103 protein-coding genes, 2 tRNA genes and 2 pseudogenes (2 of these 107 only partly in view) are annotated in these 114,004 nt (G+C 71.0%); 61 read left to right on the top strand and 46 right to left on the bottom strand.

Going from position 1 to position 114,004, the window contains the following annotated elements; genetic code table 11:
* Positions 1-631, top strand: the 3' portion of a protein-coding gene (locus tag AB0924_RS00800) for a MerR family transcriptional regulator (protein WP_366910344.1). 308 nt of this gene lie to the left of the window's left edge; the window shows 631 of its 939 coding nt (coding positions 309-939); its start codon lies off the left edge, out of view; the stop codon is at positions 629-631.
* Between the two features lie 113 nt (positions 632-744).
* The gene (locus AB0924_RS00795) at positions 745-1,311 is read left to right on the top strand and encodes a GNAT family N-acetyltransferase (RefSeq protein WP_358932985.1); all 567 of its coding nucleotides are present in this window, start codon (positions 745-747) and stop codon (positions 1,309-1,311) included.
* Here the strand turns inward: AB0924_RS00795 and AB0924_RS00790 are convergent.
* On the bottom strand, positions 1,304-1,549 hold the full coding sequence (locus AB0924_RS00790; RefSeq protein ID WP_358932983.1) for a hypothetical protein: 246 nt from the start codon (positions 1,547-1,549) through the stop codon (positions 1,304-1,306). The genes AB0924_RS00795 and AB0924_RS00790 overlap by 8 nt on opposite strands.
* A 245-nt stretch (positions 1,550-1,794) precedes the next feature.
* Here AB0924_RS00790 and AB0924_RS00785 point away from each other — a divergent pair, with 245 nt between their 5' ends.
* Positions 1,795-2,565 carry a calcium-binding protein gene (locus AB0924_RS00785; RefSeq protein ID WP_358932981.1) on the top strand — a complete coding sequence of 257 codons (771 nt, stop codon included), beginning with the start codon at positions 1,795-1,797 and terminating at the stop codon, positions 2,563-2,565.
* Positions 2,566-3,492: 927 nt separating this feature from the next.
* On the top strand, positions 3,493-4,020 hold the full coding sequence (locus AB0924_RS00780; protein ID WP_366910343.1) for a hypothetical protein: 528 nt from the start codon (positions 3,493-3,495) through the stop codon (positions 4,018-4,020).
* A 242-nt stretch (positions 4,021-4,262) separates the two neighbouring features.
* On the opposite strand, the gene AB0924_RS00775 is transcribed toward AB0924_RS00780, so the two are convergent.
* Together AB0924_RS00775 and AB0924_RS00770 are read right to left on the bottom strand one after the other, a co-directional pair.
* Complete coding sequence (locus tag AB0924_RS00775) at positions 4,263-4,631, bottom strand: hypothetical protein (RefSeq protein ID WP_366910342.1); 369 nt, start codon at positions 4,629-4,631, stop codon at positions 4,263-4,265.
* A 157-nt stretch (positions 4,632-4,788) separates the two neighbouring features.
* Positions 4,789-5,325 carry an RDD family protein gene (locus AB0924_RS00770; RefSeq protein ID WP_366910341.1) on the bottom strand — a complete coding sequence of 179 codons (537 nt, stop codon included), beginning with the start codon at positions 5,323-5,325 and terminating at the stop codon, positions 4,789-4,791.
* Between the two features lie 537 nt (positions 5,326-5,862).
* Between AB0924_RS00770 and AB0924_RS00765 the strand changes: the two genes are divergently transcribed.
* On the top strand, positions 5,863-6,042 hold the full coding sequence (locus AB0924_RS00765; protein WP_366910340.1) for a hypothetical protein: 180 nt from the start codon (positions 5,863-5,865) through the stop codon (positions 6,040-6,042).
* Between the two features lie 513 nt (positions 6,043-6,555).
* Here AB0924_RS00765 and AB0924_RS00760 read toward each other — a convergent pair.
* The 10 genes and pseudogenes from AB0924_RS00760 to AB0924_RS00715 form a co-directional block, all read right to left on the bottom strand.
* Positions 6,556-6,981: a PIN domain-containing protein gene (locus AB0924_RS00760; RefSeq protein ID WP_366910338.1), complete on the bottom strand. Its 426-nt coding sequence runs from the start codon at positions 6,979-6,981 to the stop codon at positions 6,556-6,558.
* The gene (locus AB0924_RS00755; protein ID WP_039657654.1) at positions 6,978-7,256 is read right to left on the bottom strand and encodes a CopG family transcriptional regulator; all 279 of its coding nucleotides are present in this window, start codon (positions 7,254-7,256) and stop codon (positions 6,978-6,980) included. Before AB0924_RS00755 ends, AB0924_RS00760 begins: the two co-directional genes overlap by 4 nt.
* Positions 7,257-7,320: 64 nt before the next feature.
* Entirely contained in the window at positions 7,321-8,214 is an 894-nt protein-coding gene (locus tag AB0924_RS00750; RefSeq protein ID WP_366910337.1) for a phosphorothioated DNA-binding restriction endonuclease, read from the bottom strand.
* A gap of 125 nt (positions 8,215-8,339) precedes the next feature.
* Positions 8,340-10,883 carry an ATP/GTP-binding protein gene (locus AB0924_RS00745; protein WP_366910336.1) on the bottom strand — a complete coding sequence of 848 codons (2,544 nt, stop codon included), beginning with the start codon at positions 10,881-10,883 and terminating at the stop codon, positions 8,340-8,342.
* A 295-nt stretch (positions 10,884-11,178) separates the two neighbouring features.
* Positions 11,179-12,309: a hypothetical protein gene (locus tag AB0924_RS00740; RefSeq protein WP_060886254.1), complete on the bottom strand. Its 1,131-nt coding sequence runs from the start codon at positions 12,307-12,309 to the stop codon at positions 11,179-11,181.
* Between the two features lies 1 nt (position 12,310).
* Positions 12,311-12,952: a DUF4365 domain-containing protein gene (locus AB0924_RS00735; protein WP_366910335.1), complete on the bottom strand. Its 642-nt coding sequence runs from the start codon at positions 12,950-12,952 to the stop codon at positions 12,311-12,313.
* A 75-nt stretch (positions 12,953-13,027) separates the two neighbouring features.
* Positions 13,028-13,258 (bottom strand): annotated as a pseudogene (locus tag AB0924_RS00730) (serine hydrolase); the annotation flags it as partial.
* A gap of 349 nt (positions 13,259-13,607) precedes the next feature.
* Positions 13,608-13,681, bottom strand: a tRNA-Pro gene (locus AB0924_RS00725).
* A 66-nt stretch (positions 13,682-13,747) separates the two neighbouring features.
* Positions 13,748-14,506, bottom strand: a complete 759-nt coding sequence (locus tag AB0924_RS00720) for a Pr6Pr family membrane protein (RefSeq protein WP_358932964.1) — start codon at positions 14,504-14,506, stop codon at positions 13,748-13,750.
* Between the two features lie 205 nt (positions 14,507-14,711).
* On the bottom strand, positions 14,712-15,638 hold the full coding sequence (locus tag AB0924_RS00715) for a metallophosphoesterase (RefSeq protein ID WP_358932962.1): 927 nt from the start codon (positions 15,636-15,638) through the stop codon (positions 14,712-14,714).
* A gap of 93 nt (positions 15,639-15,731) precedes the next feature.
* On the opposite strand from AB0924_RS00715, the gene AB0924_RS00710 reads away from it, so the two are divergent.
* Positions 15,732-16,199, top strand: a complete 468-nt coding sequence (locus AB0924_RS00710) for a GatB/YqeY domain-containing protein (protein ID WP_358932960.1) — start codon at positions 15,732-15,734, stop codon at positions 16,197-16,199.
* Positions 16,200-16,302: 103 nt separating this feature from the next.
* On the opposite strand, the gene AB0924_RS00705 is transcribed toward AB0924_RS00710, so the two are convergent.
* Positions 16,303-18,597, bottom strand: coding sequence for a transglycosylase domain-containing protein (locus AB0924_RS00705; RefSeq protein WP_366910333.1), 2,295 nt, complete (start codon positions 18,595-18,597; stop codon positions 16,303-16,305).
* 535 nt (positions 18,598-19,132) lie between these two features.
* Between AB0924_RS00705 and wblA the strand changes: the two genes are divergently transcribed.
* Positions 19,133-19,471: a transcriptional regulator WblA gene (wblA, locus tag AB0924_RS00700; protein WP_174266212.1), complete on the top strand. Its 339-nt coding sequence runs from the start codon at positions 19,133-19,135 to the stop codon at positions 19,469-19,471.
* Positions 19,472-19,907: 436 nt separating this feature from the next.
* On the opposite strand, the gene AB0924_RS00695 is transcribed toward wblA, so the two are convergent.
* Both AB0924_RS00695 and AB0924_RS00690 read right to left on the bottom strand, forming a co-directional pair.
* Positions 19,908-21,248: an ArsA family ATPase gene (locus AB0924_RS00695; protein ID WP_358932956.1), complete on the bottom strand. Its 1,341-nt coding sequence runs from the start codon at positions 21,246-21,248 to the stop codon at positions 19,908-19,910.
* Positions 21,245-22,222, bottom strand: a complete 978-nt coding sequence (locus tag AB0924_RS00690; RefSeq protein ID WP_358932954.1) for an ArsA-related P-loop ATPase — start codon at positions 22,220-22,222, stop codon at positions 21,245-21,247. The genes AB0924_RS00695 and AB0924_RS00690 overlap by 4 nt, the downstream gene beginning before the upstream one ends.
* Positions 22,223-22,393: 171 nt before the next feature.
* Here AB0924_RS00690 and AB0924_RS00685 point away from each other — a divergent pair, with 171 nt between their 5' ends.
* Genes AB0924_RS00685 through AB0924_RS00670 form a run of 4 tightly spaced genes read left to right on the top strand, consistent with a single transcriptional unit; the run spans position 22,394 to position 24,833 of the window.
* On the top strand, positions 22,394-22,558 hold the full coding sequence (locus tag AB0924_RS00685; protein ID WP_136744038.1) for a DUF4177 domain-containing protein: 165 nt from the start codon (positions 22,394-22,396) through the stop codon (positions 22,556-22,558).
* Positions 22,555-23,019: a RidA family protein gene (locus AB0924_RS00680; RefSeq protein ID WP_366910332.1), complete on the top strand. Its 465-nt coding sequence runs from the start codon at positions 22,555-22,557 to the stop codon at positions 23,017-23,019. Before AB0924_RS00685 ends, AB0924_RS00680 begins: the two co-directional genes overlap by 4 nt.
* A gap of 57 nt (positions 23,020-23,076) precedes the next feature.
* On the top strand, positions 23,077-24,006 hold the full coding sequence (locus tag AB0924_RS00675) for an NUDIX hydrolase (protein WP_358932949.1): 930 nt from the start codon (positions 23,077-23,079) through the stop codon (positions 24,004-24,006).
* A complete protein-coding gene (locus AB0924_RS00670) occupies positions 24,003-24,833 on the top strand; it encodes an MBL fold metallo-hydrolase (RefSeq protein ID WP_358932947.1) in 831 nt (276 codons plus the stop codon). The genes AB0924_RS00675 and AB0924_RS00670 overlap by 4 nt, the downstream gene beginning before the upstream one ends.
* Before the next feature lie 12 nt (positions 24,834-24,845).
* Here the strand turns inward: AB0924_RS00670 and AB0924_RS00665 are convergent, their stop codons facing one another.
* Together AB0924_RS00665 and AB0924_RS00660 are read right to left on the bottom strand one after the other, a co-directional pair.
* On the bottom strand, positions 24,846-25,673 hold the full coding sequence (locus tag AB0924_RS00665) for a nucleotidyltransferase domain-containing protein (protein WP_366910331.1): 828 nt from the start codon (positions 25,671-25,673) through the stop codon (positions 24,846-24,848).
* Positions 25,674-25,819: 146 nt separating this feature from the next.
* The gene (locus AB0924_RS00660; RefSeq protein WP_199211391.1) at positions 25,820-26,494 is read right to left on the bottom strand and encodes a Crp/Fnr family transcriptional regulator; all 675 of its coding nucleotides are present in this window, start codon (positions 26,492-26,494) and stop codon (positions 25,820-25,822) included.
* 369 nt (positions 26,495-26,863) lie between these two features.
* On the opposite strand from AB0924_RS00660, the gene nth reads away from it, so the two are divergent.
* The 3 genes from nth to AB0924_RS00645 all read left to right on the top strand — a co-directional run bounded on the left by nth (position 26,864) and on the right by AB0924_RS00645 (position 29,758).
* On the top strand, positions 26,864-27,691 hold the full coding sequence (nth, locus tag AB0924_RS00655) for an endonuclease III (RefSeq protein WP_366910480.1): 828 nt from the start codon (positions 26,864-26,866) through the stop codon (positions 27,689-27,691).
* Between the two features lie 52 nt (positions 27,692-27,743).
* Positions 27,744-28,439, top strand: a complete 696-nt coding sequence (locus AB0924_RS00650) for a CoA pyrophosphatase (protein WP_358932944.1) — start codon at positions 27,744-27,746, stop codon at positions 28,437-28,439.
* Between the two features lie 119 nt (positions 28,440-28,558).
* On the top strand, positions 28,559-29,758 hold the full coding sequence (locus AB0924_RS00645; protein WP_358932942.1) for a MarP family serine protease: 1,200 nt from the start codon (positions 28,559-28,561) through the stop codon (positions 29,756-29,758).
* 45 nt (positions 29,759-29,803) lie between these two features.
* Here the strand turns inward: AB0924_RS00645 and AB0924_RS00640 are convergent, their stop codons facing one another.
* The 6 genes from AB0924_RS00640 to AB0924_RS00615 form a co-directional block, all read right to left on the bottom strand.
* Positions 29,804-29,983: a hypothetical protein gene (locus AB0924_RS00640; protein ID WP_358932940.1), complete on the bottom strand. Its 180-nt coding sequence runs from the start codon at positions 29,981-29,983 to the stop codon at positions 29,804-29,806.
* A gap of 127 nt (positions 29,984-30,110) precedes the next feature.
* Positions 30,111-31,046, bottom strand: a complete 936-nt coding sequence (locus AB0924_RS00635; protein WP_358932938.1) for an alpha/beta hydrolase — start codon at positions 31,044-31,046, stop codon at positions 30,111-30,113.
* On the bottom strand, positions 31,043-31,531 hold the full coding sequence (locus AB0924_RS00630; protein ID WP_250401340.1) for a phage holin family protein: 489 nt from the start codon (positions 31,529-31,531) through the stop codon (positions 31,043-31,045). Before AB0924_RS00630 ends, AB0924_RS00635 begins: the two co-directional genes overlap by 4 nt.
* A gap of 74 nt (positions 31,532-31,605) precedes the next feature.
* Positions 31,606-33,063 carry a Na+/H+ antiporter NhaA gene (gene nhaA, locus AB0924_RS00625; protein ID WP_358932935.1) on the bottom strand — a complete coding sequence of 486 codons (1,458 nt, stop codon included), beginning with the start codon at positions 33,061-33,063 and terminating at the stop codon, positions 31,606-31,608.
* Positions 33,064-33,298: 235 nt separating this feature from the next.
* The gene (gene acs, locus AB0924_RS00620) at positions 33,299-35,254 is read right to left on the bottom strand and encodes an acetate--CoA ligase (RefSeq protein WP_366910329.1); all 1,956 of its coding nucleotides are present in this window, start codon (positions 35,252-35,254) and stop codon (positions 33,299-33,301) included.
* Between the two features lie 117 nt (positions 35,255-35,371).
* The gene (locus AB0924_RS00615) at positions 35,372-37,720 is read right to left on the bottom strand and encodes a SulP family inorganic anion transporter (protein ID WP_366910328.1); all 2,349 of its coding nucleotides are present in this window, start codon (positions 37,718-37,720) and stop codon (positions 35,372-35,374) included.
* A gap of 332 nt (positions 37,721-38,052) precedes the next feature.
* On the opposite strand from AB0924_RS00615, the gene AB0924_RS00610 reads away from it, so the two are divergent.
* A complete protein-coding gene (locus AB0924_RS00610) occupies positions 38,053-39,318 on the top strand; it encodes a hypothetical protein (protein WP_358932928.1) in 1,266 nt (421 codons plus the stop codon).
* 3 nt (positions 39,319-39,321) lie between these two features.
* Here AB0924_RS00610 and AB0924_RS00605 read toward each other — a convergent pair whose 3' ends face one another.
* Positions 39,322-40,302, bottom strand: coding sequence for an ATP-binding protein (locus AB0924_RS00605; RefSeq protein ID WP_366910326.1), 981 nt, complete (start codon positions 40,300-40,302; stop codon positions 39,322-39,324).
* Positions 40,303-40,402: 100 nt separating this feature from the next.
* On the opposite strand from AB0924_RS00605, the gene AB0924_RS00600 reads away from it, so the two are divergent.
* Positions 40,403-41,227, top strand: a complete 825-nt coding sequence (locus AB0924_RS00600; RefSeq protein WP_366910325.1) for an oxidoreductase — start codon at positions 40,403-40,405, stop codon at positions 41,225-41,227.
* Positions 41,228-41,585: 358 nt separating this feature from the next.
* Here AB0924_RS00600 and AB0924_RS00595 read toward each other — a convergent pair whose 3' ends face one another.
* A complete protein-coding gene (locus AB0924_RS00595) occupies positions 41,586-42,431 on the bottom strand; it encodes an HAD-IB family hydrolase (RefSeq protein WP_366910324.1) in 846 nt (281 codons plus the stop codon).
* A 565-nt stretch (positions 42,432-42,996) separates the two neighbouring features.
* On the opposite strand from AB0924_RS00595, the gene ssd reads away from it, so the two are divergent.
* From ssd to AB0924_RS00560, 7 genes and pseudogenes are all read left to right on the top strand, one after another.
* Positions 42,997-44,103 carry a septum site-determining protein Ssd gene (ssd, locus tag AB0924_RS00590; RefSeq protein WP_358932920.1) on the top strand — a complete coding sequence of 369 codons (1,107 nt, stop codon included), beginning with the start codon at positions 42,997-42,999 and terminating at the stop codon, positions 44,101-44,103.
* Positions 44,100-45,311, top strand: a complete 1,212-nt coding sequence (locus tag AB0924_RS00585; RefSeq protein WP_366910323.1) for a TadA family conjugal transfer-associated ATPase — start codon at positions 44,100-44,102, stop codon at positions 45,309-45,311. The genes ssd and AB0924_RS00585 overlap by 4 nt, the downstream gene beginning before the upstream one ends.
* A gap of 7 nt (positions 45,312-45,318) precedes the next feature.
* The gene (locus tag AB0924_RS00580) at positions 45,319-46,164 is read left to right on the top strand and encodes a type II secretion system F family protein (RefSeq protein WP_358933124.1); all 846 of its coding nucleotides are present in this window, start codon (positions 45,319-45,321) and stop codon (positions 46,162-46,164) included.
* Positions 46,161-46,946, top strand: a complete 786-nt coding sequence (locus AB0924_RS00575) for a type II secretion system F family protein (protein ID WP_358932916.1) — start codon at positions 46,161-46,163, stop codon at positions 46,944-46,946. Before AB0924_RS00580 ends, AB0924_RS00575 begins: the two co-directional genes overlap by 4 nt.
* A gap of 174 nt (positions 46,947-47,120) precedes the next feature.
* Positions 47,121-47,258, top strand: coding sequence for a DUF4244 domain-containing protein (locus tag AB0924_RS00570; RefSeq protein ID WP_358933122.1), 138 nt, complete (start codon positions 47,121-47,123; stop codon positions 47,256-47,258).
* A 22-nt stretch (positions 47,259-47,280) separates the two neighbouring features.
* Positions 47,281-47,604, top strand: a pseudogene (locus AB0924_RS00565) (TadE family type IV pilus minor pilin); the annotation flags it as partial.
* A 170-nt stretch (positions 47,605-47,774) separates the two neighbouring features.
* Positions 47,775-48,185 (top strand): Rv3654c family TadE-like protein, encoded by a 411-nt coding sequence (locus AB0924_RS00560; RefSeq protein ID WP_366910322.1) that lies wholly within the window; start codon positions 47,775-47,777, stop codon positions 48,183-48,185.
* 23 nt (positions 48,186-48,208) lie between these two features.
* On the opposite strand, the gene AB0924_RS00555 is transcribed toward AB0924_RS00560, so the two are convergent.
* A complete protein-coding gene (locus tag AB0924_RS00555) occupies positions 48,209-50,692 on the bottom strand; it encodes a DEAD/DEAH box helicase (RefSeq protein ID WP_358932911.1) in 2,484 nt (827 codons plus the stop codon).
* Positions 50,693-50,772: 80 nt separating this feature from the next.
* Here AB0924_RS00555 and bldG point away from each other — a divergent pair, with 80 nt between their 5' ends.
* From bldG to AB0924_RS00500, 11 genes are all read left to right on the top strand, one after another.
* Positions 50,773-51,114, top strand: a complete 342-nt coding sequence (bldG, locus tag AB0924_RS00550; protein ID WP_010986038.1) for an anti-sigma factor antagonist BldG — start codon at positions 50,773-50,775, stop codon at positions 51,112-51,114.
* Positions 51,115-51,272: 158 nt separating this feature from the next.
* Positions 51,273-51,710 (top strand): ATP-binding protein, encoded by a 438-nt coding sequence (locus AB0924_RS00545; protein ID WP_199211410.1) that lies wholly within the window; start codon positions 51,273-51,275, stop codon positions 51,708-51,710.
* A 316-nt stretch (positions 51,711-52,026) separates the two neighbouring features.
* Entirely contained in the window at positions 52,027-54,432 is a 2,406-nt protein-coding gene (locus AB0924_RS00540; RefSeq protein WP_358932906.1) for a sodium-translocating pyrophosphatase, read from the top strand.
* 213 nt (positions 54,433-54,645) lie between these two features.
* The gene (locus tag AB0924_RS00535) at positions 54,646-55,251 is read left to right on the top strand and encodes a small secreted protein (protein WP_358932904.1); all 606 of its coding nucleotides are present in this window, start codon (positions 54,646-54,648) and stop codon (positions 55,249-55,251) included.
* Between the two features lie 169 nt (positions 55,252-55,420).
* On the top strand, positions 55,421-56,971 hold the full coding sequence (locus tag AB0924_RS00530) for a class I SAM-dependent methyltransferase (protein ID WP_358932902.1): 1,551 nt from the start codon (positions 55,421-55,423) through the stop codon (positions 56,969-56,971).
* 285 nt (positions 56,972-57,256) lie between these two features.
* The gene (locus tag AB0924_RS00525; RefSeq protein ID WP_358932900.1) at positions 57,257-57,454 is read left to right on the top strand and encodes a hypothetical protein; all 198 of its coding nucleotides are present in this window, start codon (positions 57,257-57,259) and stop codon (positions 57,452-57,454) included.
* Between the two features lie 257 nt (positions 57,455-57,711).
* Complete coding sequence (gene topA, locus AB0924_RS00520) at positions 57,712-60,567, top strand: type I DNA topoisomerase (protein ID WP_358932898.1); 2,856 nt, start codon at positions 57,712-57,714, stop codon at positions 60,565-60,567.
* A 155-nt stretch (positions 60,568-60,722) separates the two neighbouring features.
* Positions 60,723-64,034 (top strand): dTMP kinase, encoded by a 3,312-nt coding sequence (gene tmk, locus AB0924_RS00515; protein WP_358932896.1) that lies wholly within the window; start codon positions 60,723-60,725, stop codon positions 64,032-64,034.
* Positions 64,035-64,210: 176 nt separating this feature from the next.
* Positions 64,211-65,416 (top strand): DNA polymerase III subunit delta', encoded by a 1,206-nt coding sequence (locus AB0924_RS00510; RefSeq protein WP_366910321.1) that lies wholly within the window; start codon positions 64,211-64,213, stop codon positions 65,414-65,416.
* 96 nt (positions 65,417-65,512) lie between these two features.
* Positions 65,513-67,138 (top strand): alpha/beta hydrolase, encoded by a 1,626-nt coding sequence (locus AB0924_RS00505; protein ID WP_366910320.1) that lies wholly within the window; start codon positions 65,513-65,515, stop codon positions 67,136-67,138.
* Positions 67,139-67,245: 107 nt separating this feature from the next.
* A tRNA-Thr gene (locus tag AB0924_RS00500) sits at positions 67,246-67,319 on the top strand.
* 103 nt (positions 67,320-67,422) lie between these two features.
* On the opposite strand, the gene AB0924_RS00495 is transcribed toward AB0924_RS00500, so the two are convergent.
* Positions 67,423-68,616, bottom strand: a complete 1,194-nt coding sequence (locus AB0924_RS00495; protein ID WP_366910319.1) for a site-specific integrase — start codon at positions 68,614-68,616, stop codon at positions 67,423-67,425.
* Positions 68,616-69,077 (bottom strand): helix-turn-helix transcriptional regulator, encoded by a 462-nt coding sequence (locus AB0924_RS00490; RefSeq protein ID WP_366910318.1) that lies wholly within the window; start codon positions 69,075-69,077, stop codon positions 68,616-68,618. The genes AB0924_RS00495 and AB0924_RS00490 overlap by 1 nt, the downstream gene beginning before the upstream one ends.
* 119 nt (positions 69,078-69,196) lie before the next feature.
* Between AB0924_RS00490 and AB0924_RS00485 the strand changes: the two genes are divergently transcribed.
* The 9 genes from AB0924_RS00485 (at position 69,197) to AB0924_RS00445 (ending at position 78,550) form a co-directional block, all read left to right on the top strand.
* A complete protein-coding gene (locus tag AB0924_RS00485) occupies positions 69,197-69,400 on the top strand; it encodes a helix-turn-helix domain-containing protein (RefSeq protein WP_366910317.1) in 204 nt (67 codons plus the stop codon).
* Positions 69,397-69,807: a hypothetical protein gene (locus tag AB0924_RS00480; protein ID WP_366910316.1), complete on the top strand. Its 411-nt coding sequence runs from the start codon at positions 69,397-69,399 to the stop codon at positions 69,805-69,807. The genes AB0924_RS00485 and AB0924_RS00480 overlap by 4 nt, the downstream gene beginning before the upstream one ends.
* Positions 69,804-71,204 (top strand): phage/plasmid primase, P4 family, encoded by a 1,401-nt coding sequence (locus tag AB0924_RS00475; RefSeq protein ID WP_366910315.1) that lies wholly within the window; start codon positions 69,804-69,806, stop codon positions 71,202-71,204. Before AB0924_RS00480 ends, AB0924_RS00475 begins: the two co-directional genes overlap by 4 nt.
* A gap of 177 nt (positions 71,205-71,381) precedes the next feature.
* Positions 71,382-71,813 (top strand): hypothetical protein, encoded by a 432-nt coding sequence (locus AB0924_RS00470; RefSeq protein WP_366910314.1) that lies wholly within the window; start codon positions 71,382-71,384, stop codon positions 71,811-71,813.
* Positions 71,810-72,049 carry a hypothetical protein gene (locus AB0924_RS00465; protein ID WP_366910313.1) on the top strand — a complete coding sequence of 80 codons (240 nt, stop codon included), beginning with the start codon at positions 71,810-71,812 and terminating at the stop codon, positions 72,047-72,049. The genes AB0924_RS00470 and AB0924_RS00465 overlap by 4 nt, the downstream gene beginning before the upstream one ends.
* The gene (locus tag AB0924_RS00460) at positions 72,046-72,663 is read left to right on the top strand and encodes a hypothetical protein (RefSeq protein WP_366910312.1); all 618 of its coding nucleotides are present in this window, start codon (positions 72,046-72,048) and stop codon (positions 72,661-72,663) included. Before AB0924_RS00465 ends, AB0924_RS00460 begins: the two co-directional genes overlap by 4 nt.
* Positions 72,660-73,487: a hypothetical protein gene (locus AB0924_RS00455; RefSeq protein WP_366910311.1), complete on the top strand. Its 828-nt coding sequence runs from the start codon at positions 72,660-72,662 to the stop codon at positions 73,485-73,487. The genes AB0924_RS00460 and AB0924_RS00455 overlap by 4 nt, the downstream gene beginning before the upstream one ends.
* A gap of 233 nt (positions 73,488-73,720) precedes the next feature.
* The gene (locus tag AB0924_RS00450; RefSeq protein ID WP_366910310.1) at positions 73,721-74,104 is read left to right on the top strand and encodes a hypothetical protein; all 384 of its coding nucleotides are present in this window, start codon (positions 73,721-73,723) and stop codon (positions 74,102-74,104) included.
* A gap of 390 nt (positions 74,105-74,494) precedes the next feature.
* Positions 74,495-78,550 (top strand): hypothetical protein, encoded by a 4,056-nt coding sequence (locus tag AB0924_RS00445; protein WP_366910309.1) that lies wholly within the window; start codon positions 74,495-74,497, stop codon positions 78,548-78,550.
* 147 nt (positions 78,551-78,697) lie between these two features.
* Here the strand turns inward: AB0924_RS00445 and AB0924_RS00440 are convergent, their stop codons facing one another.
* From AB0924_RS00440 to AB0924_RS00410, 7 genes are all read right to left on the bottom strand, one after another.
* Positions 78,698-80,833 carry a zonular occludens toxin domain-containing protein gene (locus AB0924_RS00440; RefSeq protein WP_366910308.1) on the bottom strand — a complete coding sequence of 712 codons (2,136 nt, stop codon included), beginning with the start codon at positions 80,831-80,833 and terminating at the stop codon, positions 78,698-78,700.
* A gap of 89 nt (positions 80,834-80,922) precedes the next feature.
* Positions 80,923-81,108, bottom strand: a complete 186-nt coding sequence (locus AB0924_RS00435; RefSeq protein ID WP_366910307.1) for a hypothetical protein — start codon at positions 81,106-81,108, stop codon at positions 80,923-80,925.
* Between the two features lie 3 nt (positions 81,109-81,111).
* Positions 81,112-81,321, bottom strand: a complete 210-nt coding sequence (locus AB0924_RS00430) for a hypothetical protein (protein WP_366910306.1) — start codon at positions 81,319-81,321, stop codon at positions 81,112-81,114.
* 2 nt (positions 81,322-81,323) lie between these two features.
* The gene (locus AB0924_RS00425; protein ID WP_366910305.1) at positions 81,324-81,647 is read right to left on the bottom strand and encodes a hypothetical protein; all 324 of its coding nucleotides are present in this window, start codon (positions 81,645-81,647) and stop codon (positions 81,324-81,326) included.
* Complete coding sequence (locus tag AB0924_RS00420) at positions 81,644-82,579, bottom strand: hypothetical protein (protein ID WP_366910304.1); 936 nt, start codon at positions 82,577-82,579, stop codon at positions 81,644-81,646. Before AB0924_RS00420 ends, AB0924_RS00425 begins: the two co-directional genes overlap by 4 nt.
* A gap of 193 nt (positions 82,580-82,772) precedes the next feature.
* A complete protein-coding gene (locus tag AB0924_RS00415; protein ID WP_366910303.1) occupies positions 82,773-83,147 on the bottom strand; it encodes a hypothetical protein in 375 nt (124 codons plus the stop codon).
* 115 nt (positions 83,148-83,262) lie between these two features.
* Positions 83,263-83,784 carry a hypothetical protein gene (locus AB0924_RS00410; protein WP_366910302.1) on the bottom strand — a complete coding sequence of 174 codons (522 nt, stop codon included), beginning with the start codon at positions 83,782-83,784 and terminating at the stop codon, positions 83,263-83,265.
* A gap of 773 nt (positions 83,785-84,557) precedes the next feature.
* Between AB0924_RS00410 and AB0924_RS00405 the strand changes: the two genes are divergently transcribed.
* Positions 84,558-87,872 carry a BTAD domain-containing putative transcriptional regulator gene (locus AB0924_RS00405; protein ID WP_366910301.1) on the top strand — a complete coding sequence of 1,105 codons (3,315 nt, stop codon included), beginning with the start codon at positions 84,558-84,560 and terminating at the stop codon, positions 87,870-87,872.
* A gap of 7 nt (positions 87,873-87,879) precedes the next feature.
* Here AB0924_RS00405 and AB0924_RS00400 read toward each other — a convergent pair whose 3' ends face one another.
* Positions 87,880-89,577, bottom strand: a complete 1,698-nt coding sequence (locus AB0924_RS00400; RefSeq protein ID WP_366910300.1) for a bifunctional 3'-5' exonuclease/DNA polymerase — start codon at positions 89,575-89,577, stop codon at positions 87,880-87,882.
* A 79-nt stretch (positions 89,578-89,656) separates the two neighbouring features.
* Entirely contained in the window at positions 89,657-90,415 is a 759-nt protein-coding gene (locus AB0924_RS00395) for a Clp protease N-terminal domain-containing protein (RefSeq protein WP_358937509.1), read from the bottom strand.
* A 133-nt stretch (positions 90,416-90,548) separates the two neighbouring features.
* Between AB0924_RS00395 and AB0924_RS00390 the strand changes: the two genes are divergently transcribed.
* Positions 90,549-91,655 carry a DUF2786 domain-containing protein gene (locus AB0924_RS00390; protein ID WP_366910299.1) on the top strand — a complete coding sequence of 369 codons (1,107 nt, stop codon included), beginning with the start codon at positions 90,549-90,551 and terminating at the stop codon, positions 91,653-91,655.
* Positions 91,656-91,689: 34 nt separating this feature from the next.
* On the opposite strand, the gene AB0924_RS00385 is transcribed toward AB0924_RS00390, so the two are convergent.
* Together AB0924_RS00385 and AB0924_RS00380 are read right to left on the bottom strand one after the other, a co-directional pair.
* Positions 91,690-92,205: a DUF4232 domain-containing protein gene (locus AB0924_RS00385; RefSeq protein WP_358937513.1), complete on the bottom strand. Its 516-nt coding sequence runs from the start codon at positions 92,203-92,205 to the stop codon at positions 91,690-91,692.
* Between the two features lie 81 nt (positions 92,206-92,286).
* Positions 92,287-92,775, bottom strand: a complete 489-nt coding sequence (locus AB0924_RS00380; RefSeq protein ID WP_358937515.1) for a hypothetical protein — start codon at positions 92,773-92,775, stop codon at positions 92,287-92,289.
* A gap of 237 nt (positions 92,776-93,012) precedes the next feature.
* Between AB0924_RS00380 and AB0924_RS00375 the strand changes: the two genes are divergently transcribed.
* From AB0924_RS00375 to AB0924_RS00360, 4 genes are all read left to right on the top strand, one after another.
* Complete coding sequence (locus AB0924_RS00375; RefSeq protein WP_358937517.1) at positions 93,013-93,387, top strand: VOC family protein; 375 nt, start codon at positions 93,013-93,015, stop codon at positions 93,385-93,387.
* A 40-nt stretch (positions 93,388-93,427) separates the two neighbouring features.
* Complete coding sequence (locus AB0924_RS00370; protein ID WP_358937519.1) at positions 93,428-93,775, top strand: metalloregulator ArsR/SmtB family transcription factor; 348 nt, start codon at positions 93,428-93,430, stop codon at positions 93,773-93,775.
* Positions 93,772-94,245, top strand: a complete 474-nt coding sequence (locus tag AB0924_RS00365) for an SRPBCC domain-containing protein (RefSeq protein ID WP_366910298.1) — start codon at positions 93,772-93,774, stop codon at positions 94,243-94,245. The genes AB0924_RS00370 and AB0924_RS00365 overlap by 4 nt, the downstream gene beginning before the upstream one ends.
* A gap of 198 nt (positions 94,246-94,443) precedes the next feature.
* Positions 94,444-94,662 (top strand): DUF397 domain-containing protein, encoded by a 219-nt coding sequence (locus AB0924_RS00360; RefSeq protein ID WP_051105974.1) that lies wholly within the window; start codon positions 94,444-94,446, stop codon positions 94,660-94,662.
* 79 nt (positions 94,663-94,741) lie between these two features.
* Here the strand turns inward: AB0924_RS00360 and AB0924_RS00355 are convergent, their stop codons facing one another.
* The gene (locus AB0924_RS00355) at positions 94,742-95,290 is read right to left on the bottom strand and encodes an ATP-binding protein (protein WP_358937523.1); all 549 of its coding nucleotides are present in this window, start codon (positions 95,288-95,290) and stop codon (positions 94,742-94,744) included.
* Positions 95,291-95,624: 334 nt separating this feature from the next.
* On the opposite strand from AB0924_RS00355, the gene AB0924_RS00350 reads away from it, so the two are divergent.
* The 4 genes from AB0924_RS00350 (at position 95,625) to AB0924_RS00335 (ending at position 99,297) form a co-directional block, all read left to right on the top strand.
* The gene (locus AB0924_RS00350) at positions 95,625-96,449 is read left to right on the top strand and encodes a helix-turn-helix transcriptional regulator (RefSeq protein WP_358937657.1); all 825 of its coding nucleotides are present in this window, start codon (positions 95,625-95,627) and stop codon (positions 96,447-96,449) included.
* Between the two features lie 70 nt (positions 96,450-96,519).
* The gene (locus tag AB0924_RS00345; RefSeq protein ID WP_366910297.1) at positions 96,520-97,980 is read left to right on the top strand and encodes an aldehyde dehydrogenase family protein; all 1,461 of its coding nucleotides are present in this window, start codon (positions 96,520-96,522) and stop codon (positions 97,978-97,980) included.
* 112 nt (positions 97,981-98,092) lie between these two features.
* Entirely contained in the window at positions 98,093-98,632 is a 540-nt protein-coding gene (locus AB0924_RS00340) for a DinB family protein (RefSeq protein WP_358937527.1), read from the top strand.
* 23 nt (positions 98,633-98,655) lie between these two features.
* The gene (locus AB0924_RS00335; RefSeq protein ID WP_358937529.1) at positions 98,656-99,297 is read left to right on the top strand and encodes a PadR family transcriptional regulator; all 642 of its coding nucleotides are present in this window, start codon (positions 98,656-98,658) and stop codon (positions 99,295-99,297) included.
* Positions 99,298-99,340: 43 nt separating this feature from the next.
* Here AB0924_RS00335 and AB0924_RS00330 read toward each other — a convergent pair whose 3' ends face one another.
* Positions 99,341-100,744: a glutamate decarboxylase gene (locus tag AB0924_RS00330; RefSeq protein WP_358937531.1), complete on the bottom strand. Its 1,404-nt coding sequence runs from the start codon at positions 100,742-100,744 to the stop codon at positions 99,341-99,343.
* A gap of 27 nt (positions 100,745-100,771) precedes the next feature.
* Positions 100,772-102,058, bottom strand: a complete 1,287-nt coding sequence (locus AB0924_RS00325; protein ID WP_366910296.1) for an ion channel protein — start codon at positions 102,056-102,058, stop codon at positions 100,772-100,774.
* 112 nt (positions 102,059-102,170) lie between these two features.
* On the opposite strand from AB0924_RS00325, the gene AB0924_RS00320 reads away from it, so the two are divergent.
* Positions 102,171-102,932 (top strand): MerR family transcriptional regulator, encoded by a 762-nt coding sequence (locus tag AB0924_RS00320; protein ID WP_366910295.1) that lies wholly within the window; start codon positions 102,171-102,173, stop codon positions 102,930-102,932.
* Between the two features lie 20 nt (positions 102,933-102,952).
* Here AB0924_RS00320 and AB0924_RS00315 read toward each other — a convergent pair whose 3' ends face one another.
* The gene (locus tag AB0924_RS00315; protein ID WP_250402311.1) at positions 102,953-103,318 is read right to left on the bottom strand and encodes a YbjQ family protein; all 366 of its coding nucleotides are present in this window, start codon (positions 103,316-103,318) and stop codon (positions 102,953-102,955) included.
* A 143-nt stretch (positions 103,319-103,461) separates the two neighbouring features.
* Between AB0924_RS00315 and AB0924_RS00310 the strand changes: the two genes are divergently transcribed.
* Entirely contained in the window at positions 103,462-104,481 is a 1,020-nt protein-coding gene (locus tag AB0924_RS00310) for a DedA family protein (RefSeq protein ID WP_366910294.1), read from the top strand.
* A gap of 5 nt (positions 104,482-104,486) precedes the next feature.
* Here AB0924_RS00310 and AB0924_RS00305 read toward each other — a convergent pair whose 3' ends face one another.
* Together AB0924_RS00305 and AB0924_RS00300 are read right to left on the bottom strand one after the other, a co-directional pair.
* Positions 104,487-106,151: a threonine/serine exporter family protein gene (locus tag AB0924_RS00305; RefSeq protein ID WP_358937539.1), complete on the bottom strand. Its 1,665-nt coding sequence runs from the start codon at positions 106,149-106,151 to the stop codon at positions 104,487-104,489.
* Positions 106,152-106,266: 115 nt separating this feature from the next.
* Complete coding sequence (locus AB0924_RS00300; protein WP_010044289.1) at positions 106,267-106,758, bottom strand: inorganic diphosphatase; 492 nt, start codon at positions 106,756-106,758, stop codon at positions 106,267-106,269.
* A gap of 124 nt (positions 106,759-106,882) precedes the next feature.
* Between AB0924_RS00300 and dacB the strand changes: the two genes are divergently transcribed.
* The 6 genes from dacB to folE all read left to right on the top strand — a co-directional run.
* Entirely contained in the window at positions 106,883-108,439 is a 1,557-nt protein-coding gene (gene dacB, locus AB0924_RS00295) for a D-alanyl-D-alanine carboxypeptidase/D-alanyl-D-alanine-endopeptidase (RefSeq protein WP_366910293.1), read from the top strand.
* Between the two features lie 93 nt (positions 108,440-108,532).
* On the top strand, positions 108,533-109,666 hold the full coding sequence (locus AB0924_RS00290; protein WP_358937543.1) for a zinc-dependent metalloprotease: 1,134 nt from the start codon (positions 108,533-108,535) through the stop codon (positions 109,664-109,666).
* 193 nt (positions 109,667-109,859) lie between these two features.
* A complete protein-coding gene (gene tilS, locus AB0924_RS00285; RefSeq protein WP_358937545.1) occupies positions 109,860-110,918 on the top strand; it encodes a tRNA lysidine(34) synthetase TilS in 1,059 nt (352 codons plus the stop codon).
* A gap of 87 nt (positions 110,919-111,005) precedes the next feature.
* Entirely contained in the window at positions 111,006-111,566 is a 561-nt protein-coding gene (hpt, locus tag AB0924_RS00280; RefSeq protein ID WP_199211431.1) for a hypoxanthine phosphoribosyltransferase, read from the top strand.
* 195 nt (positions 111,567-111,761) lie between these two features.
* A complete protein-coding gene (gene ftsH, locus AB0924_RS00275) occupies positions 111,762-113,801 on the top strand; it encodes an ATP-dependent zinc metalloprotease FtsH (protein ID WP_358937548.1) in 2,040 nt (679 codons plus the stop codon).
* A 133-nt stretch (positions 113,802-113,934) separates the two neighbouring features.
* Positions 113,935-114,004, top strand: partial view of a GTP cyclohydrolase I FolE gene (folE, locus tag AB0924_RS00270; protein WP_358937550.1) — the beginning only. It continues 536 nt past the right edge of the window; the window shows 70 of its 606 coding nt (coding positions 1-70); its start codon is at positions 113,935-113,937; the stop codon falls past the right edge of the window.

The raw sequence follows: 114,004 nt of genomic DNA, 5'->3' as shown, positions 1-114,004 counted from the left end.
GCTGACGGCGGTGGCCGAACGCGGACTCACCGCAGAGGAGACGGATCTCATGCACAAGCTGGCCCAGCTCTCCGAGGACGAACGCCGACGTCTGATCGAGGACTTCCTCGACTCCGCCTTCGGCGGCCTCGGCGCCGGCTCCGCGTTCGCGGGGATCAGGCGCTCCATGACACCCGAAACACCCGGCAACGCCGATACCGAGCAGGTCCGGGCATGGGTGGAGTGGGCCGAACTCGCCCTGGACCCGGACTTCCGCGCCGGCATGCGGCGGACGGCCGAGGACCACGCGGCCGAGCAGGCACACGGCGGCATCACGGTCCCGCGCCGCGACTTCGCCGCGGCCGTCCGTGACCAGGTCGGCGCCGCCCTCGCAGCGGGCATCGAGCCGGCCTCGCACCAGGCCGATCCGATCGTCGCGACGCTCGCGGCCCACTACGCCCACATCCTCGGCCGCCCCGACGACACCGAGCTGCGCCGCTTGCTGCTGGCGCGTCTGGAGAGCGGGAGCGACCCGCGCAGGGACCGGTACTTCCAGCTGCTCGCAGTGATCAACGGCTGGCCCACCCCGCAGAACCTGACACCGGCGTTCGCCTGGTCCGCCCAAGCCGTCCGTGCCCGAATGGAGCCGTAGTGGGCCAGCATCACCGACGCGGGCGCGGAGCCCCGCCGCCATCCGACCGACCGGTGAACGACTTGCCGCCACACGACCGATCGGTGAACGACTTGCCGCCACACGACCGACCGGTGAACGACATCGTCACCCTGCACGCGGGCGCGACGCCATCCGCTCCCGCCCTCGTCCTTCGCCCCTGGTGCGCAGGGGACGTCGCCGCACTCGTCGAAGTGTTCCGGGACCAGACACTGCGCCGCTGGACCAGTTCGGCCGTGGAGAACGAGGCCGATGCGATGCGGTGGGTGCAGAACCAGGAGCGGGGCTGGGCAGCGGGGAACCGCTTCGGCTTCGCGGTACTCGAAATACAGCCCGACTCAGCCCAGCAGCAGTTGGCGGGCCACGTAGTCCTCAAGGAAGGGGTCCCCGGTAGACCCTCGGCCGAGGTGGGCTACTGGACCGCGGGACATGCCCGCGGACGGGGTGTGGCGCCCCGCGCCCTGGAGGCTCTCACCGGCTGGGCCTTCCACACCCGGGGAGCCGACGAGCTGGAACATCTGGAACTCCTGCACCAAGTGGACAACCCGGCCTCCTGCCGCGTGGCACACAAGAGCCGATACCACCTCGACACAGTCCTGCCCCCGGCGCCGCCCGCGTTTCCCCGCGAGGGGCATCTGCATGTTCGGCGCAGGACTACTTGAGATCCACGTTGAGTCCAGGAACGGGGCCGCTCACCTGCGTTCGGATCGCCCTGGCCTGTTCCCTCGCTGCTTCGGCCTCGGCGCGTGCCTGCCGCCGATCGGCCTCGTGCAACAGGTTGCCAGCGAGGCTGTCCAGCACCGCCGCCATCTGATCGCGCCAGTCGGCGTACGCCGCCCAGTCCTCTTCGTCCGGCCTCAACGACCGTACCCGGCGCAGCTCGTTGAGAGCTGACTTCAACGCGGGAGGTATCGAGCTTGCCAAAACGCCTTCTCACATCAACGAGGAGATGCAGGTTACCGGCTGGCCCGTCAGCTCGGGAGGGTGAGTGATCTACGAACGCTGCCTGTGCGAGCCGGCTGACCTGCTGCCCGATGCCGGGGGTGCCCGGGAGCAGGCGTCCGGTGGGGCGAGGCCATCCCTTACAGTTCGCTCACTCGCCAAACGCCTACCTCGGCGACAGGCCTCCTCCTTTGAGAGAACTCATGCGCAAACTCGCCATCGGTGCCGCTTCGTCCGGCGCGCTGGCACTCATGGCCCTCACCGTTCCGATCGCTCACGCGGACACGGTGGTGGGGGACACCCAGGTTTCGAACGAGGTGGTGAACGGTGGCAAGGACGTCGCCGTCGGCACCACGAACAAGGTGACCTTCAACGTCACGTTCACGGCCTCCGACCCGGCCGGCATAACCTCCGGGCAGACGTACCTCTACCACGGCACATGGAGCGACCCCGACGCCTTCTGGACCCAGGACTCGCCCAGCGAAACCACGTGCACGACGGGGACGACGGTCACCTGCACGTCGAGGTACACAATCGTCCCCGAGTACGACCTCCACTACAACGCCTTCGCGGGAACCTGGCACTTCGGCGCGTACGCGAAGGCCAAGGACGGCGACTCGGCGAAGCGGACGAATCTCGGCACCTTCCACGTGCAGCGCTACTCCAAGCTCACGGTCAACGCCTCGCCGGAGCCGGTCACCAAGGGCCGGACGATCACCGTCACGGGCAAGCTGAGCAGGGCGAACTGGGAGGACCACCTGTATCACGGCTACGCCGGACAGCCGGTGAAGCTGCAGTTCCGCAAGGCCGGCAGCAGCACGTACGGCACCGTCAAGACGGTGAACACGGACGGCAGCGGCAACGCGAGGACCACGGTCACGGCCTCCGCCGACGGCTACTGGCGCTACTACTTCCCGGGCACGAGCACCACACCCGCCGCCAAGGCTGCGGGCGACTTCGTCGACGTGAAGTGACGAGGGCTCTCGCCCGCGATCTCCAAGCATGATGGCGCGCTGCTGTGAAGCAGCGACAGGTGAGGTACCTACCGACACTGGTAGGTACCTCACCTAGCGTTTCGGGAGACGGTGGATGAGCCGAGCCCGTCACGCGCGAGCCCGTCACGCGCGGGATCGTCTCGGACGGCCCACGGACGGCCCGGAAGCCGTTGTTTTCCCAGGTCTACGGCTGGCTGCCAGCTCGGCGGCCCTGCGGCAGCGGGTCATGTTCCAACGGGCACTTGTCGTCTCGCAGATGCAAGCGGCCGAGGTCTTGTAGGGCGGAGACGGGAAATGGGTGCTGCATCCACTTCTTCCGGTACCCCTCCTCCCCGTGCTGTAGCCAGATGGCCTGTGCCGCTTCCATCACTGCATGCCCAAGCGCGCTGCGAGGCTGGGTGGAGCTCCAACAGTGCTCGCCCTCGTCGTCGGGCAGATCGAAGCTCGTGAACATGTCAGGGAACCGATAGATCAGGATCTCGACGTCCGGGCCTTGGTTGCGAAGAACCCATCGCACCTCGGACGGTTCCAGGTCGAAGGAGAACCGTTGGGGCGAGCTGGGTCCGTATAGGCCTGCCACGCCGTGCAGTAGGTCAGCGAGAGCGTCCGTGCAGTAGCTGACGTGATGCTTTCGCTCTGAAGATCCGTCCGCGATGCGGCACGTTGCCCAACCGGCTCCGCTCAGTTCCCAACTGAACTGGAGATCACTCGGCATCTGATTCCCTCCCGTGATCGTCTACGGAGACGGTACAGCCGACCGCCCCGGCCACGACGTGTTCTGACCTCGTGCTCTGTGCGCCTGCCCGGAGGAGCGAAGCGACGACGGGTGCTTGAACCAGTGGAGAAGGTGCTTGCTTCGGCTTGGCTGCGCGTCTGACAGGAAGATCGCTCTGGCAGGATGCCGGCATGGGGAACACACGCGCGTGGCCCGTGCTGCGAACCACGGACCTGTACAAGGCGTTGGGACTCGCGGAGAAGCTGCTGTCGCTCGCGTCCTGGTACAGGCCGAGCGGCTGCTATCTGGACGCCTGGGCGCGCGATGACGACGTGTTGCGGCGTCTGACCGAGGCTCGCCCTGGAGCGAAGGTCGAGTGGTACGGGGAGGGCCGCACCACCTTGCCCGCGAGTGTGTGCCTGAACGTGTCGGACGCCGAACAGGCAGGTGAGGCCCTGAAGACCTGGGCCGGCATAGCCAGGTGCTACGTCCTGTGGCACGACCTGAAGTGGCCGGCGGTGCCGGAGCTGGGACTGGCGGAGGAGTACAAGTACGCCGAGTTGCAGGTCGCGTGCAACAGCCACGACATCCACTGTGACGAGTGGACGGCCGACCACACCGTTTTCATCCATGCACGGCCCGGCCATGACGAGCGGGCCGCGTGGCTCGCGGCACAGGTCGACGCCCAGGTCATCGGGCCCCCCGAGTTCGGCTGGTAGCTTCACGGGGCCATCTCAAGCCGGAAGTGCACCTTCACGCACGGGCCGTCGGGATTCGTCATGCTGCCAGGATGCACGCGTCGAACGGGGCCGCCTGGAGGGGGCCTCCTTCAACGGCGACCTCTTCGTCCCGAAGCAACTGGGACGGGTGTGCTGTCTTGGGCTGCTGCCCGTCTCACCTGTGCCGATGGTCCACGGACGTTCGCGCCCGTCCGCCGATGTCCGTCAGCGTTGTCACGCAGTTAGACACTCAGTTGGTGCCGCTCTTCCTGCTTCGTAGCGGACAGCAAGGCGTCCAAAGCCGCTCGGGCCTCGGCGATGCGGAGGCGCCACTCCTCGCCTCGCAGGGCAGCGGTGTCCCACTCGACCACCGCTTCGGCGCCAGTCATGCAGTAGCCGTAGACCTGGTGGGCCACCTGGTCGGTGAGGAGTTCGTCGTAGTGGAACGCCCCCTCGAAAGCTGCCCAGGCTGCTGATCGCGTATCTGCGCAGAGACGCTGAAGTACTGCTCGCGTGTACTCGCGCAGATCGAGCGAGACGTCATCGAAGCCGATGTCGTAGGACACCAGACCGAGCCGCTCGATGGCTTGCTCGCGTCTGTGCCGCTTCACCGCGCCCGCCGCCTGCCGTGGCTCGGGAGGGTTGCGGGCGCAGGCAGTCAGAGGCGCCGACCGGACGTCGCGGAAACCGCTGTGCCCCGCAGTTCACGCAGGCCGTCGGCCCGCGGGGCTGGAGCGGGAGCACGCGGCGTGCCGTGGCCCCGTTACGTCAGGGTCTGGTGCTCACGACGACGCTGTTGGCCGCCTTGTCGTGCAGACACTGCTGGAACGGCTTGTCCCAGAGGCACCACAGCACGTTGATCAGCCCCAGGAACGGCACGAATCCCATCACGAAGCTGGTGAACCAGCGCAACCACGCGCGTCCGAAGGAGAGGTTCTGACCGTTATCGAGCCGGACGACACGCAATCCGCAGATTCGCTTCCCGTAGGTGGCACCGGACTTCCAGTTCATGACCGGTTCGTAGCAGAGCAGGACCAGGCCGATCCCGACATACCCGATCACCCCTGCAACCATCCCGATGACGTCGTTGTCCACCGTCAGGTTTTGGATCAAGACGATTAGGCCGGCCACGAGTAGCAGCGCCAGCACCATGAACACCGCGTCCAGAAACCGGCCGGCGAGCCGTGCGCCTTGGTTGCCGAGGGCCCCGGGAGGCGGGCCCACCACAGGGGGCGCGGAGGGCGGAGGGTACATCGGCTGCCAGTATCCGTAGGGCTGCTGCTGCGGGGACTGGTACATACTCATGTGCGGTCCAGAGGTCGTCAGAGGATTGGTGAGGTGCGGCTGTGACACGAACCGTCTGCGATCCGAAGGGCAACCGCAACGAGTCACAGTGACTGGAGGGTTGCGGAGTCATGCTCCGCGCGTCAACGCCCCAGGCCCTCTTCGCCGTTCCGCCGATCTCGTCAACGCGTTGGCCCCCGCTGACGATGAGTCCACTCACCGGATGACAATGCGCTGCCGTCACCAATTGCCCCGCCACTACAGCAGCGGCTGGCTTCGATGACACCGGCGGCCATCCAGCGTCCCCTGCCTGCCTGCCTGCCTGCCTGCCTGCGGCTCGGCGGGACGTGAGGGCCACCGCCGGGCAGCGGGTACGCGGCCCAATACCGCCGCGTCGAACGCGCCGGATCGCCAATACCTCGCCGCGGCACACCCACTCACGCTGCGCCGGCGGCCACATGACGAATCAGAGAGCACTTGATGTGACCAGGTCAACCTGCTGGGATCCAGGCCAGAGAGCCGGCAGTCAGAGAACCCGCACCATCTGCTTCCACAGACGTGGTCCGCGAGACGACCGTACGTCTCTACGTTGTGCCCTTCCTCGGCTCCAAGCGGCTCGACCGGCTGACCGTCCAGGACATGCGGGGCTGGCTGAACAAGCTCGCCCTCGTCGGAGATCCGGCGGGCGCTCCGGAAGCTCGGGAAGGCGCTGGGCGGCAGCAAGCAGAAGGACGGTAAGAAGAAGGGCAAGCGCAAGCAGGAAGCGCGGCCGGACGAGGACGGCCGGCAAGCGCCATAGAGGTTGCTGTACTCCGCTGCTGTACAAACGCTCAGAGGCCCATTCACGATCACGTGAATGGGCCTCTGACCTGTGTCGGGGTGGCGGGATTTGAACCCACGACCTCTTCGTCCCGAATGAGGATCGGTTAATGATCTTTCCTGCCTGGATTGCGTTTGCGCAGGTCAGGCGGGTGGTCCCGGTTGGTCTCGGGTGGTGTGGAGGGGGTATCGGGAGCAGGGCGGCTCCCAGATGGCTCCCAAGGGTGCTGCTGCCTGGATGGTGCTGGAGAGTCAGCCCTGCGATCCGAAGGCAATCCACCGGCCCACCAGTGCCAGGAAGTCGAGTCGGCCACTCCATTCGCCGTCCGCTGCCTGGCGTCGGAGACTGCCGATGTGGTCCGGACGAAGTACGCGATGGCATCGCGGGTGCTCACCAGCGTGGGTGCGGGCGCTGGAGGGGCGCGGGCCGGGTCAGACCTTCTTGACGACGATCGTGTCCGGGACCAGCTTCTCCAGGTCGTCGACGTCCGAGGTGAAGACGGTGACCTGTCCCCTCTGCTGTCGCGCGATGACGGCGAGCACGGCGTCGATCGCGTACTTGTGGCCGTGCAACTTGGCGTCGGCCAGGAGGCGACGCGCCTGGCGGGCCTCGTCCTTCCCGATGTCGACGACCTGGAGCCGGGACAGTACCCAGTCCCAGCGCTGCTCGGTCGTTCTGCCGTCGTACGCCTCGACCAGTGTCATCGGGGACGTCACCACTTCGGCCTCCCCGCGTGCCGCGAGGTCGAGCCAGGCGATCATCTTCCGGTCGCCGCGTACCGCAAGGGACAGGGCTTCACAGTCCAGTACGAAGACGCGGAGGGATCGCTGTCCGTGCTCGGCGGCTCGCTTCTTCACGCAGCCTCTCCGGCGTTGTGCTTTCCGGCGGTTCGACGCCGCTCGTGTTCGGCGTCGAGTTCGTCCAGCTCGACGAGCGCTGCCGCATGCTCGTCCTCGGTGATGGGGCCGTGCTCTTCCTGCAGCCAGTCGACCAGTTCCAGGAGCCGGTCCCGGTCACGCTTGAAGCGCAGCGCTTCGGCGACATACGCCGACAGGCCCCGCTCTGCCGCGTCCGCGCGGATCTCGTCCAGGAGATCCTCGGGAATCGTCACGGTTACCTTCTTCGTCGCCATACAAGAGACCATACTCCCGGTATCGCACTCCTTACCAGCGGGTCACGTGATAGGCGCTCGGCGATCAGGCGGCCGGGGCGGGGCGTGGTCTGCCGTGGAAGACCTGGCTGGTGTGCCAGGAGCGGTGGACCGCCGCGACGGGACTGGCACCCGGTTGAGGTCCGATGAGCGGGCGGCCGGCGAGCGCTATGACGTGCTCGCGGGCGGCGGGGCTGTGGCCGACGAAGCGCTGCGAGACCAGGATGCGGTGACTGTCACCGATGCCGAGGACGCCCTTGTCGAAGAGCTTGTGGTGCAGCGAGCACAGGCACAGGCCGTTGTCGACGTCGTCAGGGCCGTCGAACGCCCACCAGCGCACATGCGCGGCCTCCAGCCCGACCGGCACCGCGCCGATCCTGCCGTCGTAGCCGCAGAAGGCGCACTGGTACTCGTATGCCGTCAGGACCTGCTCCCGCATCCGGGGATCCCGCCGCCCGCGCACGGCCGAGAACTGTTCGCTCTCCGTCGGCTCCAGTTCCAGGCCGACGGCTTCGCAGAGATCGCCGTGGAGCGAGGGAGGGAAGTTCAGGTCGAGCAGGACCCGTGCCATCCGGCCGAGCAACGACGGCTCGCGCCGCAGCGCCGTCCGTAGTTCCGGCGTCAGCCGCCCTGCGGCTCCGATCTCCCGCAGCTCCCGCACGCCACTGCCGGGGCTGCCCGGTCCGCGATCGGTGCGCACCTCCCACACGCCATCGCTCACTAGATGGTGGAACGGGTAGGCGGGCGTCGTTCTGTTGGGCGGACCGTACTCGGCCAGTAGCCGTCTGAGGTCGTCCTCCACCGCGCTGTACCGCAGTTCACCGTCGGCGTCCCGCTGGAAACGCCCGAGCGCGTACAGGAACAGCAGCGGCTTGTGCGGAGCGCGGGTCCCGCTTCTGCTCCACTGCCTCAGCTTCGCGGCACGCTCCAGCCAGTCCATGACCGGCGATCGTAGTGGCGTTGGGGTGCGGTGGTTTCGAGGGGGCATGGGGAGCGGGTCGACTCCCAGATGGCGCCCGGACATCGTGGGGTCACTGGCTTCGTGCGACGGTTGCCCGTTGCGGCCTAACGAGTCGTGCCGAGGCGACTGCGACGGTTCTCAACCAGGCGCCGCCATCGTTCGCGAGTCTGTCGTTCTCCGTCGATCCACCGTGCTCGCGCGGTGTGCTCGGGGAACGGAAGGCCGGCCATGAAGTGCGCGATCTCGACGTAGTAGGCGTAGTCGCCGCTCTGCGTGAGTTCGCGCAGACGGGTGGTCGCGGTGGTGAGGTCGTCCTGGTTGTCGAGGACGGCGTGGTGGAAGCACAGGGCCAGTTGCAGTTTCGCCGCGGCGTAGGAAATGCCGGAGACGCCGATTTCGGCGAGCAGGACGGCCGCCCGGTCGGGCAGGTCTGCGTCGAACCCGGCGTCGCGTACGAGTGCGGCGATGCGAGCGGTCATCTCGCTGGAGCGCAGGCTGAGGCGCGACAGCAGCCGGTCCGCCAGGTCGAGTTCATCGTCGGCGCGGAGCGGGTCGGCGAAGGAGACGGCGAAGGCGAGATGCGCCTGGACCATGGCGGTCTCGCCGGCCGCACCGTGTTCTTCGGCCTCGCTCCTGGCTGCCAGGTAGGCGGCGGTCGCCCGCTCCATGTCTCCCTGCACCCACCACACGTCTCCCAGGACCCGATGGTGCCGTCCTTCCCAGCCCAGCCTCCCAGCGGCTTCCACCGCCGCAGGGAAATCTCCGGACAGTCGGCTCAGGTGTGCCAGGCCCCGTCGAGCGGCGGAAGCGAGCCGACCGTCGGCGGAGGCGACACGCTGCATGCCGCGCCGCGAATCATGGGTCAGGCCGAGGTCCCGCTGGGCCTTCGCCAGGTAGTACGTGGCCAGTTCGACCAGGTCATCCGGGAGCAGTTGCGATGCAAGGACGGCGGAGAGTCGACCGGCTGTGCGTTCACGGTGTTCGTGCTGGCGCCTGGCGATGGCGCTGAGTGTTTCCACCAGGGCGTCCGCCGCGGTCTGCAGGCCGTCCGACGACCTGGCATCGGCTGCGGGAAGTGCCAGCGGTTCCCAGACGGAGTCCCCTACGTACTGGAATGCGGCATCGGCGAGCCAGCCGAGATCGAGACGGAAGTCCCGTGCAAGGAGCAGCCCTTGCTGGAGACAGCCGACCAGCACGGCGCGGTCACGTCGCAGGTCCTGGCGCCACTGCGATTCCAGGGCACCGAAGGCGCGCTGGGCCGCGCGCTGCCAGTCCTGCTCAGACCAGCGGTCGTCACTGCCGTCGTCCGCGTTGCGAATAGCGGCGCGGATCAGGTCGTGGACATGGAAGGGCCACACACCGGAGGGGGACTCCCGGATGAAGGGGCGCTCGGTCAAGCGTAGGGCGGGCGCGTCGTGGTTCATGCCGGCGACCTGGGTGGCCAGAGGAACAGAGAACGCGTCGAGCAGGCTGACCGAGCGGAGTACGTCGCGTTCCTCGGCGGTCAGGTCGCTGAGGGTACGGGCGATCAGTGCGGGGAAGTCGTGGTCGAAGTCGGTGACCTGTGGCTGCGTGCCGCCGCGTCGAAGTTCCAGGTAACGCATGACCGACAGGTCCAGGTACAGGGGCAGCCCGTGGGAGCGCTCGGCGATGATCCGGCGGACCGGTTCGTCGATCAGCGGCTGCCCGTCGCGGCTGAGCCTGCGGGCCAGATAGTCCTGGCAGTCTTCAGGGGAGAAGTCGCCGATCAGGATCTGGCGGCCGGATACACCTGACCCGCTATTTGCTGCGTCGGAGACGAGGCTGGGCCAAGTGTTCGGCCCGGTCCAGTCGAGTTGCCCTTCCAGGCTCGTCTCCGCCCACTGAAGGCGGTTGCGTCCGGTGACGACGAAGAACACGTTGGGCATCAGCCACACGATGCGCTGGAGCAGGCGCTCGAAGTCGCGGTGGGTGCGGTCGCCGGTGTCCTCGAAGGTGTCCAGCAGGATCACCGGTAGCGCGCTCTTGTCGGCCGGGAGTTGGGCCAGGTCCCAGGCAAGCAGGTGCGGGTAGAAGCTGAGGGCTTCCAGGTCGGGCTCGGCTTCCAGGAGGTCGGCCAGACGGGAGCAGCCGGCGAGGGCGCGTACGGACTGGCGCCGCTCGCGTAACGCCTTGATGAGCGCGCCGGCCCCATGGCCGAGTGCGCCCCCGACGGTGCCGGGCAGGAGCAGCGCCTGGGCCACGTCGCTGAGGGCTGACTGCATCTGCTGCGGCAGGGCGGCAGCGGCGCTGAAGCGGCTCAGCAGCCCGCCCCGGCGCAGGTAGTCCTCGATCGGTTCGCCCGGGTGGTTGTGCTCCCAGTAGCGGCGCAGGGCGAGGTCGAAGGCGGGCATCGGCCGGCCGAGCGCGGCGACGGCAAGTCGGATGGTGAGGATGACGCGTTCGAAGTCCATGCCCGCAGCGCGCGCGAGGTCGATGCGGACCGGCAGCGTCCGCTCCTCGGGGTGGGACGGCGATTCCCATTGCGCGGGACGGTGCTCGCTGCTGGCGAGCGACGCCTCGATCTTGCGGGAGAGCGTGGACTTGCCGATACCTCCCACACCGTGGAACACCAGGATGTTGCGGCGGGGAGCCTCCAGGTCCTCCACGTCGAAGTCCGCACGGGTCATGTGCCGTATGTGCTCAGCGAGGCCGGCGGTCACCGCTTGCCACTGTGCCTGCCGGTTCGTGAACGCCTCACTGGCGGCGATGCTCCGGTCGTTCGAGCTGAACAGCGTTCGAAGGTCCCGCCCTGCCACCGCTCCCCCTGACGATCAACTGGAGCTAATCTATGCTCCCTTGAGGGCAGCCTGGCAAGCCCGCATTCAGGCAGCGTGTGCAGGTCGCATCCGGCACGTGGCAGTGAACCGCTCCGGGGCTGATGGAGTCGCCGGCCTGTCCTGAGTTGAGCGTCGCATCGAGTGCTCACTGGCCGAGGGACGGATCAGGACCGAAATCGACGACCATCATTGTGGCGGTGCCTCCGGGCGGGCTCGTCAGCACGCCGCGCACGCGGACTGCGGTGCCGGTGTCATGGCAATGGACTGCTGTGTGGTAGTCGGCGTCTGGAAGATCCATCCAGATGGTGCGGCTGCGTCGTTGGAGGAGGGCCTGGACGCCTACCTTCCCCGTTTCGTCGTCTGGGTGCCGCCTGAGGTCTGTCACCAGACCGTAGATCACATGCTCGCGGCTGTAGACGCTTGTCTTGAGCTGGTCGGACACTCTTTCCACGATGGCGATGGCCTCGCGGTTGAATTCGACCTCGAGTGGAGTGCCGGCCGGTGCCGCCGCCACCCGAGACCAGTTGAACGTGATGTCCAGGCTGTCGACTGCCTCGCTGTTCACGACCTTCGACAGCGCTTGGCACAACTCGTAGGAGACGCCCTCCCCAATGGAGTCGGTGATCTCACTGGGGGTGGGGACCCTGTCGGTGCCCGCCATCTCCTCCAGTACGCCTAGCGCTCGCGACATGGTGGCGGTGACCCGTCGATCGAAGAGTGTTTCCTCGACCTCGATGTCGATCTGGTTCTGTCCTCGCTCGTAGACGTCCAGAGGTGAGCGGGCCTGGCTGATGATGGGCACGATGTATGAGCCCTTACGGGTCTGTCCGAGCCGTACATCGCGGGCCTGTTCCCGGGCTCGGGTGGGGAAGTTACGGAAGTGGCCTTGGCGGCGGATCGTGGATGCGGCTGAGGCCACTCGGAGTCGCTTGGCGGACTGGAACAGTTCGAATCCGGCGTCCAGTGGGATGGAGCCATCTCGAAGGGACGGGTGGGAGGCCCTGAGGTCCGTGACATCGTGGAACACGGACGCGATGGAGTCCTGAACCGTCCGTGTGTCCTCGGAGCTGATGCGCGCGAGGTCTGCCACGAGGATGCGCGCTCGTTTGGTGAAGTCCGGAGCGCCCGGCTTCATGGGTACGAGCACGACTTCCTCAGTCGGTCCCGGCAGGCGCCAGAGCTCCGCCACGTCGCTGCCGGAGACCGTGGACCAGCCAGTGACCTTGAGGTAACTCCGGATCTCGTCAGGCCCGAAGGGGAGTTCGTCGGTGGCCATGTCAATTCACCGCCGTCATGCCGGACAGGAGAATGCTCCGCGCCATGTCGAACATGGAGCGCATGGACTTCGCCGTCAGCTGCTGTTCTTGCGGCAGGCTGATCGCTGTAGTGGCGCTGCTGTTCGCCGCCTCCCGACCGTGCAGGCATGCCCAGTACCCATGGCAGGCCAGTACGACCGAATCCTGATGCTGGGTGACCCATAACTCCAGATTGGGTGGGACTACCAGGAGGACCAGATGGCCGGGTGCCGAGCGCTCCGTGCTGCGCAGCTTGTTGTACGTCTCGATGTCCAGGTCGAACCTGTACCCACCCCGGACAGTGCGGGGGCTCTCGGTGCACTTAAGTTGGATGTCGACCATCAGACCGCGATCCCGGAGTGTGACGTCCACTCCGTCCTTGTCGACGTTCCAATCGCCTACGGTGTAGCCGCCTTGGGAAGCGATGGCATGAACGTATGCACGGCTGATCTGTTCCTTCTGCCAGCTTGTCGCCCCACCCGCCACGCGCACCCCTCCTCGACGCTTGATCGCGAGGATAGAGGTGGAGGGGGAATGTGGAAATAGGGCCTCAACCGCCGTATTGCCAGCAACAGTTGACGATGTCACGTCCACCCCCATCACCTGGCCGAGCACGGGTTCCACGCTCCCTAAGTTAAGGGCCGCCACTGACAGTGACATCGGACCTGGCTGTCGCCTGTTCCCAGATGTCCATGGGCGTCAGTGAAATGCCATGCCGCGGAAGGCGTTGCGGACGTCGGCCAGAGGCTGGCGGTCGCGGGTGTAGTAGAGCTTGTTGGTCAGCAGTACCGCCCATCGGCGCTGCCGGGGTGAGATCCACACGCCGGTGCCGGTGAAGCCGTAGTGGACCCAGATGTCGTCGGAGAGGCTGGTCCCGGGAGCGGGGTGCCAGAACAGGCCGCGTACAGGCTCGAGTGCGCCGGTCTGAAGACCGGAGTGGCTGCTTCGTCCCGGGCCTGTCGGGCGTCGTTGAGGGCCTCCTGCGCGACACGCGACTGCTCGCGCGCGGACCAGCCCTGCCAGATCGCGACGGCGGCTGCTCCCACAGCGACCCCGGCGCCGACCCATGAACTCAAGTCTCCGGCTTCCACTCGTGTCCCCTCCCCGTGCCATGCCGCTCTGAGGCGAGTTCCGAAGCTCCGGTCTACCCACAAGCGCGGGAGCCGCCCGGGAGCCAGATTCCGAACTCGGCTCCCAAATGGCTCCCAAAATGGCCCCCGGAACCACTCAGGGGCCCGACCCGCACTGCGGATCAGGCCCCTGACCTGGTACTTCACTGTCGGGGTGGCGGGATTTGAACCCACGACCTCTTCGTCCCGAACGAAGCGCGCTGCCAAGCTGCGCTACACCCCGATGTCGCTGCTTCTCGCGGCGACGTCGTTTACTTTAGCCCACTGGTGGCCGGAGACGAAATCCGGTTTAGCCGCGGTGGCGGACCGGGGTCGGGCGCGCGTGGTCCAGGGCGACCAGGAGGACTGCCAGGGCGTAGATGGCGAGGCCGATGAGGAGGGCGTTCGCCAGGGTGTCGCGGTAGCCGTGGGTCTGGGCGTCGAGGAAGGGGTAGAGGTAGCGGGCCGGGGTGGACGGAGACCGGAGCGCCGCCTGGGTGAGGTAGAAGGCCAGGTAGGCCAGGGGGTAGAGGAGCCAGGTCGCGGCGTGGCGCAGGCGCAGGCGGGCCGCGGGGGTGAGCAGCAGCCAGTCCAGGAGGGCCGCCAGCGGAGCCACCGTGTGGAGGAGCTGGAGCGCTGTCCACTGGGCGTGCCAGCGGACGGGGGGCGGGGCCGCTTCCGTCATGGTGAACGCGGGTGTGGCGTGGGCCAGCAGGACCTGGTACGTCAGCGCGGTGATCACGGCGTAGAGGAGGGCGGCGCCGGTCACGGACGCGGGCAGGGGGCGGCGGGTGCGCCAGGCCCTGGAGGCCGACGAGAGCATGACGACGGCCAGCAGGATGTCGGCCTGGACGCTGAAGTAGCTCAGGGTCCGGGCCGGGGTGCCGAGGAGGAGCTCCAGGACGACGCCGGCGGCCGCCGCGAGGGCGATCAGAAACCGGAACAGCGCTGCCAGGGGGCGGTGCGTCGGGCCCACCACCGCGGTGGCCGGGACCGGGGCGGGCAGCAGGAGGGGCGAGCGGGGCACCGCGGGCAGGTCAGGGATGTCCCTGGGTATCGGGGCGGTCATGCCCTCACGCTAGGCAGAGGGGATGAATGGGGCCATACGGGGCAGTCCGAATGGGTTTGTGTTCGTAGTAGGTGGCCGGTGATTCGAGTTCGTAGGGGCCCCCGCTCAGGCGGTGATCCACCGGTTCAGCGCCGGCCGGTCCGGCCGGCGACGGCCGTTGCGGCATCGTCAGGGGGCGCCCGCCCGGAGCGCCCCCGACTCCGTCCTACTCCCGCCCCACGAGCGTCAGCAGCGTCGCCTCCGGCGGGCAGGCGAAGCGGATGGGGGTGTAGCGGTTGGTGCCGCAGCCCGCCGAGACGTGCAGGAACGATGTGCGGCCCTCCGCCGTGTGCCGGGACAGGCCCTTCACGCGGTCCGTGTCCAGGTCGCAGTTGGTGACCAGGGCGCCGTAGAACGGGATGCAGAGCTGGCCGCCGTGGGTGTGGCCGGCCAGGACCAGGGGGTAGTCGTCCGCCGTGAAGGAGTCGAGGACGCGCAGGTAGGGGGCGTGGACGACGCCCATGGAGAAGTCGTACGAGCCGGAGGGTCCGCCCGCCACCTGTGCGTAGCGGTCGCGCTTGATGTGCGGGTCGTCCAGGCCGGTCAGCTCGATCGACACGCCCTCGACCTTCAGGGCGCCCCTGGTGTTCGTCAGGTTCAGCCAGCCCGCCGCGTCGAAGCCGTCCCTGATGTCCTCCCAGGGGTTGTGGATCACACCCACGGCCGGCGGGTTGCCGTTCAGGCCGTGCCGGCCGCTCGCCTTCTCCAGCAGGTAGCGGGCGGGGTTACGGGGCCTCGGGCCGTAGTAGTCGTTGGAGCCGAAGACGTACGCGCCCGGGAACTCCATCAGCGGGCCGAGCGCGTCGAGCACCTCGGGGACGCCCTCGGGGTCGGAGAGGTTGTCGCCCGTGTTGATCACGAAGTCCGGGCGCAGCCCCGCCAGCGACTGGAGCCAGCGCTGCTTCTTGCGCTGGCCGCGCACCATGTGGATGTCGGAGACCTGGAGCACGCGCAGGGGGCCCATGCCCGGTGGGAGGACCGGGACCGTCACTCGCCGGAGGCGGAAGGAGCGGGCCTCGAAGCCCGCCGCGTAGGCCACTCCGGCGGCGCCTGCCGCCATGATTCCCAGGGGTACTCCGTATCGCGCGCGCATACGACCATCGTGTCAGACCGGCGATGGGCCCAGGACCGGCCGCCCGCAAAATCAGTGGGCGCCCGCGCCCCGGTACCTGAGACAATCGGCTCCATGACCACCACGCTCAAGTCGAAGCTGCAGGACGACCTCAACGCCGCGATCAAGGAGCGCGACGAGCTCCGCTCCTCGACGCTCCGGCTGACGCTCACCGCGATCACCAAGGAGGAGGTCGCGGGCAAGGAGAAGCGCGAGCTCTCCGACGACGAGGTGCAGAAGGTGATCACCCGCGAGGCGAAGAAGCGCCGTGAGGCGGCCGAGGCCTTCGCGCAGGGCGGCCGCGCCGAGCAGGCCGAGCGGGAGAAGGCGGAGGGCGTGGTCCTCGCCGCGTACCTGCCGAAGCAGCTCAGCGACGACGAACTGAACGCGATCGTCGCCCAGGCCGTCGAGGAGGCGAAGGCGGGCGGCGCCGAGGGGCCGCGGGCCATGGGCGCCGTGATGAAGATCGTGAACCCGAAGGTGGCCGGCCAGGCCGAGGGCGGCCGCGTCGCCGCCGTGGTGAAGAAGCTGCTGCAGGGCTGAGCCGCCCAGCCGCCTCAGCTGATACGTGCACGACGGCGGGGCCGCACCCTCTCACCGAGGGTGCGGCCCCGCCGTTTCACGGTCGCCGCGTCACGCGGAGGAGCTAGCCCCGGCGCCCCCCGATGCCGTTGCCGTGCGTGCCACCGTTGGTCTGGCCCTCGATGAAGTTGTCGGGGAGGGAGAAGGCCGGGGTGGGGATGGTGCCGCCGGTGTCACCGCCCTGGCTTGTTCCCCCGTTTGTCAGTCCGCCGATCAGTCCCCCCGTGTTGTCCCCGTTCCTGTCGCGTCCCCCCCGATCGCCTTTTCCCTGGTCACCACCGTCCCCCTGGTCGTCGGGAATGTCGACCAACTGGAAGTCCGGGGCGTCCTTGCCGGAGAGGGCGCCGGCCATGGCGTCCCGCCAGATCGGACCGGGGACCTGACCGCCGAAGACGAGGTCGCGGTAGACACCGCCGATGGTGATCCCGGTCATCTTCACGTTCTGCTTGGCGCTGCCCACCCAGACCGCGCCGGACATGTTGGGTGTGTAGCCGACGAACCAGGCGTTCTTGCGCTCGTCGGTCGTACCCGTCTTGCCCGCGCTCTCCCGGTCGTTCAGGCCCGCCTCCTGGCCGGTACCCGAGTCGACCACACCGCGCAGCAGGGTGTTGACCGTGTCGGCGGTCTTCTCGCTCATCGCGCGCGAACAGGTGGACTTGGGCACCTCGAGCGACTTCTGCTCGGTGCCCACCTTCTGGACGATCGACTCCATGGCGACCGGCGTGCAGTACATCCCGCGGGACGCGAAGGTGGCGTAGGCGCCGGCCATGGTCAGCGGGGAGAGACCGATCGAGCCGAGGGCGATCGACGGGGTCTCCGGGAGCTTCGAGCCGTCACCCTGCACCACGTGCAGCGCGTCGGTCATCTTCACCACCGGGCACAGGCCGATGTCGGAGATGAGCTGCACGAAGTAGGTGTTGATGGACTTCGCCATCGCCTCCTTCATGCGGTACGGGCCCTTCTCCGACTCGTTCTCGTTCTCGACCGTCTCGTTCTTGTTGTTGACGTACGGGTTGCTGCTGCACCGCTGGACGGGGCTCGGATAGTTCATCTTGTACGGCGCCGAGTACTCCTGCGTCGCCGGCTTGCCGCCCTCGATCGCGGCCGCCGCCACGAACGGCTTGAACGTCGACCCGGTCGGGAAGCCGTAGTTCGAGCCGCCCAGGTCCCGGTTGACCGAGAAGTTGTACTCCGTCTCGTTGTTGCCGTAGCCGAACGGCTTCGACTGACCCATGGCCAGGACCTTGCCCGTGCCGGGCTCGACCAGAGTGGCGGCCGCGGCGACCTTGTCGGACTTGTAGACGTGCTCCTTCAGCGAGGACTGGACGGAGTCCTGTGCCTGCGGGTCGAGCGTCGTCCGGATGGTCAGGCCGCCGCGGTTCCAGAGCTTGGCGCGCGCCTCGCGGGTCTTGCCGAAGGTCTGGTCGGTCAGGAAGAGGTGCTCCACGTACTTGCAGAAGAACGCGGCGCCCTTGGTGGCGGTGATGCAGCCGTTCTTCGGCTGGCTGACATGCAGTCCGAGCGGCTTCTCCTTGGCCCGGTCGGCCTCCGCCTGGGAGACGTTGCCGACCTCCGCCATGCGCTGCAGCACGGTGTTGCGCCGCTTGGTGGCCTCGGCCTCGTCGTTCACCGGGTCGTAGCGGCTCGGGGACTGCACGATGCCTGCCAGCAGCGCCGACTCCTGCAGGTTCAGGTCCTTGGCGTGCTTGGAGAAGTAGCGCTGGGCGGCCGCCTCCACGCCGTAGGCCTGCTCGCCGAAGAAGGTGATGTTCAGGTAGTTCTCGAGGATCTTCTTCTTGCCGAGCTTCTCCTCGATCTGGATGGCGTACTTCAGCTCCCGGACCTTGCGGCCGAGGGTCTGCTGGGTGGCCTCGGCGACCTTCGTCGGGTCGTCACCGGCCTCCTCGATGAAGTAGTTCTTCACCAGCTGCTGGGTGAGTGTGGAGGCACCCTGGGAGACGCCGCCGCTCTGCGCGTTCTTGTTCAGGGCGCGCAGCACGCCCTTGAGGTCGATCGCGCCGTGCTTGTAGAAGCGCGAGTCCTCGATGGCGACGATCGCCTTCTGCATGTACGGCGAGATGTTCTTGAGGTCCACCACCGTGCGGTCACGGGAGTAGACGGTCGCGATCTGGTCCCCCCGGCTGTCCAGTATGGTCGTGCGCTGGCTGAGCTGGGGGCTCTTGAGGTTGGCCGGGATCTCGTCGAAGCCCTTGACCGAGCCCTTGGCCGCGAGGCCCAGCGCGCCGGCCGCGGGCAGCGCGATGCCCGCCATCACGGCTCCCGCGAGCACACTGACACCGAGGAACTTGGCGGCCTGCTGCGTTGCCGACAGGCCACCGCTCGAGCGCTTCTTTGCCATGGGGGCAGCCTAATCCGTACTTATGAGCGTTCCGAGGGAGCGGCCCTCCGTCGGGATGTTCGGGTGCCGGATCGTGACGTGCGCGCCCCTGGTCCGGCGGGTCGCGGCTCCTGAGACGGCACGGCAAAGCAGGGGCCTACGTTCTCATTCGCCGGACAGGCGCACAGGCCTTGGCCTAAGCTGCTCGTAACTGTCACAGCGGCGCGGCCACACTTCAATACGTCCGGCGAACCCGAATCGTTCCGGAAGTACCCCTGTAATTTCTGGCGGGGCGTGTCCGATTCCGCCTTGTGTGTCACCTGGCGCCCGGTGTGGCGCACCACAGCCGTCCCGGTATGCCGGGATGGTCGCGCATGTCGTCAGCTCACTCCCCCGGGTGATCTGCCGCTTACCCATAGTCCGTTCGGGCCATTCAAGATTGGGCCCGAAGGGGGTGTTGCGCTGTCCCCGCCTTCCGTAACGTCCTCAACTGGCGGCGGTGAATATGCCGCTGCCGCCGTGGGGGAGCCTCGATTCGGGAGAGGACGGCGCCGGTATGGGCTGGGTTACCGACTGGAGTGCGCAGGCCGCCTGCCGCACTACCGATCCGGATGAACTGTTCGTGCAGGGAGCAGCGCAGAACAGGGCCAAGGCGGTGTGCACCGGATGTCCGGTACGCACCGAGTGCCTGGCCGATGCGCTCGACAATCGCGTCGAGTTCGGCGTGTGGGGAGGCATGACGGAGCGGGAGCGCCGCGCACTGCTGCGCAGGCGGCCCACCGTGACCTCCTGGCGCCGGCTGCTGGAGACCGCACGCTCGGAGTACGAGCGCGGCGCGGGCATCGTGTCCCTCGACAGCGACGAGGTGTACGAGAACTACGCGGCGGTCAGCTGACGGCGACGCCCCTGGGGGTCGCCCGATACCACTCGGGGCGAGCGCGGTGGAGGCGAGGACGGTCGAGGCGACGGCCGCTCGAGGAGCGGCCTCGGCCCGGCCCCGGCCAGCAGGTGTGTGTGCCGGTGTGGCGATGCCCACTCGGCAGGCGGCCACCGGGCCGACGAGCGGCGGTGACCCGTCGGAGTGGCAGGGGCCCGTGGCGGCGTGACAGGGCGCCGCAGCGGTGGGGCAGCCCGGCGCGGCGTGGGCGGTAAGCGCCCGGCGAGTCACATGCGCCCGTCGTCCTGGCGTGCGACGGCCGCTGGCGCACGCCGGTCACGAGCGCCAGGCGCGCGCGACACCTCCGCGCGCCACGCGCGTTGCCCGTCCATGTCTGCCACGAGCGCCACGCGCGCGACAGTCACGTGCGCATGGCGGCCCCGCGCGCTCCGGGCTACGACAGTTCCGTATGCCCCGCCGCCAGCCGGTCGCCGATGTCACGCAGACCCGTGAGGTCGTGCACGTCACCGGGCAGCGCCGGCACCTCGACGACCGCCACCTCGGGATGGCGGGCGAGGAAGCGGTCACGCGTGCGCTGCTCGCGCGAGAGCAGTTGCATGCGCTCGGCGTGCAGCCTCAGCAGGCCTGCGGTGAGCTGGTCCACAGTCCGCTCCGGGTCCGCGGCGGGGGAGCCGTCGTCGGTGCCGGCGGGGGAGCCGTCGTCCGGAGCCGATGGTGTGGCAGCGGGGGATTCTGAACTGCCGTACGTGTCGGGAGAGTTACGAAGTCCAGCTTTCCCGTCCCCCTGATCCACAATGCGGGGGTCCTCAAGATTTTCCGCGGCGTCGAGTGCCCGCTCCGCCGACAGCCGGCCGGCACCGCTGCCGTGCACCCGGTTGAGCACCAGCCCCACCAGCGGCATCTCCTCCGCGGCCAGCCGTTCCACGAAGTACGCCGCCTCGCGCAACGCGTCCCGCTCCGGCGCCGCCACCACCAGGAACGCAGTGCCGGGCGCCTGGAGCAGCCTGTACGTGGCGTCCGCGCGCGTGCGGAACCCGCCGAAGGTGGTGTCCATCGCGGCCACGAACGTCTGCACGTCCTTCAGCAGCTGACCGCCGAGCAGCTTGCCCAGGGTGCCGGTCATCATCGACATGCCGACGTTGAGGAAGGCCATCCCCGCGCGGCCGCCCAGCTTGGCCGGAGCGGTCAGCAGACGGATCAGCCGGCCGTCCAGGAAGGAGCCGAGCCGCTTGGGCGCGTCCAGGAAGTCCAGCGCCGAGCGGGACGGCGGGGTGTCGACCACGATCAGGTCCCACTCGTCCCTCGCCCGGAGCTGCCCCAGCTTCTCCATCGCCATGTACTCCTGCGTGCCCGCGAAGCCCGCCGAGAGCGACTGGTAGAACGGGTTCGCCAGGATCGCGGCCGCGCGCTCCCGGTCCGCGTGCGCCTCCACGACCTCGTCGAAGGTGCGCTTCATGTCGAGCATCATCGCGTGCAGCTCGCCGTCGCCCTCGGTGCCCTTGACCCGCCGGGGCACGTTGTCGAGGGAGTCGATGCCCATCGACTGGGCGAGCCTGCGGGCCGGGTCGATGGTGAGGACGACCACCTTGCGGCCCCGCTCGGCCGCCCGCAGCCCCAGCGCCGCGGCGGTCGTCGTCTTGCCGACGCCGCCCGAGCCGCAGCACACCACGATCCGGGTGTCCGGGTCGTCCAGCAGTGGATCGACGCCGAGTACGCGCGCGGGGGAGAGGTGAGGGCGGGCGGCGTCCTGCGCCTCGGCCGGGTCCGGACTCATGACAACCCCTGCTTCCGCAGCTCGGTGGCGAGTTCGTACAGGCCCGCGAGGTCCATGCCCTCGGCGAGCAGCGGCAGTTCGTGCAGCGGCAGCTCCAGTTCACCGAGGACCGCGCGCTGCTCCTGCTCCAGCGCGTACCGCTCGGCGTACTCCGCGGCCTGGTCCAGCAACGGGTCCACCAGCCGCTCGGCGTGCCCGCCGCGCCGCGCCCCGCCGAGCCCGGCGACCGACAGGGCCCGTGCGACCGAGGTACGCGGCACGTTCCGTACGAGTTCCAGGTCCGCCGCGTCCAACACCCGCGGCCGGACCATGTTCACGATGACCCGGCCCACCGGCAGCCGCGCCGCGCGGAGTTCGGCGATGCCGTCGGCGGTCTCCTGTACGGGCATCTCCTCCAGCAGCGTCACCAGGTGCACCGCCGTCTCCGGCGACTTCAGCACCCGCATCACCGCCTGGGCCTGATTGTGTATCGGGCCGATCTTCGCGAGCCCGGCGACCTCGTCGTTGACGTTGAGGAACCGGGTGATGCGCCCGGTGGGCGGCGCGTCCATCACGACGTAGTCGTACGTGAACCGGCCCGCCTTGTCCTTGCGGCGGACCGCCTCGCACGCCTTGCCGGTCAGCAGGACGTCCCTGAGCCCCGGCGCGACCGTGGTGGCGAAGTCGATCGCGCCGAGCTTCTTCAGCGCCCGGCCCGCGCCGCCGAGCTTGTAGAACATCTGGAGATAGTCCAGAAGGGCGAGTTCGGGGTCGATGGCGAGGGCGTACACCTCCCCGCCACCGGGTGCGACCGCGATTTTCCGTTCCTCGTAGGGCAGCGCATCTGTCTCGAAGAGTTGTGCGATGCCCTGCCGGCCCTCGACCTCCACGAGAAGCGTCCGCTTCCCCTCGGTCGCGAGGGCCAGCGCGAGTGCGGCGGCGACCGTCGTCTTGCCGGTCCCGCCCTTGCCGCTGACGACCTGGAGCCTGCTCACGTATTCGAGCCTAACCAGTCCGGCCGACTGTCACGCGGGAGGCTGTGGACAACGCCGCTCCCGGGCGGCCCCGGGACCCGCGCCCGCGTCCCCGTGCCCGGCGTCCGCCGTGGCCGGCGAAGCCCGTGGTCGGCCGCCTGCCAGGGTGACCACAGCGGCTACAGTCGGCCCATGACCAAGAAGTGGGAATACGCGACCGTGCCGCTGCTCGTCCATGCCACGAAGCAGATCCTGGACACCTGGGGCGAGGACGGCTGGGAGCTCGTCCAGGTCGTGCCCGGGCCCAACAACCCCGAGCAGCTCGTGGCCTACCTGAAGCGGGAGAAGCAGGCGTGAGCGCGGTCGAGGAGAAGCTGGCCGAACTGGGCCTGACCCTGCCGGAGGTCGTACCGCCGCTGGCCTCGTACCAGCCGGCCGTGCGGTCCGGTGTGTACGTCTACACGGCCGGCCAGCTGCCGATGGTGGAGGGCAAGCTGCCGGTCACCGGCAAGGTGGGCGCCGAGGTCACGGCCGAGGAGGCCAAGGAGCTGGCCCGTACCTGCGCGCTGAACGCGCTGGCCGCCGTGAAGTCCGTCACCGGCGACCTGGACCGCATCGCGCGCGTGGTGAAGGTCGTCGGCTTCGTCGCCTCGGCCGCCGACTTCACCGGGCAGCCCGGTGTCGTCAACGGCGCCAGTGAACTGCTCGGCGAGGTCCTCGGCGACAAGGGCGTGCACGCCCGCAGCGCGGTGGGCGTCGCGGTGCTGCCGCTGGACGCCCCGGTCGAGGTCGAGATCCAGGTCGAGCTCGTTCAGTAACCTCTCTGACCTCGGGCGCCTCTCGAACATTCGCCCTACACGGGATAGCCTCCGGCCATGGCGAACGGTCAGTGGTACCCCCCGGAGTGGCCCGACCGCATCCGCGCGCTCGCGGACGGCACCCTCGCACCGGTGTCCCCGAAGCGCGCGGCCACCGTGCTGCTTCTGAAGGACACTCCGGCCGGCCCGGCCGTCCACATGTTGCGCAGACGCGCCTCCATGGCCTTCGCCGGAGGCGCGTACGCGTACCCCGGCGGTGGTGTCGACCCGCGTGACGACGACCGCCTGGTCCGCTGGGCCGGCCCCACGCGCGCGTGGTGGGCCGAACGGCTGGGCGTCGACGAGAGCGGCGCCCAGGCCGTCGTCTGCGCCGCCGTACGGGAGACGTACGAGGAGGCGGGCGTCCTGCTCGCCGGCCCCGACGCCGACTCGGTCGTCGGGGACACCACCGAGGACGACTGGGAGGCGGACCGTGCCGCCCTGGTCGCGCGCGAGCTGTCCTTCGCCGAGTTCCTGGACCGCCGAGGCCTGGTGCTCCGCTCCGACCTGCTGGGCGCCTGGACCCGCTGGATCACCCCGGAGTTCGAGTCCCGCCGCTACGACACCTGGTTCTTCGTGGCCGTCCTGCCCGAGGGCCAGCGCACCCGCAACGCCTCCACGGAGGCCGACCGCACGGTGTGGATCCGCCCCGGGGAGGCCGCCGCCGGGTACGACAAGGGCGAGCTGCTGATGATGCCGCCCACCATCGCCACCCTGCGTCAGCTCCTCCCGTACGACACGGCTGCCGGGGCGCTCGCGGCGGCGCCGGCACGGGACATGACCCCGGTGCTGGCCAGAGCCCGCCTGGTGGACGGCGAGATCGTCCTGTCCTGGCCCGGGCACGACGAGTTCACCAAGCACGTCCCGGCGAGTGGGGCGGCCCCCGGCGGGGCACCTGGGACGGAACGCGAGACGACGGCTCCGAGCACCGGAGGAGGCCCCGCATGACGGACGCAGCAGCCCTGCCCGGTCAGCCCCGGGGCGGTGTCCTCACGGGGCCGGCGACCGAACGCGCCGTCAACGTGCTCGCGCCCAACGCCTCCGCGATGACCCTGGACGGCACCAACACCTGGATCGTCGCCGAGCCCGACTCCGACCTGGCCGTGGTGATCGACCCGGGGCCGCTGGACGACGGCCACCTGAGCGCCGTCGTCGACACGGCGGAGAAGGCCGGCAAGCGCATAGCCCTGACCCTGCTCACCCACGGCCACCCCGACCACGCCGAGGGCGCCGCCCGGTTCGCCGAGCTGACCCGCACGCGCGTGCGTGCCCTCGATCCGGCGCTGCGGCTCGGCGACGAGGGCCTGGCCGCCGGTGACGTGATCACGGTCGGCGGCCTGGAGCTGAGAGTCGTACCGACCCCGGGGCACACCGCGGACTCTCTGTGCTTCCACCTCGCGGCCGACCGGGCGGTGCTGACCGGGGACACCATCCTCGGGCGCGGCACGACCGTCGTGGCCCATCCGGACGGCCGCCTCGGCGACTACCTGGACTCCCTGCGCCGGCTGCGCTCCCTCACCGTGGACGACGGCGTCCACACGGTCCTGCCGGGCCACGGCCCGGTCCTGGAGGACGCCCAGGGGGCCGTCGAGTTCTACCTCGCCCACCGCGCCCACCGCCTCGCCCAGGTCGAGACGGCCGTCGAGGACGGCTACAGCACCCCCAAGCAGGTCGTCGCCCATGTGTACGCCGACGTGGACCGCTCCCTGTGGCCGGCGGCGGAGCTGTCGGTGCGGGCCCAGATGGACTACCTGAGCGAGCACGGGCTCATCTAGCGCCCGGTCCTCTCAGGGGTTCGTGGGCCGTGGCGCCTTCACGCCGTGCACGCGCGCGTACTCCGCGGCGAGCCAGGGACCGAGGTCGTCCACGTACGACCGCAGTACCTCCGCGTCACCGACGGGCTCGTAGCCGTACTCGGCCGCCCGGCGCATCTGCCCGGCCCGCCCGGGATGGTGGGCGCCGAACGCCCCGGCCATCTCGCGCAGGTCGCTGGTCCAGCCGCGCCAGCGGGGCATGACGAGCGTGAAGCCGGTGCGCACGAGGTGCCGGGACATGAAGCGGACGAGCGGCCGCCGGGCCTCCTCGGTGCCGGCCGCCCGCTCGATCCGCTCACGCCAGCGCGGCAGCAGCAGGGCGAGGTCGCCGTTGGCCTCCCGGGCCAGCAGGGAGTCGGGGCGGTACCGGGGCAGGTGCGCGGCGAGATCGTCCCCGAGCAGCGGAGTGCACAGACAGGCGACGAACCAGCCCAGGTCGTGCCGCTCCAGGTCGCTCAGCAGCCGCGCACGGCCGTACAGCAGCGTGCCGACCCCGTCGATCTGCGGGAACTTCTCGTCGAGGGCCTCGCCGAAGGCGCGGACGGCCTCATGGTCGGCGTCCGTCGGCTCCTCGCGCAGCGCGAGGAGCAGGTCGAGGTCGCTGCGTCCCGCGCGCGCGGTGCCGCGCGGAACCGACCCGTAGAGGTACGCGCTGTGCAGCCGCGCCCCGAGGAGGGCCGGCAGCCGGTCGCGCGCGGCGGCCACGACCGGACGGAACACGTCCGGCACGCGCGCGAGGGAACCCTCGCGGACGAGGAACCCCCGGTCGTCGAGTCCGGGGCGGCGAACGGTGTCGGGCATGCGTTCACTGTGCCCGGCCCGGGCCGCCGGGGCAGGTGATTTACGGCGCGGGTGACCTGCGGCCGGGCGCCGGTGGACCGGCCGGCCGTGCGGGCCATGCGAAAGGCCCTGCCGTACGTCAGGGCCTCACGCGCGTGTGCGGGCGGTCAGCGGGACCGCTTGGCCAGGCGCTCCACGTCCAGCAGGATCACGGCCCGCGCCTCCAGGCGGAGCCACCCGCGCCCGGCGAAGTCCGCCAGCGCCTTGTTCACGGTCTCGCGCGAGGCGCCGACGAGCTGGGCCAGCTCCTCCTGCGTGAGGTCGTGGACGACGTGGATGCCCTCCTCGGACTGCACGCCGAAGCGGCGGGAGAGGTCCAGCAGGGCCCGTGCGACACGGCCGGGGACGTCGGAGAAGACCAGGTCGGACATGGCGTCGTTGGTCTTGCGCAGCCGCCGGGCGACGGCGCGCAGCAGGGCGCCGGCCACCTCCGGACGCACGTTCAGCCAGGGCTGGAGGTCGCCGTGGCCGAGGGCGAGCAGCTTGACCTCGGTGAGCGCGGTCGCGGTCGCGGTGCGCGGACCCGGGTCGAACAGCGACAGCTCGCCGATCAGCTCGCTGGGGCCGACGACGGCGAGCATGTTCTCGCGCCCGTCCGGAGAAGTGCGGTGCAGCTTGACCTTGCCCTCGGTGACGACGTACAGCCGGTCACCGGGGTCGCCCTCGTGGAACAGTGAGTCACCGCGTGCGAGGGTCACCTCACTCATGGAGGCGCGGAGCTCCGCGGCCTGCTCGTCGTCGAGCGCCGCGAAAAGCGGATTGCGCCGCAGAACGTCGTCCACGAGTTCTCTCCCTTGTCGACCTGCTCAGGGGACCATGATCCCCCGTGTACCAGGGGACCGTGTTCCCCGTTTTGCCGGGCGGTCCAAACAGTGTGATCTGTCACAAGGATGCCGCACAGATGTCCCGGGGTACGCGGCAGGGGTCCAATCGGGGGCCGATCCTCCGGGTCCGGGGCGGATGTCGGTGCCGGGCTTTAGGCTGGCCGGGTGTCCAAAACGCCGGTGAGAGCACAGGGTAAGGGGGCTGCACGGGTGGTTGTACGTCGTGATTCCGCTGTGGGCGAACAGGGCTCGGGCGGTAGTAGTAAAAGCGGCAAAGCGGACGAAAGGGTCACGCCGGCCAAGAAGGCGGTGGCGGCCAGGAAGGCCGTGCCGGTGAAGAAGGCAGCGCCCGTCAAGAAGATCGCCGTGAAGCCCCCGTCCGGTGAGTCCCGCACCGCGCTCGTCCGCCGCGCCCGCCGCGTCAACCGCGAACTCGCCGAGGTCTATCCCTACGCCCACCCCGAGCTGGACTTCGAGAACCCCTTCCAGCTCCTGGTCGCCACGGTCCTGTCGGCCCAGACCACCGACCTGCGGGTCAACCAGACCACCCCGGCGCTCTTCGCCAAGTACCCCACGCCCGAGGACCTCGCGGCGGCCAACCCGGAGGAGGTCGAGGAGATCCTGCGCCCCTGCGGCTTCTTCCGGGCCAAGACCAGGTCGGTCATAGGGCTCTCGAAGGCCCTGGCCGAGGACTTCGGCGGCGAGGTGCCCGGCAGGCTCGAGGACCTGGTCAAGCTGCCCGGCGTCGGCCGCAAGACCGCCTTCGTCGTCCTGGGCAACGCATTCGGACGGCCCGGGATCACCGTGGACACGCACTTCCAGCGGCTGGTCCGGCGCTGGCAGTGGACCGACGAGACCGACCCCGACAAGATCGAGGCGGCCGTGGGCGCGTTGTTCCCCAAGAGCGACTGGACCGACCTGTCCCACCACGTGATCTGGCACGGCCGCCGCATCTGCCATGCCCGTAAGCCCGCCTGCGGCGCCTGCCCCATCGCCCCGCTCTGCCCGGCCTACGGCGAGGGCGAGACCGACCCGGAGAAGGCGAAGAAGCTCCTGAAGTACGAGAAGGGCGGCCTGCCGGGCCAGCGCCTGAAGCCGCCGCAGGCCTACCTCGACGCCGGCGGCAGGCCCGCGCCGCCGCTGGGGGCCGGATGACGGAACGATCTCGGTGCCCTCGGGCGTTGGACAAGGCAGGACGGGGGTGGCGATGACCTACACGCACGACACGCACAAGGGGCCGGTGACGCTGAGCGAGGAGGGCCTGCCCGACTGGCTGGACCCGGTGGTGCGGGCGGCGGAGACGGTCCAGCCGCTCCAGCTCAGCCGCTTCCTTCCGCCGGAGAACGGCTCGGGACGGCAGTCGGCGGTGCTGATCCTCTTCGGCGAGGGAGAACGCGGCCCCGAGCTGCTGCTCATGGAGCGGGCCGGCTCCCTGCGCTCCCACGCCGGCCAGCCGTCCTTCCCGGGCGGCGCCCTCGACCCGGAGGACGGCGACCCGGAGGGCGACGGGCCGCTCAGGGCCGCGCTGCGCGAGGCCGAGGAGGAGACCGGCCTCGACCCGTCCGGCGTGCAGCTCTTCGGCGTGCTGCCCGCGCTCTACATCCCGGTCAGCGGCTTCGTCGTCACCCCCGTGCTCGGCTGGTGGCGCGAACCCAGCCCGGTCGGCGTCGTCGATCCCAACGAGACCGCCCGCGTCTTCACCGTCCCCGTGGCGGATCTCACGGACCCCGCCCACCGGGCCACCGCCGTCCACCCCAGCGGCCACCGAGGCCCGGCATTCCTGGTCGAATCGGCCCTGGTCTGGGGTTTCACCGCCGGCGTGATCGACCGGCTGCTGCACTACGCGGGCTGGGAGCGCCCCTGGGACCGGGACAAGCAGGTCCCGCTCGACTGGCGGTCATGACAGGGTGACCCCCGTGCTGTGTTCGCCCGAGGGCAGTGACGCCGGCGGCTGCGCCGCGGGCCCTCGGACCCCCGGCCGAGGCTGCTGGGACCGGAGTGGAGTAGGCGAGGCCTGAAGCAGTGAACGTGCTGGACATCCTGTTGCTGGCCGCGGCCGTGTGGTTCGCGGTCGTGGGCTACCGCCAGGGCTTCGTCGTGGGCATCCTGTCGGTGATCGGGTTCCTCGGCGGCGGTCTCGTCGCCGTGTACACGCTGCCCGTCATCTGGGACGCCGTCTCCGACAACGCCCAGGTGAGCACCACCGCCGCCGTCGTCGCCGTGGTCGTCGTCATCGTCTGCGCCTCCGTCGGCCAGGCCCTGACCACCCACCTCGGCAACAAGCTGCGCCGCTACATCACCTGGTCCCCGGCCCGCGCCCTGGACGCCACCGGCGGCGCCCTCGTCAACGTCGTCGCGATGCTGCTCGTCGCCTGGCTGATCGGCTCCGCCCTCGCCCAGACCACCCTGCCGACCCTGGGCAAGGAGGTTCGCAGCTCCAAGGTGCTGCTCGGCGTCTCCGAGGCGCTGCCCGCGCAGGCCGACACCTGGTTCCAGGACTTCACCTCGGTCCTCGCCCAGAACGGCTTCCCGCAGGTCTTCAGCCCCTTCTCCAACGAGCCGATCAAGGACGTGGAACCGCCCGACCCGGCCCTGGCGAACAGCACGGTCGCCACCCACGCCCAGCGGTCCATCGTCAAGGTCACCGGCACCGCGCAGAGCTGCGGCAAGGTCCTGGAGGGCAGCGGCTTCGTCTTCGCCGACCGGCGGGTCATGACCAACGCGCACGTCGTCGGAGGCGTCGACGAGCCCACCGTCCAGATAGGCGGAGTGGGCCGCAAGTACGACGCGAAGGTCGTCCTGTACGACTGGAAGCGCGACATCGCCGTGCTCGACGTACCGGACCTGCCGGCGCACGCCCTGAAGTTCAGCACCCAGGACGCGTCCGGCGGCGACGGCGCGATCGTCGCGGGCTTCCCGGAGAACGGCTCCTACGACGTGCGGGCCGCGCGGGTACGCGGACGCATCACCGCCAACGGCCCGGACATCTACCACCGTGGCACGGTCGGCCGGGACGTCTACTCCCTGTACGCGACCGTCCGCCAGGGCAACTCCGGCGGCCCGCTGCTCACGCCCGACGGCAAGGTCTACGGCGTGGTGTTCGCCAAGTCCCTCGACGACGCCGACACCGGCTACGCTCTCACGGCGGACGAGATCCAGCAGGACATCACCCGGGGCCGCACGGCGAACCGGCAGGTGGGCACCGACAGCTGCGCCCTGTGATCCCGAAGACGGGGGGACCGGCCGCGGTGATTCCCGGGCGGCGGATCAGCCGCGCGGGTGACGCAGACGCACCGAGACCCAGCGGGCACGGCGGCGCAGGATACGCGGAATTCCCACCCTGAGGTCCGCCTCCGCCAGCTGCGGAGTGCCTCGCTGCGGGGAGCTCGGCCCGGAGACCGAGCGGCGGTTGCGGGGTGCGTCACTGTAGTCGTGCGTCCAGCCCATACCCCGACGTCTGCCCCCGCTCGTAGGTCGATAACCGCTTCCGCGCCCCCCAATTGGCCTATGCGGCAGGCATGTGGCCGTTCGAGGAACAGGTGTTCAGTGACGGGTGCCCCAAGCACCCGTCCCCTCACCTGTCCGGCTCGGGATCCCGCAGCCAGTTGACCAGTTCCGCGGAGAAGGCCGCCGGGTCCTCCTCGTGCGGAAAGTGCCCGAGACCGTCGAACAGGCGCCAGCGGTACGGGGCTTCGACGTACTCGCCCGAGCCGGCCGCGCTGCGCGTCCGGGCCACCGGGTCCAGCGAGCCGTGCAGGTGCAGCGTCGGCACGCGCACCGGCCGCTTCATCCTGCGGTTGAACTGGATGCCGTCCGGGCGGACCAGAGAGCGCACCAGCCAGCGGTACGGCTCGATCGAGCAGTGCGCGGTCGACGGGATGCACATGGCCCGCTGGTACGTCTCCACGGCCTCGTCCTCCGGCAGCCGCGGCCCGGACCACTCCCGGATCAGCCGGCCCACCAGCGCGCCGCCGTCGGCGGTCAGTTGGCGCTCCGGGATCCAGGGCCGCTGGAACCCCCAGATGTAGGAGCCGGCCGCCGTCTGCCGGGCGTCCCGGAGCATGGCGGCACGCCAGCGCCGGGGGTGCGGCATCGAGACGACGGCGAGGCGTCGCACGAGCTTGGGCCGCATCGCGGCCGCCGTCCACGCCAGGTAGCCGCCCAGGTCATGGCCGACCAGCGCGGCGTCCGGCTCGCCGAGAGAGCGGATCACTCCGGTGACGTCCAGGGCGAGGTTGGCGGGGTCGTACCCGCGCGGGGTGCGGTCGCTGCCGCCGACCCCCCGCAGGTCCATCGCCACGGCCCGGTAGCCCGCCTCGGCGAGCGCGACGAGCTGATGGCGCCATGTCCACCAGAACTGGGGGAAACCGTGCAGCAGCAGCACCAGGGGGCCGTCGCCGAGCTCGGCGATGTGGAACCGCGCGCCGTTGGCGGCGACGTCCCGGTGTGTCACCTTCTTCCCGGAGGGAAGGTCGATCCGTACGGCCGCTGCCGCGGCGGGTTCCGTCATGAGGACGAGCGTGCCACAGCTTCGATGGCCCGGGGCGCACGGTCCTGCGGCAACTCGGGGCGCGGGTGCGGCTTGGCGTTCTGCAGCACGCTCGCCGACTCCTTCACGGACGCGGCGACCTTCTGCGGGCCCTGGCTCTTCTTCGCCTTCTTGGCGAACATCACACCGATCAGCGCGAGCAGGCCGGCGACCAGCACGTTGGCCGCGAAGGACAGCAGGAAGCAGACCGCGAGGTTCCAGCCGCTCCAGGTCCGAATGCCGTAAGCCAGCGCGAAGTTGAGCATCGGCAGGGAGAACAGGAGCAGCATGCCGGCCGCGCTGAACGCGCCGCCGCTGGTCGCCCCCCGCTTGACGTCCTGCTTCAGCTGGGCCTTGGCCAGCGCGATCTCGTCGTGCACCAGCGCCGACATTTCGGTCGTCGCCGAGGCGAACAGCTGGCCGATGCTGCGTTCGGCGCCGACCGGGCTGCCGTCGGGTGCGCTCATCGCGTTCTCCCTTTGAAGTCTCGCGTGCCGTGCGAGGTCTTGTGTGCCGTCTTGTTTTGTACCGTCTCGTCAGATCATGCCGGACGGCCGTCCTCATCGCCTGCCCCGCCCGGTACTTCCTGAAGCCCGTGGCGCGCCGCGGCGGCCTTCTCGGCGGCGATGCGCCGGTGGTCGGCGGCCTTGCGCTCGAGGATCTCCGCCATCCGCAGGTGGTATTCCGGGTCGTCCTGCTCGTACACGTCCGGGATGCCGTCCTGGTCCTCGTCGCGCTCCTCGTCCTCCCAGAGCCTGCGGTACCGGGCGTTGCGTATCTTCAGCAGCACCGTGGCGCACACGGCCGCGATCAGCGATCCGGTGAGGACGGCCGCCTTCACCTCGTCGGTGAGCGCCGCGTCGCCCTCGAAGGCCAGTTCGCCGATGAGGAGCGAGACGGTGAAGCCGATCCCGGCGAGCGAGGACACCGCGAACACGTCGGCCCAGGCGAGGTCCTGGCTGAGCGAGGCCCGGGTGAACCGCACGGTCAGCCAGGTGCCGCCGAAGATGCCGAGCGCCTTTCCCACGACCAGTCCGAGCACCACGCCGAGCGTCTCGGGCCGGGTGAACACGTCCCCCAGCGCCCCGCCGGACACCGACACCCCGGCGCTGAACAGCGCGAACAGCGGTACCGCGAGCCCGGCGGACAGTGGCCGCACCAGATGCTCGACGCGTTCGCCCGGCGAATGCTCCTCGCCCTCGCGGGTGGTGCAGCGCAGCATCAGGCCCATCGCCACGCCGGCGATGGTGGCGTGCACACCGCTGTTGTACATCAGCGCCCAGACGACGACCGCCAGCGGCACGTACACGTACCAGCCGCGCACTCCCGCGCGCAGCAGCAGCCAGAAGACCACCAGCCCGGCGACGGCTCCGCCGAGGGCGGCGAAGTCGATCCGTTCGGTGAAGAAGACGGCGATGATCAGGATCGCGAAGAGGTCGTCGACGACCGCCAGGGTCAGCAGGAAGGCGCGCAGGGCGCTGGGCAGCGCGGTGCCGATGACCGCGAGGACGGCCAGCGCGAAGGCGATGTCGGTGGCGGTGGGCACCGCCCAGCCGTCGGTGGAGCCGTGCCCGATCAGGTTGGTCAGGGTGTAGACGAGCGCGGGTACGGCCATCCCGCACAGCGCCGCCACCACGGGCAGTACCGCCGCCCTGGGATCACGCAGGTCACCGGCGACCAGCTCGCGCTTGAGTTCGATCCCGGCGACGAAGAAGAAGAGGGCGAGCAGCCCGTCGGCGGCCCAGTGCGCCACGGACAGGTTCAGACCGAGGGCGGCGGGGCCGAAGTGGAAGTCGCTGACGGATTCGTAGCCGTGGTGCAGTGCCGGGATGTTCGCCCAGATCAGCGCGGTGACGGCGGCGACGAGCAGCAGGACGCCGCCCACGGTCTCGGTGCGCAGCGCGTCCGCGACGGCGGTCCGCTCGGGCAGGGACAGGCGCCCGAGGACCTTGCGGCCGGTGCGCGAGGTGGGGGACGCGGTGTCACGGGGGGCGGCCACGGTGGAGACCTCCGGGTGTGGTGGGCAGGGCTGAGCACATGCCGACCAGACTTCCCGGCGCACCTTGAGGCTCTTTCACGTCGAGCTTTGTTTAGATTACCTAAGGTTGCTGCGGGATGCATCCGGTGATCTGAACATTAGGCGCAAAAGGGGCGCCCGGCGTGCTTGCGCCGGAGGCCCCTTCCCGCCGTCCCGCGGCGGTGCGGGCGGCGTGGCCGCCGCCCGCAGTCCGGCCCTAGTCCTCGCTCGGCGCCGCCGGGAGCTTCGCCTGGATGAAGTCCATGACCGTGGAGTCGGTCAGCGTGGTGACGTCACCCAGCTGACGGTTCTCTGCGACGTCCCGCAGGAGCCGGCGCATGATCTTGCCGGAGCGGGTCTTCGGCAGCTCCGCCACCGGCAGGATCCGCTTCGGCTTGGCGATCGGGCCGAGCGTGGCGCCGACGTGGTCGCGCAACGCGCCGATCAGCTTGTCGTCCTCGGACGCCGAACCGCGCAGGATGACGAAGGCCACGATGGCCTGGCCGGTGGTCTCGTCGGCGGCTCCGACGACCGCCGCCTCGGCGACCGACGGGTGCGATACGAGCGCCGACTCCACCTCGGTGGTGGAGATGTTGTGGCCGGACACCAGCATCACGTCGTCCACCCGGCCCAGCAGCCAGATGTCCCCGTCGTCGTCCTTCTTCGCGCCGTCACCGGCGAAGTACTTGCCCTCGAAGCGCGACCAGTAGGTGTCGATGAACCGCTGGTCGTCGCCCCAGATGGTGCGCAGCATCGACGGCCACGGCTCGGTGAGCACGAGGTAGCCGCCGCCTCCGTCGGGCACCTCGTTCGCCTCGTCGTCCACGACCGTCGCGCTGATGCCGGGCAGCGGGCGCTGCGCCGAGCCGGGCTTGGCCTCGGTGACGCCCGGCAGCGGCGAGATCATCATCGCGCCGGTCTCCGTCTGCCACCAGGTGTCCACGACCGGGGTGGCGTCGGCGCCGATGTGCTTCCGGTACCAGATCCACGCTTCGGGGTTGATCGGCTCGCCGACCGAGCCGAGGACCCGCAGGGACGACAGGTCGAACTGCGCGGGGATGTCGTCGCCCCACTTCATGAACGTACGGATCGCGGTCGGCGCGGTGTAGAGGGTCGTGACCCGGTACTTCTCCACGATCTCCCAGAAGCGGCCCTGGTGCGGGGTGTCCGGGGTGCCCTCGTACATGACCTGGGTCGCGCCGTTGGCCAGCGGCCCGTACACGATGTACGAGTGCCCGGTGACCCAGCCGACGTCCGCCGTGCACCAGTAGACGTCCGTCTCCGGCTTGAGGTCGAACACCGCCCAGTGCGTGTACGCCGTCTGGGTCAGGTAGCCACCGGAGGTGTGCAGGATGCCCTTCGGCTTCCCCGTGGTGCCCGAGGTGTAGAGGATGAACAGCGGGTGTTCCGCGTCGAACGCCTCCGGGGTGTGCTCGGCGGACTGCCGTTCCACCAGCTCGTGCCACCACACGTCCCGCTCGCCGTCCCACGCGACGTCCTGCCCGGTGCGGCGCACCACGAGCACGTGCTCGACGTTGTCGACCTTGGTGATCGCCTCGTCCACGGCGGGCTTGAGCGCGGACGGCTTGCCGCGCCGGTAGCCGCCGTCGGAGGTGATGACGACCTTGGCGTCGGCATCCTGGATCCGGGTGGCGAGCGCGTCCGCCGAGAACCCGCCGAACACGACCGAGTGCGCCGCGCCGATCCGGGCCGAGGCCAGCATCGCGATCGCGGTCTCCGGGATCATCGGCATGTAGATGGCGACCCGGTCGCCCTTGCGGACACCGAGCTCGAGCAGGGCGTTGGCCGCCTTGGAGACCTCGTCCTTCAGCTCCGCGTAGGTGATCGAGCGGCTGTCGCCGGGCTCGCCCTCGAAGTGGATGGCGACCCGGTCCCCGTGTCCGGCCTCGACGTGCCGGTCCACGCAGTTGTACGCGACGTTCAGCTCGCCGTCCTTGAACCACTTCGCGAACGGCGGGTTCGACCAGTCCAGCGTCTCGGACGGTTCCTTGGCCCAGGTCAGCCGGCGGGCCTGCTCGGCCCAGAAGCCGAGCCTGTCAGCCTTGGCCTGTTCGTACGCCTCGGCACCGACGTTGGCGTTCGCGGCCAGGTCGGCGGGCGGCGCGAAGCGTCGCTCCTCCTTCAAGAGGTTGGCCAGGCTTTCGTTGCTCACGACATCTCCCTTTCCCAGGGTGTCCGTTGTGTCCCGGGCCACAGCTCATCAGACGCGGGGGTCCGATGACAAGGGTCGACGGCGAAATTGGTTTAGACCTGTCGACCGGCCGGGCGGTCAAACCGGACTCCGCAGCTCCGGGGCCGTCCCGGTCTCCTGTTCAGCCTCCTCTTCCGCCTCCTTTCCCGCAGCTCCCGCCACGTGCTCGAACACCGTGGTGCCGTCCCCGCTCCCATCGAGCAGATAGGCCTGCGCCTCGCCCACGTGGAAGTACATCCCGTGCAGCTCCAGCGCACCGGCCGCCAGAGCGCGCGCGACCGTGTCGTGCGCCCGCAGGTGCTCCAGCTGCTGGACCACGTTGGCCAGGCCCAGCCGCTCCACCGCGTCGGCGGGAGGCCGCCCGGCGAGCAGGGGCCGGTCACGCTGGTCGCCGGCCATCCGGTCGAGGCTCGGCCGCCCATGCCCGAGCCACCGCTTCAGCGAGGTCACCGCACCCCCGGGCTCGGCGGCCAGCAGCGCCTGCATGGCCCCGCATCCGGAGTGCCCGCACACCGTGATCGACCGCACCCCGAGCACGTCCACCGCGTACTCGATGGCCGCCGCCACCGAGTGGTCGCCGTGCTCCTCGCCCGGCGGCGGCACCAGGTTGCCGATGTTGCGGACGACGAACAGGTCGCCGGGACCGCTGGAGGTGATCATCGACGTGACCAGCCGGGAGTCGGCGCAGGTGAGGAAGAGCTGCGAGGGCCGCTGCCCCTCCTGCGCGAGCCGCGCCAGCTCCTCCCGCACCAGCGGGGCGGTGTTCCGCTGGAACGAGCTGATGCCGCGGGCGAGTTCGTGGGAGACGGACGTGGTGGGAGCCTGTGCGAAGCAGGCCCGGTGGTTGCGCCAGGGTGTCCAGGGCCGGCACCGGCACACCGCGGACGGGCCGGGATCCGACGAGCGGACTCTGCCGCGCCGGCCGGTCAGCTCGGCGGTTCCGCCCCGCGCGCGGTGCGTGTTCTGCCAGTCCTGCAGTGACTCGTACGCCGCGTGGTCCATGAACGAGCCGTCCAACTCCACGACGACGTGCACGCCCTGGGGTACGAGATGCAGGGCTCTGCTGAGCCGGGGCACGGCGAGGAACGTCAGCTGGCCTCGTACGCGTACGTGATGGACTCCTTCCTTCTCCGTGTGCGTGATGCGGGTATGGGCGAGGCGGTGCAGGGCGAGGGCCACCGCCACGGCGACCCCGAGGGCCACGCCCTCCAGGACGCCGAAGATCACCACGCCGAGTGTGGTGGCGGCGTACACCAGCACTTCACGGTGGCGGGTCACCGTGCGGATGTGGTTCAGGGACACCATCTGGATGCCGACGGCCATCACCAGGGAGGCGAGCGAGGCGAGCGGGATCCACTCCAGGAGCGGGACCATCAGCAGTGCGGCGGCTACTACGAAAACGCCGTGCAGCATCGTGGAGTTCCGGCTCACGGCACCCGAGTTCACATTCGCGGTGCTCCGCACGGCCACCCCTGCCACGGGCAGTCCGCCGAGCGCCCCGGAGACGATGTTGGCGGCGCCCTGGCCGAGCAGCTCGCGGTCGAGGTCCGAGCGCCCGACGTGGGCCTGCGGTCCGGGCCGGGCGGCGACCAGCTTGTCCACGGCGACCGCGCCGAGCAGCGACTGCACACTGCACACCAGCGTGGTGGTGAGCACGGCGGCGGCGATGCCGAGTCCCGGGCCCTCGGGCAGCCCGGCCAGTGCGTGACTGGTCCAGGACGGCAGGTCGACCCGGGGCAGGACCAGTCCGGTCAGCGCGGCGGTGACGGTGGCTCCGGTGACGGCCACCAGGGCGGCTGGGACCCGGCGCAGCAGCCGGCCGGCGCGGCCGGGGACGCGCGGCCAGGCCAGCAGCAGGGTCAGGGTGAGTGCGCTCATCGACAGGGCGGCCGGGTCCACGTCCGCCAGTTGGGCGGGCAGGGCGCGCAGGTTGGCGAGTACGGAACTGTCGGGGCTGCCGCCGAGGACGATGTGCAACTGGGCGACGGCGATGGTGACGCCGATACCGGCGAGCATGCCGTGCACCACGGCGGGGCTGACCGCGAGCGCGCCGCGGGCCACACGCAGGCAGCCCAGGCCCAGTTGGGCGAGTCCGGCGAGGACGGTGATGCCGCAGGTGGTCCGCCAGCCGTAGCGGTGGATGAGGTCGGCGGTGACCACCGTGAGTCCGGCGGCGGGGCCGCTGACCTGAAGCGGGCAGCCGCCGAGCCGGCCGGCGACCAGTCCGCCGACCGCCGCGGCGACCAGTCCGGCCTGGAGCGGGGCGCCGGTCGCGAGGGCGATGCCCAGGGACAGGGGCAGGGCGATCAGGAAGACCGCGATGGAGGCGGACAGGTCGGCGCCCTGGACGAGGCGGCGACGCGGGGCCCGGGGCGGGCTGTGCGGCGGGTGGGAGTGCTGGGTGTGGGTGGGGGCGCAGGCTGTCATGGTCCCGTCTCCTCCGGGTGGCGCGGTCGCGTACGGGGGTGGATCCCCGCCGGTGCGGGGGCTCGGTCGCGGGGGCACGGCGTGCAGTGGCGGGATGGGATCAACGCTTCGTAAACGAACCGTAATGCAGAGTAAAGGTCATGCATAGCTTTTAGTCGCAAATGGGGTAAACGGTCACCTCTCCGGGCGAAGCGATCATTTCATCGGCTTGTCGTACTAATTCCTTCTCGGGCCCGTGCGACCTTGGCGGCGCTGTCGGTACAACCCGGCACATCACCTGAAAACGCCCTCATCAGCGTTTGCCTGAGAGAAGGAAGAAGGTGGGGCGGAAGATGGCCGCCACCCAGAGGATCGCCGTGGGCGCCATGGTCGCCGCGGCCTGTACAGCGTCGCTGGCCGGTTGCTCGTCCGGCGGCAACGGCCCGAAGGAAGGAGCGCCCGGCCCGCGACAGGGGGCGCCGGCGCCCAACAGTGTGCTCCGTCTGATCGGCGACGGGTCCACCGCGTATACCGGCGGGCAGCCGCACCTGCCCGTCCCCGAGCGGCTCAAGCCCGGTCAGAAACCTCCTCAGTTCGTGGTGTTCTCCTGGGACGGGGCGGGGGAGGACAGCCAGAAACTGTTCTCCCACTTCCGCAAGGTCTCCAAGGAGAACAACGCGACGATGACGTACTTCCTCAGCGGCGTGTATCTGCTGCCGGAGGAGAAACGCGACCTCTACAGACCGCCGCAACACGCCCCGGGCAGCTCGGAGATCGGCTTCAACGACGCGCAGGGCATCAACGACACCCTCAAGCAGGTGCGGCTGGCCTGGCTCGAGGGCAACGAGATCGGCACCCACTTCAACGGCCACTTCTGCGGCCCCGACGGCGGCGTCGGCGAGTGGTCGGTGAAGGAGTGGAAGAGCGAGATCGCCCAGGCCAAGCAGTTCGTGAAGAACTGGCGGACCAACACCGGCATGAAGAAGGCGGCCCCGCTGCCCTTCGACTACGAGAAGGAGCTGATCGGCGCCCGAACCCCCTGCCTGGAAGGGCAGAAGAACTTCAGGAAGGCGGCCCGCCAACTGGGCTTCCGCTACGACTCCAGCGGAGTCGACGACCAGGTGTGGCCCGAGAAGAAGGACGGCCTGTGGGACCTGTCGATGCAGCTGGTCCCCTTCCCCGGGCACACCTACGAGCAGTTGACCATGGACTACAACTTCATGGTCAACCAGTCCGGCACGCAGACCCAGGGCGACCCCGACATGTACGACTACTGGGGCGACCAGATGCGTGACGGGTTGCTCAAGGGCTTCTACCGGGCCTACGACGGCAACCGCGCGCCGATGATCATCGGCAATCACTTCGAGTCATGGAACGGCGGCACCTATATGCGTGCCATCGACGAGGTGGTGAAGGAGGTGTGCAACAAGCCCGAGGTGCGCTGTGTCTCCTTCCACCAGCTCGCCGACTGGCTGGACGCGCAGGACCCGAGGACACTGGCCAAGCTGCGCACCCTGAAGGTCGGCGAGGCGCCCCGGCAGGGCTGGGCGTCCCTCCTGTCCGGGCGCCCGGCCCCGGCGCCCAAGGGCGTCCCCGGGGCGCCGGCGGTCAAGCAGTAGGCGTCACACCGGAGCCGCCAGACCCTCACCGAGCACGAACCCGGGGTCGACCTGCGCCGCCAGGTCGACCCCGGTGCGCTCGTTGCCCCAGGCCTCGGCGTTCCGCAGATGGAAGTGGACCATCTGGCGCGTGTAGCGCTCCCAGTCGCGCAGTTCGTATGTGGCATCGGCGGCGGCCCGGAGGGTCTGCAGGGAGCGGGCGTTGCCCTCCTCCAGGAGACCGAACCGGGGCGGGCGGCCCTTCTCCATGGCGCGCACCCAGTCCGAGTGCCCGACCGTCACCAGCAGGTCGTCACCGGCCTCCGCGCGGAGGAAGTCGATGTCGTCCTGCCCCTGGATCTTGTTGCCGACGACCTTCAGGGCCACGCCGAAGTCGCGGGCGTACTCCTTGTACTGGCGGTAGACGGAGACCCCCTTCCGGGTCGGCTCGGCGACGAGGAACGTCATGTCGAACCGGGTGAACAGGCCGGAGGCGAAGGAGTCCGAACCCGCCGTCATGTCGACCACGACGTAATCGTCGGGGCCGTCGACGAGGTGGTTCAGGAACAGCTCCACCGCTCCCGTCTTCGAGTGGTAGCAGGCGACCCCCAGGTCGGCGTCCGTGAAGGGGCCGGTGACCATCAAACGGACCGCGCCGCCGTCGAGTTCCACCGGGCGCGCACAGGCGTCGTACACCGCGTTCGGCTCCCGCACCCGCACCAGTCGCGAGCCCTCGCCGGGCGGGGTCGTCTTGATCATCGTCGCGGTGGAGGCGATGCGCGGGTTGGAGCCGCGCAGATGGTCCTTGATCAGCGGCAGTTGCTCGCCCATCGCGGGCAGCGCGGCCGCCTGGGCCTCGTCGAGGCCGAGCGCCGGGCCGAGGTGCTGGTTGATGTCGGCGTCGATGGCGAGGACCGGGGCGCCGCTGGCCACGAGGTGGCGGATGAAGAGGGAGGAGAGCGTGGTCTTGCCGCTGCCCCCCTTCCCGACGAAAGCAATTTTCATGTTCACGAACAGTAGTGAAGTGATAGCTCTCAGTGTCAGGCGCAGTGAAGAAGACCACTCCTTCGTGGGGTGGAGTCGTGGGGTGCGTAATGTCGTACTCATGAGTACGACAGGCGCGACCGCCGATCCGCTCGCGGCCCTGGGCTCGCTGCCCGGTGTGGCCGAGTCCGTGGAGTCCGTGCGCAAGGCAGTGGACCGGGTCTACGGCCACCGGGTCATGCGTCGCCGCAGCAACGAGATCACCTCCGAGGCCGCCCTGCGCGGGGCCCGGGGCTCGGCCGCGCTGTCCGGCGCCGACTGGGCCCTGGAGGAGGTGCGGCGGCGCTCCGACTTCAGTGCCGACGCCGAGGCGATGGTCGTGGGCGCGGCGCTCAGGCTGACGGCCGAGGCGGGTCAGCTGCTGTCCATCTGGCGGCAGTCGCCCCTGCGGGTACTGGCCCGGCTGCATCTGGTGGCCGCCGCCACGCAAGGTGAGGAGGTCGGCCGTCCGCGCCAGGCGGGAGAACCGGTCGACGAGCCGCTGCTCGAGCTGCCGCTGCCGGACGCCCGGGAGGTGTCGGGCCGGCTGGAGGGGCTGGCGGACCTGATCATCGCGGGCTCCTCGGCACCGGCCCTGGTCACCGCGGCGGTGGTGCACGGCGAACTGCTCGCACTGCGCCCCTTCACCTCGCACAACGGCCTGGTGGCGCGTACGGCCGAGCGGATCGTCCTGATCGGCAGCGGTCTCGACCCCAAGGCGGTCTGCCCGGCCGAGGTGGGCCACGCAGAGCTGGGCCGCGCCTCCTACCTGACCGCGCTCGACGGGTATGTCTCCGGCACTCCCGAGGGCATGGCGGCCTGGATCGCCCACTGCGGCCGTGCGGTCGAACTCGGAGTGCGCGAGTCCACCGCGGTCTGCGAGGCGCTGCAGCGCGGGGCCGCCTGAGCCGTGGCCGGCGGGCGCATGCGAAAGGCCCCCTGAAGGGGCCAGGACAGGGATGCGGCGGTACGAGTTCTCGTACCGCCGCTGGCATGCTCACCGGGTTACCAAGCGTCCTCGATATGTGCCCATCAGGTCGGGGACTTTGCCCGTCACCTGGTGCGGCTGGCCCGTAATCGACGGGTCGACGTCGCGTGGGTGCCCGGTGTTCATGCGGGGTCCGTGGGGCCATGTGCGTAGTAGTAGGGAATCCTCACGGATGTCCTGTGGTCTCGCGGGCCTGAAACCTTTGTACTGCACCCCCGGAGCAAGTGGAACCCCTGCCCGCACATCTTTACTTTCAGGTTCAAACGCCGTGAATCGGTCACGAGTCGACGGACCGGCGCCGACTCGCGTACCAGACGAGGCCCGCGGTGGCGGCCGCCGCACCTATGGCCGCCGCCGCTACGAGGGCCGGGCGGGGCGGTACGGAGAATCCGGGCAGTCGCTGCTTGAGCCGGACCGGCCTGGCGAACTCCATGACCGGCCATCCGCGTGCGACCGCCTCGCGGCGCAGCGCGCGGTCCGGGTTCACGGCGTGCGGGTGCCCGACCGCCTGAAGCATGGGCAGGTCGGTCGCCGAGTCGCTGTAGGCGTAGCAGCGGTCCAGGTCGTACCCCTCGGACACGGCCAGCTCCCTGACGGCCTCGGCCTTGGTCGGGCCGTACGCGTAGTACTCCACCTCACCGGTGAAGCAGCCGTCGTCGCCCACCACCATGCGTGTGGCCACCACGCGGTCGGCACCCAGCAACTCCCCGATCGGCTCGACCACCTCGGCGCCCGATGTGGACACGATCACCACGTCGCGTCCGGCCGTGTGGTGCTCCTCGATGAGGGAGGCGGCCTCGTCGTAGATGATCGGGTCGATCAGGTCGTGCAGGGTCTCGGCGACGATCTCCTTCACCTGCTGGACGTTCCAGCCTCGGCACATCGCGGACAGATACTGGCGCATCCGCTCCATCTGGTCGTGGTCGAGGCCGCCGGCCAGGAAGACGAACTGGGCATATGCGGTACGCAGCGCGGCCCTGCGATTGATCAGTCCACCCTGGTAGAACGACTTGCTGAAGGTGAGTGTGCTCGACTTCGCAATGACCGTCTTGTCCAGGTCAAAGAAGGCTGCTGCGCGAGGCAAGGAGTGGTTTTCCACGTCCTGAGCATAGGCGCCCACCATTCGGCGTAAGGTGGGGCGCGTGGGTTTGCCTGAGAGGGCTCTCGGGTACACCATGGAAGTCACGGATCGTTCGCGACCGTGCTAACCCGGCCCGACTCCTCCCCCCCCGAGTCGGCCGTGGGGACGACCCCCGCTCTCCCCCCCGGCGGGGGTCGTCGCATGTCCGGACGGTTTTTCTCCCCTTTTCAACATGTCTCGCGACCGGTCGCGCGCAGCGCCGACCGGACTTCACCATGCCCGTGATCGATTACGGAAAGTAATCGAAGGGTTGCTCTGTGGATGGTGCGGAGAGGCCGGCGCAGAGGTCACCGGTATGGGTGATGGCGATATTCACAACGACTGAGTTGTCCACGGTTTTCGACCAAGATCCACATGATTTTCCGGATCGCTGCACCGTGATTCCCACGCGCTCCGACGGCTGCGAGTTCATGGCCGGTTCCGATTGCCGGAGTGCCTATGGCCGGTTTCTGGCGCCCGCAAAGGGCGCCGCTCGCCGGCTCTTCACATCTTTGGGAATCGCGGGGCCGCGGAGGCCGCGCGGAAGACATGGGAAGGGGGAGCACACGTGACCGGAACCATCGCCCACGATCCGTCACCGGCCGCCGGAGGCCTGCCGGGACGGCCGCTCATCGTCACCGAGGACGCGGATCTCCTGGACGATCTGCTGCGCCTGTGCGCGGCCGCGGGCGCCACGCCCGAGGTGCATCACGGTGTACCCGATCACGGCGGTGGCTGGGAAGCGGCCCCGCTCGTCCTGGTCGGCGACGACGCGGCCCGCCGTCTGCGCGGAGCGGCGCGCCGGCGCGGGGTGGTGCTGGTCGGACGGGACCAGGACGACTCCGGCGTGTGGAGAAGGGCCGTACAGATCGGCGCCGACCACGTCCTGATGCTGCCCGACGGGGAGCAGTGGCTGGTCGACCGCATCGCCGATGTCGCCGAGGGCGTCGGCCGCCCGGCCCTGACCGTCGGCGTCGTCGGCGGCCGTGGCGGGGCCGGCGCGTCCACGCTGGCCTGCGCTCTGGCCGTCACGTCCGCTCGCGAGGGGCTGCGCACCCTCCTCGTCGACGCCGATCCGCTGGGCGGCGGACTCGACGTGCTCCTCGGCGGGGAAAGCGCCGAGGGGCTGCGCTGGCCCGCCTTCGCCGCCTCCCGCGGCCGGGTCGGCGGCGGCGCGCTGGAGGAGTCGCTGCCCCGGTTGCACTCGCTGCGGGTGCTCAGCTGGGACCGCGGCGACTGCGTGGCCGTCCCGGCCCAGGCCGTCCGCGCGGTGCTCGCCGCCGCCCGGCGGCGTGGCGGCACGGTCGTCGTCGACCTCCCGCGGCGCCTGGACGACGGGGTCGCCGAAGCCCTCGCCCAGCTCGACCTGGCACTGCTCGTCGTCCCGGCCGAGCTGCGGGCGGTCGCGGCCGCCGGCCGGGTCGCCTCGGCACTCGGCATGGTCGTGAGGGACCTGCGGGTGGCGGTGCGCGGGCCGTACGCGCCCGGCCTCGACGACCGTGAGGTCGCCCGGCTGCTCGGCCTGCCCCTGGCCGGCGAGGTGCCCGTCGAACCGGCTCTGCAGCGTGCTCACGGCACCGCCAGGCCGCCCGCCGCGACCGGCCGCGGCCCGCTGGCCCGCTTCTGCGCCACGTTCTGGGAACAGGCGCTGGTCGAGGCGGGTGGCCCCCGATGAGCCTGCCCGGACTCGACCGGGCCGACGTCACGGCCCTGCTGGACGGGGTCCGCCGCCGGCTCGCGGAGAGCGGCGCCGAGCCGACCCCGGCGCGCGTCGCCCAGGCACTGCGCGAACAGGGTCGTGTCCTCGGTGACGCCGAGGTGCTCGGCGCGGCCGAGCAGCTGCGGTCGGAGCTCGTCGGAACCGGCCCGCTGGAGCCGCTGCTCGCCGATCCGAGCGTCACCGACGTCCTGGTGTCCGCCCCCGACCGGGTGTGGGTGGACCGTGGCGGCGGTCTGGAGCTGACCCCGGTGGCCTTCCCGGACGCGACGGCCGTACGGCGTCTCGCGCAGCGGCTGGCCGCCGTGGCCGGACGCCGGCTGGACGATGCCCGCCCCTGGGCCGATGCCCGGCTGCCCGACGGGACCCGGCTGCACGCGGTGCTGCCCCCGGTGGCCGTCGGCTGCACCTGCCTGTCCCTGCGCGTCGTGCGACCCCGGGCGTTCACGCTCAAGGAACTGGTCGAGGCGGGCACCGTGCCGCCCGGCGGGGACCGGATCCTGCGGGCGCTGCTCGCGGCCCGGCTGTCCTTCCTCGTCAGCGGCGGCACCGGCAGCGGCAAGACGACCCTGCTGAGCGCGCTGCTCGGCCTGGTCGAACCAGGCGAACGGATCGTGCTCGCCGAGGACTCGGCGGAGCTGAGACCGGACCACCCGCACGTCGTACGGCTGGAGACCCGGCCGGCCAACCAGGAGGGTGCGGGCCTCGTGACCCTGGAGGACCTCGTCCGGCAGGCGTTGCGGATGCGGCCCGACCGTCTGGCCATCGGCGAGGTGCGGGGCCCCGAGGTGGTGCACCTGCTGGCCGCGCTCAACACCGGCCACGAAGGCTGCGGGACCGTGCACGCCAACGCCGCCGCCGACGTGCCCGCCCGCCTGGAGGCGCTTGGAACGGCGGCGGGGCTCGACCGGGCGGCCCTGCACAGCCAGTTGGCGGCCGCGTTGTCGGTGGTGCTCCACCTCGTACGCGACCGGTCCGGGCGGCGCCGGATCGCCGAGGTGCACGTGCTGGAACGGGATGGCTCGGGGTTGGTGCGGACGGTACCGGCGTTGCGCTGGGGTGTGCGGGCCTTCACCCGGGAGCGGGGCTGGGAGCGGCTGCGGGAGCTGCTGAGCGGCGGGTCCGGGATCGAGCGGGACGAGAGGAGCGCGGGAAGTGAGCACTGAGGCGTCGATGGGCGCAGCGGCGGTCTGTGTCGGGGCGGCGGCCTGGCTGCTGGGCGGACGGCATCACGGGGTGCGGCGCGCGAGGCTGCTGCTGGCGGGGGGCGCGGGGGTGGCGGCCGGCCCGCCCTCCTGGGAGCGGGCCGTCGGTGAACTGCGGCAGGTGCGGGAGCGGTTGCGGCCGGAATGGTGGTCGCTCGTGGCCGGGTTGCTGCTCGCACTGCTGGGCGCCTCGGTGATTCCGGTCGTCGCGGGGGCGGCCGGGGTGCCGGTGCTGCGCAGGATGCGGCTGGCCCGGCAGGCAGGGCGGGCCAGGGAGCGGCGCGCGGACGCGGTGATCGGCCTGTGCGGGGCGCTGGCCGGGGAGGTGCGCGCGGGACGGCAGCCCGGTGAGGCACTGCTGCGGGCCGCCCGGGACTCCGGCGGGCTCGGGGAGGCGCGGGACGGCGTGGTCGCGGCCGCGCGGTTCGGCGGCGATGTGCCGGGCGCGCTGGCCGTCGCGGCCCGGCAGCCGGGCGCCGAGGGGCTGCTGGGTCTCGCCGCCTGCTGGCGGGTGGCCGTGGACCAGGGCGCCGGGCTCGCCGACGGCCTCGACCGGCTGGACGGGGCGCTGCGTGCCGAACGGGACCAACGGGCGGATCTACGGGCCCAACTGTCCGGGGCCCGGGCGACGGCGCTGCTGCTCGCCGCGCTGCCCGCCCTCGGGCTGCTGCTCGGCTCGGCCATGGGCGCCGACCCGCTGCGGGTGCTGCTGCACAGCGGGGCCGGGCTGGGCTGCCTGGTGGCAGGAGCGGTGTTCGAGGGCGCCGGGGTGTGGTGGGCGGGACGGATCGTGAGGGGAGCTGAGGCGGTATGAGCGGTGAGGTCGTCCACAGGCTGGGGACAGTCGCGGTTGTCCTGCTGAGTGCGGGCTGGGCGGCCCGGTGGCTGGTCATGGCCCGGCGCCGGCGCCGGGCGCGGCGCAGGGTGACCGAACTGCTGGCCCTGGTGAAGGCCGGTTCCGGCCCGCCCTTCGCGGTCGGGGACACGGTACGGCGGTGGCTGCCGGTCGCGGGGGCGATGTGCGGGGCGTGGGTGCTGGCCGGCGGCGCGGCCGGCGCGGTCGTGGCGCTCGCCGTCGGCGCGGGGATGTGGCGGTGGCGGCTCCGGCGGACGGAGGCGGGCCCGGGGGAGGAGGCCGACAGAGCGCTCGCGGCCCGCCAGCTCCCCCTTGCCGCGGATCTGCTGGCCGCCTGCATCGCGGCCGGAGCCGGTCCGGTGATCGCCGCCCAGGCGGTGGGGGAGGCCCTCGGCGGGCCCGTTGGGGACGCGCTGGAGCGGGGCGCGGCGGTGGTGCGGCTCGGTGGTGAACCGGGCGACGCCTGGAGCCGGCTGGCCGGTCTGCCCGGCGCCGGTGCGCTGGCCCGGCTGCTGGAACGGGCCGACGAGTCGGGTCTGCCCGCCGCCGCTCCCGTCGCCCGCCTCGCCTCCGACGCGCGCGCCGAGTGGGCCAGAGCGGCTACGGCGCGGGCGCGCCGGGCGGGCGTGCTGGTCTCCGCGCCGGTCGGGCTGTGCTTCCTGCCCGCCTTCATCGCGATCGGTGTGCTGCCCGTGGTGATCGGGCTGGCGGGCGGCGTGATGGGAGGAGGTGGCGGCTGACGGCGACGGCGGAGGGCGTGGCCGCGGGCGACGCGGTGCCGGTGACGGCGCGAGACGCGGACGGCGTGGTTTCGGAAACGGACGAGAAAGCTGGAGCGAAGGGAGTTCGAGGTGCGGAAGAAGGCCGGAAAGCTGCGGGTTTCGGTGCGGGAGCGATGGCGCGCGGACGGAGGGATGGTGACCTCGGAGTACGCGATGGGGATCGTGGCCGCGGTCGGATTCGCGTTGCTGCTCTACGAGGTCGTCACCAGCGGCCAGGTCAAGGCGGAACTGCAGGCCATCGTGAAGCGGGCCCTCAGTGCGCGGATGTGAGCGGGGGTCGGACCGCGGGTTCGTGACCGCGGAGTCGGCCGTGGTGCTGTCGGTGCTGGTGGCGTTCACCATGGCGCTGGTCTGGGGGCTGCTCGTGGTGGCGGCCCAGATCCAGTGCGTGGACGCCGCCCGCACCGGCGCTCGGGCCGCCGCCCGGCAGGACCCGGCCGACGCGGTGGTGGAGGTGACCCGGCAGGTGGCACCGCGCGGGGCGCGGGTGACGGTCGGCCGTGCGGGTGACCAGGTCCGGGTGACGGTGGTGGCCAGACCGCCGGTGCTGTCCGGACTGCCGTTCGAGGTACGGGAGGAGGCGGTGGCGGCGGCGGAGGAGACCGTCGGCACGGGTACTGGCGCCGACACGGACCACGGCACGGGCACCGATCCGGGCACGGGCACCGGCGCCGGTACAGGCACAGACACCGGAACAAGCACGGGCACCGGCTCCAGAGCCGACACCGGTGCCGGAGCCGGCCTGGGCAGAGGCGCGGTGGCCGGGTCCGCGGGGGAGCCGGGGTCATGAGGCGCCCGCGAGGTGAACTCCGTCGCGACGCCCGGAGCCGGGACCGGGGCTCCGCCACCGTCTGGAGCATCGGGGTGATCACCGTGCTGTGTGTGGTGTTCGGCGCCGTGCTCGCCCTCGGGCAGGCGGTCGTGGTCAGACACCGGGCGGCCGGCGGCGCGGATCTGGCGGCGCTCGCCGCCGCGGACCACTGGGCCGAGGGCACCGCCGGCGCCTGCGCCAGGGCGGAACGGGTGGCCGCGGCCCAGGGAGTCCGGCTGGTGCGGTGCGTGATCGCGGGCGAGACCTCGGACGTCACGGCGGCCGCGGGACGAGGGCCGTTCGCGGCGGAGGTCAGGGCCAGAGCCGGACCGCCCGGCACCCTGCCCCCGGCGGCGGGGACACCCGCTCCGAGGCCGTCCGCCTGATCCGGGAGGCGCACCTCGGCACCTCAGCCCTGTGCCGCCGAGTCCTCGCGCGGCTTCTCCTCGGGAGCCTCCCGCAGCAGCACCGTGAGGAGCCGTACCGCCCCCCTCTTGTGCAGCGGGTCGTTGCCGTTGCCGCACTTGGGGGACTGGATGCAGGAGGGGCAGCCCGCCTCGCACTCGCAGGAGGCGATGGCCTCCCGGGTCGCGGCGAGCCAGGCGCGGGCGGTGTGGAAGGCGCGCTCCGCGAAGCCCGCGCCACCCGGATGGCCGTCGTAGACGAACACCGTCGGCAGGAGGGTGTCCGGGTGCAGCGGGACCGACACACCGCCGATGTCCCAGCGGTCGCAGGTGGCGAACAGGGGGAGCATGCCGATCGAGGCGTGCTCGGCGGCGTGCAGGGAGCCGCCGAGGATCTCCGGGGCGATCCGCGCCTCGTCCAGCTGGTCCTCGGTGACCGTCCACCACACCGCGCGCGTGCGCAGCGTACGAGGAGGGAGGTCGAGCTTCGTCTCACCGAGCACTTCACCCGTGATGAGCCGTCGGCGCAGGAAGGAGACCACCTGGTTGGTGACCTCGACCGAGCCGTAGCAGAGCCGGCCGGAGCCCCAGGGGACCTCGACGTCAGTCTCCAGGACGGAGATCGAAGTGGTGTCCCGGGCGACCGTCGAGTACGGCGGGTCGGCCTGCTCGACCAGCGCGACGGAGTCCTCCAGGTCGAGCGAGCGCACCAGATAGGTGCGGCCCTGGTGCAGGTGCACCGCGCCCTCGTGCACCGCGGAGTGCGCGGCGCCCGCGTCGACCGTGCCGAGCAGCCGGCCCGTGCCCGCCTCCACGACCTGCACCGGCCGCCCGCCCGCGCCGCGGATGTCGGTCAGGTCTGCAGCCCGCTCCCGGCGTGTCCAGTGCCAGGCCCGGGTACGGCGGCGCAGCAGCTTCGCGGCCTCCAGCTGTGGCAGCAGCTCCGCGCAGGCGGGCCCGAAGAGGCCGAGGTCCTCCTCGGTCAGCGGGATCTCCGCCGCCGCGGCACACAGGTGCGGGGCGAGGACGTACGGGTTGTCCGGGTCGAGGACGGTCGATTCCACCGGTTGGTCGAACAGGGCCTCGGGATGATGGACGAGAAAGGTGTCCAGGGGGTCGTCGCGGGCCACCAGCACCGCCAGGGCGCCCTGTCCGGAGCGGCCCGCGCGGCCCGCCTGCTGCCACAGGGAGGCGCGCGTGCCGGGGTAGCCGGCGATCAGGACCGCGTCCAGGCCCGAGACGTCCACGCCCAGCTCCAGGGCCGTCGTGGCGGCGAGTCCGAGGAGTTCGCCGGAATGCAGGGCGCGTTCCAGTGCCCGGCGCTCCTCAGGGAGGTAGCCGCCCCGGTAGGCCGCGACACGCCGGGCGAGGGAGCGGTCGACCTCGGCCAGGCGCTCCTGAGTGATCACCGAGATGAGTTCGGCGCCGCGCCGGGAGCGCACGAAGGCGACCGAGCGCACGCCCTGCACGGTGAGATCGGTCAGCAGGTCGGCGGTCTCGGCGGTGGCCGTGCGCCGGACGGGTGCGCCCTTCTCGCCGTGCAGTTCGGTGAGCGGGGGTTCCCACAGGGCGAAGACCAATTCGCCGCGCGGTGAGGCGTCGTCGGCGACCTCCACCACCGGCAGTCCGGTGAGTCGGCCGGCGGCCACGGCGGGCTCGGCGGCGGTCGCGGAGGCCAGCAGGAACACGGGGGAGGCGCCGTAGCGCGCGCACAGGCGGCGCAGGCGGCGCAGCACCTGGGCGACGTGCGAGCCGAACACGCCCCGGTAGGTGTGGCACTCGTCGATGACGACGTATTTGAGCGCCTTCAGGAAGGAGGACCAGCGGGGGTGGGAGGGCAATATCCCGCGGTGCAGCATGTCGGGATTGGTGAGGACGTAGTTCGCGTACTGGCGGATCCACTCCCGTTCCTCGAACGGGGTGTCGCCGTCGTACACGGCTGGGCGTACGGCACCGGCCAAAGGTTGTGAAAGTTCCTTCACCGAGCGGCACTGGTCCGCCGCGAGCGCCTTGGTGGGCGCCAGGTACAGCGCGGTGGCCCCGCGGCCGTTCGGGGCCTCGGAGCCGTCCAGCAGGGTCGACATGACCGGCACGAGGTAGGCGAGGGACTTGCCCGAGGCGGTGCCGGTGGCGACCACCACCGAGTCGCCGTCCAGGGCGTGCTCGGCGGCCAGCGCCTGGTGGGCCCACGGGTGCTCGATGCCGCACGCCTGCACCGCGGCGATCACCTCCGAGCGAATCCGGTCAGGCCAGACTGCATGCCGACCCGCGCGCGGGGGCAAGTGCTCCGTATGAGTGATGCGCGCAGATCGGCTCGGCCCGGAGGCGAGCCGGTTCAGGACGGTGCCCGGAGACGGGCGGGACCCGGGGTCCGCCATGGGTCGATCGGATCGGTGATTCTTGGCCATCGGCACCGAGTGTGTCACCGGCGTGACGGACAATGGAGCCAAGGCGTCGTGCACGCACGCCGGTAAGTGATTGAATGCCATCGCGGCTGGCGGTGCGCCCCGGGGGCCGCAGGCCGGTGTACCGAGGGGCGACCGCTCGATAGCAAGGTGCTGGAGGATCCGTGGACCTGTCCCTGTCGACCCGTACCGTCGGCGATCGTACGGTCGTCGAGGTCGGTGGCGAAATCGATGTATACACCGCGCCCAAGCTGCGCGAGCAGTTGGTCGAGCTGGTGAACGACGGGAATTTCCACCTCGTCGTCGACATGGAGGGCGTGGACTTCCTCGACTCCACCGGGCTCGGCGTGCTGGTCGGCGGCCTGAAGCGGGTGCGTGCCCACGAGGGCTCGCTGCGCCTGGTCTGCAACCAGGAGCGCATTCTGAAGATCTTCCGGATCACCGGCCTCACCAAGGTGTTCCCGATCCACACCTCGGTCGAGGAAGCGGTGGCGGCCACCGACTGACCCTGGCCGGTCACCTGTTCCGGGCCGCTCGCCGGCCCGGAACAGCGGTCGGCCCCGCCCCGGGCCGGTTGGCCCGGGGCCCAGTAGTACCAGCAGGGGGTGCGGGCTCTCGGCGGCCCCGCCCCCGGACCGCACGCCCGTAGTCGCGAGGGGGATGCATGGCCACCGTCGAACTCCGCTTCAGCGCGCTGCCCGAGCACGTCCGGACCGCCCGCCTGGTTGCGGCAGCGGTGGCGCGCAGGGCCGGAGTGGACGAGGCGGTACTCGACGAGGTGCGCCTCGCCGTGGGCGAGGCCTGCTCCCGTGCCGTCGGACTCCACCAGAGCAACGCCATCACGGCACCCGTGAAGGTGGCGCTGATCGAGGACGAGAAGCAGTTCTCCATCGAGGTCGGCGACGAGGCCCCGCACGCCGTCCCCGCCGAGCGAGTGGCCGGCGGAGCCGCCGCGGACGCGGACGTGGAGGCCGAGGAGGACGAGATGGGCCTCGCGGTCATCAGCGGCCTCGTTGACGACGTGGAGGTCACCACGGGCCGGGACGGCGGTCTGATCCGCATGAGCTGGCCCACCGCCCCGCCGGCCGTCACGCTCGTCTGAACCCGCGCATCGCGCGTCCGCGCACCGCGCACAGCGCATCGAAGGGCCCTGCTGAGCAGGGCCCTTCGTGCTGTCTCCGGCACGGCCGGGAATTCGTGAAGGAATTCACGATCAATACCCTGATAATTTGATCAAGCATCAATGTGGCCGTCAATGCCTTTGAGGCGTTACCACTTTCGGGTTCATGGCGGGCGCTCGATCATTTGCTGAGGAGCACAACAAGGCGAATTCCGTTTCCCGTCCCCTGTTTAGATCACTCCGGGGTACCTACAATCCGTCCACATCTTGAGCTCAGCCCAAGCGTCAAGGAGGACGAATGGCGGGGCTTTCTACCCCTCATCAGTTTGGCCACCCCACAACCCTCGCGGCCGCGGTACTCACGGAAGACAACCGGATCATCGTGGCGGTGATCGCGGCCGTCGCCCTGGCCGCGCTCGCGGTCGCAGGCGTCCTGGTGCGCCAGGTGCTGGCGGCGGGCGAGGGCACCGACAGCATGAAAGAGATCGCCGGAGCGGTCCAGGAAGGTGCCAAGGCGTATCTCGCCCGGCAGTTGCGCACGCTCGGCGTATTCGCCGTCGTCGTGTTCTTCCTGCTCCTGCTGCTGCCCGCGGACGACTGGAATCAGCGTGCCGGACGATCGGTGTTCTTCCTGATCGGCGCGGTGTTCTCGGCGACCACCGGCTATATCGGCATGTGGCTCGCCGTGCGCAGCAATGTGCGCGTCGCCGCCGCGGCCCGGGAAGCGACCCCGGGCGAAGGCGAACCCGAAAAAGATCTCACCACCGTCTCGCACACCGCGATGAAGATCGCGTTTCGCACGGGCGGCGTCGTCGGCATGTTCACGGTGGGGCTCGGCCTGCTGGGCGCCTCCTGCGTGGTGCTGGTGTACGCGGCCGACGCGCCGAAGGTGCTGGAGGGCTTCGGCCTCGGCGCCGCCCTGATCGCCATGTTCATGCGCGTGGGCGGCGGCATCTTCACCAAGGCCGCCGACGTCGGCGCCGACCTGGTCGGCAAGGTCGAGCAGGGCATTCCGGAGGACGACCCGCGCAATGCCGCGACCATCGCCGACAACGTGGGCGACAACGTCGGCGACTGCGCGGGCATGGCGGCGGACCTGTTCGAGTCGTACGCGGTCACCCTGGTGGCCGCGCTGATCCTCGGCAAGGCCGCCTTCGGCGACTCAGGGCTCGCCTTCCCGCTGCTGGTGCCCGCGATCGGTGTGCTCACCGCCATGATCGGTATCTTCGCGGTCGCGCCGCGCCGGGCCGACCGCAGTGGCATGACGGCGATCAACCGCGGCTTCTTCATCTCGGCGGTGATCTCCCTCGTACTGGTCGCGATCGCGGTCTTCCTCTACCTGCCCGCGAAGTACTCCGACCTGGGCGGCGTCACCGACGCGGCGATCCGCGCCAAGGACGGCGACCCGCGGATCCTCGCCCTGGTGGCGGTGGCGATCGGCATCCTGCTCGCCGCCGTGATCCAGCAGCTCACCGGCTACTTCACCGAGACCAACCGCCGCCCGGTCAGGGACATCGGCAAGACCTCCCTCACGGGCCCGGCCACCGTCGTCCTCTCCGGCATCTCGGTGGGTCTGGAATCGGCCGTCTACACCGCCCTGCTCATCGGGCTCGGCGTGTACGGCGCGTTCCTGCTCGGCGGCACCTCGATCATGCTCGCGCTGTTCGCGGTGGCCCTGGCCGGCACCGGCCTGCTCACCACGGTCGGTGTGATCGTCGCCATGGACACCTTCGGGCCGGTCTCGGACAACGCGCAGGGCATCGCCGAGATGTCCGGTGACGTCGAGGGCGCGGGCGCCCAGGTGCTCACCAATCTGGACGCGGTCGGCAACACCACCAAGGCCATCACCAAGGGCATCGCCATCGCCACCGCCGTCCTCGCGGCATCGGCGCTCTTCGGCTCGTACCGGGACGCCATCACCACCAACGTGCAGGACGTCGGCGCGAAGCTCACCGGCCCCGGCTCACCGATGAGCCTGTCGCTGGACATCTCGCAGCCCAACAACCTCGTCGGTCTCATCGCGGGCGCCGCGGTCGTCTTCCTCTTCTCCGGACTGGCCATCAACGCCGTGTCGCGTTCGGCCGGTTCGGTGGTGTTCGAGGTGCGGCGGCAGTTCCGTGAGAAGCCCGGGATCATGGACTTCACCGAGAAGCCCGAGTACGGCAAGGTCGTCGACATCTGCACCAAGGACGCCCTGCGCGAGCTGGCCACACCCGGTCTGCTCGCGGTCATGGCGCCGATCTTCATCGGCTTCACGCTCGGCGTCGGCGCGCTCGGCTCCTACCTCGCGGGCGCGATCGGCGCCGGCACGCTGATGGCGGTGTTCCTCGCCAACTCCGGCGGCGCCTGGGACAACGCCAAGAAGCTGGTGGAGGACGGCCACCACGGCGGCAAGGGCAGCGAGGCCCACGCCGCCACGGTGATCGGCGACACGGTCGGCGACCCCTTCAAGGACACCGCGGGGCCGGCGATCAACCCGTTGCTGAAGGTCATGAACCTGGTCTCGCTGCTCATCGCGCCCGCGGTGATCAAGTTCTCCTACGGCGACGACAAGAACCTCGGCGTGCGGATCGGGATCGCGATCCTCGCGCTGCTGGTCATCGTCGTCTCGGTGTACGTCTCCAAGCGGCGCGGGATCGCCGTCGGCGACGACGAGAGCGCCGAGCGGGTCTCCAACTCGCCCGACGCGGCGGTCGTTTCGTAGCCCCCTTTCACCGGGTCTGAGCAACGGGCGGGCGGGCGGCACGTGTTGACGTGCCGCCCGCCCGTCGCGTGTGCGGTGCCGCCCCGGCCGTGAGCCTTCTCTCCCATGGTGCAAAGAATCACAAAAGCAGACTTCCGGGGCCTTCGGCATGTGGGGGGTGTCGGTATGCCGTGTAGATTCCGGGGGCCGAGAGCCATGGAAGGGACCGATCCGGTGAACAAGAAGCTCACGGCCGCACTGTCCGGCGGTGCGGTACTGGTAGTGGCGTTGTCGGGATGCAGCGGCAGCAAGGACAGCGGGCCCGACCCCAAGCTGGTCGCCTGGGCCAAGACGGTGTGCGACGCGGTGCCCGGGCAGGACGCCAAGATCAGGGAGGCGAACGCCTCCATCGCCAAGATAGCCACGGACAGCAACCTGCCGCCCAAGACGGCCAAGAGCACGTACGCGTCGGCCTTCCAGGACATGGCCGACGGCTACAAGGGGCTGGCCGCCGCCATCAACAGCGCCGGAGCGCCTCCCGGGGTCGAGGGCGGTGCCAAGCGGCAGAAGGACGCCGCCAAGAACCTCGCCGGCCTCGCCACGGCCTATGGCGACCTGAAGAAGAAGGTCGACGGGCTGGACACCAAGGACCAGGGCAAGTTCGCCAAGGGCCTGCACGAGGTCGCCGACCAGACGAAGCAGATCGGCGAGCAGAGCAACAGCGGCACGGAGGCGCTGAAGCGGCTGGAGCAGGGCGATGTGAAGGAGGCGATCGCCAAGCAGCCGAGCTGCAAGGTCGCCGCATCGGGCTCCGCCACCGCGTCGGCCACGACCGGCTGACCCCGGCGGCCGACCGACCGCCCGGGAGACAGACGTCGCGGGCGGCCGGACGGCATCCGTGGCCGGCCGGCCCCGGGTGCCCGACAGGCATCCGGGGCCGGCGGACACGGTCGGCCCGCCCGCCGCGCTGAGGCGGCCCCGGCCGGCCGCGCCGGGCCACAATGGGGACGTGACTGACTCCGGCCTCGCCCCCCTGCCCGCAACCGACCGGCCCGACGTCGCCGCACGCCTGCGCGACGCCCTGCTCGCCGCCTCCTTCACCGCCGACGGGCTGCTCGATCTGCTCGGCGCCCCCGCCTACGCGGCGCTGGCCCGCAGCGAGACCGTGCCCGCGCTCCGGGCCACCCGCGGCGACACGCCGCTGGAGACGCTCGTACGCCTCTTCCTGCTCCAGCAACCGGTGCCGCACGCGCGCGTGGCGTCCGTTCTGCCCGTCGCGGAGGCGCTGGAGGGCGGCTGGCTCAGGTCCGTGGCCGGTGACGAGGTCGCCGCGACCGTGGACGTACGGCCCTACGGCGGCCCCGACGGCGAGGACTGGTTCATCGTGTCCGACCTGGGCTGCGCGGTCGGCGGCGCGGGCGGCATCGGCCGGCGGGACGAGGGAGTGGTCCTGGGCGTCGGCGGCGCCTCCATGACCCTGGCCGGCATCACCGTGCGCACGCCCGTCGCCTCCGCGCTCGACCTCGGCACCGGTTCCGGCATCCAGGCACTGCACGCCTCCTCGCACGCCACGCGCGTGACGGCGACCGACGTCAACCCGCGCGCGCTGCACATCACCGCCCTCACCCTGGCGCTCTCCGGCGCGTCGGCCGCCGACCTGCGCGAGGGGTCGCTGTTCGAGCCGGTCCGGGACGACGAGACGTTCGACCTGATCGTGTCCAACCCTCCGTTCGTGATCTCGCCGGGCGCCCGGTTGACGTACCGCGACGGAGGCATGGGCGGGGACGATCTGTGCCGCTCGCTCGTTCAGCAGGCGGGGGAACGACTCAGCGAGGGCGGGTTCGCGCAGTTCCTCGCCAACTGGCAGCACGTCGCGGGGGAGGACTGGCAGGACAGACTCAGGTCGTGGGTGCCGCGCGGGTGCGATGCCTGGATCGTGCAGCGCGAGGTGCAGGACGTCACGCAGTACGCCGAGCTGTGGCTCCGGGACGCCGGGGACCACCGCGGCGACCCGGCGGAGTACCAGGCGCGCTACGACGCCTGGCTCGACGAGTTCGAGGCGCGCAAGGTCAAGTCGGTCGGCTTCGGCTGGATCACCCTGCGCAGGACCGGGGCGGCGGAGCCCTCGATCACCGTGGAGGAGTGGCCGCACTCGATCGAACAGCCGCTCGGGGAGGCGATCCGGGCGCACTTCGACCGCCTCGACTACCTCCGGGACCACGACGACGCCGCCCTGCTCGAAGGCCACTTCGTGCTGACCGCCGAGGTGGTCCAGGAGCAGGTCGGGCTGCCCGGCGCGGAGGACCCCGAGCACGTGGTGCTGCGTCAGCACCGCGGTATGCGTCGTGCCACGAAGGTGGACACGGTCGGCGCGGGCTTCGCCGGCGTGTGCGACGGCACGCTGAGCGCCGGCCGCATCCTCGACGCGATCGCCCGGCTCGTCGGCGAGGACCCGGTCCTGCTGCGCGACCGCACCCCCGCGCAGATCCGGCTGCTGGTCGAGCAGGGCTTCCTGGAACCGGCGCGCCGGCCGGACACGGGGCGCGACGGGTCGCGGTGACGGGAGCGCGGTGACGTCCCCGCGCCACGCTGCCGTACCACCGCTCCCCGGGCCGTCGTAGCCGCGTCCGGACCGTCGTCGTATGCCGGTGGCACAGGCCGGAACGTGCCGGTGCCGGTAAAACGGCCGGAAAAATACGGGTGCGGTTCGGCCGGGGCGCGTTCGTGCCCGCGTTCGAATGCTCGGGGGCCTTCCGTTCACCCCGATGTCGCCCGCCCGTCTCCCGCGCGTGCCACCCTCCCCGCGCTGGGTACGGCGGACGGCGCGGAAGGGGCGGGCGGGGTCATGGAGAGCGGACCGGCGATCTTCGCCGGAGTGGTGTTCGCCCTGTTCGGGGGTGCCCTGCTGGTGTGGACCGGCACCCGGGTACGGCACCGTCAGCCGGTCGCCCAGGGTGTGAGCCCGGTCGCATCGGCGGCCCTCGCCGGTGCCGTCGCGGTCGTCGCGCTGGGCCTCGCCGGGTACTGCCTGACCCGCCTCTGACGTCGGCGGCCGTGGTACCGCTCCGGTAATAGGAGCGTCACGCTCCGGACAGGGGAGCGGGGGCGGCCGAGGAGTCCGGGCGGCAGGAATGCCGGTAGTCGGGTTACCGTTCGAGTGGCCGTTGTGGGCTTTTCCCGTTTGACACGGGGGCGGGATGTACCGTCACACTCCGCAGCGTCACACGAGCCAGAAGCACGCCGCGACCCCGGGACGAAGGCCGGGGGAGTGGCCGGCGTCGACCGGAGAGAAGAGCGAAGTTGTCCCCGACCAGCGAGACCGCACAAGGCGGCCGCCGACTCGTCATCGTCGAGTCGCCTGCCAAGGCGAAGACGATCAAGGGCTACCTGGGCCCCGGCTACGTAGTCGAAGCGAGCGTCGGGCACATCCGCGACCTCCCGAACGGTGCCGCGGAGGTACCCGAGAAGTACACCGGTGAGGTGCGCCGGCTCGGCGTGGACGTCGAGCACGACTTCGAGCCGATCTATGTCGTCAACGCGGACAAGAAGGCCCAGGTCAGGAAGCTCAAGGACCTGCTGAAGGACTCGGACGAGCTCTTCCTCGCCACCGATGAGGACCGCGAGGGCGAGGCCATCGCGTGGCACCTCCTCGAGGTCCTCAAGCCCAAGGTCCCGGTCAAGCGGATGGTCTTCCACGAGATCACCAAGGACGCGATCCGCGAGGCCGTCGCCAACCCGCGCGACCTCAACCAGCGCATGGTCGACGCCCAGGAGACCCGCCGCATCCTCGACCGCCTCTACGGCTACGAGGTCTCGCCGGTCCTGTGGAAGAAGGTCATGCCGCGTCTGTCGGCGGGCCGCGTCCAGTCCGTCGCGACCCGGCTCGTCGTCGAGCGCGAACGCGAGCGCATCGCTTTCCGTTCCGCCGAGTACTGGGACCTGACGGGCACCTTCGCGACCGGCCGCGCCGGAGACCCGTCGGACCCGTCGTCGCTGGTCGCGCGTCTGCAGACCGTCGACGGCAGGCGGGTCGCGCAGGGCCGCGACTTCGACTCCCTGGGCCGGCTGAAGAGCGCGAACACCCTGCACCTCGACGAGGCGAACGCCCGCGCCCTCGCCGCCGCGCTGGAGAACACCCGCTTCTCCGTGCGCTCCGTCGAGTCCAAGCCCTACCGCCGCTCGCCGTACGCCCCGTTCCGTACGACGACGCTGCAGCAGGAGGCCAGCCGCAAGCTCGGCTTCGGCGCCAAGGCGACGATGCAGGTCGCCCAGAAGCTGTACGAGAACGGCTACATCACGTACATGCGTACGGACTCCACGACGCTGAGCGACACGGCCGTCGCGGCCGCCCGCGCCCAGGTCACGCAGCTCTACGGCGCCGACTACCTGCCGGACCGGCCGCGTACGTACGCCGGCAAGGTCAAGAACGCGCAGGAGGCGCACGAGGCGATCAGGCCCTCGGGTGATCGTTTCCGTACCCCGGCCGAGACCGGCCTCACCGGCGACCAGTTCAAGCTCTACGAGCTGATCTGGAAGCGGACCGTCGCCTCCCAGATGAAGGACGCGACCGGGAACAGCGTGACGGTGAAGATCGGTGGCACCGCCGCCGACGGCCGGAACGTCGAGTTCAGCGCGTCCGGCAAGACGATCACCTTCCACGGCTTCCTCAAGGCCTATGTCGAGGGTGCCGACGACCCGAACGCCGAGCTGGACGACCGCGAGCGCCGGCTGCCGCAGGTCGCCGAGGGCGACGCGCTGTCCGCCGAGGAGATCACGGTCGACGGCCACGCCACCAAGCCCCCGGCCCGCTACACCGAGGCCAGCCTGGTCAAGGAGCTCGAGGAGCGGGAGATCGGCCGCCCGTCGACGTACGCGTCGATCATCGGCACGATCCTCGACCGCGGCTACGTGTTCAAGAAGGGCACGGCCCTGGTGCCGTCCTTCCTGTCCTTCGCCGTGGTCAACCTGCTGGAGAAGCACTTCGGCCGGCTCGTCGACTACGACTTCACCGCCCGCATGGAGGACGACCTCGACCGCATCGCCCGCGGCGAGGCGCGTGCCGTGCCGTGGCTGAAGCGGTTCTACTTCGGTGAGACCGTGCCGGACAGCGGCTTCACCGCGGGTGCCACGGGCGGCGCGGCCGACGCGGGCAACGGCGACGGGGACCACCTCGGCGGCCTCAAGGAGCTGGTGACCGACCTGGGCGCGATCGACGCGCGCGAGGTGTCCTCCTTCCCGGTGGGCAACGACATCGTGCTGCGGGTGGGCCGCTACGGCCCCTACATCGAGCGCGGCGAGAAGGACACCGAGCAGCACCAGCGCGCCGACATCCCGGCCGACCTGGCGCCCGACGAGCTGACCGTCGACCTGGCCGAGGAACTGCTGGCCAAGCCGAGCGGCGACTTCGAGCTGGGCACCGACCCGGTGAGCGGCCACCAGATCGTCGCCAAGGACGGCCGCTACGGCCCCTACGTCACCGAGGTGCTCCCCGAGGGCACCCCGAAGACCGGCAAGAACGCGGTCAAGCCGCGGACGGCCTCCCTCTTCAAGTCGATGTCGCTGGACACGGTGACCCTCGACGACGCGCTGCGGCTGATGTCGCTGCCGCGGGTCGTCGGCGCCGACGCGGAGGGCGTGGAGATCACCGCGCAGAACGGCCGCTACGGCCCCTACCTGAAGAAGGGCACGGACTCGCGCTCGCTGCAGGCCGAGGAGCAGCTCTTCACGATCACGCTGGAAGAGGCGCTGGCGATCTACGCCCAGCCGAAGCAGCGTGGCCGGGCCGCCGCCAAGCCCCCGCTGAAGGAGCTGGGTGAGGACCCGGTCTCCGCCAAGCCGGTCGTGGTCAAGGACGGCCGCTTCGGGCCGTACGTCACCGACGGGGAGACCAACGCGACCCTGCGCTCCGGCGACAGCGTCGAGACGATCACCCCGGAGCGCGGCTTCGAGCTGCTCGCCGAGAAGCGGGCGAAGGGCCCCGCGAAGAAGACGGCGAAGAAGGCCACCGCGAAGAAGGCCGCTCCCGCGAAGAAGGCCACCGCCAAGAAGACGGCGGCGAAGAAGACGACGGCGGCCGCGAAGAAGACCACGGCCAAGAAGACGACCGCGAAGAAGGCGACGGCCTCGAAGGCGACGGCCTCGGGCACGGAGGACTGACACCCCGCCGGGCCGCCGGCCGGACCGTCACTCCGGCCGGCCCGGCTCCGGATCCGGCTTCGCGAAACGAACGCCCCGGCATCACTTTGATGTCGGGGCGTGCACACGTCAGGAGTGGTAGGTGTGGTGTCGGCGCCTGCGGATAGGCTGAACGCATGACGCGAGCCGAGCAGCCAACGGCCCCCACGCCAGCACCGGACGACGCCCTGGTCGCGGACTCCCGCGAGCGCGCCGTCCGCTCACTGCTGCGCCGACCGCAGGTGAAGCGCCTGTGGAGCGCGCAGCTCGTGAGCGGTGTCGGTGACTGTCTCGCCCTCCTCGTGCTGATCGTCCTGGTCCTCCAGGCGGCCGTCGCCGAGGGCTCCTTCGGCGGGGGGTACCGGGGCGCGGCGTTCGCAGTGGCGACCGTCTTCGCGGCGCGCATTCTCGCCACCCTGCTCTTCGGCGCCGTCCTCCTCGGCCCGCTGACCGCGCTCACCGCCCAGGAGGGCCCGCTCGACCGTCGCTGGACCATGGTCGGCACCGACGGCCTGCGGGTCGCGCTGCTGATCGTCGCGCCCCTGTGGATCGACTGGATCCCGGACAACGCGCTCGCCGTCCTGCTGGTGACCGTCTTCGTCACCGGCGTCGCCGAGCGGCTGTGGACGGTGTGCCGGGAGAGCGCGGCGCCCGCCCTGCTGCCCGCCCCGCCCCCGGAGGGCGCGACGGTACGCCCGCTGCCGGACCACCTGGACGCCCTGCGCCGGCTCGCGCTGCGCACCGCCTTCCTTGCCGTCCCGCTGGCCGCCGCCGTCCTGGTCGCCGCCGCCCTGCTGAACAACCTGCTCGGCACCGGCGTGGCCTGGTTCGACCAGCACCAGGCGGCCCTCGCCTCCTATGTCGCGGCCGGCCTGTTCGCCGCGTCGCTGTCCGTGCTGACCTCCCTGGAGCTGCCGGACACGCGCACCCCGCGCGCGCGGTCCCCGCTGGAGGGGCTGCGCCGCCCGCGCACCGGCACCGGCGTCGACAAGGGCCGCACCGGCGCCATCCCGCTGCTCGTCCCGGCCTGCGCCGCCGTCGCCGGAGCCATCGCCGCCGCCGTCGCGGTGTGCGTGCTGCACGCCAGGGACCTGGGCGGCGGCCCGGTTCTCTACGGCCTGCTGGTCCTCGGCCTGACCGGCGGAGTCGCCGTCGGCATCCGCACCGCGCCCTCGGTGCTGCCGTCGCTCTCGCGCCGCCGCCTCCTCGCGCTCGCCATCGCCTTCACCGGCGTCGCCCTGCTGGCCGCCGGGCTGGTCCCGGACGTCACCACCGTGCTGCTGATCGTCACGCTGGCCGGCGTCGGCGCGGGCATCGCCGCCAACATCGGGCACGCCCTGCTCGACCAGGAGACCGAGGAGTACCGCAGGGCACGCACCACCGAGCACCTGCACGCGGTCGTACGGGTCTTCATAGCGCTGGGCGCCCTGATCGCTCCCGTGGTCGCGGGGCTCATCGGCCCGCACCGGCTGGAGAACGGCAAGTTCGTCTTCGCGCACGGCGGGGCCTCGTTCACGCTGATGCTGGTCGGCGCGCTGCTGCTGCCGGTTGCCGTGATCGTCCTGGCCAAGGCCGACGACCGCTCCGGCGTCCCGCTGCGGCACGACCTCAAGGACGCGCTGCTCGGCGGCGACGACCCGGTCACCGCCCAGGCGGCGGGTGGTTTCTTCATCGCCCTGGAGGGCGGCGACGGCGCCGGCAAGTCCACCCAGGCCGAGGCCCTCGCCGAGTGGATCCGGGCCAAGGGCCACGAGGTCGTGCTGACCCGCGAGCCGGGCGCCACCCCCGTCGGCAAGCGGCTGCGCTCGATCCTGCTGGACGTGTCCTCGGCCGGCCTGTCGCACCGCGCGGAGGCGCTGCTGTACGCGGCCGACCGCGCCGAGCACGTCGACACCGTCGTACGGCCCGCCCTCGAGCGGGGCGCTGTCGTCATCTCGGACCGGTACATCGACTCGTCCGTCGCCTACCAGGGCGCGGGCCGCGACCTGTCCCCGACCGAGGTCGCCCGCATCAACCGGTGGGCCACCAACGGACTCGTCCCGCACCTCACCGTCCTGCTGGACGTCTCGCCGGAGGCCGCCCGCGAGCGGTTCACCGAGGCCCCCGACCGCCTCGAGTCGGAGCCGGCCGAGTTCCACGCGCGCGTACGGGCCGGTTTCCTCACCCTCGCCGCCTCCGACCCCGGCCGCTACCTGGTCGTGGACGCCGGGCAGGAGCCCGAGGCCGTCACCACCGTGATCCGGCACCGGCTCGACACCGTGCTGCCGCTGTCCGAGGCCGAGATCAAGGCTCAGGAGGAGGCGCGGAAGAAGGCCGAGGAGGAAGCGCGCCGCAAGGCCGAGGAGGAGGCGGCGCGCAAGGCCGAGGAGGAGCGCCTGGAGCGCGAGCGCCAGGAACAGCTCGCCAAGCTGCGCGCCGAGGAGGAGGAGCGCAAGCGCCGCGAGCTGGAGGAGGCGCAGCGCCGCGAGGCCGAACGGCAGGCGGAGGAAGCCCGGCAGCGGGCCGAGGAGGCCGCCCGCCGGGCCGAGGAGGAGCGGCAGCGGCTGCTCGCCGAGGAGAAGGCCCGCGCCGAGGAGGAGGCCCGCCGCCGCGCCGCGGAGGAACGCCGGCGCCGGCAGGCCGAGGAGGAGGCCCGGCTGCGCGCCGACGAGGAAGCGCGACAGGCCCGGCTGCGCGCCGAGGAAGAGGCACGGCGCCTGGACAAGCAGCGGAAGGCCGAGGAGGCGCTGCTGCGCGCCGAAGAGGCGCGCCGGCAGGCGGCCGAGGCGGCCAAGGCGGCCGACAGCGCGGCGCGCCGGCCCGGCACGCCGCAGCCGAAGGTCCCGGGCATGACGCCCGACGAGGCGACCGTGGCGACGCCGGTGGTCTCGCCGGGCGCGGCGGAGACGGTGCCCACTCCCGTGGTCTCGCCGGGCAACGACGACACGGCGGTGCTGCGGCCGGTGCGTGAGGAGCGGGCCGAGGACGCGCGCTCGGCGGGCCGCACGACCGACTCCGAGGTGACGGCCGAGCTGCCGCAGCCGCCGGCCCCCTCCGGCGCCGCGGACGAGACGGCGGTGCTGCCGCCCGTGTCCGCCGACGAGACCGCCGTACTGCCGCCCGTCCCGTCCGGTGCCGCCGACGAGACCGCCGTGCTGCCGCCGGTGCGGGACGACGACCCCGCGCACCGGGTGCCGCCCGGCTACTTCCGGGACGACTCCCGGGACGAGCGGAGCGCCGCCCGTCCCGACGGCGGCGAGGACCGCACGCGGGAGATGCCCCGGATCGACGCCGACGGCACACCTCGCAGCCGCCCCCGGCCCGACTGGGCCGAGGAGACCCCGCTGGACGACCTGCCCTCCCTGGCGGACGAACTGCTCGGGTCCTACGACGACCGGCAGCCGGAGCGGGACGAGTCCGGCGACGACGAGCCCCGTAGGCGGCGTGGCCGCGGTGGCCGGCGCGGCTGACCGCCGACGCCGCGGACCACATCGCACGGGCCTGCCGAACGGGCACGCCGAGCGAGGAACACCGGGCGGCGCCCGCCGGACCCCACGGGGTACCGGCGGGCGCCGCCGTCGTTGTCAGTGCCCGCCCGCACAATGGAGGGCGGAACGCGGAGTGTGACGGAAGGACGGCGTGACCCATGACCGTGTGGGACGACCTCGTCGGACAGGACAAGGTGAGCGCGGTGCTCGACGCCGCCGCGCGGGACGCCGACGCCCTCGTCACGGCCGCGGCCGCGGATCAGCCGCCGCCGGAGGCGTCGAGGATGACGCACGCGTGGCTGTTCACCGGCCCGCCCGGCGCCGGCCGGAACCAGGCGGCACGGGCCTTCGCCGCGGCCCTGCAGTGCGTGAGCCCCGACCGGGCCCTCGGCGGCACCCCCGGCTGCGGTTTCTGCGACGGCTGCCACACCGCGCTGCTCGGCACCCACGCTGACGTCAGCACGGTCGCCGCCGTGGGCGCCGAGATCCTGGTGAAGGACATGCGGGACACGGTCCGCAAGTCGTACACCGCCCCGGCCAACGGCCGCTGGCAGATCATCCTGGTCGAGGACGCCGAGCGGCTGAACGAGAGGTCGGCCAACGCCGTCCTCAAGGCGGTGGAGGAGCCCGCGCCCCGCACGGTGTGGCTGCTGTGCGCCCCCTCGATCGAGGACGTCCTGCCGACCATCCGCTCCCGCTGCCGCCACCTGAACCTGCGCACGCCCTCGGTCGAAGCCGTCGCCGACATGCTCGTACGCCGCGACGGCATCGAACCCGCGGCGGCCGAGGCCGCCGCGCGCGCCACCCAGGGCCATGTGGACCGGGCCCGCCGCCTGGCCACCGACCCCGCCGCTCGCGAGCGGCGGGCCGCCGTGCTCAGGCTCCCGCTGCGGCTGGACGAGGTCGGGTCCTGCCTCAGAGCGGCCCAGGAACTGGTCGACGCGGCCGCCGAGGACGCCAAGCAGCTCGCCGACGAGATGGACGACAAGGAGACCGAGGAGCTGAAGGCGGCGCTGGGCGCGGCCCAGGGCGGTCGGCTGCCGCGCGGTACGGCCGGCGTGATGAAGGATCTGGAGGCCATGCAGAAGCGCCGCAAAGCCCGTACCCAGCGGGACAGCCTCGACGTCGCCCTCGGTGATCTCACCGGCTTCTACCGCGACGTCCTCGCCCTCCAGCTCGGCTCCCGGGGCGCGATCGCCAACGGCGACACCGAGGACGCCCTGGACCGGCTGGCCCGTGGCAGCAGCCCGGAGTCCACACTGCGCCGCATCGAGGCGATCGCCGCCTGCCGTGAGGCCCTGGACCGCAATGTGGCCCCGCTGCTCGCGGTGGAGGCGATGACGATGGCACTGCGGGCCGGGTGAGCCGGACGTACGGTGGTTGACGGACTCCGTCCCCCGTACGGGGCCACACTCTGTACGTCGCGTACTCATCACGTCGCTCAGCGTTACGATCGCCTGATGCACACCTGGCCCTCCCTCCGCCGTCCCCAACGGACCGGCCGGACCCGCACCGCACCGCGCGCCCGAACCCGATCCCGGGCGACGGCCCGTGTCACGGGCGCCCTGATCGCGGCCGCCGCACTCCTCGTGTCCGCCTGCTCCGCCGGGAGTTCCACCACGGCGACCACCGGCGCGGCGGAGGCGGCGCTGGCCGCGCTGCCACGGGCCACGCCCGCGGCGCTGGCCCCGTACTACGGCCAGCACCTGCGCTGGCGGGCCTGCGGTGTCCCCGGCTTCCAGTGCGCCACGATGAAGGCGCCCCTGGACTACGCCGACCCCGGAGCGGGGGACATCAAGCTGGCCGTCGCGCGCAAGAACGCCACCAGCAAGGACAAGCTCGGCTCGCTGCTGGTCAACCCGGGCGGCCCGGGCGGCTCGGCCATCGGCTACCTGGAGCAGTACGCGGGGATCGGCTACCCCGCCGAGGTCCGCGCGCTCTACGACATGGTCGCGATGGATCCGCGGGGCGTCGCGCGCAGCGAGCCGGTCGAGTGCCTCGACGGCCCCCGGATGGACACCTTCACCCAGACCGACGTGACCCCCGACGACCGGCAGGAGACGAACGCGCTGGTCGGGCAGTTCCGCAAGTTCGCGGAGGGCTGCGGTGCGCGCTCGGCGCGGCTGCTGCGGCACGTGTCCACCGTCGACGCGGCACGGGACATGGACATCCTGCGGGCGGTGCTCGGCGATCCGAAGCTGAACTACGTGGGGGCGTCGTACGGCACCTTCCTCGGCGCGACGTACGCCGGCCTGTTCCCGGACCGGGTGGGCCGGCTCGTCCTGGACGGCGCGGTCGACCCCTCTCTCGACTCCCGCAGGATCAACCTGGACCAGACGGCCGGCTTCGAGACGGCGTTCCAGGCGTTCGCGAAGGACTGCGTGACCCGCTCCGACTGCCCGCTCGGCGCCAAGGGCACCACTCCCGCGCAGGTCGGCGACCATCTCAAGGCCTTCTTCCGCAAGCTGGACGCCCATCCCGTCCCGGCCGGCGGCCGCAAGCTCGTCGAGTCGCTGGCCACCACCGGAGTGATCGCGGCGATGTACGACCAGGCGGCCTGGGAGCGGCTCCGCGAGGCGCTGACCTCGGCGATGCGGAAGAACGACGGCTCCGGCCTGCTCGCCCTCTCCGACAGCTATTACGAACGCGACGCGAAGGGCCAGTACAGCAACCTGATGATGGCCAACGCCGCCGTGAACTGCCTCGACCTGCCGCCCGCCTTCACCGGCCCCGAGCAGGTGGAGGAGGCGCTGCCCGCGTTCGAGAAGGCGTCCCCGGTCTTCGGCGCGGGCCTGTCCTGGGCCTCGCTGAACTGCGCGTACTGGCCGGTGAAGGCCACCGGCGAGCCGCACCGGATCGAGGCGAAGGGCGCCGCCCCCATCGTGGTCGTCGGCACCACCCGTGACCCGGCGACCCCCTACCGCTGGGCCCGGTCCCTGGCCGCCCAGCTCTCCTCGGGCCGCCTCCTCACCTACGTCGGCGACGGCCACACCGCCTACGGTCGCGGCAGCTCCTGCATCGACTCGGCGATCAACGCCTACCTCCTCAACGGCACCCCGCCGCCCCCCGGAAAACGCTGCTCATAGCCCTCGCACCCGCCCCGGAGCCCCCCGCTCCGAGGCGGGTACGAAGCACCCCACGAAACTGTGTAGACTTACCGACGTTGCTGATCGCACCATAGTGCGGACAGCGCGCCGCTTTAGCTCAGATGGCCAGAGCAACGCACTCGTAATGCGTAGGTCTCGGGTTCGAATCCCGAAAGCGGCTCAGGGATAAACCCGCTGGTCAACGGCGGTACGAGATGAGCCCCGGTCAAGATCACCGACCGGGGCTCATACACATTTAGTACACCCTGCTGCGGGCGGGTGATCTAGGTGAGCGACGCATCCGCCATCGCTAGTGCGACAGCTCGGCCCGCGTCCAGGGCGTCCGCCACTTCGTCCAACCGGTCCGGGAACAGGTGGCCGTAGATGTTCAGCGTCATGCTGGCGTCCTTGTGCCCCAGCATCAGCTGGACCACCTTCACGTCAGCCCCGGCGGCGATCGCCAGCGAGGCGGCCGTGTGCCGCAGCTTGTGCGGGGTGATGCCCAGGCCCTCGAGGCCGGCCGCCCTCACCGCTGGGTCGAACACCCTCGAGCGGAAGTTCGCGTACCGCAGCGGCCCGCCCTCCGGAGCGGTGAACAGCAGATCGTCAGCCTTCCGCCCCTTGGCCAGGTCGCCCAGCTCGTTCGCGAACGACCGGGGGAGCGGCACCGAGCGCTTCTCGTGGTTCTTCACCGGCCCCAGGGCCAGCACGCCGCTGACGTCCGTGAAGTTCTGCACGATCCGCATGCGCCGCTGCGGCACCTGCAGCCGGCCCACCTTCACCGCGGAGGCCTCCGCCCACCGGATGCCGCAATACCCCAGGGTGAGGATCAGCAGCCGGTACTCGTCGGCCTCCACGGCCAGCCGCTCCAGCTGCTCGTAGGTGAGATAGACGTGCTCGTCCTCGTCGTCCGGCCGGGGCAACTCGTGGTCGTGACACGGGCTCACGGCGATCCGCTTCGAGAACACCGCATGCTTCATCGTCATGCTCAGCACCCGGTACGCCTTGATGATGCGGGTGGCGCCAAGCAGCCGGCCGGACTTCCCCGGCTTCGTCTCCAGCTCGGTCAGCCACGCGTTGACGTCCTCCCACTGGACCGCAGCGACCTGCCAGTCACCCCACTTCGGCAGCACGTAGTTGTCCAGCAGGTCCCGGTAGTCCCGCTTCGTCAACCGGCCGATCTTCCGCTTCGAGGCCAGCCACTCCTCGGCGACGATCCGCACGGCCGTCTTCCCGGACTTCGGGTCCCGGTACGAGCCCTTGTCCAGGCGGGCTGTGATGGCGTGCACCTCGGCCTCAGCCTGCGGCAGCTTCACGAACGTCTTGGCCTTCGGCTTGTTGTCCGGGCCGTACCAGCGCACCCGCCAGCGGCCCGGCGGCTGCCGCTTGCTGCCCGCCTTCTTGTCGGCCTGCCACTTCTCGTAGGCGGCCTGGTAGTCCGCGTGGTTCGCGCGATCCTCGATCCAGACTCGGGCCATCAATCCACCTCACCCGGGGACAACTGCATGCGCCGGCCCGGCGGCCGGGCGTAGACCTGGAACTGAAGAAGCGCACCCGACGGGTCTCCCGGCTCGATGCGCTCGATGGGCATCTCCCCGTCCAGCCACTCCCACGCCCTCTCGGCGTCGACAGTCCCCACACCTGTGATCTCCACGCTCTCAGCGGCAGAGTCCGTGAGGGGCAGCAGCAGAGCGGACGGGTTCACGCGCAGCACGGCAGCAAGGGCCGTGAGGTCATCCACGCTCACCTGCCGCTGCATCTTCTCCAGCTTGGCGACCGCGGAGGGCGTGATCGGGCGGCCCGCCTTCTCCATGGCGCCGGCCAGAGCGTAGATGCTCCAGCCCCGCGCCTTCCGGAGGCGAGCTACGTTCGCGGCCACGGTCGCCGCGGTCGGGCCGTACTGGACTGCAGGGCGCGCGCGGCGCTTCTCCTCGGTCATAGAGAGAAGACTAGGCCGATGAGGTGTCCATTCCTGCTCCGAGGGTGGTACCTTCACTCTTGTCATGGGGCCACTGTATCTACATTCGTGGTCAATCTGAACATGAATGGAGGCATTAAATGGCTGACGAACTGCTCAGCCCCAAGCAGGTACGAGCGGTCTACGGCTTCAGCGAGCAGTCGCTTGCCAGCTGGCGCTGGATGGGCACCGGACCGGACTACATCAAGACGAGCCCCGGCCGTAGCGGCCGCATCAAGTACAAGCGCAGCGCGATCGAGCGGTGGCTGGACGAGCGCACCGTGAGCGGAGGCGCCGCGGCATGACTACGAACGCAGAAACGCCCCGGCGGCTATCCGGGGCGTTTCAGAAAGACTCCGCGGCGGGCGGTCGTCCGTCTGCCACGGTACCGGACGCCAAGCCGGAGACGGAACCGGCCGCCATCATCGCCGACTACTGGGCCGACGCGAAGCGCCGGTACCTGCGCGGCGACTACGTCGACTACGGCAGCGACGACTGGAAGGCCCTCCCCCTCGAGGACCCCCGCAAGATGGCCGGCCTCGTCGCCTTCGCCCAGATGTGGCTGCACTACGGCGACGAGATCGCCGACAACCTCAACCGGGCGCTCGCCCAACCCGAGCCGCTCTGGCAGCGAGCCACCACCGAAGCCTGCGAAAAGGCGTGGCAGCAGCTCCTCGCCAAGCAGCAGCGCATCAGGAAGGAGGCCGCGTGACCAGCTCCAGCGACAGCGCCCGGCCCGTGAAGCACCGCGGCCAGCTCCGCATGGCCGAACGGTTCGTGCAGGAGCACGCCGACCACCTGCGGCACGTCCACAGGATCGGCTGGCACGAGTGGGACGGCGCCCGATGGAAGCCCGACGAGAAGCGGGCGGACATGCAGGCGGCCGTCGACACCATCAAGACCGCCCTCGCCGAGCTGCCCGGCCTGGACGAGAAGGAGCGCGGCGAGCTCTACAACGACGCCCGCCGCAGCGAAACCGCGTCCGGCATGGAGGGCATGCTCCGCATCGCAGGCTCGCTCGATCCGATCTCTACAGCCTCGACGGCGCTTGATGCCGACCCGCACCTGTTCAACACTCCCCGCAGCACCATCAACCTGCTGACTGGGGAGACCAAGCAGAACGACCGCGAGGATCTGATCACGAAGGTGGCCGGAGGGGGCATCACCACGCCCTGGCCGGGCGACCTGCGGGCCGCCGAGTGGGAAAAGTTCCTCGAGCGCATCCTGCCCGACGAGGACGTGCGCGCGTTCGTGCAGCGGCTCTTCGGCTACGCCATGCTCGGGAAGGTCACCGAGCACGTCATGCCGATCTTCACCGGCACCGGCGCCAACGGCAAAGGCACCCTGCGTGACGCGCTCATGGCCGCCTTCGGGGACTACGCCATCGAAGTGGACCCGGCCATCCTCATGGAGTCCAAGCACGAGCGGCACGGCGCCTTCAAGATGCGGCTCCGCGGCGCCCGGCTCGTCTTCTGCTCCGAGACGGAGAAGGGCCGCAAGTTCGCCGAAGCCACCATGAAGCGGCTGGTCGGCGGCGACCAGATCGAAGCCAACCTCATGCACAAGAACCCGATCACCTTCGACCCGTCGCACACGCTCATCATGCTGACGAACCACCTGCCGGCCGTCAGCGGCGACGACCCGGCCGTCTGGCGGCGCACCCTCGTTGTCCCGTTCGACGTCGTCATCCCCGAGGAAGAGCGCGACGGAGACCTGCCGGGACGCCTCAAGGCCGCCTCCTCGGCCGTCCTCGCTTGGGCCTACAGGGGATGGGTCGCCTACCAGGAGCAGGGACTGAACCCGCCTGAGGCGGTACGTGTGCGGACCGAGCAGTACCGGGCTGACAGCGACGCCCTCGGACGGTTCCTCGGCGAGCGGACGCAGCAGAACCAGCACGGATACGTGAAGGCCCGCGAGCTGTTCACGGCATGGACGAACTGGTGCCACGACAGCGGAATGCGCTCCGAGGAGATCGGAACGGAGGTGACGTTCGCAGCCTCCATGAAGGCCCGCGGCTTCGAGAAGAAGCGCAGCAGCAGCGGATGGCTGTACCGGGGCGTGATGTTGATGGCCGCCCAACAGGACGACGAGGAGGAAGAAGCCGCCTGACCTGCGGAAGTGCAGGGTTGTGTCGGGTTTCCCGTTAATCCCCACCCATGTGCGCATGGAGAGTTTCGGAAAACCCAGCACAACCCTACACACCGCCCGCACACACAAGATCATCCAGGCCCCCCCAACTACCTCCCGTTGCTGCCTCATTGGCGGCCACCACAGACAGGAGTCACGTTGCCTCAGAACCGAACCCCGTGGCCGTCCTCGTACCAGTACGCGATGGCCAACAGCTGCCCGACCTGCAAGGCGGAGCCTGGAGTCGAGTGCACCGCCCCCAGGAAGCAGGCCACCCAAGAACGCCTCGGCGCGGATCCGCTGTGGCGGCTGCACAAGACGCGGCAGCGAAAGGGAGCGTCGCACCGCGCGCAGGACGTCGCCCGCGCCCCGTGGGTGGAAGACCGTATCCCCGGCCAGCGCTACGACTCGCTCGGCACCGCGGCCCCGGTCTCTGCCGTCGACCAGGCGGTGCAGGCCCGCATCGCCGCTGCCCGCGCCAGGCGGGACGGCCGGCGCCAGCAGCGCGCCGAGCTCAACGAAGCCCGCGGCTACGGCCTGCAGTCCCGGCACGCGGCCAAGCTCCGCCGCTGGCAGGGGGAGGGCGCGTGAAACTCGACCTGGGCCTGACGACGTGCGGCGTGATGATTCACGCCCTGCGCGGCGACCGCGAAGCCGTCCAGCTCCTGCTCGAAACCCTCACCCCCGACCAGCTGGCCACGGTCGCCGAGCACGCCCTGATGGGGCTCGCCGAAGCCGTGACCACCACCCACAGCACCCGCGCAGCCGAGCAGATCGCCCTCGGCATGCAAGACAAGATCTTCGAATCCGGAGGGAACCTCACATGACCCGCGACCAGATCCTTGCCACCTACAACGCCAAGCTGTCCCGCATCGAGTCCAGCCGCACCTACAGCGACCACGCGAAGCGCGTGCTGGCCGCCAAGGCGTACACCGAAGCGCAGGGCGCCATGGACCGGCTGAGGCAGCAGGAGGTCGACGCCATCGAGGGCCGCCGCGAGGCCCTGCAGCGGAAGATGTTCGGACGGGAGAACGCAGCCGACGCGCAGACCGTCATCGCCCGCCGTGACGCCAACGACCGGGCGGCCAAGCTCGACAACCCGCGCGTCGCCGCCGAGCAGCTGCAGACCGCGCTGCGCGAAGGCGACACCACCATGGCTCAGGCCATCGCCCAGCAGGCCGCCGCCTGGGACTGGAGCGACGTCCTCAACACCTACGCCGACACCCGGCCCGGCTTCCGTGAGGCCGCCCAGGAATACAACAGCCTGCCCCAGACCCGCAGCAGCGACTGGAGCGTCCGCCACGGCTTCGCCCACGTCGCCCCGCTGCCGTCCATCCTCGGCAACGCGTCCATCGCCCAGGTTCAGGGCTACGCCGAGCAGAGCCTCGACGAGCCCGGCAGCCCGCTCCCCGTCGCCTCGTTCGGTGGTGATGCCGCGTGAGCAACGTCGCCGACGCCCTCAAGGCGGTCACGGCCGCCGAGCGGCGCAAGCTGCCCGTACCCGACGCGGTGCGGCAGGCCGCCGCCGTCCAGGCCGCCGTAGCCGACACGGCCCGCCGGCCCGACCCCGAGCGGCCCGCCCTGCCCGACGATGCGGCCAGCGTTCAGCAGCTCATCCGCGACCATGCCGCCGAGCTGCAGCTGCTCGACGTCACCCGCCGTGCGGCGAACCGGTTCCACGAGGAGGCCGACCACCGGTATGTGCAGACCGTCCGCGCGGCCATCCCGGCGTGGATCGAAGGCCTGCAGAAGGAGTACGCCGCCCTCGTCGGCGTCATCAGCAAGGCCGCGGCCAAGCTGCCTGACGCCCTGGACCAGCTCGACCCCCGGCGGATGGACTGGAACAACGCCGCTCACGCGGCCGCGTACACGAAGGCGGAAGGCGCAGCCGTCCAGCTGGAGCAGCTCATCTCCGACCGAGCCGACATGGTCAAGGTCGCTGGTGGAGATGGAGGCAGGGACAACGCCCTGTTCGCCGTGGCTGCCCTGCCTGAGCCGACCGCCGAGCAGGTACTGGCCGACGACTGGAAGAGGTTGTCACCTGCCATCGCGCAGTGGCGGGACCTCAGGCAGCAGCCGGTCGCACGCTGGGTGTACCTGGTCAGGCAGGACCAGCTGTCCCTGTTGCTGGCCACACCGGGTGAGGTGAGGCAGCGCGCTGCCCAGGTGGAGCGATGGCGTGACGCCGGCTTCGCCATGCGGTCGGCACGCAACCGCGCAGGGGCAGAGGCAGCGGTCAGGCAGCACCTCGCGGAGACGGCATAACCCATGATCTCGGCGTCAACGGCACCGATCCTGCAGGGCATGTCAGGCATCGGACCCATGGTGCGGCGCTCTCGGGCTACCAGCCAAGCCGCACCAGCGCCGAAGGCCCGCGCCGGGCCGGCCGGGGTGGGGGGTGACACCCCTCCCCCCGGTTCTCCCGGATCGGGCGGGTATAGCACCCCGGAACTTGCCTGCTCGAATTTCTGCATTTTTCAACGATCAAGGAGGAGCCGATGGAGGTGATCCAGGGCCTGGATTCCCTGCCTGAGCCGCCCGTCGAGCTGGGCCGGCGGGGCGCCGAGCTGTGGCAGGCGGTCCTCACCGAGCACGAGCTGCGCACGGACGAGCTGCGCGTCCTGGAGGACGCGTGCCGGGAGGTCGACCTCATCGAGCGGATGCACACCGAGCTGCACACGGCGCCGCTGGTGGTGAAGGGCTCAATGGGGCAGGACGTCGCCAATCCGCTGGTGCAGGAGCTGCGGCAGCATCGGGCGCTGGTCGCCCGCCTGTTGGGGGCGCTGAAGCTGTCTGACGAGGAGCAGGACGGCCGGGATGCCCAGTTCCGCACGGACCGCGCCCGCAGGGCGGCCCTGACGCGCTGGAACGGTACGGGATGAGCCGGCCGAAGCAGCGGCGGCAGCGTCCGCCGGCCGGGATGCCTCCGCAGCTGGCGGAGTTTTGGTTCGACGATTGGCACGACCCGGCCTGGGATGCCGACTACGAGCCGGGCGGCCACTTCCAGCACTACCTGGCCCGCACGGAGTGGCAGGAGGCTCGCCGCCGTTGGATGGACGGCGAGGACTGGCAGTCCTTGATCGAATCCCCCAGACCCGTACAGAGGGACAGCGCCAATACGTCTCCGATCCGGGAAGAGCCGGGGCAGGGGGTGACCCCCCAGGTGAACCGGGCGGCTGTACAGCCACGGTCCCGGCCCATCAAGTCGCGTTAACGATCTGCTCTAGACCCCCTTCAGGCCCGCGCCGAACGGACTGCCGAAAGGGGCAGCCATGGCAATCAGCGTGGGATCCGTCGAGGTCGACGTCATACCCAATGCGCAAGGCGTCCGCCAGCGCATGCAGAACCAGCTTGTCCCCGCCGCGCACTCGGTGGGCGACGAGGTCGGCCGGGTCGTCGGCCGTTATCTGACTTCACATCTATCCAATGCGTTCGTCCAGGGCATCACCCGCGGCGGCCAGCAGGCTCAGGCCGCGGCGGTCCGGCAGGGCGCCCAGACTGGCAGCAGCTTCGCCCGCAGCTTCAAGGGCCGCCTAGAGGCCGCACTCCGGGACCTGCCCGAGGTCCGGCTCAACGCCAACAGCACGGACGCGGAGCGGGAGATCTACAACATCCGCCGGCAGCTGATGGGGCTGCGGGACGCGCGGATCGGCATCGACATCAGCGAGGCGGACGCGGTCGCCGCGATCGACCACCTGCGGGAGCGTCTGGCCCGTCTGTCGGCGTCGTCGGCGAATGTGTCCGTCCGGGTGGACGCCGGCTCGGCTTCGGCGCAGCTGGCCGCTTTCCAGGCCGAGATCAACCGGCTCGACGGCCAGACGGCGGACGTCGACGTCGACACGCACTCGGCGGCCGCCAACTTCAACGCCCTCACGACCGCGGCGATCGCGTTCGGCCCGGCCATCATCCCGGTGCTGCCTGTGGTGGCGGCCGGCCTGGGTGCCATCGCTGCCGCCGGTGCGGCCGCCGCCGCGGGCATCGGGTCGGTGGCGCTGGTGGCGGTGCCCGCCTTCAAGCAGATCGGCACGGTGCTGCAGGCGCAGAAGGCCGCCCAGGACGCTGCCTCGCAGGCGACGCTGAGCGGTGGTCAGGCGGCGGCGCAAGCGTCCTCGAGGGCGTTGCAACTGGCGTCCGCTCAGGCCGCCGTGGCTTCTGCGGAGCGCAACGGCGCCCGGCAGATCGCTCAGGCGCAGGCTCAGGTGTCCCAGGCGCGGCAGCAGGCCGCCCAGACGGCCGCTCAGGCGTCTCTGAGGTCCCAGCAGGCCGCCCGGGCCGTCCAGGACGCCGAACGGTCCCTCAGCGAGGCTCAGAAGGCCGCCACGAAGGCGCAGCAGGATCTCAACCTGGCCCGCGCGCAGGCGGTACGCGAGCTGCAGGACATGAACAACTCCCTCGCGGACGCTCAGCTGTCGCAGCGGCAGGCCGAGCTGGACCTCGCCGACGCGAAGAAGCAGCGGGATGCGGTGTTCGCGAACTCCTCGGCGACCGAGGCGGACCGGGCCCGGGCCCAGCTCGCCTACGACCAGGCGCAGCAGGCCCTGAAGGAGCAGCAGCTTCAGACGCAGCGGCTGAAGAAAGACACGGACGCCGCGAACAAGGCCGGCGTCGACGGCTCCAAGACCGTGAAGAGCGCTCAGGAGCAGCTGGCGCAGGCTCAGCAGCAGGTCGCCGACCGGACGCGGGCGCTGAAGGACGCCCAGGCCGAGCAGGCCCGCACGGCCACCCAGAACGCGCAGCAGATCGCCCAGGCTCAGCAGCGCATCGCGGACGCTCAGGCGAACGTGGCGAACGCGCAAGCGCAGGCAGCCGAGCAGGCGGCCGCGGCTCAGCGGCAGCTGCAGCAGGCGCAGGCCTCGACGGCCGGCGGGGCGAACGCCGCGGCGACCGCTCAGGCGAAGTACCAGGCGGAGCTGGCGAAGCTCACCCCGTCCGCACGGCAGACACTCCGCGCGTTCGTCGACCTCAAGTCGGCGTTCGGCGCCTGGTCCCGGTCCCTGCAGCCGGCCGTGATGCCCATCTTCACCCGGGCCCTGAAGGGCATGAGGAACTTCCTTCCCACGTTGACGCCGTTCGTCCTCGAGGCGGCGGACGCCATCAAGGATCTGCAGGACCGGGCGTCCGCGAACCTGAAGAAGCCGTTCTGGCAGGGCTTCAAGAAGGACCTGCAGCACAGCGTGAAGCCCGCCATCAAGGGCCTGGGTATCGCCTTCGGCAACGTACTGACCGGCATGGCCGGGATCATCGACGCCTTCCTGCCGCACATGGGCGACATCTCCAGCACCATGCAGCGGATCACGAAGCGGTTCGCGAACTGGGGCAAGGGCCTGAAGGGCTCGCCCGCCTTCGAGCGGTTCCTGTCCTACGCCTCCGAGCACGCCCCGCTCATCGGGGACGCCCTCGGCAAGGTGGCGGGCGCCTTCCTCGACATCGGCGGCGCCCTGTCCCCGGTCTCCGGGCCGCTGCTGCGGGTGGTCGGCGGTCTCGCCGAAGGCATCGGCTGGCTGGCGAAGCACGCGCCCGAGCTGGCCATCGCCATCTGGGGCCTGTTCCTGGCAACGAAGCTGTGGGCGCTGTGGCAGCTGGCCCTGAACGGGGCAATGGCAGCCTTCGAACTGATCATGAGCTTCGGCGTGTGGGGCTGGATCGTCCTCGCGATCGGCGCGGTCGTCCTCGCCGTCATCTACCTGTACAACCACTTCGAATGGTTCCGCGACGCGGTCCAGACCGTCTGGCGGGCCATCAAGGCCGGCGCGGACTGGCTGTGGCAGAAGGGCATCAAGCCTGCGTTCGACGCCATCGCCGGCATCGTCGTCTGGCTGTGGCAGAACATCATCAGCCCCTACTTCACCAACTTCGTGATCCCGCTGTTCCGCACGCTGGGCCGGGTGGTCGGCTGGCTGTGGACGCACGCGGTGAAGCCGCACTTCCACCTCATCGCCGACCTGGTCGTCTGGTGGTGGAAGGTGATCCTGAAGCCGCAGTTCAACGCGGCGAAGTCCCTGCTCGGCACCCTCGGCGACGTCTTCAAGTGGCTGTGGACCAAGGTGGTCAAGCCGTACTGGCAGAACCAGCTGGCCCCCGCCATCCGCGACACGTGGAAGAACGTCATCAAGCCGTCGTTCGAGGCGCTGAAGACGTCGATCCGGCAGGTGAAGGACGCTTTCAAGGACGCCAAGGACGCCATCGTCAAGAGTTGGTCCGGGATCAAGAAGGGGACGAAGGACCCGATCAACTTCGTGATCGGCCAGGTGTGGAACAAGGGCGTCGTGTCGGCGTGGAAGAGCATCCGCAAGTGGGTGCCGGGCCTGCCGAAGCTGGACACGCTGCCGCTGCTCGCCCGTGGCGGCACGCTGCCTGTGCAGCCGGGTGTCTTCAACCGGCCCACGGCGATCGTGGGCGAGGGCCGGCCGCAGCACCCGGAGTACGTCATCCCGACCGACCCCCGCTATCGCGGCCGGGCGCTGGCGCTGTGGCAGCAGGCCGGCGGGCAGCTGATGGCGGACGGCGGCATCCTCGGTGACGTCTTCGGCGGCATCAAGAACCTGGGCGGCAAGCTCGGCGACATGTTCTCCTCGGCGACCAGCTTCCTGACCGACCCGGGCAAGGCCCTCGACGGCCTGCTCGGCAAGCTGATCGAGCCGCTCAACAAGGTGCGGTCGGCGGCCTGGGGCAAGCTGGCGCTCGCCCTGCCGAAGCGCGTCTTCAAGGGGCTGAAGGAGCTGGTCACCTTCAGCGGCGACAGCGGCGGCACGGGCGGCCTGGGCGACCTGGGAGCGCACGGCGCGTCCGCACGGCAGGCGCAGAACATCGCCCGCGCACTGCTCGCCAACTACGGGTGGGGCCCGGGCCAGATGAACCCGCTCATCAGCCTGTGGAACGGCGAGTCCGGCTGGCGCTGGAACGCCCTCAATGCCTCCTCGGGCGCCTACGGCATCCCCCAGTCGCTGCCCGCCTCGAAGATGGCATCCGCGGGCGCTGACTGGCGGACGAACGCGGCCACGCAGATCCGGTGGGGCCTGAGTTACATCAAGTCCCGGTACGGCTCCCCGGCGGGCGCCTGGAACTCCTGGCTGTCCCGTAGCCCGCACTGGTACGACACGGGCGGCATGCTCCAGCCGGGGCTCAACCTCGCCTACAACGGGACCGGCCGTCCTGAGCCGGTGCTGACGACCAGGCAGTGGGACGTCCTCGCGGGCTCCAGCAGCAGCGCCACCCTGGGCGACATCTCGCTGAACGTGTGGGTCGGCGACGAGCCGGTGCGGAACATCGCCCGCGCTGAGGTGCGCGACAGCCAGCAGCGGCTTATCCAGGTCATCAACGCCGGCTAGGGAGGGACGCAAAGAAGGGGCGGCCGAAGGCCCGTTTCCGGGTCTCCGACCGCCCCTTCGGTGCTGCCTCCCTGGCCTCCCTGGGCTCCCATCTGCGCAGGTCACTCCCAGGGAGGCCGTTCAGGGAGCCGGGTAGGGAGAACTCCCTCAGATCTCGCCGTCTCCCTGCTCTTCGTCGTCCTCGGCGAGCCGCTCGAGGACGGCGTCCTGGACGCGCTCGCGGGCGACGACCATGCGGCCGTCAGACTTGTACTGCTGGGCGCCGAACGGCTCCAGAGCCTTCTTCAGGTCGGCCGGCCCCCAGCTGCGGTAGGCGTCCGGGTTCTTCGCGGCGAGCCGGTGCAGCACCTCCTGAACCAGCACCCGCGGCTCATCGCCGAGGACGGCGGCGACGTCGGCCAGCGGGTCGGGCGGCTCGAACGTCGGCTCATCGACCGGCCCGGTGCCCTCACGCAGGCCCATCGCCCGCTCGACGACCGGCGTCACGTTGTCGATGCCCTTCTCCGCGTCCCGCTCCACGTAGTACGAGCGGATCACCTCGAACGGCTTCGCGGTGAACCCGTAGGTCACGGCAGTACCGATGTCCTGCCCGGGCACCAGCTCGGTCGCCCGGATGCCGGCCTTGTACTTGCCCGAGCCGAGCAGGCCGTCGTTGGCGACCTGGTCGCCGACCGCGAACGCCACCCGGTGCGACGTGTTGCGGGTGACGTCCCGCGGCAGGCTGTCGGCGGTCGGCGAGACCGTGGTCCAGATCAGGGTGATGCCCACCTTCCGCGCCTTCTTCATGACGCGAATGGCCAGCTCAGCGGCCTCTTTGCCGTACTCCTTGTCCATGAACAGCTCGTGGCACTCGTCGAACACGACGACCCGCGGCCGCATCCTGGCGTCCTTCAGAGCCATCTCGCGGGTGAGCTTGGGCGACTCGCCGCCCAGGTCCTCGAGGAGCTTGCCCCGCTCGGTGACCTCCTGCGTCAGGGTGCGCAGCCGGTCCAGTGCGGCCTTCAGCTGCTCCTTGTCGTCGCCCTTCACCAGCGTCTTCAGCCGCGGCTTGAGCGGGTCGTAGTCGACGTTCGCGGCCATCACGTACACCTCGGCCTCGACCAGCGGGTCAAGGATGGCGCCGAGCAGCAGGGAGACGACGATGGACGTCTTCCCGGAGCCCATGATGCCGCCGACGATCCAGTTGGACGCCATGAGCTTGCCGATGATGGGCTCGCCCCGCTGGGAGACGGCGACGGGCACACCCTTGAAGTAGTCGGTGGTGCCCTCCTTCAGCAGCGGCCACGGCGGCACGGCACCGGACAGAGAGCCCTGGTCAGCGACCCACAGGTCCAGGACGCCCGGCTCCTTCGGCGGCTCGGTCGGCCACACCTCGACCGGCTTCCTGAGCAGGTTGTGGGCCAGCACGTTCTTCTTGACGTTGACCATCTCGACGGTGACGCCGAGCGGCAACTGCAGCTTGGTGTGCCAGCCGTTCCCGGAGCGGGTCGACGGCTGCACCCAACGAGGCTGCCAGCCTTCCTTGATGGCCTTGTTCAGCGGGGCGATGCCCAGGTTGCCCAGCGCGCGGATGATGGCGCTCTCATCAGGCACAACGCCCTGATCCTGAGCGTCGGCGGGCAGCGCCCAGACGGGTGCGGTGCGCTGGTGCCGGCCGACCGCCCACACGCTGACCAGGGCCAGCCACGGCAGCGCGTACAGCAGCGGCCCCCAGATGACACCGGCAACGAACGCGACCAGGGCGACGAAGTCCACGACCGTATTGATCGGGGCGAGGACGTCGTGCACGTCGTGGCTGTTCCAGGCGAGCAGGACGCCCAGCAGCAGAAGCGCGCCCGCCCCGGCTGCGGTGCCGGTGAACAGGGCCTTCGGCGCGTTGATGGCCATCTGCAGCAGCTCCATGCGCCGATTCTGCCGTGCGGCCCGGTAGGAGCTCAGCCGCTGCTCCCACTCCCTGACCAGCTCCTCATTCCCGCCGGCCTCCGCGATGCGCATCATGCGCTGGTAGCGGGCGGCGGTGCGGCCGTCCCAGGCGCGGCGGCCGAGGATGCGGGTACCGCCCCAGGCGTAGGCGCCGTGCCGGACGGCGAGCCGGTAGCCGGCGTTGGAGCGGGTCTCCACGACGACGCGGCGCAGGTGGTCGATGCGGATACGGCGCCGCGGCGCGGCCTGCTCCTTCACCGGCTCGGCGGCCGGGGCCGGCGGCTGCTCGGGGGCGAACTTCAGTAGGGACACCTGCGGCTTGACGTGCCCGTTTACCCGCTCCGGGGCTGTCTCGGTCATGCTGGTCATCTCCGGTTGCTCGATGGGTGATCCGGGGACACGGGGCGGCCGGCGGTTCCTAGGCCGGTGACGGCCGCCCCGTGGCGTAGCTACTTCTTGCGGGCCTTGGCCTTGGCGTCCTCGCGCTCCTGGGCCTTCTCGCGGATGCGGGCGGCCCGGTTCTCGAGGGCCTTGGTGGGCTTGCCCTTCTCCTCGCGGCGGGCGATCCGGTAGCCGATCACGACCGTTGCGGCCAGCTCACGCAGGTTGTGCGGGTCATGCTTCGAAGCGGGCATCGGTCAGTCCTCCGTGGTGTCGTCGGCGGGCAGGGCGGCGGCGATGGCGGCGCAGGTGCGGGCCTCTGCCGACCAGGCCTGGGAGACCGCGGCGTACATCTCGGCCTGCCGTGCGTCGTTGCCGTGGGCGAAGGTCTCGGCGCGCTCGGCGAGCTGCTCCGCCCGGCGGGCGGCGACCTTGGCCTTGGCCAGGTAGTCGGTACGGGTCGGCATGGTCACTTCTCCTTCAGGAAGTCGCGGTACAGACCGCGCAGCATGAGCAGGCAGGCGGTGGCGCAGGCGCCGCCGACGGCGACCGCGACGGCGAGCAGAGCGAGGGACGCGGCGAGGAAGCAGGCGACGCCCCCGCCGACCACCACCAGACCGCCGACCGTCAGCCACTTCTTCGTGTCGAACTGCTGGGCCGGGACGGCCTGCTGCTGCGGCTGCTGCTGGGCGAGCAGCTGCTGCGCGGCGAGGATCGCGGCGATCTGCCGGGTCAGCTCCGCGTTGTCGGCGGCGGCCACCGCGTCCTGGGCGGCCTTCTCCAGGGCGCTCACGGCTGGCCCCCGCCCGGCCCGGCCAGGGCCTTCTCCCGGTCGTACAGGGCGTCGATCGTCTCCCACGAGCCGGTCAGGTGGCGGGCGTTCATCTCGGCGCGCATGGCCTCCCGGAACTTCCGCTTCGACGGAGGCGGGTTCGTCGCGTACAGCTGTGCGGCGAGCAGAGCGACTGCCTGGTCGTTGGCGGCCTTCGAGGCCTGTGCCGAGGGTGTGCCGCCGCCCGTGCCGGACTGGCCGTCACCCCCCGTGCCAAGTGCGGGAACACCATCGGGCACGCCCCCCGACAGCAGGGCCTCCAGCTCCCTGTCAGACACCAGGCCGGGCAGCTCGGCGACCGCCTCCGGCAGGGGGTGCTGGTCAATGACGTTCGAGTACGCCTCGAAGGCGTCATGGGTGACGGTGACGGCGTCCGCCTCCGCCTCCCGGGTGCCCTTCAGGATCTCCGCCGCAGCCTTCGTCTCGTCGGCCTGGGCGGCGGCCACGGCACGCGAGACGGCGATCCGGTCACGGGTCGTGGCGCGGGTCCGGTCGATGGCGGCCTGAGCCCGCGGACTGATCCGGGTGCGGTCCCGGTCGATGGCCATCATCAGCGTGACCTTCGCGAGCACCGGGATGAGCGCGCCGACCACGGCGGCCAGGACGTCACCGGCGAGCAGGCCGCGGGCGCCGAGGACGGCCACGGTCAGCGGCAGGAACACCCAGCCGATGGCCTTCGGCAGCCGGGCGCTGGAGCCCTGCCGGCGGTGCGCGGTCTCCTGTGCCAGGGCGTACAGCCACACGGCGTCATAGAGGACGGCGACGGAGTAGGCGAACGGGGCCGCGGCCTGCTCGGCGAGGATGCCGCCGATGGCGTCGATGGCCCACGCCACGGCGATGGTGGTCAGGATGGTCGGCAGCACCCAGGGTGCTGCCTTCTTCAGCTTGCTCACTCTCCGAACTCCTTCGGGGAAGCTGCGCGCACCACGCGGTGCGACGCGAGACAAGCGCCCTCGAGGTCCCGGCGGTCGACGGCGTCGACCAGCGCGGCCATGAGGGCAGGAACAGGGGGGATCGGCCGGGCCGACCGGCACACCGCACGCAGTGCGGCATGCTCGGTCGGCCGGCGAACGGGCCAGCGGGACGTCACTTGATCTCGCCCCTCAGCCGGATGGCCTCCGTGGCCAGGGCCTCGACACGGATCGCGGCCAGCCGCAGGCCCTCGGCGACGTGGCGTCCGTCCTCGGCCTGGAAGTCGCCCTCCGCGTCCAACACCAGCGAGATCACCGGGACCAGCTCACGGAACGGGGCCCACGAGATGTTCGCGGCCAGCATCGGCAGCCAGCGGTCGTCATCGGTGACGGTGCCGGCCTTCACCCGCACCGAGCGGTGCGTGATGTCGTTCCGGCCGATGCCGCCGCCGACCTGCCAGCCGTGGCCGATGCACCAGGGCGGGCACTCGACGGTGACCGTGCCGTGGTCGATCGTCTCCAGCGCCCAGCGGCGCGGCTCGGCGATCACGCCGACCACCTGCGGCGGCGGGCCTTGGTGGCCAGCCGGCGGGCGTCCCGCTTCGGCAGCTCCTCGACGGCGACCCGCTGCCGGGTCGTGTTCACGTTCCCGTTGCGACGCGGCATCAGAGGGCACCGCCCTCGTTACGCGCGGCCTGCTCCTTGTACTGGGCGCGGACCTCGACCAGCCGGCGGTGCGTTTCGCGCATCCGCTCCACCCGGGCGGCCAGCGTGCTGATGACCGTCTCCAGGCCGTCCGGGTCCAGGCCGTCGATGAAGTGGTCGTCCACCAGCTCGATCACGGCGAACGGCAGCCGCTCGGCGACCTTCTGGGACCACGGCTCCACCTTGATGACCGTGTCCAGGACGCGGAACTCCTCCGGCTCCCCGGACGCGTTGACCGGCAGGGTCAGGGACTCGTCCCAGAACCAGCACCAGACGTCCTCGCGGAAGATGGGCCGCTCGGCGTCCTGCTGGTGGTTGATGGTGCAGCCCGGCATGCAGGTGTACGTGAACTTCTCGCCGGTGACCCGGTCGGTGAACGTCCACGTGCGGGGCTCGGCCGGCTGCGACATGTCGGCGGCCGTCGGCTGCGAAGGGATCGCGGCCAGTGCCGCGACGTGCTGGGTGATGGCAGACTGTGCCATGCGGTTCTCCTGTTGTGGCAGGTAGATCCGAAGGCCCCTTCACGGTGTTGGTAGCACCGGGTTGGGGCCGCCGCCGTTCTGTCGGCGACGTGTCCACCATACACAGGATCGTGGTCATAGTGAACACGTAAGCGGAGAGAAAGTCTGCCGCGTCCCCTTGATCGCAGTACACATGACGTACACATGAGAACTAGATAGAAGCGGGTAACCCGACAGAACCCGATATAGAAAATCCGCAGGTCAGAGCCCTGTGTGGGCTACTCGGCAGGTTGGCGGGGCGCCCATCAAGACCTCGTAATGCGTAGGTCTCGGGTTCGAATCCCGAAAGCGGCTCTTCTGGGACCCCGGGTCAGTCATCGACGGATCCGGGGTTTTCCGTTGCCCGGCGCGGCGCGCCGCGGCGCGTGGCGTGCGTAGGGCATTGCGATTCTGGCGGCACTCGGACTCGCGGTCGCCGGCCTGAGCGCCGAGGACAAGAGAGGCATGCGGGTCGGCCGGGATATCGGCGACGCGCAGTGCGGCTGAGTGGTCAGCGATGCGGAGAGGGCGGGACAGGACCCCGGCCGTTCACCTCCGCCGACCGGGGTCCTTCTGCGTCCCCGGACCAGGCCTGCGGCGACACTCCCCCGAGTTACGCGTGCGACGCGCGCGCCGTCGGGCCGGGTCCGATGGAATGATCACATCAGGGCTCGCCAACAGATCGCTAACATGGGGCCAACGGTTCGTCCGCAAGCCGCCGATCGGCCGGCCGGGAGCAGGACCGCGGGAAGGCAGTGGGCAGCGTGAAGCGGCGGTACGAGCTGCGGTTCGGACTGCTGGGGCCACCCGCCCTGTACGACCGACAGCCGTACGGGATTTCGTACGACCCCTGCGCCGGTCCGCACGGCGAACCCAACGGTGATCCCGGCACCCACGACTCTGCCCCCGATGGCGGCGCTGACACACAGCCGCGCGCCATCGGCAGCCCCAAGGTGCGCGCGCTGCTCGCCGCACTGCTGCTGGAGGCCGGCCGGGTCGTCTCGGCCGAGTCGCTGAAGGACGCCCTGTGGGGCGGGGCGCCCCCCGTCTCCGCGCAGGCCTCGCTGCACAACCACGTCGCCCGGCTGCGCCGGCTCCTGGACGACCCCGAGCGGCTCAGAACCGTGGCGCCCGGCTATCTGCTGCGCGTCGACGAGGGTGAACTGGACGTGCACGTGTTCGATGCCGGGGTCGCCGCGGCACGCGCCGCCCACGCGCGGGGGGACTGGCGGAACGTCGTGTGTGCCGCCACGTCCGCGCTCGCGCTCTGGCGCGGCGCTCCGCTCGGCGGGCTCGCCGCAGACCTCGGCGGCCACGCTCTGGTGCAGCGCCTGGAGGAGGCGCGGCTGCTTCTGCTGGAGTGGCGGTACGACGCGGAACTCGCGCTCGGCGGAACGCGGTTGGCCGACATCGTGCCGGAGCTGGCGGCGCTTGTCGCCGAGCATCCGCTGCGCGAGGCCTACCATCGCCGGCTCATGCTCGCCCTGCACCGCACCGGCCGGCAGGCCGAGGCCCTCGCCGTCCACCGCGACCTGCGCGCCCGCCTGATCGAGGAACTCGGCGTCGAGCCCGGCCCGGCGGTCCGCGAGGCCCACATGGAGGTCCTGCGGGAGGTCACGGCACCGGCGCGGGGAGAGACGGGTGACGCGGGAAGCGCCTCTGCGTACGGTCACGCCCATGCCCCGGCCGGCGTCGGGGCGGACGCCCGTGGCGCTCGTGTACCGGCCGGAGGAGGGCCGGCCGCCCCCACCCTCCGCGGCACACCGGTACCCGCCCGCGGTGGCTCCGCCCCGCAGGGGGCACGGGTGCTCGACGGCGAGGGCGACAGCGGCACCGCCGGCATGGGGGACGCGGGTGGTGCCGGCGCGGCCCCGCGTCCGTCCGAGGACCCGGCGTCCCCCTCGCCCCAGGCCCCCGTCCCGGCGCAACTCCCACCCTCACCACCTCACTTCACCGGCCGGGCCGCCGAGTCCGACGACCTGCGGCAGGCCCTCGCCGCCCGGGGCGGCCGACTGGCCGTGATCAGCGGTATGGCGGGCGTCGGCAAGAGCGCGCTCGCCCTGCACGTTGCCCACACGCTGCGGGACCGTTTCCCCGATGGCCAGCTCCACGTCAACCTGCACGGCGCCACACCCGGCATGACCCCGCTCACCCCGGCCCAGGCGCTCGCCGCCCTGCTGCGCGACCTCGGTGCGGAGCCCCGGAGCATCCCCGAACACCCGGACGCCGCAGCCGCGTTGTTCCGCTCCCTGCTCGCCCCGTCCCGTGTCCTGCTGATGCTGGACGACGCGGCGAGCGCGGCGCAGGTGCGGCCCCTGCTGCCGGCCGGGCCCGGCTGCGCGGTGATCGTCACCAGCCGGTCGCCGCTGACCGCCCTCGACGGCGCCCGGCGCTTCCCGCTCGACCCGCTGACCGGGGAGGACAGCGCCGCGCTGCTGCGGGCCGTGAGCGGACGCGAGGAACTCGACGCCGGCCACGCCCTGATCGAGCTGACCGGAAGGCTCCCACTCGCACTGCGGGTGGTCGCCGCCCGGCTGGCCGCCCGCCGCGCCCTCACCCCGGACGTACTGGCCGGACAACTGGCCGCCTCGGGCAGCAGGCTGCCCCACCTGGAGTACGACGACCTGAGTGTCCGCCGGTCCCTCGCCGTCGCCCACGACGCACTCGCCGCCGCCGAACGCGAGGCCGACCGGGACGCGGCCCTCGTACTGCGCCGCATCGGGGAACTCGACCTGCCGACCTACGGCGCCATGCTCGTCGCCCGCCTCACCGGTACCGACGCGCGCCGCGCCGAGGCCGCCCTGGACCGGCTGGTCGACGTGGCCCTGCTGGAGGAGACGGAGTACGGCCGCTACGCCCCGCACGACCTGGTCCGCGACTTCGCCCGTGAACTGGCCGGAGCGAGCGCCGGGCCGGCCGCCGGCACCGATCCGGACCTCACCGCCCTGCGCTGGTACGCGGCGGCCGCCGAGCGGGTGCTGACCGCCCTCGAGGAGCCCGGCCTCGACCAGGACGACCGCCGCCGGCCCACCTCCACGCAGCCGCCGGAACACGCGGCGGACGTGGCGTCCCTGCCGCCCTTCGAGTCCGCCGACCAGGCCTTCGCCTGGGGCGACATGGAACTGGAGAACATCGTCGCGCTGGTGGAGCGCAACGCAGGCACGGCCGCCGGGCGCCGGGCCGCCGCTCTCTCGGTGCTGGTCCGGCTGTTCTTCCCCTACATGCGGCGGCGCGGCCGGGTGGCCGAGATGGAGGTGCTGGGGCGGGCCGCGCTCGACGCGGCGCGCGGGCTCGGGGACGCGGCGGCCGAGGCGTACGCGCTGGGCGACCTCGCCGGGCTGCACTTCCTGACCGGCCGGCAGAACGACGCCCTCGCCCTCACCGACGACGCCCTCGCGATCTGGCGGCGGCTCGGCAGGGTCTCCTGGATCCGGCGCAGCCTGAACAACCGCGGGCTGCTGCTGGAGGGGCTCGGCCGGTTCGCGGAGTCCGGTGACGCGCTGCGGCAGAGCCTCGCCTACTCCCGGCAGCTCAACGACCCCTACGGGGAGGCCATCACCCACAGCCATCTCGGCAACCTCTACGAGCACACCGACCCGCGCGCGGCGATCGAGCGGCACCGGCGCTCGCTGGCGATCGGGGACGCGATCGGCGCGGTCGTCGTGCGGCACTCGGCCCACTGCAACATCGGATACGCCCACCTCACCCTCGGAGAACCGGCGGCGGCCGCACGGCACTTCGAGGAGAGTCTGCGCATCCTCGGCGGTCACGGCGACTGGCACGGCGAGTCGCAGACCCGGCTCGGTCTGGTCCGCGCGCTGCGACGGCTCGGCGAGATGGAGCGGGCCGCCCGCGAGTGCGCGGAGCTGCTGCGCCGGGCCGACGCCCGCGCCGACCGCTACATGGGCGGCCTGGCCCGCCACCAGCACGGGCTGCTGCTGCGTGAGCAGGGACGGCGGGCGGAGGCACGCGACGTCTGGCACGCGGCCCTCGCGGCGCTGGACGGCACCGACGAGCAGGCGGTCCTGGAGGAGCTGCGGGAGCTGGTGGCCGGCACCCCGGTGTGCTGACCTGCCCTCACTTGGCGTCGGCGTAGCACTCCACCACCGCGGTCGTGAACGGGAAGCGCACCGGTGTCTCGCCGAAGGTCAGCCGCCCGGCGAGGCGCGAGGCCTCCTGGATCGCCTCGACGACCGTGTCGGCCTCGTCGGCGGGACAGTGCACGATCACCTCGTCGTGCTGAAAGAAGACCAGCTCGGCCTCGAGGTCCGCGCAGGCCCGGCGCAGCCCGGCGAGCAGCAGCAGGGCCCAGTCGGCGGCGCTGCCCTGCACGACGAAGTTCCGGGCGAAGCGGCCGCGCGCGCGGGAGTTGCCCGAGGCGTGGCCAGGGCCCCAGCCCGGGCCGTCCGCCTGGTTCTCGGTGTCGTCGTCGCCGACCGGGATGCCCGCCTCCTCGGCCGCGTCCTCGTCCGGGCCGGCGACAGGTGGGCAGGTCCGGCCCAGCCAGGTGCGGACGAGCCGGCCCTCCTCGCCGGCCCGGGCGGCCTCGTCGACGTAGGCCACGGCCCGGGGGAAGCGGCGTCTGAGGGCGGCGAGGTTCTTCAGACCGTCACCGGAGGTCTGGCCGTAGACCGCGCCGAGCACGGCCAGCTTGGCCTGGTTCCGGTCGCCCGAGAAGGCGCGGTCCGAGACGGACTGGTACAGGTCGCTCTCGCGCCCGGCCACCTCCATCAGGCCGGGGTCGCGGGAGATGGCCGCCAGGACGCGCGGCTCCATCTGGTCGGCGTCGGCCACGACCAGCCGCCAGCCGGGGGCGGCCACCACGGCCCGCCGGATCACCTTCGGGATCTGCAGTGCGCCCCCGCCGTTGGTCACCCAGCGCCCGGTGACCGTGCCGCCGGCCAGGAACTCGGGCCGGAAGCGTCCGTCGCGGACCCAGTCCTGCAGCCAGGACCAGCCGTGCGCCACCCAGATGCGGTACAGCTTCTTGTACTCCAGCAGCGGTTTGACCGCGGGGTGGTCGACGGAGGCGATCTCCCGGCGGCGGGTGGACCGCACCTTGATCCCGGCCCCGGCGAAGGCCTTGACGACGTCGGCGGGCAGGTCGGGCCGCACCCGGCGGCCGAAGGCGGCCGACACCTCGTCCGCCAGCTCGGCCAGGTGCCGCGGCTCGCCGCCGCCCGCGTACCGCTCGCCCAGCAGGTCGCGCAGCAGCTCGCGGTGGACCTCGGCGCTCCAGGGCAGGCCGGAGCGGTTCATCTCGGCGGCCACCAGCATCCCCGCCGACTCGGCGGCGGTCAGCAGCCGCATGCGGTCGGGGTGGGCGGTCCGCTCGTGCCGCCGCTGCTGCTCGGCGTAGACGGCGAGCAGGTCGGTGAGGGGCAGGCGGTTGCCGGCGGGCTCGAACAGCGGGGACTGGGCGCCCGGTTCGGCCTGCCGCTGCGGTGGGTCGGGCGGTACGGGGCCGCCGCGGAGGCGGGCCAGGGCGGCGGCGGCCGAGCGCGGCTCGCCGTACCGCCCCTCGTGGCCCAGCAGGAGTGTCTCGGCGACCTCGATGTCGTAGCACCGCTCCACTCGCACCCCCGTGGCGAGCAGACGCGGGTAGACGTCGGCGGTCGACCGCCACACCCAGCGCGTCACCTCCGGACGGCTCCGCACCGCCCCGGCGAGATCGCTCTCCCGCCGCACCGGCCCGGCGGGCAGCCCGTCGGGGCCGAGGGGGGCGACGTCCACGCCACCGTCCTCGGCCGCCGCGAGAGCCCACCGGCCGGACATGGGAAGGAGTCTGGCAGGCGGCACTGACAATGGCTGTGACCTGCGGGTTCATCACGGCGGAGCCGTGCGCTGCCCGGGGTCAGTCCGTCGCCGCCTCCTCCGCGTCCGCCGCCGCCTTCTTGTGCTCCAGCAGCGTCGCCAGCACCTTGCCGATGAACTCCTCGGTCGCCGCCTTGGTGATGCCGAGGCCGCTGAGGACGCCCGTGCCGTTCTCGTGCTCCAGCAGGGCCAGCAGGAGGTGCTCGGTGCCGATGTAGTTGTGGCCGAGCCTGAGGGCCTCGCGGAAGGTGAGTTCCAGGACCTTCTTGGCCTCGGGGCCGTAGGGGACTAGGTCGGGAGCGTTCTCCGCGGCCGGCGGGAGCGCCGCGGTCGCGGCCTGGCGCACCGTGTCCAGCGGGACGCCCTGCGTGGTGATCGCCTTCGCGGCCAGGCCCTCCGGTTCGGCCAGCAGGCCGAGGACCAGGTGCTCGGGGCGGCCCTCGGAGTGGTGGGCGGCCACCGCCTCGTTGTGCGCGGACATCACCACGTTCCGCGCGCGGGGGGTGTAGCGGCTGAAGCCCTGGCTGAGGTCGAGGTCGGCCGACTCCTTGGGCACGAACCGCTTCTGCGCCGCCTGCCGGGTCACGCCCATGCTCTTGCCGATGTCGGTCCAGGAAGCGCCCGACCGGCGGGCCTGGTCCACGAAGTGGCCGATCAGGTGGTCGGCCACGTCACCGAGGTGATCGGCGGCGATCACCGCGTCCTGGAGCTGGTCGAGGGGTTCGGGATGAACCTTCTTGATCGCCGCGATGAGGTCGTCGAGGCGTACGGATGCCGTGACGTTCGGGTTGGTCGCCATGTGTCAACCGTAGGTTGCGCCGAAGGGAGTGTCAACTGTCGGTTGACAGTTCCTGGCGCTGTGACCCGCCGAGTTGTCCACAGGCTGTGGACGGTCTGCGTCCGCTGTCGGTGGCCCGTGGCACGATCGACGGGTGACCAGCACTGCCAGCACCGTCGAACGGGCCTTCCGCGCCGCCCTGTACGAGGACAACGACGCCGGACTCGACACGGGTGCCTCCCTGCTCGCCGCCGACCCCGCGGCGGACACCGAACTCACGCGCCGGGGCGAGGAGTTCGTGGCGGCCGCCTGGCGGCGCGGCTGGCAGCCCGCCGATGTCGTACGACTCGTGCGGCGCGAGCTGGAGGAGGTCCACCTGGCGCTCGTGTCGGCGCTGATCCGGGCGCAGTCCGGGCAGGACCGCGCCCGCGGGCGCCGCTGGGCCGCCCAGTTGGAGGCCCTCCCGGAGTCCACCGCGCGAGCGGGCGACCGCTTCTCGCACGCCACCGCGACGCTGGAGCTGTACCGCCTGCTGCTGCGCCTGCCCGCCATGGAGATCCTGGAGGAGCCCCGCCGTGATCCGGGGCCCGGCGCCTCCCGCATGCTCAGCCGCATCCGCGCGTTGCTCGCCAAGGCCGAGGCCACCGGCTACCCCGAGGAGGCGGAGGCGCTCTCGGCCAAGGCGCAGGAGCTGATGGCCCGGCACAGCGTCGACGAGGCGCTGCTGGCCGCCGAGGCCCCCGCGCCGGACGCGCCCGGCGCCTGCCGTATCGGCGTGGAGCCGCCGTACGAGCAGGCCAAGGCGGTGCTGCTGGACGCGGTGGCCACCGCCAACCGCTGCCGTGCGGTGTGGAACGAGGCGCTCTGCTTCTCCACGGTCGTCGGTTTCGAGGCGGACCTGGAGGCGGTCGAACTGCTCCACACCTCGCTGCTCGTGCAGGCCACCCATGCGATGACCAAGGCCGAGGCGGCGCAGCGCGCCGGCGGCCGCAAGCGCACCAAGACGTTCCGGCAGTCGTTCCTCGCGGCCTACGCGCACCGTGTCGGCGACCGCCTCGCGGCCGTGGCCGGAACCCAGGTGACCCAGGACCTGCTGCCGGTCCTCGCCACCCGCGAGATGGCCGTGACCGACCGGCTCGGACACATGTTCCCCGAGACCACCACGACCCGGCTGCGCGGGGTGAGCGACGCGGCGGGCTGGACGGAGGGCGCGCGGGCGGCGGACCAGGCCCAGGTCAGGGCCCGCCCCCGGCTCGGCTGACCCTCAGGGCCCGGCCCGCCGCACCGCGCGGACGTCAGTCCCCGACCTGCTGGAAGGCGCTGACAGAGGCGTCCGGGGTGCCGGTGGAGCCCTTGGTCGCGACGGGCCCGTAGGACCACGGGAAGCTCCGGGCGGAGGTCGTGCCGGGCAGGCTGATCTTCACCGACTTCGCCACCAGTCCGGCCTTGCCGCCCGCGCCGCCGCGGACGTAGGTGATGGTGAAGGTCGCCGAGTCGCCCTTGGCGAGCTTCAGCTTCTGTGCCTTCGCCCCCTCCTGCACGGGCAGCTTCACCTCGCCGCCGCCGGTGCTCAGCGTGGCGCCGGGGAAGTGGTCCAGGGTGCAGGGCGTGCTCTGGTTGGTGATGCTGACGGGCACCTCGCCGGTGTCACCGGCGGCCGGGGCCACGCTCGCCGAGCCGATCTGCACCGCGACCCCGCCGATCTCGCAGGCGGAGCCGCTCTTGCCGTTCTTGCCTCCACCGCCGTCGTCACAGGCGGTCAGCAGAAGGGCGGCGGCGAGGGCGGTGACGGTGAGCGGAATGGCGCGCATGAGCAGGTCCCATCGAGGTCGTGACGGTCTTCTCGCATCATGGCGCCTGCGCCGGGGGTCCGCTCACGCACCCCACCGAATTCACCGCTTCAGGTTGGTCGGCATCCCGGAGGGCAGCTTGCCGCCCTCGGCCTTGGTGTAGGTCTCCTCGCCGAGCTTGCCGGACCAGGTCACCTTCAGGGTGTTCTCGCTCGCCGGTTCGACCATGCCGCTGACCCGGTCCTTGCTGCCGTTGGTGCAGTCGAGATGGATCATCCGCATGCCCGACTCGGTGCCGGCGGTGCCGGCGCACGTGGCTCCGCCCGTCGCGAAGAGCCCGGCCTTCTTGCCGGTGATCACCAGGGCCACGATCGTCCCCTTGGTGGTGGTGACCCAGCTGCCCTGGAGCTCGTCGGAAGCGCCCGTGACCGTGCCCGTGGAGCCGCTGCCGGACTCCGCCCCGGCCGTCGGTGCCGGGGCAGGTGAGGAGTCGTCCTCGGCGCCGCCCCCGCCGCACGCGGTCAGCGCGAGCGCGCCCACCAGCCCCGCCGCCGCGGCCGCCGTCCGCACCCTTGCAGTCGCCGTAGTCACGTCAAGCTCCCAAGCTGTAGCGAACCGGACCGCCCCGGGGCCGTCGTCCCGCTCGGGACGGCACCCCCGAACCGGAGGGACCGCAGCAAGTTACCAGCCGTTACCCCGAACACTTCCGGACGCCGTGCGGGAAATTCCGGACGCCGTGCGGGAAATCCCCCCATGGCTGCTCACCCGGTACGGGTAGGGAATATCCTACGGTTGACGCGTAGGGAGTTGCCTACCTATTCTCAGCGCATGACCATCACACACGCCTCCTTCGTCACCCTCCCCGTCTCCGACCAGGACCGCGCCCTGCGCTTCTACCGCGACGTCCTCGGCATGGAGGTCACCGCCGACCGGCGGTTGCCCCAGGGCCGCTGGCTCCAGGTGGCCCCCGAGGGCGCGCAGACCGTCTTCACGCTCTCCGGGCCGGGGATGGGCGGTTTCACGCCCGGCTCCGCGCACGGGATCATGTTGGTCACGACCGACGTCGACGCGGACTGCGCCAGGCTCGCCGCTGCCGGAACCCCGGTGCAGGGGCCGGACGAGCTCCCCTGGGGGCGCATGGCCTCCTTCGCGGACCCCGACGGCAACGGCCTGATGCTGCTCACGGAGAAGGAAGGCTTCTGACGCCCCATGAACCGGACCGCCCGATGAATCCGGCCGCCCCGTGACCGGGACGGGTACCGCCGCCGAGGACCGTGTCTTCGCCGCGCTCGCCAACGCCACCCGCCGCGAGGTGCTGCGGCTGCTGCGCGAGCGCGGTCCGCAGGCCGTGCAGGCCCTGGCCGAGCACTTCGACATGCGCCGTCCGAGCCTGTCCGAGCACCTCAAGGTGCTCCGGGACGCCGGCCTCGTCTCCGAGCAGCGCTCCGGCCGGCAGCGCATCTACCGCCTGGAGGCGGCGCCGCTCGCCGAGGTGCAGGACTGGCTCCATCCGTACGAGCGGTTCTGGCGCGACCGCCTTAAGGGCCTCGGCGATCTGCTCGACCGCATGCCCGACGATGAACACCCATGAGCACCGCACCGCCCGGTGACGCCGACGACCTCACCACCGTCCGCGTCGACCAGTTCTTCCCACATCCGCCCGCCAAGGTCTGGCGTGCCCTGACCGAACCCGAGCTGCTGGCCCGCTGGCAGATGCCCGGCGCCGAGGACTTCCGGCTCGAGGTCGGTCACCGGTACCGGATGACCTCGGTCCCGCGCCCCGCCACCCGCTTCTCCGGTGTCGTCGAAGTGCGCGTCCTCGCCTACGTCCCCGAGCGGATGCTGGCCCTCCGCTGGGCCGACGCGGATCCCGCCGGTCCCACGGACTGGACCATCACGTGGACCCTGGAACAGGAAGGGCGCGGCACGCGTCTGTTCCTAGTGCACGAGGGATTCGATCCGGACGACCCGGCGCAGATGATGGCGCGGAAGATCATGAACGGGGGCTGGAGAGGGCATGTGCTGCCGTCTCTCGGACGGATGCTGGAACGGCTCCGGTAAAGCGGACGTCAAAGCTGTAATCGCGGCAACACGCCCCGTGCACGTGCATCTGCTCATGCAACTGCACATGAACGCAGCTATGATCCGGATCAGTTGACCAAGACATCCATGGCCACATCAGCCAAGTGCACCACCGGGGAGCGACCTGTGGACCGCGACGTTGACGGCGTGTACGGAAGGTACGACGTGTACAACGGCATGGCTGCCACGCAGCTGGACGGAGTGGCCTGGCAGAAGAGCAGGCACAGCAACTCGCAGGGCTCCTGCGTAGAGTTCGCCCGCCTGCCCGGCGGTGATGTGGCGGTGCGCAACTCGCGTTTCCCGGACGGGCCCGCGCTCGTCTACACGCGCGCGGAGATCGAGGCGATGCTCCTCGGGATCAAGGACGGCGAGTTCGACCACCTCATAGCCGGCTGAAACGACTCAGCGCCCCAGGGGGCGGCAGCGACCCGGTGTACGCGCGTAGACACCGGGCGTGACTCGGCCCCGTGGCATGTCAGTCGGCCGGCCGGAGCCGGAACAGCGCCCAGACGACCTTGCCGTCGAGCGTGCCGGCGAGCGGATGCCAGCCCCAGCCGTCGGCGAAGGAGTCGACCAGGAACAGCCCCCGGCCGGACTCGGCCGAGAAGTCGTCCGAATCGCGCGGCGCCGGCGTCTCGTCGCTGGGGTCGCGCACCGCGCACACCAGCCGCTCGGTCCAGCGCAGCAGGTGCAGGCGGACGGCGGGCGGCTGCGGCGAGGGGCCGGCGTCGGCCGGACCGGACGGCGCGGACCGCCGGGCCTCGCCGGACGGACGCTGGTGGGGGATGGGCAGGCCGTGCCGCAGGGCGTTGGTGACGAGTTCCGAGACGACGAGACATATGTCGTCGAAACGGTCGCCCACGTCCCACTGGTCCAGGGTGCGGCGGGTGAAGCGCCGGGCCTCGCCCACCGCCTCGTAACGGGCCGGCAGGGCGCAGGAGGCGGCATCGGAGACGGCTGCGGGGTCCAACGGCGGAAGGCCCTGCCGTAACGGCTTGAGCATGGTCGATCCATTCGTCCCCATGCGAGGCACTCCCGGGAATTCGCGGTCGTAGCGATGCAGCGGTGGCGCGGCACCATGGTTTCGGATGGGACAGGCAGATGCAAGGGCAGATGCACGTGCACGTGACCGAAATGATCTGGCCCGTACCGCTTCTTGGCCATTTTTTCTGCCACATTGGACCATGCGACTGTCAGAGGTACGTACCTCTGCCTGGGGAAAACGGCCGACCTCTTTCCGTTTCCGTAACCGGACGAGTACTGCTCGAAGTGTTTTAGTGGCAGACTGCGGCTCCTGAAGACGGTTGGGGAGGCTGGCGAACGTGAGCGCGGGAGAGCCCGGATCGGTGGTGCGGCGCATGCTGCTCGGCTCGCAACTCAGGCGGCTGCGTGAAGCACGGGGGATCACGCGCGAGGCGGCGGGTTACTCGATCCGCGCGTCCGAGTCGAAGATCAGCCGGATGGAGTTGGGCCGGGTGAGCTTCAAGACCAGGGACGTCGAGGATCTGCTGACGCTGTACGGCATCAGTGACGAGGCGGAGCGCGAGTCCCTGCTCTCCCTCGCCCGGGAGGCCAACGTGGCGGGCTGGTGGCACAGTTACACCGACGTACTGCCGAGCTGGTTCCCCACCTACGTGGGCCTGGAGGGTGCCGCCTCGCTGATCCGGGTGTACGAGGTGCAGTTCGTGCACGGCCTGCTGCAGACCGAGGAGTATGCCCGCGCGGTGGTCCGGCGCGGCATGAAGGGCGCGAGCCCGGCCGACGTGGAGCGGCGGGTCGCGCTGCGCCTGGAGCGGCAGAAGCACCTGCTCGCGGACAACGCCCCCGAGCTCCACATCGTCCTGGACGAGGCCGCCCTGCGCCGCCCGTACGGCGACCGTGACGTGATGCGCGGCCAGCTCCAGCACCTGATCGACATCTCCGGGCGCCCCAACGTCCGGCTCCAGGTGATGCCGTTCGGCTTCGGCGGGCACTCCGGCGAGAGCGGCGCCTTCACCATCCTCAGCTTCCCCGACGCGGACCTGTCCGACGTGGTCTACCTGGAGCAGCTGACCAGCGCCCTGTACCTGGACAAGCGCGAGGACGTCGCCCAGTACGAGCAGGCGCTCAAGGAGCTCCAGCAGGACAGTCCGGGCCCGGACGAGAGCCGGGATCTTCTCCGGGGTCTCCTTCAACTCTCTTGAGACACAAGTACGATGACGCGTGATCAGACCGTGACGTGGCTCCTGTGTCTGCTACCGATTGAGGGATCACATGCCGTCCTACTTCAGCGACCTGGCCCAGCAGTACATCGACGGTGAGTGGCGCCCGGGCACCGGTTCCTGGGACGTCATCGACTTCAACCCGTACGACGACGAGAAGCTGGCCTCGATCACCGTGGCGACCGTCGACGAGGTCGACCAGGCCTACCGCAGTGCCGCCCGCGCCCAGAAGCAGTGGGCCGCGACCAACCCCTACGCCCGCCGTGCGGTGTTCGAGCGGGCGCTGCGGCTGATCGAGGACCGCGAGCAGGAGATAGCCGACCTGATCGTCACGGAGCTGGGCGGCACGCGCGTGAAGGCCGGCTTCGAGCTGCACCTCGCCAAGGAGTTCCTGCGCGAGGCGGTCCACCTGGCGCTGCGCCCGGAGGGCCGGATCCTGCCCTCCCCGGCCGACGGCAAGGAGAACCGTGTCTACCGGGTGCCGGTGGGCGTGGTGGGCGTGATCAGCCCGTTCAACTTCCCGTTCCTGCTGTCGATCAAGTCCGTGGCCCCGGCCCTCGCGCTCGGCAACGGCGTGGTGCTCAAGCCGCACCAGAACACCCCGATCGCGGGCGGCACCCTGGTGGCGAAGATCTTCGAGGACGCGGGGCTGCCGGGCGGCCTGCTCAATGTCGTCGTCACCGACATAGCCGAGATCGGCGACGCCTTCATCGAGCACCCGGTCCCCAAGGTCATCTCCTTCACCGGCTCCGACAAGGTCGGCCGGCACGTCGCCACCGTCTGCGCCTCCCACTTCAAGCGCGCGGTGCTCGAGCTGGGCGGCAACAGCGCGCTGGTGGTCCTGGACGACGCCGACATCGATTACGCGGTGGACGCGGCCGTCTTCAGCCGCTACGTGCACCAGGGCCAGGTCTGCATGGCGGCGAACCGGGTCCTGGTGGACCGCTCGGTGGCCGAGGAGTTCACCGAGAAGTTCGTCGCCAAGGTCCGGACGCTGAAGGTCGGCGACCCGCGCGACCCGCAGACCGTCATCGGCCCGATGATCAACTCCCAGCAGGCGAGCGCCGTCTCGGGCGCCGTGGAACAGGCGCTCGCCGAGGGCGCCACCGCCCTCGTGCACGGCACCACCACCGGCAACCTGGTCGAGCCCAGCGTCCTCACCGACGTCCCCGCCGGCTCCGCCCTGCTCCAGCAGGAGATCTTCGGCCCGGTCGTCTTCCTGGTCCCCTTCGACGGCGAGGAGGAGGCGGTCCGGATCGTCAACGACACCCCTTACGGTCTCAGCGGCGCCGTCCACACGGGCGACATCGAGCGCGGTGTCGCGTTCGCCAAGCGGATCGACACCGGCATGTTCCACGTGAACGACGGCACCGTGCACGACGAGCCGCTGGTGCCGTTCGGCGGCGAGAAGCACTCCGGCCTCGGCCGGCTGAACGGCGAGACGACCGTCGACGCCTTCACCACGGTCAAGTGGATCTCGGTGCAGCACGGCCGCAGCGGCTTCCCCTTCTAGCGGGCAACCGGAACATCACGCGCGTGCCGGGCCCTTGCGGACAGAAGCTGACCGCAAGGGCCCGTAGTTTCGTCGGTGTCAGGCAAGAGGACCCGATGAAAGGCGGCCGGTCATGGTCACACACGTGGCGGCGGAGACGCAGGGCGACGAGCGCGGGGCGCTGCTCGCGTTCCTGGAGGAGCAGCGAGGCGGCATCCGTCGGGCCCTGCTGGGGCTGACCGAGGAGCAGGCCCGCTCCCGTCCGAGCGCCAGCGAGCTGTCCCTCGGCGGGCTGCTCAAGCATGTCGCCGAGGTCGAGCAGAGCTGGCTGGCCCGGGCCCGGCAGGAGCCGCCGGCGGTCCACCGCGACCAGTCGAACTGGGACGAGTGCTTCCGGCTCACCGACGACGAGACGGTGGCCGGGCAGCTCGCGTACTGGGAGAAGGTCGCCGGCGAGACGGAGGAGTACATCCGTTCCGCGCCCAGCCTGGACGACACCTTCCCGCTGCCGCCCGACCCCTGGTTCCCGCCGGAGGGCCGTGTCTCCCTGCGCTGGCTGTGCCTGCACCTGATCCGCGAGACCGCCCGGCACGCCGGCCACGCCGACATCATCCGGGAGTCCCTGGACGGGAAGACCGCCTTCGAGCTGGTGGCCCTGGAACAGCGGGGCTGAGCCGCGGCCATAACCTGGACGGCATGTCAGCGATCCGTCTCCTCGTGCTGGGTGCGGTCCGCCAGCACGGGCGGGCCCACGGCTACCAGGTCCGGAGCGACCTGGAGTACTGGGGCGCGCACGAGTGGTCCAACGCCAAGCCGGGCTCGATCTACCACGCCCTGAAGCAGATGGCGAAGCAGGGGCTGCTGCGCGCGCACGAGATCGCGCCGTCCACCGCGGGCGGTCCGCCGCGCACCGAGTACGAGATCACGGACCCGGGCGAGACGGAGTTCTTCCGGCTGTTGCGCGAGTCCCTGGTCTCCTACGACCAGAAGATGGACATCCAGTCCGCCGCCATCGGCTTCCTGGTCGAGCTGGAGCGGGCCGATGCGCTGGACCTGCTCCGGGAGCGGATCCGGCGCATCGGTCAGTGGCGTTCCGCGGTCACCGGGAACTACATCCCCGAGGACGGCCCCGGACAGCTCGGACACATCGGCGAGATCATGAATCTCTGGCTGCACACGGCCGACTCCGACGCCGCCTGGACCCAGGGGCTCATCGCCCGCCTGGAGGCCGGCGCGTACACCTTCGCGGGGGAGGGCGAGCCGTTCGTGGGCGTCCTCACCGAGGGCCAGGACAACCCGTACGCCACGGGGGAGCGGCACCCGGGGGACGACCTCTGACCCGGCACGACCCCTGGTCCGGTACGGCCCTTGCGGACACGCCCTAGTGATGGAAGCCGGTGGCCGCGTCCCGGTCCTTGGTGAGGGGATGCGGCTGCCGGCGCAGTTCCGGCAGCAGCCGGGCCAGGTCGTCCACGAACAGGTCGGCCAGGTCGTGGGAGAAGCCGTTGCGGCACACGACCCGCAGCACCGCCAGGTCCTCGCGGTTCGGCGGGAAGGTGTAGGCGGGCAGCAGCCAGCCGTGCTCGCGCATCCGCCGGGAGACGTCGAAGACGTCGTAGGGCAGGCCGCCCTGGGTGGTGAAGGCGAACACCGGCAGCTCGTCCCCGCGCGTCAGCAGCCGGAAGTCGCCGAGCGCCTCGATCTTCCCGGCGAGCGAACGCGCCACGTCCCGCGTGGTCTGCTGCACCGCCCGGTAGCCCGCACGGCCCAGCCGCAGGAACGAGTAGTACTGCGCGACGACCTGGGCGCCGGGGCGGGAGAAGTTCAGAGCGAACGTCGGCATGTCGCCGCCCAGGTAGTTGACCCGGAAGACCAGCTCCTCGGGCAGCGCCTCCTTGTCCCGCCACAGCGCCCAGCCGACGCCCGGGTAGACCAGGCCGTACTTGTGCCCCGAGGTGTTGATCGACGCCACCCGCGGCAGCCGGAAGTCCCACACCAGGTCCTCGTCGAGGAACGGCGCGATCATCGCCCCGGAGGCGCCGTCCACGTGCACCGGGATGTCCAGCCCGGCGCGTTCCTGGAGGGCGTCCAGGGCCGCGCACAGCTCCGCGATCGGCTCGTACGACCCGTCGAAGGTGGAGCCGAGGATGCCGACGACACCGATGGTGTTCTCGTCGCACAGCTCGGCCGCCGCGTTGGGGTCCAGGTGGTACCGGTCGCCCTCCATGGGCACCAGCCGGGCCTCCACCTCCCAGAAGTTGCAGAACTTCTCCCAGCAGACCTGGACGTTGACGCCCATGACCAGGTTCGGGCGTGCTCCCGGATAGCGGTCGGCGTTGCGCTGCGTCCAGCGGCGCTTGAGCGCCATCCCGGCCAGCATGCAGGCCTCGCTGGAACCCGTGGTCGAACAGCCCACGGCGGCCGACGGGTCCGGGGCGTTCCACAGGTCGGCCAGCATCGCCACGCACCGCCGCTCCAGCTCGGCCGTGCGCGGGTACTCGTCCTTGTCGATCATGTTCTTGTCCCGGCACTCACCCATCAGCACCCCGGCCTGCGGCTCCATCCAGGTGGTGACGAAGGTGGCCAGGTTGAGCCGCGAGTTGCCGTCCAGCATCAGCTCGTCGTGCACCAGCTGGTACGCCGTGGACGGCGGCAGCGGGGTGTCGGGGAGCCGGTGCTTGGGCGGGGCCTCGGTCATTCCGCCGACCGGATTGGCCTCACCGTAGAACGGGTTGACCGACATCAGGCGCTCTTCGTGCTTCTCCGGACCTTTGTGCAGGGCCATGACGTGCCTCCAGACAGGCGGATGGGGTCAGCGGACGGAGGTGCCGTCAGCGCGCAGCTGCATCTGCGGCCGCCCGGTCACCAGCAGCCAGGCCGGCAGTGAGGCGATGCAGAGCAGGGCGATGATGGCGGGGGAGGCCACCAGGACGGCGGCCGTGAACAGGCTCACCCAGCCCTGCCGGGTGATCGCCAGCAGCATGCCCAGCACGCTCGCGGACACGCCCAGCGCGGCGGGCACGGCCGGGACGAGCGCGTGGGCGCACAGACCGAGCGCGGAGCCCGCGAAGACGGCGGGGAAGATCCGGCCGCCCCGGAAGCCGCAGGAGGCGGCGACCAGCAGCGCCGCCAGCTTCACCACGGCCATGGTGGCGAACTGCCCGGCCGTCCAGCCCGTCGGGTCATGTGCCAGCTCACCCACCTCCGACAGCCCCTTGAAGAGGGTCAGACGGCCGCCCACGGCGGCCAGGGCGCCGAGCACGAGACCGCCCGCCGGAAGCATCAGCATCGGGTGCCGCAACCGCTGGAAGGCCGCGTGGACATAGGGAAAGGCGCGTACGGCGCACATGCCGAGCAGGGCGGCCACCGAGGCGATCACCAGGGCCGCCAGCAGGTCCGTCCAGCGCGGCCGGCCCAGCGGTGGCAGGCCCAGGTCGAAGGCCGGGCTGTACAGCAGCGAGGTGGTCAGCGCCCCGACCGCCGCCGCGGTCAGCGGCGCGAACAGGTTGTCCCACAGCAGACCCCTGACCGGCCGCCCGGCCAGCGCCTCGGAGATCACCAGGGCCGCCGCCACCGGGGTGCCGAAGAGCGCGCCGATCGTGGCCGCCTCCGCCAGCATCGGCCACAGGGCCCCTGGCATCCGGGACAGCAGGCGCCCGCCGAGCCAGGCCGCCAGGCCGACGTTCACGGCGATGATCGGGTTCTCCGGGCCCAGGCTCGGCCCGCCCGCCAGCATCAGCCCCGTCGCCAGCACCAGGCCGGGCAGCACCAGGGGCGGCAGCACCGGCGCGTCCAGACCGGTCGTCGCCGGATCCGGCCCGGCGTGGCCCGGTACCTTCCAGACCACCAGCCCGACGGCGAGGCCGGTGGCCACCAGCATGACGAACATCCAGAACACCGAGTAGGGGCCCACGCCGAGCGCGTCCGGCAGCGGCCCCCACAGCACGTGCTGCAGTTGCTCCGCGCCCAGGCTCAGGCCGACGTACACGAGGCTCGCGGCCACGCCGACGGCGACAGCGGGCAGGATCAACGGCAGCAGGGCCCGCGCCGGGCTCGCCGGCCGGGTGGAGCGGGCCTGCTGTCCGGTGTCCTGGGTCACGTCGTCACGATAAGCGGACACACCGCCGCCAACATCCGGAGCGCGTCCGGCTTGCACCTCACGTGGCGTGAGGCCTCAGCGTGGTGCCCGTACCGACGACAAGGAGCGGAAAGTGAGCTACTCCGTGGGACAGGTCGCGGGGTTCGCCGGAATCACGGTGCGCACCCTGCACCACTACGACGAGATCGGCCTGCTCGTGCCCAGCGAGCGCACCCACGCCGGCCACCGGCGCTACAACGACACCGACCTCGACCGGCTCCAGCAGATCCTGTTCCACCGGGAACTCGGCTTCCCGCTCGACGAGGTCGCGGCCCTGCTCGACGACCCGGACGCGGACCCGCGCGCGCACCTGCGCCGCCAGCACGAGCTGCTGACCGCCCGGATCGAGAAGCTGCAGAAGATGGCCGCGGCCGTGGAGCACGCCATGGAGGCACGCACGATGGGCATCAACCTCACCCCCGAGGAGCGGTTCGAGGTCTTCGGGGACAACGACCCCGAGCGGTACGCCGAGGAGACCGAGCGGCGCTGGGGCGGCACCGAGGCCTACGCCGAGTCGCAGCGCCGGGCCGCCCGTTACACCAAGGACGACTGGCGGCGCATGCAGGCCGAGACCGACGGCTGGACCGCGCGCTACGTCGCCCTGATGGCCGCCGGCGGGCAGCCGGCCGACGAGGCGGCCATGGACCTGGCCGAGGAGCACCGCCGGCACATCGGCAAGTGGTTCTACGAGTGCCCGCACCCCATGCACCGCTGCCTGGGCGCGATGTACGTCGCCGACGAGCGCTTCAAGGCGTTCTACGACTCCGTCCGGCCCGGCCTCGCCGACCACCTCAGCGAGGCGATCGCCGCCAACGCCGACCGCCGCACGGCGTGATCCGCCGGCCCGGGGGAGGCCTACTCCCGGGCCAGCACGACGGCCGTGCCGTAGGCGCATACCTCGGTGCCCACGTCCGCCGCCTCGGTGACGTCGAAGCGGAACATCAGCACCGCGTTGGCGCCACGCGCGCGTGCCTGCTCCACCAGCCGTTCCATGGCCTGGTTGCGGGTCTGCACGAGCGTCTTCGTGAGCCCCCTCAGCTCGCCGCCGATCATCGACTTCAGCCCGGCACCGATCTGGCTGCCGATGTGCCGCGAGCGCACGGTCAGTCCGAAGACCTCGCCGAGCACCTGCTGCACCCGGTAACCGGGCACGTCGTTCGTGGTCACGACCAGCACGTCCGGCTGGGGCCCCTGGCCGCCGCCGTAGTCATCGAGTCCCATGGGTCACAGCTTTCTCCCGGTCGCACCACAGTGCATCCTGGAGGCACCCGGTGGAACCTGGGGCGGTCACCCCACGTTGGTAGCTTTGTGCGGCCGCCCCCATGGACGCCGTAGCCGCCTCACCCCCTCAGGAGCCCGGACCCGTGACGACACTCGCCCTCGGCCCGAGCTGGCTGGACCCCCAGTACCTGCTGGACACCTACAGCATCTGGGGCCTGCTGCTCATCGTCTTCGCCGAGTCCGGCCTGCTCATCGGCTTCTTCCTGCCGGGTGACTCGCTGCTGTTCACCTGCGGTCTGCTGATCACCACCCACAAGATGGACTTCCCGCTGTGGGGCGCGATCGCCCTGATCTGCCTCGCCGCGATCCTCGGCGACCAGGCGGGTTACATGTTCGGCAAGAAGGTCGGGCCCTCCCTGTTCAGCCGTCCGGACTCACGGCTGTTCAAGCAGGAGAACGTCGCCAAGGCGCACGAGTTCTTCGAGAAGTACGGCCCGAAATCCCTGGTCCTGGCCCGCTTCGTGCCGGTCGTGCGCACCTTCACGCCGATCGTCGCCGGCGTCAGCGGCATGCGGTACCGCTCGTTCCTGACCTTCAACGTCATCGGTGGCGTCCTGTGGGGCGCGGGCGTCACCCTGCTGGGCTCCTGGCTGGGTCAGCACGCGATCGTCAGGGACAACATCGAGGCGATCCTCATCCTGATCGTCCTCGTGTCGGTGGTCCCGATCGCGATCGAGTACCTGCGCGCGCGGAGCAAGAACAAGAAGGCCGCGCAGCGGGAGGGGGACGAGGCACAGCCCGCTCAGCAGCAGCACCCCGCTTCCGGGTTCCAGCAGCGGCCGGTCATGGACGACGCGACGACCCGCCTGCGCCGCATCGAGCCGGAGGAGCCCTACCAGCAGCCCTACCGGCAGCAGCCCCAGCAGGAGCCGCAGCCCTGGAACCAGGGCGGCTACGAGAGCGACCAGTACTACGGCCAGGGACAGCACCAGCAGCCCCACCAGCAGCCGCGGTACGACCAGAACGGGCAGCGGTACGACCAGAACGGGCCCCAGTACGACCAGAACGGGTACGACCCGAACCAGTACGACCAGTACGACCAAAGCCAGTACGACCAGAACCAGTACCCCTACGGCACCCAGGGCGACTACCGCACCCGCTGAGACCGTCAGAAACCGCGGGTCCGCTTCGCCGCGCGCCGCTTGCCGGCGGAGCCGACCCGCAGGGTCAGCCGGGAGATCTCCGACCCGAGGTTCACCCCGATCGCGATCGCCATGGCCAGGGATGCCGCCTTGGCCAGCGACACCAGCCCCTTGTCGACCTCGTTCTGCGCCATGTTCAGCAGCCCGAAGTAGGTGGCCGAACCCGGCAGCAGCGGTCCGATGGCCGCGGTTGTGTACGGCAGCGCCGACGCGAACCGGAACCGGGACAGCAACTGCCCGAACAGCCCCACCAGCCCCGCCGCCACCGCCGTGGAGGCCACCGGCGAGATCCCGCCCGTGTAGTGCATCGCGCCGTACACCGACCATGCCACGCCCCCGTTGAGCGTGACCGCCAGCACGGTGGACCGCTCCTGCTGCAGCAGCACGGCGAACGTCAGCGACAGCACCATGGACGCGGCGATCTGCACCAGCGGCCGCTCGGAGATGCCGCCCAGCGCCGCGTCGGGGTCCAGCGTGCCGCCCACCTTCACCCCGAAATACAGGACGACGAGCACCCCGGCGACGATGCCGACGAAGAAGTACATGACCTCCAGCAGGCGCGCCGAAGCTGTGATGTAGAAGCCCGTCAGGCCGTCCTGCACCCCCGCCACCAGCGCCCGCCCGGGCAGCAGCGCGAACAGCCCACCGGTGACCACCGCGGACGCCTTCACATCGACGTGCGCCAGCGAGAACGCCACCCCGATCGCCGCCGGCGGCATCGCGGCCACCGTGAACTGGTAGAACTCCGGCAGCCCGCGCCCCGCGCACAGCCAGGCCAGCCGGTCGCCGAGCATCGCGCCGAGCGCGGCGGCGATGAACACGATCAGATCACCGCCGACCAGCACCGAGGCCGCACCGGCCAGCAGCCCGCTGGCCAGGGTCAGCGCCCAGCCGGGGTACGGGTGCCGGTTGCGGCGGATCTCGGCCAGCCGCCGGTAGGCCTCCTCCAGGGAGACATGGGTCTCCGGGTCGGTCAGGTCGTCCACCAAGTGGAACACGGCCGCGAGGCGGGTGTAGTCGGTGCCCCGCCGCCGCACCGTGCGCGAGGCCGTCACCGGGTCGTCCACCAGCGACGGCTGGTAGGAGATCGACAGCAGGGTGAAGGTGACGTTCGGCTCGCAGCGGTCCAGGCCGTAGGACCGGCACACCGCGAACATCGCGGCCTCCACGTCCTCCGCGCCCTCCCCGCCGGCCAGCAGCAGCTCGCCGATACGCAGGGTCAGGTCGAGCACACGCGGGACCGCCGGACCCTCGTCCTCGGCCCGCTGCACGGGCTCGGGCGCCGGCCGCTCGGCCACCGGCATGCGCAGCATCGTGCGCATCCGGTCCTGCCACGGCGCGTCCTTGATCAGGCTGACCGCGGGCACACCCGTCGCCGGGGTGAACGCCACCAGCGAGTCCGTGGCGCTGTAGGTGCGCGGCAGGCTGAACGCCGACCCCTCCGGCTCGGCGCTCGCGGGCACCGGCGCCTGCAGCCCCTCGGGCACCGAGAACTCGGACGTGGTCTCCGACTCGCCCCCGCCCCTGGGGACCGCCAGTCCCTCGGGAAGGGCGAACTCGGACGTGATCTCCGGGTCGTACGTGGTCCGCGCCTCGTCCGACCGGGGCTTGCGGTCCTCCGCCTCCGTCACCTCGCACCGCTTCCTAAAACGACACCTTTCGTAGGCCTCAGTATGCGCACGCGTACGCAAACGGGCCGCGCCACCCCACCAGGGTGCCGCGGCCCGCGTGGGGCAAACCGGCCGGTCAGTGGCCGCCCTGCTCCTTGAAGCGCTTGTACGACCGCTCGATCTCGATCTCGGCGTCGGTGCGGCCCACCCAGTTGGCGCCCTCGACGGACTTGCCGGGCTCCAGGTCCTTGTACACCTCGAAGAAGTGCTGGATCTCCAGGCGGTCGAACTCCGACACGTGGTGGATGTCGCGCAGGTGCTCCACACGCGGGTCGGTGGCCGGGACGCAGAGCAGCTTGTCGTCGCCGCCCGCCTCGTCCGTCATCCGGAACATGCCGATCGCGCGGCACTTGATGAGGCAGCCCGGGAAGGTCGGCTCGTCAAGAATGACCAGCGCGTCCAGCGGGTCGCCGTCCTCGCCGAGGGTGTTCTCGACGAAGCCGTAGTCGGTCGGGTAGGCGGTCGAGGTGAAGAGGCGACGGTCCAGGCGGATCCGACCGGTCTCGTGGTCCACCTCGTACTTGTTGCGCGAACCCTTCGGGATCTCGATCGTGACGTCGAACTCCACCGGTGGCTCCTCCATGATCAACACATAGTTCTGGTGATTAAGTGTCCCTCACGCAGGTGTGTGATCGCGAAAGGGGCTGGTGGTCGTGCCAGAGCAGAGGCCTTGGCGAGCCGCGGGACCGCATGTGCGGCGGATCGCGAACGCCGTACGACCGCGCCTGGCGCGTGCCGCGACGGCCGCGAAACCCCGGATCGCGCGGCTGACGAAGGCCGTGCGCCCCGAACTCGCGCACCTCCCCCGCCGGCGGACCGACAGGACCTGGCAGTACACCGCCGGCGCCGCCACCGTTGGGCTGGCACTGGCCGCCGCGGTGGTGACCGCCGCCGGTCCCTGGGACGCCAACGGTCAGCGTACGGCCGAGCGGGACCGGGCGACCGCCCTTGAGCGATCAGGTGGCGCAGATCACGGCGGATCCGGCACCAGCCCCCGGACCCCCCAGGCCGCGCCCAGCGCCGCGGCCGTCCTCGCGGGCCTGGGCGGCACCACCGGCACCGTCAGCACCAAGAAGACCCCGGCAGGCCGGCAGGCCCTCATGGACGTCCTCGGGCCCCTCCTGGATGCCCCGGCGCTCGGCTCCGGCCGCGGCGCGGCCGTCGTCGACGTCACCACCGGGACGCGGCTCTACGCCGCCGGAGCCGACCAGGCACTCACCCCCGCCTCCACCACCAAGATCGCCACCGCGGTCGCCGCGCTGTCCGCCCTCGGCTCCGACCACCGCTTCACCACCCGCGCCGCGCTCGAACCCGACACCGGAGAACTGGTCCTGACCGGCGGCGGCGACCCCGCCCTCACCGCGCGCCGGGACGACGGGGACCGTGCGAGCCTGCGCACCCTCGCCGCCGACACCGCCGCCACCCTCGCGAAGCGCGGCATCCACAAGATCACGCTGTCCTACGACACCACGCTCTTCTCCGGCCCCGCCCTGCACCCCATCGGCGTCAACGACAACCTCGCCCCGGTGAGCGCCCTGACCGCCGACGAGGGCCGCACCGACGACTCCACCAGCGGCCCCGCGCCCCGCGTGACCGACCCGGCCGCGGACGCCGCCCGCAAGTTCGCAGACTTCCTCCACGACGCCGGCATCGAGACCACGCCCCCCGGCCCCTCCAAGGCCACCAGCCGCGCCGAGACCCTCGCCACCGTCTCCTCACCCACGCTGGCCACCCTCGTCGAGCGCATGCTGACCAACAGCGACAACGACATCGCCGAGACCCTGGCCCGCCAGACCGCCCTCGCCAGCGGCGAGGCGGGCAGCTTCACCGGCGGCGCCAAGGCCATCTCCACCCAGCTGCGCAAGCTCGGACTGCCGCTGTCCGGCGCCTCCTTCCACGACGGCAGCGGCCTCGACCGCGACGACAGACTGACGGCGAACCTCCTCATCGCCCTCCTGGTCAAGGCCGGCGACCCCGCCCGCCCCGGCCTGCGGCCCGTCCTCACCGGCCTCCCCGTCGCCGGCTTCACCGGCACCCTGACCGACCGCTACACCGACGGCGCGGCCGGCGTCGTACGGGCGAAGACCGGCACGCTCACCGGCGTCAACACCCTGGCCGGCACGGCGGTCGACCGCGACGGCCACCTGCTCGCCTTCGCCTTCATGGCCTCCGGCACGACCAGCGCCCAGGAGGCCCAGTCGGCCCTGGACAGGACGGCCACGGCCCTGGCGGGCTGCGGCTGCGGATAGCCGCCGCCGACCCGGGCCGCCCCCTGCCGCGGGCGGCCCGGAACGCCCTCGCACGGCCTGCCCGAAAGGGGACCGCTCACGTACCGTTGACGCATGACGAGCTTCGGTGGCACCGCATCTCCCGGGATGGTCGACTGGAACCTCGCGGTGGCGACCGCGACACGGCTCGTACGACCGGGCCCCGAAGTCAGCCGCGACGAGGCCAGGGACGTCGTCGCGGAACTGCGCCGGCACGCCAAGGCCGCGGAGGAACACGTCCGCGGCTTCACCCGGCTGGGCACCGAGGAGACCCACGACACCCCGGTCCTGGTCGTCGACCGTCCCGGCTGGGTCCGGGCCAACGTCGCCGGCTTCCGGGAACTCCTCAAGCCCCTCCTGGACAAGATGCAGGAACGGCGCGGCGGCAACCCGGGCAGCGCCGTCCTCGGCGCCGTCGGCGGCAAGGTCACCGGCGTCGAACTCGGCATGCTGCTGTCCTTCCTCGCGTCCCGCGTCCTCGGCCAGTACGAGACCTTCGCCCCCGCCTCCCGCGACCTGCCCGCCGGGGAGAACGGCGGCGGCCGGCTGCTCCTCGTCGCGCCCAACATCGTCCACGTGGAACGCGAACTCGACGTCGAACCCCACGACTTCCGGCTCTGGGTGTGCCTGCACGAGGAGACGCACCGCACCCAGTTCACCGCCGTGCCCTGGCTCCGCGACCACCTCGAGGGCGAGATCCAGTCGTTCTTGGCGGAGACCGACGTCGACCCGATCACCGTCCTGGAACGCGTCCGGGAAGCCGCCCAGTCCCTCGTCGGCGGCCGTCCCGAGGGCGAGGAGGAGGACGGCGGGCGGTCCTTCGTGGAACTGGTGCAGACCCCGAGCCAGCGCGAGATCCTCGGCCGTCTCACCGCCGTCATGTCCCTGCTGGAGGGCCACGCCGACTTCGTCATGGACGGCGTCGGCCCCCAGGTCGTGCCGAGCGTCGCCGAGATCCGCGAGAAGTTCCAGCAGCGCCGCGCCAAGGGCGCCTCCCGGCTCGACCTCGCCCTGCGCAAACTGCTCGGCCTGGACGCCAAACTCCGGCAGTACCGCGACGGCGAACGCTTCGTGCGCGCCGTCGTCGACCAGGTCGGCACGGACGGCTTCAACCGCGTCTGGACCTCGCCCAACACCCTGCCCACCAAGGCGGAGATCGCCAAACCGGCGGACTGGGTCGCACGGGTGCACCGCAAGGCCGAGTCGTGAACCACGCCGCGAAGCCGTGAGACGAATCCGGCCGACGGCAGGCGAACGCCCCTCCAATCACCCGTCCGAGGGACCGTGAGCCATGGGTAGGCGTGCAATGCTCGGGGAACGGCCCGCTTCTGTCACCATCGACACACTCTGAGTGACCGATCCTCGGGCTCACCCCCCGAAAACTTCATGAAGGGAACCGGACATGGGTCCCCATCCATCGGTCGCGGCGATACGCCTGGCGGTCCGCCGCGTCCTCCACGACATCCTGACCGACCACACCAGCACCGCCGGACGAAGCACCGTGCCCCTCCGGACGCCCGCCGGGCGGGGTCCGGCCGAGCGGCCCCCCTCCCCGCTCGTGCTCGTCGCGTGCTCCGGCGGCGCCGACTCCATGGCGCTCGCCTCCGCCCTCGCCTTCGAGGCCCCCAAACTCGGCATCCGCGCCGGTGGCATCACCATCGACCACGGCCTGCAGCCCGGCTCCGGACTGCGCGCCGACGAGGTCGTGCTCAAGCTGCGCGGACTCGGCCTGGACCCCGTCGAGTCCATCGCCGTGACCGTCGGTCGCGAAGGCGGCCCCGAGGCCGCCGCCCGCGACGCCCGCTACGCCGCCCTGGACGCGGCGGCCGAACGCCACGGCGCCACCGCCGTCCTGCTCGGCCACACCCGTGACGACCAGGCAGAGACCGTCCTGCTCGGCCTCGCCCGCGGCTCCGGTATCCGCTCCCTGTCCGGAATGGCCGCGGTCTCGGGGGCCGGCGGCCGTTACCGGCGCCCCTTCCTGTCCCTGGACCGGCAGACCGCCCGCAAGGCCTGCATGGCCCAGTCCCTGTCGGTCTGGGACGACCCGCACAACGCCGACCCCGCCTACACCCGCTCCCGGCTCCGGCACGAAGGCCTGCCCGCCCTGGAGAAGGCCCTCGGCAAGGGCGTCGTGGAAGCCCTCGCCCGCACCGCCCAGCTCTCCCGCGACGACGCCGACGCCCTCGACGCCTGGGCCAGCCAGGCCGAGGCCTCCGTTCGCGACGCCACCGGCCTCCTGGAGTGCGCCAAGCTCTACGCCCTCCCGCCCGCCGTACGCCGCCGCATCCTGCGCCGCGCCGCCATCGAGGCCGGCGCCCCGGCCGGATCCCTCTTCGCCCGCCACATCGAGGAAGTCGACCGCCTGATCACCGGATGGCGCGGCCAGGGAGTCATCAATCTCCCGGGCAAAGTCGTCGCCCGGCGCCAGGGTGGCAGACTGGTGATTCGGCAGGGCTGACATCGCGGCCCCGGAGGACCCCCTCCGGCGGGGCGGGGCGGCCGGAGGCACGCGAGTGCGGCCGTAAGTGCGGGACGACCGAAAGTGATGCGGGTGGACGCGAACGACATGGGTGCCGACCTTCAGCGGGTACTCATCACCAAAGAAGAGATCGACGCGAAGCTGGCCGAGCTGGCCGCGAAGATCGACGCGGAGTACGCGGGCAAGGACCTGCTCATCGTCGGCGTCCTCAAGGGCGCGGTGATGGTCATGGCGGACCTCGCCCGGGCGCTGTCCACCCCCGTCACCATGGACTGGATGGCCGTGTCCTCATACGGCGCGGGCACCCAGTCCTCCGGTGTCGTCCGCATCCTCAAGGACCTCGACACCGACATCAAGGGCAAGCACGTCCTGATCGTCGAGGACATCATCGACTCCGGCCTGACCCTGTCCTGGCTGATCAACAACCTCGGCTCGCGCGAGCCCGCCACCCTCAAGGTGTGCACCTTGCTGCGCAAGCCGGACGCCGCCAAGGTCGCCATCGACGTCGAGTGGGTCGGCTTCGACATCCCGAACGAGTTCGTCGTCGGCTACGGCCTCGACTACGCCGAGAAGTACCGCAACCTGCCGTTCGTCGGTACGCTCGCGCCCCACGTCTACGGCGGCTGAGCCAACCGGGCCATTCCCTGTAGGACGACCGGGAACCCCAGCGGGTTTCCCCGCGTTGGAGCATGCAGAGACGGGATTGCCGGCCGTCGATGCCGCTCCGTGCGGCTTCGGACAACAATGCTGGGGTACCGTCAGAAGAACTGTCTTATCAAACTCACTATGGCAGGAGGGACGGGGCGACACCGCTCCGTATGGATGGACGTGAAGCGATACTTCCGTGGGCCGGTCATGTGGATCGTGCTGGCCGTCCTTGCCGTGGTCGTGTTGATGCAGGTCGTCGGCTCGTCCGGCGGCTACAAGACGGTTGACACCGGCCAGGTCGTGGCGGCGATCAACGACAACAGGGTCCAGTCGGCCAAGCTCACCACCGGTGACGAGCAGACCGTCAAGGTCGAGCTCAAGGATGGTCAGAAGGTCGACGGCAGCTCCAAGATCCAGGCGAGCTACATCGGCGACCAGGGCGTGACCATCGCCAGCACGCTGCAGAGCAAGTACCAGGAAAAGCAGATCCCGGACGGCTACACGGTCTCGCCGTCCAAGCAGAACCCGTTCCTCGGCGTCCTGCTCTCCCTGCTCCCCTTCGTCCTCATCGTGGTCGTCTTCCTGTTCCTGATGAATCAGATGCAGGGCGGCGGCTCCCGGGTCATGAACTTCGGCAAGTCCAAGGCCAAGCTCATCACCAAGGACACCCCGAAGACGACGTTCACCGACGTCGCCGGCTGTGACGAGGCCGTCGAGGAACTCCACGAGATCAAGGAGTTCCTGCAGGAGCCGGCCAAGTTCCAGGCCGTCGGCGCCAAGATCCCCAAGGGCGTGCTGCTCTACGGCCGTCCGGGTACCGGCAAGACCCTGCTCGCCCGCGCGGTGGCCGGCGAGGCCGGAGTCCCCTTCTACTCGATCTCCGGTTCCGACTTCGTCGAGATGTTCGTCGGTGTCGGTGCCTCCCGGGTCCGCGACCTGTTCGAGCAGGCCAAGGCCAACGCCCCGGCGATCGTCTTCGTCGACGAGATCGACGCGGTCGGCCGCCACCGCGGCGCCGGCCTCGGCGGTGGACACGACGAGCGCGAGCAGACGCTGAACCAGCTGCTCGTCGAGATGGACGGCTTCGACGTCAAGGGCGGCGTCATCCTCATCGCCGCCACCAACCGGCCCGACATCCTCGACCCGGCCCTCCTGCGCCCCGGCCGTTTCGACCGGCAGATCGCCGTCGACCCGCCGGACCTGCAGGGCCGCATGGAGATCCTCAAGGTCCACCAGAAGGGCAAGCCGGTCGCGCCCGACGTCGACCTGGCCGCCGTCGCCCGCCGTACCCCCGGCATGACCGGCGCCGACCTGGCCAACGTTCTGAACGAGGCAGCCCTGCTCACCGCCCGCGGTGACCAGAAGCTGATCGACAACAGGGCGCTGGACGAGGCGATCGACCGTGTGGTCGCGGGCCCGCAGAAGCGGACCCGGATCATGTCGGACAAGGAGAAGAAGATCACCGCGTACCACGAGGGCGGTCACGCCCTGGTCGCGGCGGCCTCACCGAACTCCGACCCGGTCCACAAGATCACCATCCTGTCCCGGGGCCGCGCCCTCGGCTACACGATGGTGCTCCCGGACGAGGACAAATACTCCACGACCCGCAACGAGATGCTCGACCAGCTCGCCTACATGCTGGGCGGCCGGGCGGCCGAGGAACTGGTCTTCCACGACCCGACCACCGGCGCCGCCAACGACATCGAGAAGGCCACCAACCTGGCCCGCGCGATGGTCACGCAGTACGGCATGACCGAGCGGCTCGGCGCGATCAAGTTCGGCGGGGACAACAGCGAGCCCTTCCTCGGACGTGAGATGGCTCACCAGCGCGACTACTCCGAAGAGGTCGCCGCACTGGTGGACGAAGAGGTCAAGAAGCTCATCGAGACCGCTCACAACGAGGCCTGGGAGATCCTGGTCGAGAACCGCGACGTGCTCGACAACCTCGTCCTGGCCCTCCTCGAGAAGGAGACCCTGGGCAAGGAGGAGATCGCCGAGGTCTTCGCCACTATCCACAAGCGCCCGCCGCGGCCCGCGTGGACCGGCTCCTCCCGCCGCACCCCCTCCACCCGCCCGCCGGTGCTCTCCCCCAAGGAGCTCGCACTGACCAACGGTGCGAACGGCGCGACGGCGGCCATCAGCACGGCCAAGTCCACGGTCTCGGACACCGCCCCGGTGACCGAGCAGACCCCGGAGGACCGTCCCGAGAGCTGATCGTTCCGGCCGCCAGGCCCGGAATGAACGCCGCACCCCCCAGGTTCTAGCCTGGGGGGTGCGGCATTTTCGTATGCTCGCGGACAGCGCGCGTGGGCCGCACGCGTGACAGGCACAGGAACGAGGAATCCAGATGACCGACCCCGTGACGCTGGACGGCGAGGGCCGCGTCGGCGAGTTCGACGAGAAGCGCGCCGAGAACG

The organism is Streptomyces sp. NPDC047869 (genome assembly GCF_040704065.1).
In the GTDB taxonomy this organism is placed as follows: domain Bacteria; phylum Actinomycetota; class Actinomycetes; order Streptomycetales; family Streptomycetaceae; genus Streptomyces.
The sequence above is the reverse complement of the archived record's forward strand: the minus strand, read 5'-3'. Positions and strand labels throughout refer to the sequence as shown.

What these genes read in the sequence shown, in the direction of transcription:
- AB0924_RS00435 (WP_366910307.1), bottom strand. Translation starts at nt 81,108, where the DNA reads ATGCCCGCTTCGAAGCATGACCCGCACAACCTGCGTGAGCTGGCCGCA.
- AB0924_RS00345 (WP_366910297.1), top strand. Translation starts at nt 96,520, where the DNA reads ATGCCGTCCTACTTCAGCGACCTGGCCCAGCAGTACATCGACGGTGAG.
- AB0924_RS00335 (WP_358937529.1), top strand. Translation starts at nt 98,656, where the DNA reads ATGTCAGCGATCCGTCTCCTCGTGCTGGGTGCGGTCCGCCAGCACGGG.
- AB0924_RS00555 (WP_358932911.1), bottom strand. Translation starts at nt 50,692, where the DNA reads ATGGCATTCAATCACTTACCGGCGTGCGTGCACGACGCCTTGGCTCCA.
- AB0924_RS00785 (WP_358932981.1), top strand. Translation starts at nt 1,795, where the DNA reads ATGCGCAAACTCGCCATCGGTGCCGCTTCGTCCGGCGCGCTGGCACTC.
- AB0924_RS00365 (WP_366910298.1), top strand. Translation starts at nt 93,772, where the DNA reads ATGAGCACCGCACCGCCCGGTGACGCCGACGACCTCACCACCGTCCGC.
- AB0924_RS00450 (WP_366910310.1), top strand. Translation starts at nt 73,721, where the DNA reads ATGGAGGTGATCCAGGGCCTGGATTCCCTGCCTGAGCCGCCCGTCGAG.
- AB0924_RS00375 (WP_358937517.1), top strand. Translation starts at nt 93,013, where the DNA reads ATGACCATCACACACGCCTCCTTCGTCACCCTCCCCGTCTCCGACCAG.
- AB0924_RS00385 (WP_358937513.1), bottom strand. Translation starts at nt 92,205, where the DNA reads ATGCGCGCCATTCCGCTCACCGTCACCGCCCTCGCCGCCGCCCTTCTG.
- AB0924_RS00685 (WP_136744038.1), top strand. Translation starts at nt 22,394, where the DNA reads ATGACCAAGAAGTGGGAATACGCGACCGTGCCGCTGCTCGTCCATGCC.
- AB0924_RS00570 (WP_358933122.1), top strand. Translation starts at nt 47,121, where the DNA reads ATGGTGACCTCGGAGTACGCGATGGGGATCGTGGCCGCGGTCGGATTC.
- ftsH (WP_358937548.1), top strand. Translation starts at nt 111,762, where the DNA reads ATGGACGTGAAGCGATACTTCCGTGGGCCGGTCATGTGGATCGTGCTG.
- AB0924_RS00290 (WP_358937543.1), top strand. Translation starts at nt 108,533, where the DNA reads ATGACGAGCTTCGGTGGCACCGCATCTCCCGGGATGGTCGACTGGAAC.
- AB0924_RS00490 (WP_366910318.1), bottom strand. Translation starts at nt 69,077, where the DNA reads ATGACCGAGGAGAAGCGCCGCGCGCGCCCTGCAGTCCAGTACGGCCCG.
- AB0924_RS00705 (WP_366910333.1), bottom strand. Translation starts at nt 18,597, where the DNA reads ATGGCAAAGAAGCGCTCGAGCGGTGGCCTGTCGGCAACGCAGCAGGCC.
- AB0924_RS00580 (WP_358933124.1), top strand. Translation starts at nt 45,319, where the DNA reads ATGGGCGCAGCGGCGGTCTGTGTCGGGGCGGCGGCCTGGCTGCTGGGC.
- AB0924_RS00395 (WP_358937509.1), bottom strand. Translation starts at nt 90,415, where the DNA reads ATGGCGACCAACCCGAACGTCACGGCATCCGTACGCCTCGACGACCTC.
- AB0924_RS00340 (WP_358937527.1), top strand. Translation starts at nt 98,093, where the DNA reads ATGGTCACACACGTGGCGGCGGAGACGCAGGGCGACGAGCGCGGGGCG.
- AB0924_RS00695 (WP_358932956.1), bottom strand. Translation starts at nt 21,248, where the DNA reads ATGAGTCCGGACCCGGCCGAGGCGCAGGACGCCGCCCGCCCTCACCTC.
- tilS (WP_358937545.1), top strand. Translation starts at nt 109,860, where the DNA reads ATGGGTCCCCATCCATCGGTCGCGGCGATACGCCTGGCGGTCCGCCGC.
- AB0924_RS00410 (WP_366910302.1), bottom strand. Translation starts at nt 83,784, where the DNA reads ATGGCACAGTCTGCCATCACCCAGCACGTCGCGGCACTGGCCGCGATC.
- AB0924_RS00640 (WP_358932940.1), bottom strand. Translation starts at nt 29,983, where the DNA reads ATGGGCTGGACGCACGACTACAGTGACGCACCCCGCAACCGCCGCTCG.
- AB0924_RS00670 (WP_358932947.1), top strand. Translation starts at nt 24,003, where the DNA reads ATGACGGACGCAGCAGCCCTGCCCGGTCAGCCCCGGGGCGGTGTCCTC.
- AB0924_RS00540 (WP_358932906.1), top strand. Translation starts at nt 52,027, where the DNA reads ATGGCGGGGCTTTCTACCCCTCATCAGTTTGGCCACCCCACAACCCTC.
- AB0924_RS00575 (WP_358932916.1), top strand. Translation starts at nt 46,161, where the DNA reads ATGAGCGGTGAGGTCGTCCACAGGCTGGGGACAGTCGCGGTTGTCCTG.
- AB0924_RS00510 (WP_366910321.1), top strand. Translation starts at nt 64,211, where the DNA reads ATGACCGTGTGGGACGACCTCGTCGGACAGGACAAGGTGAGCGCGGTG.
- hpt (WP_199211431.1), top strand. Translation starts at nt 111,006, where the DNA reads ATGCGGGTGGACGCGAACGACATGGGTGCCGACCTTCAGCGGGTACTC.
- AB0924_RS00605 (WP_366910326.1), bottom strand. Translation starts at nt 40,302, where the DNA reads ATGAAAATTGCTTTCGTCGGGAAGGGGGGCAGCGGCAAGACCACGCTC.
- AB0924_RS00715 (WP_358932962.1), bottom strand. Translation starts at nt 15,638, where the DNA reads ATGCGCGCGCGATACGGAGTACCCCTGGGAATCATGGCGGCAGGCGCC.
- AB0924_RS00755 (WP_039657654.1), bottom strand. Translation starts at nt 7,256, where the DNA reads ATGGCGACGAAGAAGGTAACCGTGACGATTCCCGAGGATCTCCTGGAC.
- wblA (WP_174266212.1), top strand. Translation starts at nt 19,133, where the DNA reads ATGGGCTGGGTTACCGACTGGAGTGCGCAGGCCGCCTGCCGCACTACC.
- AB0924_RS00630 (WP_250401340.1), bottom strand. Translation starts at nt 31,531, where the DNA reads ATGAGCGCACCCGACGGCAGCCCGGTCGGCGCCGAACGCAGCATCGGC.
- AB0924_RS00560 (WP_366910322.1), top strand. Translation starts at nt 47,775, where the DNA reads ATGAGGCGCCCGCGAGGTGAACTCCGTCGCGACGCCCGGAGCCGGGAC.
- AB0924_RS00585 (WP_366910323.1), top strand. Translation starts at nt 44,100, where the DNA reads ATGAGCCTGCCCGGACTCGACCGGGCCGACGTCACGGCCCTGCTGGAC.
- AB0924_RS00480 (WP_366910316.1), top strand. Translation starts at nt 69,397, where the DNA reads ATGACTACGAACGCAGAAACGCCCCGGCGGCTATCCGGGGCGTTTCAG.
- AB0924_RS00330 (WP_358937531.1), bottom strand. Translation starts at nt 100,744, where the DNA reads ATGGCCCTGCACAAAGGTCCGGAGAAGCACGAAGAGCGCCTGATGTCG.
- AB0924_RS00485 (WP_366910317.1), top strand. Translation starts at nt 69,197, where the DNA reads ATGGCTGACGAACTGCTCAGCCCCAAGCAGGTACGAGCGGTCTACGGC.
- AB0924_RS00360 (WP_051105974.1), top strand. Translation starts at nt 94,444, where the DNA reads ATGGCTGCCACGCAGCTGGACGGAGTGGCCTGGCAGAAGAGCAGGCAC.
- AB0924_RS00495 (WP_366910319.1), bottom strand. Translation starts at nt 68,616, where the DNA reads ATGGCCCGAGTCTGGATCGAGGATCGCGCGAACCACGCGGACTACCAG.
- AB0924_RS00635 (WP_358932938.1), bottom strand. Translation starts at nt 31,046, where the DNA reads ATGACGGAACCCGCCGCGGCAGCGGCCGTACGGATCGACCTTCCCTCC.
- AB0924_RS00350 (WP_358937657.1), top strand. Translation starts at nt 95,625, where the DNA reads ATGCTGCTCGGCTCGCAACTCAGGCGGCTGCGTGAAGCACGGGGGATC.
- AB0924_RS00545 (WP_199211410.1), top strand. Translation starts at nt 51,273, where the DNA reads ATGGCCACCGTCGAACTCCGCTTCAGCGCGCTGCCCGAGCACGTCCGG.
- AB0924_RS00355 (WP_358937523.1), bottom strand. Translation starts at nt 95,290, where the DNA reads ATGGGGACGAATGGATCGACCATGCTCAAGCCGTTACGGCAGGGCCTT.
- AB0924_RS00665 (WP_366910331.1), bottom strand. Translation starts at nt 25,673, where the DNA reads ATGCCCGACACCGTTCGCCGCCCCGGACTCGACGACCGGGGGTTCCTC.
- AB0924_RS00750 (WP_366910337.1), bottom strand. Translation starts at nt 8,214, where the DNA reads ATGGACTGGCTGGAGCGTGCCGCGAAGCTGAGGCAGTGGAGCAGAAGC.
- AB0924_RS00595 (WP_366910324.1), bottom strand. Translation starts at nt 42,431, where the DNA reads ATGGTGGGCGCCTATGCTCAGGACGTGGAAAACCACTCCTTGCCTCGC.
- AB0924_RS00600 (WP_366910325.1), top strand. Translation starts at nt 40,403, where the DNA reads ATGAGTACGACAGGCGCGACCGCCGATCCGCTCGCGGCCCTGGGCTCG.
- AB0924_RS00610 (WP_358932928.1), top strand. Translation starts at nt 38,053, where the DNA reads ATGGCCGCCACCCAGAGGATCGCCGTGGGCGCCATGGTCGCCGCGGCC.
- AB0924_RS00675 (WP_358932949.1), top strand. Translation starts at nt 23,077, where the DNA reads ATGGCGAACGGTCAGTGGTACCCCCCGGAGTGGCCCGACCGCATCCGC.
- AB0924_RS00460 (WP_366910312.1), top strand. Translation starts at nt 72,046, where the DNA reads ATGACCCGCGACCAGATCCTTGCCACCTACAACGCCAAGCTGTCCCGC.
- AB0924_RS00720 (WP_358932964.1), bottom strand. Translation starts at nt 14,506, where the DNA reads ATGACCGCCCCGATACCCAGGGACATCCCTGACCTGCCCGCGGTGCCC.
- AB0924_RS00710 (WP_358932960.1), top strand. Translation starts at nt 15,732, where the DNA reads ATGACCACCACGCTCAAGTCGAAGCTGCAGGACGACCTCAACGCCGCG.
- AB0924_RS00505 (WP_366910320.1), top strand. Translation starts at nt 65,513, where the DNA reads ATGCACACCTGGCCCTCCCTCCGCCGTCCCCAACGGACCGGCCGGACC.
- AB0924_RS00650 (WP_358932944.1), top strand. Translation starts at nt 27,744, where the DNA reads ATGACCTACACGCACGACACGCACAAGGGGCCGGTGACGCTGAGCGAG.
- AB0924_RS00445 (WP_366910309.1), top strand. Translation starts at nt 74,495, where the DNA reads ATGGCAATCAGCGTGGGATCCGTCGAGGTCGACGTCATACCCAATGCG.
- AB0924_RS00780 (WP_366910343.1), top strand. Translation starts at nt 3,493, where the DNA reads ATGGGGAACACACGCGCGTGGCCCGTGCTGCGAACCACGGACCTGTAC.
- AB0924_RS00615 (WP_366910328.1), bottom strand. Translation starts at nt 37,720, where the DNA reads ATGACAGCCTGCGCCCCCACCCACACCCAGCACTCCCACCCGCCGCAC.
- AB0924_RS00430 (WP_366910306.1), bottom strand. Translation starts at nt 81,321, where the DNA reads ATGCCGACCCGTACCGACTACCTGGCCAAGGCCAAGGTCGCCGCCCGC.
- AB0924_RS00745 (WP_366910336.1), bottom strand. Translation starts at nt 10,883, where the DNA reads ATGACCCGTGCGGACTTCGACGTGGAGGACCTGGAGGCTCCCCGCCGC.
- AB0924_RS00525 (WP_358932900.1), top strand. Translation starts at nt 57,257, where the DNA reads ATGGAGAGCGGACCGGCGATCTTCGCCGGAGTGGTGTTCGCCCTGTTC.
- AB0924_RS00770 (WP_366910341.1), bottom strand. Translation starts at nt 5,325, where the DNA reads ATGAGTATGTACCAGTCCCCGCAGCAGCAGCCCTACGGATACTGGCAG.
- AB0924_RS00440 (WP_366910308.1), bottom strand. Translation starts at nt 80,833, where the DNA reads ATGACCGAGACAGCCCCGGAGCGGGTAAACGGGCACGTCAAGCCGCAG.
- AB0924_RS00315 (WP_250402311.1), bottom strand. Translation starts at nt 103,318, where the DNA reads ATGGGACTCGATGACTACGGCGGCGGCCAGGGGCCCCAGCCGGACGTG.
- AB0924_RS00740 (WP_060886254.1), bottom strand. Translation starts at nt 12,309, where the DNA reads ATGGCCACCGACGAACTCCCCTTCGGGCCTGACGAGATCCGGAGTTAC.
- AB0924_RS00400 (WP_366910300.1), bottom strand. Translation starts at nt 89,577, where the DNA reads ATGTCCGGCCGGTGGGCTCTCGCGGCGGCCGAGGACGGTGGCGTGGAC.
- tmk (WP_358932896.1), top strand. Translation starts at nt 60,723, where the DNA reads ATGACGCGAGCCGAGCAGCCAACGGCCCCCACGCCAGCACCGGACGAC.